The sequence below is a fragment of the Streptomyces sp. NBC_00683 genome (assembly GCF_036226745.1).
Lineage (GTDB): Bacteria > Actinomycetota > Actinomycetes > Streptomycetales > Streptomycetaceae > Streptomyces.
The window spans coordinates 7,159,793-7,275,135 of record NZ_CP109013.1 but is presented as its reverse complement, the minus strand read 5'-3'; the positions used below and the strand labels follow the sequence as shown (position 1 = coordinate 7,275,135).

90 protein-coding genes, 3 rRNA genes, 1 pseudogene and 2 riboswitches (1 of these 96 cut by a window edge) are annotated in these 115,343 nt (G+C 69.8%); of the genes and pseudogenes, 34 read left to right on the top strand and 60 right to left on the bottom strand.

What is annotated here, in order from left to right; genetic code table 11:
• Positions 1-304 carry the start of an aminotransferase class I/II-fold pyridoxal phosphate-dependent enzyme gene (locus OG257_RS32405; RefSeq protein ID WP_329213161.1) on the bottom strand. 1,028 nt of this gene lie to the left of the window's left edge, so the window shows 304 of its 1,332 coding nt (coding positions 1-304); it begins with the start codon at positions 302-304; the stop codon falls past the left edge of the window.
• Positions 305-339: 35 nt separating this feature from the next.
• Here OG257_RS32405 and OG257_RS32400 point away from each other — a divergent pair, with 35 nt between their 5' ends.
• The gene (locus OG257_RS32400; protein WP_329213158.1) at positions 340-1,035 is read left to right on the top strand and encodes a pyridoxamine 5'-phosphate oxidase family protein; all 696 of its coding nucleotides are present in this window, start codon (positions 340-342) and stop codon (positions 1,033-1,035) included.
• 62 nt (positions 1,036-1,097) lie between these two features.
• Here the strand turns inward: OG257_RS32400 and OG257_RS32395 are convergent, their stop codons facing one another.
• The 3 genes from OG257_RS32395 to OG257_RS32385 form a co-directional block, all read right to left on the bottom strand.
• On the bottom strand, positions 1,098-2,060 hold the full coding sequence (locus tag OG257_RS32395; RefSeq protein WP_329213156.1) for a DMT family transporter: 963 nt from the start codon (positions 2,058-2,060) through the stop codon (positions 1,098-1,100).
• Between the two features lie 158 nt (positions 2,061-2,218).
• Entirely contained in the window at positions 2,219-3,262 is a 1,044-nt protein-coding gene (locus tag OG257_RS32390; RefSeq protein WP_329213154.1) for an EamA family transporter, read from the bottom strand.
• Positions 3,263-3,329: 67 nt separating this feature from the next.
• Positions 3,330-3,860: a Clp protease N-terminal domain-containing protein gene (locus OG257_RS32385; protein ID WP_329213152.1), complete on the bottom strand. Its 531-nt coding sequence runs from the start codon at positions 3,858-3,860 to the stop codon at positions 3,330-3,332.
• Positions 3,861-4,108: 248 nt separating this feature from the next.
• Here OG257_RS32385 and OG257_RS32380 point away from each other — a divergent pair, with 248 nt between their 5' ends.
• Positions 4,109-4,312 (top strand): hypothetical protein, encoded by a 204-nt coding sequence (locus OG257_RS32380; RefSeq protein WP_329213150.1) that lies wholly within the window; start codon positions 4,109-4,111, stop codon positions 4,310-4,312.
• 81 nt (positions 4,313-4,393) lie between these two features.
• Here the strand turns inward: OG257_RS32380 and OG257_RS32375 are convergent, their stop codons facing one another.
• Positions 4,394-5,020 (bottom strand): PadR family transcriptional regulator, encoded by a 627-nt coding sequence (locus OG257_RS32375; protein WP_329213148.1) that lies wholly within the window; start codon positions 5,018-5,020, stop codon positions 4,394-4,396.
• A gap of 245 nt (positions 5,021-5,265) precedes the next feature.
• Between OG257_RS32375 and OG257_RS32370 the strand changes: the two genes are divergently transcribed.
• A complete protein-coding gene (locus tag OG257_RS32370) occupies positions 5,266-6,087 on the top strand; it encodes a PhzF family phenazine biosynthesis protein (RefSeq protein WP_329213146.1) in 822 nt (273 codons plus the stop codon).
• 43 nt (positions 6,088-6,130) lie between these two features.
• Here OG257_RS32370 and OG257_RS32365 read toward each other — a convergent pair whose 3' ends face one another.
• On the bottom strand, positions 6,131-6,910 hold the full coding sequence (locus tag OG257_RS32365) for a CPBP family intramembrane glutamic endopeptidase (RefSeq protein ID WP_329213144.1): 780 nt from the start codon (positions 6,908-6,910) through the stop codon (positions 6,131-6,133).
• Positions 6,911-7,093: 183 nt separating this feature from the next.
• Between OG257_RS32365 and OG257_RS32360 the strand changes: the two genes are divergently transcribed.
• The gene (locus OG257_RS32360; protein ID WP_329213142.1) at positions 7,094-8,881 is read left to right on the top strand and encodes a substrate-binding and VWA domain-containing protein; all 1,788 of its coding nucleotides are present in this window, start codon (positions 7,094-7,096) and stop codon (positions 8,879-8,881) included.
• 77 nt (positions 8,882-8,958) lie between these two features.
• Here the strand turns inward: OG257_RS32360 and OG257_RS32355 are convergent, their stop codons facing one another.
• Positions 8,959-10,464, bottom strand: coding sequence for a glutamate--cysteine ligase (locus tag OG257_RS32355; protein WP_329213141.1), 1,506 nt, complete (start codon positions 10,462-10,464; stop codon positions 8,959-8,961).
• A gap of 489 nt (positions 10,465-10,953) precedes the next feature.
• On the opposite strand from OG257_RS32355, the gene OG257_RS32350 reads away from it, so the two are divergent.
• Entirely contained in the window at positions 10,954-11,559 is a 606-nt protein-coding gene (locus OG257_RS32350) for a hypothetical protein (RefSeq protein ID WP_329213139.1), read from the top strand.
• 287 nt (positions 11,560-11,846) lie between these two features.
• Positions 11,847-12,053 (top strand): DUF5999 family protein, encoded by a 207-nt coding sequence (locus OG257_RS32345; protein ID WP_329213137.1) that lies wholly within the window; start codon positions 11,847-11,849, stop codon positions 12,051-12,053.
• A gap of 70 nt (positions 12,054-12,123) precedes the next feature.
• Here OG257_RS32345 and gcvP read toward each other — a convergent pair whose 3' ends face one another.
• A complete protein-coding gene (gene gcvP, locus OG257_RS32340; protein WP_329213135.1) occupies positions 12,124-15,009 on the bottom strand; it encodes an aminomethyl-transferring glycine dehydrogenase in 2,886 nt (961 codons plus the stop codon).
• 191 nt (positions 15,010-15,200) lie between these two features.
• Positions 15,201-15,296, bottom strand: a riboswitch (glycine riboswitch).
• A 133-nt stretch (positions 15,297-15,429) separates the two neighbouring features.
• On the opposite strand from gcvP, the gene OG257_RS32335 reads away from it, so the two are divergent.
• The gene (locus OG257_RS32335; RefSeq protein WP_329215465.1) at positions 15,430-15,801 is read left to right on the top strand and encodes a PRC-barrel domain-containing protein; all 372 of its coding nucleotides are present in this window, start codon (positions 15,430-15,432) and stop codon (positions 15,799-15,801) included.
• On the opposite strand, the gene OG257_RS32330 is transcribed toward OG257_RS32335, so the two are convergent.
• The 13 genes from OG257_RS32330 to OG257_RS32270 all read right to left on the bottom strand — a co-directional run bounded on the left by OG257_RS32330 (position 15,723) and on the right by OG257_RS32270 (position 31,015).
• Positions 15,723-17,177 (bottom strand): DNA polymerase IV, encoded by a 1,455-nt coding sequence (locus OG257_RS32330; protein ID WP_329213134.1) that lies wholly within the window; start codon positions 17,175-17,177, stop codon positions 15,723-15,725. The genes OG257_RS32335 and OG257_RS32330 overlap by 79 nt on opposite strands.
• A gap of 75 nt (positions 17,178-17,252) precedes the next feature.
• Positions 17,253-17,870 (bottom strand): MerR family transcriptional regulator, encoded by a 618-nt coding sequence (locus OG257_RS32325; protein WP_329213132.1) that lies wholly within the window; start codon positions 17,868-17,870, stop codon positions 17,253-17,255.
• Between the two features lie 167 nt (positions 17,871-18,037).
• Positions 18,038-18,511, bottom strand: coding sequence for a bifunctional nuclease family protein (locus OG257_RS32320; protein WP_006123076.1), 474 nt, complete (start codon positions 18,509-18,511; stop codon positions 18,038-18,040).
• Between the two features lie 53 nt (positions 18,512-18,564).
• Positions 18,565-19,308, bottom strand: coding sequence for a transcriptional regulator FtsR (gene ftsR, locus OG257_RS32315; protein WP_329213130.1), 744 nt, complete (start codon positions 19,306-19,308; stop codon positions 18,565-18,567).
• A gap of 42 nt (positions 19,309-19,350) precedes the next feature.
• Positions 19,351-20,277 carry an FHA domain-containing protein gene (locus tag OG257_RS32310; protein WP_329215463.1) on the bottom strand — a complete coding sequence of 309 codons (927 nt, stop codon included), beginning with the start codon at positions 20,275-20,277 and terminating at the stop codon, positions 19,351-19,353.
• Between the two features lie 61 nt (positions 20,278-20,338).
• Positions 20,339-21,160 carry a DUF881 domain-containing protein gene (locus OG257_RS32305; protein ID WP_329213128.1) on the bottom strand — a complete coding sequence of 274 codons (822 nt, stop codon included), beginning with the start codon at positions 21,158-21,160 and terminating at the stop codon, positions 20,339-20,341.
• Between the two features lie 5 nt (positions 21,161-21,165).
• Complete coding sequence (locus OG257_RS32300; RefSeq protein WP_003970459.1) at positions 21,166-21,498, bottom strand: small basic family protein; 333 nt, start codon at positions 21,496-21,498, stop codon at positions 21,166-21,168.
• On the bottom strand, positions 21,495-22,415 hold the full coding sequence (locus OG257_RS32295; RefSeq protein WP_329213126.1) for a DUF881 domain-containing protein: 921 nt from the start codon (positions 22,413-22,415) through the stop codon (positions 21,495-21,497). The genes OG257_RS32300 and OG257_RS32295 overlap by 4 nt, the downstream gene beginning before the upstream one ends.
• 97 nt (positions 22,416-22,512) lie before the next feature.
• Positions 22,513-25,008: a mannose-1-phosphate guanyltransferase gene (locus tag OG257_RS32290; protein ID WP_329213124.1), complete on the bottom strand. Its 2,496-nt coding sequence runs from the start codon at positions 25,006-25,008 to the stop codon at positions 22,513-22,515.
• Between the two features lie 111 nt (positions 25,009-25,119).
• On the bottom strand, positions 25,120-25,728 hold the full coding sequence (locus OG257_RS32285) for a CDP-alcohol phosphatidyltransferase family protein (protein ID WP_329213122.1): 609 nt from the start codon (positions 25,726-25,728) through the stop codon (positions 25,120-25,122).
• Between the two features lie 144 nt (positions 25,729-25,872).
• Positions 25,873-25,989: ribosomal RNA gene (rrf, locus tag OG257_RS32280) — 5S ribosomal RNA — on the bottom strand.
• Positions 25,990-26,068: 79 nt separating this feature from the next.
• Positions 26,069-29,193, bottom strand: a 23S ribosomal RNA gene (locus OG257_RS32275).
• Between the two features lie 296 nt (positions 29,194-29,489).
• Positions 29,490-31,015 (bottom strand): 16S ribosomal RNA (locus OG257_RS32270).
• The 16S, 23S and 5S rRNA genes sit together here, the layout of an rRNA operon.
• A 700-nt stretch (positions 31,016-31,715) precedes the next feature.
• On the opposite strand from OG257_RS32270, the gene OG257_RS32265 reads away from it, so the two are divergent.
• The gene (locus OG257_RS32265) at positions 31,716-32,165 is read left to right on the top strand and encodes a PTS sugar transporter subunit IIA (protein WP_329213120.1); all 450 of its coding nucleotides are present in this window, start codon (positions 31,716-31,718) and stop codon (positions 32,163-32,165) included.
• 72 nt (positions 32,166-32,237) lie between these two features.
• Entirely contained in the window at positions 32,238-33,908 is a 1,671-nt protein-coding gene (gene ptsP / locus OG257_RS32260) for a phosphoenolpyruvate--protein phosphotransferase (RefSeq protein WP_329213118.1), read from the top strand.
• A gap of 73 nt (positions 33,909-33,981) precedes the next feature.
• Here the strand turns inward: ptsP and OG257_RS32255 are convergent, their stop codons facing one another.
• Entirely contained in the window at positions 33,982-34,896 is a 915-nt protein-coding gene (locus OG257_RS32255; protein WP_329213116.1) for a hypothetical protein, read from the bottom strand.
• 78 nt (positions 34,897-34,974) lie between these two features.
• Positions 34,975-36,951, bottom strand: coding sequence for an acetoacetate--CoA ligase (locus OG257_RS32250; protein WP_329213114.1), 1,977 nt, complete (start codon positions 36,949-36,951; stop codon positions 34,975-34,977).
• A gap of 222 nt (positions 36,952-37,173) precedes the next feature.
• On the opposite strand from OG257_RS32250, the gene OG257_RS32245 reads away from it, so the two are divergent.
• Entirely contained in the window at positions 37,174-39,555 is a 2,382-nt protein-coding gene (locus OG257_RS32245; RefSeq protein WP_329213112.1) for a glycoside hydrolase family 31 protein, read from the top strand.
• On the opposite strand, the gene OG257_RS32240 is transcribed toward OG257_RS32245, so the two are convergent.
• Positions 39,543-40,118 carry an NUDIX domain-containing protein gene (locus OG257_RS32240; RefSeq protein WP_443054511.1) on the bottom strand — a complete coding sequence of 192 codons (576 nt, stop codon included), beginning with the start codon at positions 40,116-40,118 and terminating at the stop codon, positions 39,543-39,545. The two genes, OG257_RS32245 and OG257_RS32240, sit on opposite strands and share 13 nt — an antisense overlap.
• Between OG257_RS32240 and OG257_RS32235 the strand changes: the two genes are divergently transcribed.
• Together OG257_RS32235 and OG257_RS32230 are read left to right on the top strand one after the other, a co-directional pair.
• Entirely contained in the window at positions 40,117-40,923 is an 807-nt protein-coding gene (locus OG257_RS32235; RefSeq protein WP_329213108.1) for a M15 family metallopeptidase, read from the top strand. The genes OG257_RS32240 and OG257_RS32235 overlap by 2 nt on opposite strands.
• Positions 40,924-41,043: 120 nt before the next feature.
• Positions 41,044-41,391, top strand: coding sequence for a DUF962 domain-containing protein (locus tag OG257_RS32230; protein ID WP_329213105.1), 348 nt, complete (start codon positions 41,044-41,046; stop codon positions 41,389-41,391).
• A 141-nt stretch (positions 41,392-41,532) separates the two neighbouring features.
• On the opposite strand, the gene OG257_RS32225 is transcribed toward OG257_RS32230, so the two are convergent.
• Genes OG257_RS32225 through OG257_RS32210 form a run of 4 tightly spaced genes read right to left on the bottom strand, consistent with a single transcriptional unit; the run spans position 41,533 to position 45,810 of the window.
• Positions 41,533-42,138, bottom strand: coding sequence for a GTP-binding protein (locus OG257_RS32225; protein ID WP_329213103.1), 606 nt, complete (start codon positions 42,136-42,138; stop codon positions 41,533-41,535).
• A complete protein-coding gene (locus OG257_RS32220; RefSeq protein ID WP_329213101.1) occupies positions 42,119-42,556 on the bottom strand; it encodes a DUF742 domain-containing protein in 438 nt (145 codons plus the stop codon). The genes OG257_RS32225 and OG257_RS32220 overlap by 20 nt, the downstream gene beginning before the upstream one ends.
• A 9-nt stretch (positions 42,557-42,565) precedes the next feature.
• On the bottom strand, positions 42,566-43,009 hold the full coding sequence (locus OG257_RS32215) for a roadblock/LC7 domain-containing protein (RefSeq protein WP_329213100.1): 444 nt from the start codon (positions 43,007-43,009) through the stop codon (positions 42,566-42,568).
• A complete protein-coding gene (locus OG257_RS32210) occupies positions 43,006-45,810 on the bottom strand; it encodes a sensor histidine kinase (RefSeq protein ID WP_329213097.1) in 2,805 nt (934 codons plus the stop codon). The genes OG257_RS32215 and OG257_RS32210 overlap by 4 nt, the downstream gene beginning before the upstream one ends.
• 476 nt (positions 45,811-46,286) lie before the next feature.
• Between OG257_RS32210 and OG257_RS32205 the strand changes: the two genes are divergently transcribed.
• A complete protein-coding gene (locus tag OG257_RS32205; RefSeq protein WP_443054510.1) occupies positions 46,287-46,739 on the top strand; it encodes a hypothetical protein in 453 nt (150 codons plus the stop codon).
• 71 nt (positions 46,740-46,810) lie between these two features.
• On the opposite strand, the gene OG257_RS32200 is transcribed toward OG257_RS32205, so the two are convergent.
• The 9 genes from OG257_RS32200 to OG257_RS32160 all read right to left on the bottom strand — a co-directional run bounded on the left by OG257_RS32200 (position 46,811) and on the right by OG257_RS32160 (position 63,321).
• Positions 46,811-51,532: a hypothetical protein gene (locus OG257_RS32200; protein WP_329213095.1), complete on the bottom strand. Its 4,722-nt coding sequence runs from the start codon at positions 51,530-51,532 to the stop codon at positions 46,811-46,813.
• Positions 51,533-51,631: 99 nt separating this feature from the next.
• Entirely contained in the window at positions 51,632-52,543 is a 912-nt protein-coding gene (locus OG257_RS32195) for a hypothetical protein (RefSeq protein WP_329213093.1), read from the bottom strand.
• 145 nt (positions 52,544-52,688) lie between these two features.
• Positions 52,689-54,215, bottom strand: coding sequence for a hypothetical protein (locus OG257_RS32190; RefSeq protein ID WP_329213091.1), 1,527 nt, complete (start codon positions 54,213-54,215; stop codon positions 52,689-52,691).
• Between the two features lie 57 nt (positions 54,216-54,272).
• A complete protein-coding gene (locus OG257_RS32185) occupies positions 54,273-57,881 on the bottom strand; it encodes a hydantoinase B/oxoprolinase family protein (protein WP_329213089.1) in 3,609 nt (1,202 codons plus the stop codon).
• Positions 57,878-58,822, bottom strand: coding sequence for an SGNH/GDSL hydrolase family protein (locus OG257_RS32180; RefSeq protein ID WP_329213087.1), 945 nt, complete (start codon positions 58,820-58,822; stop codon positions 57,878-57,880). Before OG257_RS32180 ends, OG257_RS32185 begins: the two co-directional genes overlap by 4 nt.
• Positions 58,819-59,994: a glycosyltransferase gene (locus OG257_RS32175; RefSeq protein WP_329213085.1), complete on the bottom strand. Its 1,176-nt coding sequence runs from the start codon at positions 59,992-59,994 to the stop codon at positions 58,819-58,821. The genes OG257_RS32180 and OG257_RS32175 overlap by 4 nt, the downstream gene beginning before the upstream one ends.
• Positions 59,991-61,136 carry a glycosyltransferase family 4 protein gene (locus OG257_RS32170; RefSeq protein WP_329213083.1) on the bottom strand — a complete coding sequence of 382 codons (1,146 nt, stop codon included), beginning with the start codon at positions 61,134-61,136 and terminating at the stop codon, positions 59,991-59,993. The genes OG257_RS32175 and OG257_RS32170 overlap by 4 nt, the downstream gene beginning before the upstream one ends.
• 135 nt (positions 61,137-61,271) lie before the next feature.
• Positions 61,272-62,690: a HEAT repeat domain-containing protein gene (locus OG257_RS32165; protein WP_329213080.1), complete on the bottom strand. Its 1,419-nt coding sequence runs from the start codon at positions 62,688-62,690 to the stop codon at positions 61,272-61,274.
• Positions 62,691-62,928: 238 nt separating this feature from the next.
• Positions 62,929-63,321, bottom strand: coding sequence for an ankyrin repeat domain-containing protein (locus OG257_RS32160; protein ID WP_329213078.1), 393 nt, complete (start codon positions 63,319-63,321; stop codon positions 62,929-62,931).
• A gap of 318 nt (positions 63,322-63,639) precedes the next feature.
• Here OG257_RS32160 and OG257_RS32155 point away from each other — a divergent pair, with 318 nt between their 5' ends.
• A complete protein-coding gene (locus OG257_RS32155) occupies positions 63,640-63,834 on the top strand; it encodes a hypothetical protein (RefSeq protein WP_277335051.1) in 195 nt (64 codons plus the stop codon).
• A 37-nt stretch (positions 63,835-63,871) separates the two neighbouring features.
• On the top strand, positions 63,872-65,482 hold the full coding sequence (locus tag OG257_RS32150) for an ATP-binding protein (protein ID WP_329213075.1): 1,611 nt from the start codon (positions 63,872-63,874) through the stop codon (positions 65,480-65,482).
• A gap of 67 nt (positions 65,483-65,549) precedes the next feature.
• Here the strand turns inward: OG257_RS32150 and OG257_RS32145 are convergent, their stop codons facing one another.
• Positions 65,550-67,049 (bottom strand): SCO1417 family MocR-like transcription factor, encoded by a 1,500-nt coding sequence (locus OG257_RS32145; protein WP_329213073.1) that lies wholly within the window; start codon positions 67,047-67,049, stop codon positions 65,550-65,552.
• Between the two features lie 101 nt (positions 67,050-67,150).
• Here OG257_RS32145 and yczE point away from each other — a divergent pair, with 101 nt between their 5' ends.
• The 4 genes from yczE to OG257_RS32125 all read left to right on the top strand — a co-directional run bounded on the left by yczE (position 67,151) and on the right by OG257_RS32125 (position 70,638).
• Positions 67,151-67,819 carry a membrane protein YczE gene (gene yczE / locus OG257_RS32140; RefSeq protein ID WP_329213071.1) on the top strand — a complete coding sequence of 223 codons (669 nt, stop codon included), beginning with the start codon at positions 67,151-67,153 and terminating at the stop codon, positions 67,817-67,819.
• Complete coding sequence (locus tag OG257_RS32135; RefSeq protein ID WP_329213069.1) at positions 67,816-68,589, top strand: glycerophosphodiester phosphodiesterase family protein; 774 nt, start codon at positions 67,816-67,818, stop codon at positions 68,587-68,589. The genes yczE and OG257_RS32135 overlap by 4 nt, the downstream gene beginning before the upstream one ends.
• 45 nt (positions 68,590-68,634) lie before the next feature.
• Positions 68,635-69,999 (top strand): MFS transporter, encoded by a 1,365-nt coding sequence (locus OG257_RS32130; RefSeq protein WP_329213067.1) that lies wholly within the window; start codon positions 68,635-68,637, stop codon positions 69,997-69,999.
• Between the two features lie 264 nt (positions 70,000-70,263).
• Entirely contained in the window at positions 70,264-70,638 is a 375-nt protein-coding gene (locus tag OG257_RS32125; protein ID WP_329213065.1) for an RNA polymerase-binding protein RbpA, read from the top strand.
• Between the two features lie 186 nt (positions 70,639-70,824).
• Here OG257_RS32125 and fxsA read toward each other — a convergent pair whose 3' ends face one another.
• The 4 genes from fxsA to OG257_RS32105 all read right to left on the bottom strand — a co-directional run bounded on the left by fxsA (position 70,825) and on the right by OG257_RS32105 (position 74,992).
• Entirely contained in the window at positions 70,825-71,424 is a 600-nt protein-coding gene (gene fxsA / locus OG257_RS32120) for an FxsA family membrane protein (protein WP_329213064.1), read from the bottom strand.
• A gap of 78 nt (positions 71,425-71,502) precedes the next feature.
• Positions 71,503-72,270: a polyprenol monophosphomannose synthase gene (locus tag OG257_RS32115; protein ID WP_329213062.1), complete on the bottom strand. Its 768-nt coding sequence runs from the start codon at positions 72,268-72,270 to the stop codon at positions 71,503-71,505.
• Between the two features lie 537 nt (positions 72,271-72,807).
• Entirely contained in the window at positions 72,808-74,448 is a 1,641-nt protein-coding gene (locus OG257_RS32110) for an amidohydrolase (protein ID WP_329213060.1), read from the bottom strand.
• A gap of 103 nt (positions 74,449-74,551) precedes the next feature.
• Positions 74,552-74,992: an Lrp/AsnC family transcriptional regulator gene (locus tag OG257_RS32105; RefSeq protein ID WP_329213058.1), complete on the bottom strand. Its 441-nt coding sequence runs from the start codon at positions 74,990-74,992 to the stop codon at positions 74,552-74,554.
• A 203-nt stretch (positions 74,993-75,195) separates the two neighbouring features.
• On the opposite strand from OG257_RS32105, the gene OG257_RS32100 reads away from it, so the two are divergent.
• Positions 75,196-75,594, top strand: a complete 399-nt coding sequence (locus OG257_RS32100; protein WP_329213056.1) for a hypothetical protein — start codon at positions 75,196-75,198, stop codon at positions 75,592-75,594.
• Positions 75,595-76,054: 460 nt separating this feature from the next.
• On the opposite strand, the gene OG257_RS32095 is transcribed toward OG257_RS32100, so the two are convergent.
• A complete protein-coding gene (locus tag OG257_RS32095; protein ID WP_329213054.1) occupies positions 76,055-77,227 on the bottom strand; it encodes an acyl-CoA dehydrogenase family protein in 1,173 nt (390 codons plus the stop codon).
• A 346-nt stretch (positions 77,228-77,573) separates the two neighbouring features.
• Between OG257_RS32095 and OG257_RS32090 the strand changes: the two genes are divergently transcribed.
• Positions 77,574-78,839: a glycoside hydrolase family 18 protein gene (locus OG257_RS32090; RefSeq protein ID WP_329213052.1), complete on the top strand. Its 1,266-nt coding sequence runs from the start codon at positions 77,574-77,576 to the stop codon at positions 78,837-78,839.
• A 102-nt stretch (positions 78,840-78,941) separates the two neighbouring features.
• Here OG257_RS32090 and OG257_RS32085 read toward each other — a convergent pair whose 3' ends face one another.
• Together OG257_RS32085 and OG257_RS32080 are read right to left on the bottom strand one after the other, a co-directional pair.
• On the bottom strand, positions 78,942-79,091 hold the full coding sequence (locus OG257_RS32085) for an SCO1431 family membrane protein (protein WP_329213050.1): 150 nt from the start codon (positions 79,089-79,091) through the stop codon (positions 78,942-78,944).
• A 462-nt stretch (positions 79,092-79,553) separates the two neighbouring features.
• Complete coding sequence (locus tag OG257_RS32080; protein WP_329215459.1) at positions 79,554-79,820, bottom strand: helix-turn-helix domain-containing protein; 267 nt, start codon at positions 79,818-79,820, stop codon at positions 79,554-79,556.
• Positions 79,821-79,895: 75 nt separating this feature from the next.
• Between OG257_RS32080 and OG257_RS32075 the strand changes: the two are divergent.
• A pseudogene (locus tag OG257_RS32075) lies at positions 79,896-80,108 on the top strand (serine aminopeptidase domain-containing protein); the annotation flags it as partial.
• A gap of 178 nt (positions 80,109-80,286) precedes the next feature.
• Here OG257_RS32075 and OG257_RS32070 read toward each other — a convergent pair.
• Entirely contained in the window at positions 80,287-82,254 is a 1,968-nt protein-coding gene (locus OG257_RS32070; RefSeq protein ID WP_329213048.1) for a hypothetical protein, read from the bottom strand.
• A gap of 524 nt (positions 82,255-82,778) precedes the next feature.
• On the opposite strand from OG257_RS32070, the gene OG257_RS32065 reads away from it, so the two are divergent.
• Positions 82,779-83,849 carry a rhamnogalacturonan acetylesterase gene (locus OG257_RS32065; RefSeq protein WP_329213046.1) on the top strand — a complete coding sequence of 357 codons (1,071 nt, stop codon included), beginning with the start codon at positions 82,779-82,781 and terminating at the stop codon, positions 83,847-83,849.
• 98 nt (positions 83,850-83,947) lie between these two features.
• Here the strand turns inward: OG257_RS32065 and OG257_RS32060 are convergent, their stop codons facing one another.
• Both OG257_RS32060 and OG257_RS32055 read right to left on the bottom strand, forming a co-directional pair.
• Positions 83,948-85,048 carry a substrate-binding domain-containing protein gene (locus tag OG257_RS32060; RefSeq protein ID WP_329213044.1) on the bottom strand — a complete coding sequence of 367 codons (1,101 nt, stop codon included), beginning with the start codon at positions 85,046-85,048 and terminating at the stop codon, positions 83,948-83,950.
• 95 nt (positions 85,049-85,143) lie between these two features.
• A complete protein-coding gene (locus tag OG257_RS32055; protein ID WP_329213042.1) occupies positions 85,144-87,882 on the bottom strand; it encodes an exo-rhamnogalacturonan lyase family protein in 2,739 nt (912 codons plus the stop codon).
• A gap of 607 nt (positions 87,883-88,489) precedes the next feature.
• On the opposite strand from OG257_RS32055, the gene OG257_RS32050 reads away from it, so the two are divergent.
• From OG257_RS32050 to OG257_RS32015, 8 genes are all read left to right on the top strand, one after another.
• Positions 88,490-89,110 (top strand): SGNH/GDSL hydrolase family protein, encoded by a 621-nt coding sequence (locus OG257_RS32050; RefSeq protein ID WP_329213040.1) that lies wholly within the window; start codon positions 88,490-88,492, stop codon positions 89,108-89,110.
• Between the two features lie 151 nt (positions 89,111-89,261).
• Positions 89,262-90,236: a hydroxyacid dehydrogenase gene (locus OG257_RS32045; RefSeq protein ID WP_329213038.1), complete on the top strand. Its 975-nt coding sequence runs from the start codon at positions 89,262-89,264 to the stop codon at positions 90,234-90,236.
• A 224-nt stretch (positions 90,237-90,460) separates the two neighbouring features.
• Positions 90,461-91,315 (top strand): ABC transporter permease, encoded by an 855-nt coding sequence (locus OG257_RS32040; protein WP_329213036.1) that lies wholly within the window; start codon positions 90,461-90,463, stop codon positions 91,313-91,315.
• Positions 91,312-92,199, top strand: a complete 888-nt coding sequence (locus OG257_RS32035; RefSeq protein WP_329213034.1) for a carbohydrate ABC transporter permease — start codon at positions 91,312-91,314, stop codon at positions 92,197-92,199. Before OG257_RS32040 ends, OG257_RS32035 begins: the two co-directional genes overlap by 4 nt.
• Before the next feature lie 41 nt (positions 92,200-92,240).
• The gene (locus tag OG257_RS32030; protein ID WP_329213032.1) at positions 92,241-93,890 is read left to right on the top strand and encodes an extracellular solute-binding protein; all 1,650 of its coding nucleotides are present in this window, start codon (positions 92,241-92,243) and stop codon (positions 93,888-93,890) included.
• A 43-nt stretch (positions 93,891-93,933) separates the two neighbouring features.
• Positions 93,934-95,019, top strand: a complete 1,086-nt coding sequence (locus OG257_RS32025) for a LacI family DNA-binding transcriptional regulator (protein WP_329213030.1) — start codon at positions 93,934-93,936, stop codon at positions 95,017-95,019.
• On the top strand, positions 95,016-97,007 hold the full coding sequence (locus OG257_RS32020) for a DUF2264 domain-containing protein (RefSeq protein WP_329213028.1): 1,992 nt from the start codon (positions 95,016-95,018) through the stop codon (positions 97,005-97,007). The genes OG257_RS32025 and OG257_RS32020 overlap by 4 nt, the downstream gene beginning before the upstream one ends.
• Before the next feature lie 11 nt (positions 97,008-97,018).
• A complete protein-coding gene (locus OG257_RS32015) occupies positions 97,019-97,858 on the top strand; it encodes an alpha/beta hydrolase (protein ID WP_329213026.1) in 840 nt (279 codons plus the stop codon).
• A 99-nt stretch (positions 97,859-97,957) separates the two neighbouring features.
• Here OG257_RS32015 and OG257_RS32010 read toward each other — a convergent pair whose 3' ends face one another.
• Positions 97,958-99,313 (bottom strand): peptidase C39 family protein, encoded by a 1,356-nt coding sequence (locus OG257_RS32010; RefSeq protein WP_329213024.1) that lies wholly within the window; start codon positions 99,311-99,313, stop codon positions 97,958-97,960.
• A 192-nt stretch (positions 99,314-99,505) separates the two neighbouring features.
• Between OG257_RS32010 and OG257_RS32005 the strand changes: the two genes are divergently transcribed.
• Both OG257_RS32005 and OG257_RS32000 read left to right on the top strand, forming a co-directional pair.
• Complete coding sequence (locus tag OG257_RS32005) at positions 99,506-100,120, top strand: uridine kinase family protein (RefSeq protein WP_329213022.1); 615 nt, start codon at positions 99,506-99,508, stop codon at positions 100,118-100,120.
• Between the two features lie 375 nt (positions 100,121-100,495).
• The gene (locus tag OG257_RS32000; protein WP_329213020.1) at positions 100,496-102,397 is read left to right on the top strand and encodes an AAA family ATPase; all 1,902 of its coding nucleotides are present in this window, start codon (positions 100,496-100,498) and stop codon (positions 102,395-102,397) included.
• Positions 102,398-102,467: 70 nt separating this feature from the next.
• Here OG257_RS32000 and OG257_RS31995 read toward each other — a convergent pair whose 3' ends face one another.
• The 10 genes from OG257_RS31995 to ribD form a co-directional block, all read right to left on the bottom strand.
• Complete coding sequence (locus tag OG257_RS31995; protein WP_329213018.1) at positions 102,468-103,562, bottom strand: hemolysin family protein; 1,095 nt, start codon at positions 103,560-103,562, stop codon at positions 102,468-102,470.
• A complete protein-coding gene (locus OG257_RS31990) occupies positions 103,559-104,926 on the bottom strand; it encodes a hemolysin family protein (RefSeq protein ID WP_329213016.1) in 1,368 nt (455 codons plus the stop codon). Before OG257_RS31990 ends, OG257_RS31995 begins: the two co-directional genes overlap by 4 nt.
• 183 nt (positions 104,927-105,109) lie before the next feature.
• Positions 105,110-105,586: a PH domain-containing protein gene (locus OG257_RS31985; protein WP_329213014.1), complete on the bottom strand. Its 477-nt coding sequence runs from the start codon at positions 105,584-105,586 to the stop codon at positions 105,110-105,112.
• A gap of 41 nt (positions 105,587-105,627) precedes the next feature.
• Entirely contained in the window at positions 105,628-106,476 is an 849-nt protein-coding gene (gene hisG / locus OG257_RS31980) for an ATP phosphoribosyltransferase (protein ID WP_329213012.1), read from the bottom strand.
• Between the two features lie 53 nt (positions 106,477-106,529).
• Positions 106,530-106,802 (bottom strand): phosphoribosyl-ATP diphosphatase, encoded by a 273-nt coding sequence (locus OG257_RS31975; RefSeq protein ID WP_056787177.1) that lies wholly within the window; start codon positions 106,800-106,802, stop codon positions 106,530-106,532.
• A gap of 35 nt (positions 106,803-106,837) precedes the next feature.
• Positions 106,838-107,323 (bottom strand): 6,7-dimethyl-8-ribityllumazine synthase, encoded by a 486-nt coding sequence (gene ribH / locus OG257_RS31970; RefSeq protein ID WP_307128077.1) that lies wholly within the window; start codon positions 107,321-107,323, stop codon positions 106,838-106,840.
• A 24-nt stretch (positions 107,324-107,347) separates the two neighbouring features.
• On the bottom strand, positions 107,348-108,637 hold the full coding sequence (locus OG257_RS31965) for a bifunctional 3,4-dihydroxy-2-butanone-4-phosphate synthase/GTP cyclohydrolase II (RefSeq protein ID WP_329213009.1): 1,290 nt from the start codon (positions 108,635-108,637) through the stop codon (positions 107,348-107,350).
• Positions 108,634-109,278 (bottom strand): nicotinamide mononucleotide transporter family protein, encoded by a 645-nt coding sequence (locus OG257_RS31960; protein WP_329213007.1) that lies wholly within the window; start codon positions 109,276-109,278, stop codon positions 108,634-108,636. Before OG257_RS31960 ends, OG257_RS31965 begins: the two co-directional genes overlap by 4 nt.
• Positions 109,275-109,895 carry a riboflavin synthase gene (locus OG257_RS31955; protein ID WP_329213005.1) on the bottom strand — a complete coding sequence of 207 codons (621 nt, stop codon included), beginning with the start codon at positions 109,893-109,895 and terminating at the stop codon, positions 109,275-109,277. Before OG257_RS31955 ends, OG257_RS31960 begins: the two co-directional genes overlap by 4 nt.
• Positions 109,896-110,996, bottom strand: a complete 1,101-nt coding sequence (ribD, locus tag OG257_RS31950) for a bifunctional diaminohydroxyphosphoribosylaminopyrimidine deaminase/5-amino-6-(5-phosphoribosylamino)uracil reductase RibD (RefSeq protein ID WP_329213003.1) — start codon at positions 110,994-110,996, stop codon at positions 109,896-109,898.
• Positions 110,997-111,154: 158 nt separating this feature from the next.
• Positions 111,155-111,285: riboswitch (FMN riboswitch) on the bottom strand.
• Positions 111,286-111,583: 298 nt separating this feature from the next.
• Between ribD and OG257_RS31945 the strand changes: the two genes are divergently transcribed.
• Positions 111,584-113,926, top strand: a complete 2,343-nt coding sequence (locus OG257_RS31945; RefSeq protein WP_329213001.1) for a chitinase C-terminal domain-containing protein — start codon at positions 111,584-111,586, stop codon at positions 113,924-113,926.
• 73 nt (positions 113,927-113,999) lie between these two features.
• Here OG257_RS31945 and OG257_RS31940 read toward each other — a convergent pair whose 3' ends face one another.
• The gene (locus OG257_RS31940) at positions 114,000-115,211 is read right to left on the bottom strand and encodes an ROK family transcriptional regulator (RefSeq protein WP_329212999.1); all 1,212 of its coding nucleotides are present in this window, start codon (positions 115,209-115,211) and stop codon (positions 114,000-114,002) included.
• Positions 115,212-115,343 lie beyond the last annotated feature (132 nt).

Sequence of the window (115,343 nt, the reverse complement as noted above, 5' to 3'; positions counted from 1 at the left end):
GGTTGCCGGACCCCAGGTCCCGTACACCCGGCGGCGCGTCGATCCGGAGCGAGCCCCGGGAGGTGCTCGCAGGGCGTTGCCGCACCCTGCTGCCCCTGCGCCCCGCGGTCTCGATCACTCCTCGCTCACGGAGCGTCCGGTAGGCGGCGGCCACCGTATTCGGATTGACCCCCAGCACCGACGCCAACTCCCGCATGGGCGGCAGCACATGGCCGGGAGCGAGGTCACCCGAACCCACACCGCGCTCCACGCTCGCGGCAATGTCCGATGCGCGCCGCCCGCTGATCCGATACTCTCCTAGCACAAACATGATTATGCACTAGTGCAATGGAGAGCGCAATGCCGGATACCGCAACGCCCGACAGCACCGGCCAGGAAGTCGCAGCCCCGTACGAGCCCACCGAGCGCACGGTCCCGAGCCGGTCCAGGGAACGCGCTTCGTACGACCGGGAAGTCGTCCACTCGATACTCGACGAGGGCTACCTCTGCCACCTCGGATTCGTCCGCGACGGAGCACCGGTCGTGCTCCCGACCCTCTTCGGCAGGGTCGGCGAGCGCCTGTACGTGCACGGCTCGACCGGATCCCGGCCGCTGCGCACGGCGGGCGCTTCGGATCCGGGCCTGGCGGTCTGTCTGACGGTCACGCTCGTCGACGGCCTGGTGCTGGCCCGGTCCGCGTTCCACCACTCGATGAACTACCGCTCCGTGGTGGTGCACGGCGTCGCCCGTACGGTGACCGACCCCGAGGAACGGCGCATGGCACTCGACGCCATCGTCGATCAGGTCGTTCCCGGCAGGTCGCTGGACTCCCGGCCGGCCGACGCCAAGGAGCTCGCCGCCACGGCGGTCATCCGGCTGGACCTCGACGAGGTCTCCGCCAAGGTCCGCACCGGAGGGCCGAACGACGACGAGGCGGACCTCGCGCTGCCGTACTGGGCGGGTGTGGTGCCGCTGGCCCACGGTTACGCCGCGCCGGTTCCGTCCGACGACCTCGACCCCGCCGTGCCCGTGCCGGACTACCTGGCCGCTCTCTGACACACCTCCGCGTGCCGGGCCCGTCACGGGGGGACGGGCCCGGCACGCGGTCACCCGCGGGATCAGGTGGGCAGGGCCTCCCGGCGCCTGCGGACGGCGGCAGCCGCGCCGCGCGCCTCGTCGAGGGCCAGTCCGGCCACCGCGCCGAGCAGAAGCAGCGTGCCGATGACCGTGGCTGCGGTGAGCTGCTCCCGCAGGACGGTGACCGCGATGAAGGCCGCGCTCACCGGCTCCAGAAGCATGATCACGGACACGGTCGCCGACCGGACCGCGGCGGCGCCCGCGAAGTAGAGCGCATAGGCGAGCGCGGTCGGCACAGCTGCCACATAGACCATCAGCCACAGCACCTGCCCGGTGGCGGCGGTGTGCGGCACGAGCCCCTCGGCCAGCGCCGCAGGCAGCAGACCGACCGCCCCGATGCCGAACGCCCACGCACTGGTGGAGAGTGAGTCGCCGGACGCGCCCTGGCGTCCCAGCCACCGGGTCAGCAGCGTGATCGCCGCATAGCCGGCGGCGGACAGCAGGGCCAGCAGCACCCCGACGGGCCGCACTTCGGCGGCCTCGCCGCCGAGCACGAGCACGGCGAGACCGGCCAGGGCACCGCCGACGGCGACGAATCCGCCCCGGCCCAGCCGCTCCCCCATCAACAGCCGTGCGCCGACGGCGATGAGGACAGGCCCGGCCCCCAGAGTGACGACGGTCCCGACCGCGAGACCGGTCGCTTCGACCGCCGCGAAGTAGGCGCTCTGGAACACGGTGAGACCGACGCCGGTCCCCAGGATGCGCAGCACCCGGAGACGGCGGGACTCATGCGGGACACGCGGGCGACGGGGCCGCAGCACCAGCACCCCCGCCAGGAGTGCGAGACCGCCTGCGCACCGCCAGAACGACAGGGCGAGCGGGCCGAGATCGCTGACCCGGAAGAGCAAGGACGCGGCCGCGCCCGCGGTACCCCAGGCGATACCGGCGACAACGAGATAGAGGAGGCTCCGCCCGACGGGCAGGCCGGAAACAGGGTGGGACACGTGACTTCTCCGGAGGAAGAGGGGGTGGTGGTCGCTCGGCTCCGCACGCGGGCAGCGACGAACCGCTCGGGGACTGCCCGAGCCCGGTCTTCGTCAGGAGTGGCCGCGCGCGCTAGGCGACAGGCGGCGGAAGTACGGTCAGGTGCATGATCGCCACCCTACGGCGAGGTCCGGTGCCCGGACAACTCACCCTCCGCGACAGCGGGGCCGCCGCCGCCCGCCCCGTCCGAGCCCTGCACCCCGGCGCCGGACGCCACCGGCCCGGACGGCGGTCTGGGGGCGGCGGACTGCGCGATGAAGGCCCCGATCAGCACCACACCGCCGCCGACGAGCTGGGGCGCGGAGAGGTGCTCGCCGAGGAGCACCCAGGCCAGCACGGTCGCGATGACCGCCTCCAGGCAGGCGACGACACCGGCGACCTGCGGTGAGAGCAGCCGCACCGACACCACACCGGTGACGTAGGCGAGCACGGTCGCGAGCAGCACGATCCAGCCCAGCAGCAGCCACGCGGGAACTGCGTTCCCGTTCATCTCGGCGCTCCCGCCCAGAGCCGCCCAGTTCATCCCCCAGGGCCTGGCCACGACGGTGAGCACCGCGGCCCCGACCAGCAGTCCGTACGCGATCACGCCGAACGGATGCGGCGGACCGGCTTCGGCGGCGCCGTGGCTTCCCTGGCCCGGGCTGCCCTGATCGGACAGGACGAAGTAGCCCACCTGACAGCACGCCGCTCCGAGCGCGAGCAGCAGGCCCACGGCGTCGAAGCTCAGTCCGGCCCACACCTCGACGACACAGGCGAGTCCGCCGACCGCCAGGACCACCCCGGCCGCGGCGGCCCGGGTGACGGGCCTGCGCTGCACGAAACGCACCCAGCCGAGAACCAGCGCGGGCGCCAGATACTCGACGAGGAGAGCGACACCGACAGGGATGCGGGAGATCGCGGCGAAGTAGAAGGCCTGTACGCCCGCGACGGCGAAGAGCCCGAAACCGGCCAGCAGCGCCGGCCTTTCACGCACCAGGTTCCGGTGCCGCCAGGCGACGGGCAGCATGACGAGCGCGGCACCCGCCACGCGTAGCCACACCACGTGCAGCGGGTCGAGCCCCGCCTCGATCAGCGGCTTGGCCGCCACCCCTGAACCACCGAATGCGAGCGCCGAGGCCAAGGCCAGGCCCAGACCGGCGCTTCTCCCCTGAGACGCGTGCATCGGCACATCATGGCAGCCCGCGTCAGCAGCGTCACCCTCGTCACGCCTGACGGTGGAGTGTCCATGATCACCCCGGCCGGGAAACCTCGGCCAGCCGGTCCGCCGTACGCCCGGCAAGCCACGCGGTCTCCACGCCGGCCCGCTCCAGCACCTCGACGGCGCGGCACTCCGGGTCCCCGACCAGTGCGGCAAGAATGTCGAGTCCACCGGCGCAGGACTCCCCGCGCAGAACCGCACCCCGCTCGGCCCGGTCCATCGCCGCGACGGCCGAGGGTGACCACCCGTCGGCCCCCGGCTCGTCCACCGCCGCCGGAGCACCCGAGCGCTCCAGCGTTCCCTGCCAGCGGAGCCCGTAGCCGATGCTGCGCTGCACGAGATAGCCGAGGACCCTGGCCAGCTGGGGTCCACCGTCGAAAACCCCACGGACCTCGGGGTCGGATTCGATGAGCGAGTGCAGCAGATGAGCTGTGTCTATGTGACGGTCGCCGTCACGCAGGGCCCGCCGGCGCGCACCGGTCACCACCGACGCCAGTTCAGCTGTGAATCCGGCGTGGTGCGGTGCGGGCTGTTCGGGTATCGATGGTGTCCGGTTGTGCACACAACCCACCCCATCAGTCCCGGAACACGGCGGCATCCCCGGTACGGCCCATCTGCGCATCCCACCGAGGGCGGGCACCGGAGGAGTTCCTCATCCTTGCGGATGAGATCCCGCCATTACGGGGCACCGATCCGCCGAAAGAGCGCGCGCCGCCTTGCGCAGCGCTCCCGGCGCAACCGGCGACGCGCTGGATACGTCCCTCAGGCCACACCGATCTGACGACGCCGATGGGAGGAGGGGTCCCTTTCGTGTCCTGGCTCGTCGCTCTGCCGGCCGTCGACGGACGGCAGTACGTCTATCGCGTCCACGCCCCTGCCGACGCACTGCCCGCCGACCTCTTCTGGGCGGCGTTCCACTGCCACGACGACGGCCCGCACCCCCGCGCTTCGGACCGGTTCGACGCGGCGGCGATCTGGCGGACGGGGCCGGCGGAACTCATCACCCGGCCGTGATGCGGGCATCCGCACACGACGTACGCCGCAAGGGCCCCGCGGAACGGGGACCTTGCGGCGTACGGTCGCGCACCCCACGGGTCAGTGGTCGTCGTCGGCAAGGATCAGGTAGAGCTTCTTACGGGCATCGTTGATCACCGTGAGCGCCTTCTGGCGCTGATCGGCGGAGCCGGTCTTCCAGACCTGCCCGAACGCCTCCATCAGGCCGAACCCGGCCTGGCGGATCTCGTTCACACCCTCCCAGTCGACTCCACGCCCGACTTCCTCCCACGGCGCCTCGGGACCGGTCTCGGCCTCGGTGCGGCCTGCCTCGGTGAGGGTGAACAGCTTCTTGCCGCCCTCGCTCGCGCTGACGATCAGGCCCTCGTCCTCCAGCAGTTGAAGGGTGGGGTAGACGGAGCCGGGGCTGGGCCGCCAGGCCCCTCCGCTGCGCTCGCCGATCTCCTGGATCATCTCGTAACCGTGCATCGAACGGTCCTTGAGCAGCGCCAGGATCGACGCACGCACATCACCGCGCCGCGCCCTTCCCCTGCCACCGCCCCGGCCGCGTCCGCCGCCACCGAACGGGCCGCCGCCGAACGGGCCGCCACCGAAGGGCGGGCCGAACGACCCGAAGGCTGCCCGCCTCCCCTCGTAGTCGCCCCGACCTTGATGACCGGGCCCGCAGTGCCCATGTCCGTGCTCATGCTCGTGTCCATGTGAACGCATCGCTACGCTCCTTCCATCGTTGATCTGTCGCGATACTCAAACGATATATCGGAACCGATCGCTTGACAACCCACGCGCCATGTCTCGACGGACGGACCGGGCCGGCCTGCGCAGGACGGGGCCGGGCAGGACGGGGCTGGGCAGGACCCGGGGGGCAGGGCAGCAGAACCGGACCGGCCGGAGCAGGGCCGCCGACCGGCAATTGGCCTTGGACCGTGCGTACCCGCCCGCCTACCGTCAGCGTCATGAGGATCCGCATCGTCGACGCGTTCACCGACCGCCCCTTCGCCGGCAACCCCGCCGGAGTCCTGATCCTGGAATCCGGCCCCTTCCCCGATCCCGGCCGGCTTCAGCAGATCGCCGCCGAGGTCAACCTCTCCGAGACGGCGTTCGCCCACCCCCTGCCGCCCGGCGGCGATGCCGACTGGGCCCTGCGCTGGTTCACCCCGGCCACCGAGGTGGATATGTGCGGGCACGCCACACTCGCCACCGCGCACGTCCTGCACACCACGGGAACGGCGAGCGGAACGGTGCGCTTCTCGACCCGCTGCGGAATCCTGCGCGCCACCACCCACGCGGACGGCACTCTCACGCTGGACTTCCCGACGGCTCCGCTGACACCCGTCGCCGCCCCGCCCGGCCTGGCGAAGGCGCTGGGAGCCGATCCCGTCTCCGTCCACGACACGGGACCGCACGTGGGCGACCTGGTGATCGAGCTCGCCGACGAGGCCGCCGTACGCGCGCTCTCGCCGGACTTCGCCGGACTGGTCGCCCACTCCCGGCGCGGCATCATCGCCACGGCCGCGGCCGCGGACCCTTCGCTCGGCTACGACTTCGTGTCGCGCGGCTTCTTCCCCGGTGTCGGCATCGACGAGGATCCGGTGACCGGCAGCGCCCACACCGCCCTGGCCCCGTTCTGGTCGGCACGCCTCGGGCGCGAGGACCTCACCGGCCTGCAGGCCTCCGCCCGTTCCGGCCTGGTCCGCACCTGGCTGCGCGGAGACCGCACCCTGCTGACCGGCAGCGCCGTCACCGTCATCGACGGGGAACTGCTGGCCGCACTCTGACGCCGGCCGGGGTGCACGGATCCGTGCACCCCGGCCCCTTCGTTCACGGCGTCGGCAGCCAGCCCACCTTCCCCGCGAGCAGCGCGTATCCCACGAACGCCCCGATATCGAGCAGGGCATGCGCGACCACCAGCGGACCGACGCGGCCCCAGCGCCGGTAGAGCAGCACGAAGACGACGCCCATGACCATGTTCCCGATGAAGCCGCCGATCCCCTGGTACAGGTGGTACGAGCCGCGCAGTACGGAGCTCGCCATCAGTGCGGCCATCGGCGTCCAGCCCAACTGCCCGAGCCTGCGCAGCAGATAGCCGACGACGATGACTTCCTCCAGAACGGAGTTCTGCACCGCGGAGAGAATCAGGACGGGGAACTTCCACCACACGTCGGGCAGTGATTCGGGGACCACCGTCAGGTTGAATCCGCCCGCCCGGGCCACCAGGTAGAACGCCAGCCCCGCACTGCCGATCCCCGCCGCGACCAAGGTGCCGCGCCCGAGGTCGAACCAGGGCCTGGTCCGGTCGAAACCGAGGACACGCAGACCGGTGCCCTCACGGGTCAGGAAGTGGGCCACCAGCACGACGGGCACCAGGGCCGTTGCGATTCCGAACAATTGCCAGGCAAGATCCAGCCATGGCCGCCCGGGGGCGTACGAACCGTTCAGCGTCGCTGCCTGATCCTTCAAACCCCCCGGTTTCGTCAACGATCCAACAAAACTGATCAGGGCAGACACCCCGCTGGCCCCCAGCGAGAGGGCCAGCACCAGCACCGTCTCCGACCGCAGGATCCGCCGCGAAACGGCCTCTTGAGGAGTGAATTCAGCCACGCGCCCCGCCTCCACCAGTACACCTGCCTTCAGTTCTGCAATCACGTCTCATGCCGCCCACTGTCCCGCTAAGGTCTCGAATGCAGGTACGAAGATCATGCGTGACAGGCCGGGGGACAATCACCATTGCCGATGGTGCGGTCCCCCTTTTTCCTTGTTCATCCTCAAGGAGGCACCACCGACATGGGACGTCACAGCTTGCCCGACGGCTACCCGGCGGAGGGTCACCGGGACACCCCTTCCCCGCGCCGCCGTCGCTCCGTCGCCGTCGCCACGGTGCTCGTGCTCGCTGTGGCAGCGGGAACGGCTGTCGCGGCAGAGGGCGGCCTGCTGTCGTTCTCGGACTCCTGCAAGGACTCGGCGGTACGCCTGACCGTGGTCGCCTCCCCGGACATCGCCCCTGCCGTCCGGACCGTCGCCGCCAGGGTGAGCAAGGAACCGGCGCGAGCCGGCGGCCAGTGCCTCCATGTCACCGTCGTCGCCCGCGATTCCTACAAGGTCGCGAACGCGCTCGCCGCAGGATCGGGGGATCCCGGCTACCAGGTCTGGCTGCCGGACTCCGACCTCTGGCTGGACCGCGCGAAGGGCACGGGCAACGGCATCCCGGTCTCCCCGGGCGACTCCGTGGCCACCTCGCCCGTGACCGTCGGCATGGTGCGTTCGGCGTCCGAGGCACTGGGCTGGCCCGAGAAGACATACTCCTGGGCCGAGTTGACCGCTTCGGCCATGGGGTCGGACAAGGTCCGTCTGGGGATTGCCGATCCGGCACGCAGCGCCACCGGTCTGCTTGCTCTCAGCAGCATCGGAGCATCGCCCGGCGCACCGGGCGGGGACCACGACACCGAGGTCGCCGCCACAGCCAAGGCCCTGGCGCAGCGGATGTCCGACAGCGATACGCAGATGCTCGAGGCGCTGGCACAGGACGCCTCGGGAGCCGAGTTCGGAAATCCGGAGCACAATCAGGCGGTTCTGGTCTCCGAGCAGGCGGCGTTCACCCACAACACGAGTTCGCCGAGTGCGGGCAGGCTCGAACTCTTCTACCCGGCGGACGGCACCCCGCTCCTCAACTATCCGTACGCCCTGGTCAACAGCGCCGAGCTGACCAGCGACGAGAGCAGAGCCGCCCTCCGCTTCATGAGACTGCTCGACGACGACGGAGCCCACACCGTCCTGGAGAAGAACGGCTTCCGCACCACCGACGGCACCGCCGAGCCTGCGATGGTCGAGTCCGCGGGCGGCAGAACTCCTCAGCCGTTCGCCACCCCTGCCGCCGTTCCGCCCTCCGCCGATGCGCTCCAGGAGACCCTCGGCATGTGGACGATCACGGTGCAGAGCGCCCGGCTGACCACGGTCGTCGACGCCTCCGGCTCCATGGCCGTCACGGTGCCGGGGCGCGACCGGTCACGGATGGACGTCACCAAGGCCTCGTTGATCCAGGCGCTGGGACAGTTCACGCCCGACGACGAGATCGGTCTGTGGGTGTTCGCTACGACCCTCGACGGGGACAAGGACTACCGCGAGGTGATGCCCACGCGGAGGCTCGGCGACCCGGCGAAGGGCGGCGGTACGCACCGGGAGAAGCTCTCGGCGGCCTTCCAAGCGCTGGAGCCCGTGCCGAACGGCGCGACGGGTCTGTACGACACCACGCTGGCCTCGTACAAGGAGGCGCAGGCGACGTACGTGAGGGGCAAGTTCAACGCCCTGGTTCTCCTCACCGACGGTTCGAACCAGGACGACCACGGCATCGCCAGGAGCGCCCTGATCGACCAGCTGAAGAAGGTCTCGGACCCGGAGAGGCCGGTTCCGATCATCGCGATCGCGGTGGGCCCGGACGCCGACCGCGCGGAGATGGCGGAGATCGCCGAGGTCACCGGCGGAGGCGGCTACGAGGTCAGCGACCCCGCCGAGATCCAGGGCGTCATCCTGCAGGCCATCATGACGGCCGGGCAGAGCGGTCGCGGAGCCCGGTAGCAGCCTCCGCCGGGCCGCCCGCCCGCCGTGCGCCGGGCGCGGCCCCCGCCCGGCCGGAATTCCGCCGTCTCCCGCCCTCAGGGGGCGGGAAAACCGACCGGCCAGGTGTGCACCGGCTCGCCCGCCTGCATCAGCTCCCCGTAGCGCCGGGTGGTGGCAGCCAGCGCGGCCTCGCGTTCGAGGCCTGCCTCCAGCGCCCGGTGGTACGTGTCGACCTGCCAGGACGCCCCGTTCACCCGGAGCCTGCAGCGCTCCTCGATGACGCCGAGGTAGCGGTCGCGGTCCGCGGGCTCGATGTTCCAGGCGTCGAGCCCTGCGGCGGCGAGGGGCAGCAGCTCGTCCCGCACCAGCTGGACCGCGGGCACTTTCGCGACACCGCCCGAACGGCCCGGACGGGGCCAGAGCAGCTCCGCGTCGATTCCGTGGCGGCAGGCGGCGTCGAAGTTCTCGGCGGCCGCCTCGAAGGGCAGCCGGGTCCACACCGGCCGGGACTCGTCGGCCAGCGCGCGCACCAGGCCGTAGTAGAAGGCGGCGTTGGCGATCACATCGGTGACCGTCGGGCCGGCGGGCAGGACCCTGTTCTCCACCCTGAGGTGGGGGATGCCGTCGGCGAGGCCGTACACCGGCCGGTTCCATCGGTAGACCGTGCCGTTGTGCAGTACGAGCTCGGCCAGCGTGGGAACGCCGCCCTCGTCGAGCACGCGCAGGGGTTCCTCGTCGTCACAGATCGGCAGCAGCGGCGGGAAGTAGCGCAGATTCTCCTCGAAGAGTTCGTGGGCGGAGCTGATCCAGCGCTCCCCGAACCAGGTCCTCGGGCGGACCCCCTGATTCGTCAGCTCGGGTGGTCGCACGTCTGTGGCCTGCAGGAACAGAGGTGGCCTCGACTCCCGCCACAGCTCCTTGCCGAACAGGAAGGGGGCGTTCGCCCCGAGTGCGATCTGGACGGACGCGATGGCCTGGGCGGCGTTCCACACGTCCGCGAAACGGGCCGGCGTCACCTGCAGATGGAGCTGGACCGAGGTGCACGCCGACTCGGGCGCGATGGAGGCGGAGGTGGCGACCAGGCGTTCGACACCCTCGATATCGAGGGCGAAATCCTCGCCGCGCGCCGCAGCCATTTGATCGTTGAGAAGCGTGTAGCGGTCCACGTCCGACAGATTGGCCGAGACCACGTCGTGACGGCCCAGAGTCGGCAGGATTCCGATCATCATGATCCCGGCATCGACCTCGGCAGCCTTCCTGTGGGCATATGCAAGTCCGGTACGGAGCTCCTCGGCGAGCTGATCGAAAACCCGTCCGCTCAGCCGGTGCGGAAGAATATTTACTTCCAGGTTGAACATCCCGAGTTCGGTCTGGAAATCCCGGCTGGCGATCCGCTGGAGCACCTCCGCATTCCGCATCCTCGGCATACCGTCGGAGCCCGCCAGATTGAGTTCGATCTCCAGACCCATGAGATTTCTGGGACGATCGAACCTCCCCTCCGACAGGAGCCTCTCCAGCCCCTCCAGGCACTGGGAGAGCTTTTTCCGGTACGCCTGCCGATCGGACAGGTCAAAGGCGCCCGCCACGACCTTCTCGCCCATCGAAGGGTCCCTCCTCGAGTGGGCGGCCCGCGGCCCAGGCCGCTCGCATCACGATCGATAATGCCCAGACGGGGTGATCTATAACGCCCCGATGTCCACGGGTACCCGCTAGTCTGGCGACAGAAGCCGGAGGCACATTCCTTCGGCATGCGGCCAATGCACCGCCGCCGGCGGATACGTGGTAGAAACACCGATGGGTTTCAGCCTACCGCTGAGTCGGAAGAAAACCTGGCAGGGGGCATCCGGGGCCTGCCGAACCAACACGAACTCCGCATTTCAAAGGCTCGATCCCACCTTGCGTGCAATATGTGGGACAGCTAGACGAAACACCGTGTGAACACTTGTCGTATAAACTCTGCGAACGAGGCAGAGAGTTGACGCACCGGCCCGTCCGCCCGTCACCGGCCTTCCTCTGGCCCCGCACGCCGACAGCGCCGTCTGCACACCCGCCCACGCATCACCGTGTCTCCAAGTGAGAGGCGACCCACTATGCCGCTGCATGTTTCTCCGGCCCCAGCGCCCGCACTGCGCAGCGTTCTCGCGGCACTCGGTTCTCCTACCGCAGTCCGCGAGGCCCACACGCCCGCTCTCCGGTCCGTCCAGGGATCGCTGAGCCCCGAACTGCCCCTTCCGGTCCACGTACTGGACCGGATCGTCCCGGACGACTCCACGCCCCGCACCCGCCTGGCCGGCTGGCGCTTCCTGATCCGCAGCGGCGAGCGCGCCGTGGCCGCCGCGGACACCATGCTCACCGCCGACGGCTGGACCTTCTCCCACTTCTTCGAGGGGCCGTACATCGTCTCGACCGAACTCGCCGTACGGCAGGCGGATTCGGCGGCAGCGCACTACCAGCCGCGCCTGCTGTCCGTGCCGGAGCTCTACATGCTCACCCTGTGGCTGCACGCAGACACCGAAGCGGATGCCGGAGGAGGCACGCTCGCCCCGACGGACGTGCTGGTGCCCCTCGCGCCCGCGCCTCCCGGCATCACGGCCCACCGACCGCATCGCGTCTCCGATCTGCTTCCGGTCATGACGATGCGTGTCACCCCGGCTCCGCTTCCCGGCCTGCCCGGTCTCCTCGGGTCGCCCGCCTGATCCTCGAACACCATGCGCCCCCGTCGTGCACCACGGCGGGGGCGCATCCGTACCCGTCCGGACTAGCCCCTTCAGGCCACCCCGAACCACCCGAAGGGACAGTGAAGTTGCGTTGAACCGTCCGGCCGGGTGATGCGTCATGAGAGGAGAAGAGCAGCTGCTGCGAAATCCCTGCGGAACGACGCCCGTAGGGCAACACTGGGACCGGACCGACTGATACGGGGGCGGCCATGAACACATCGTCAAGCCGCAGGACACTCGACTCAACGCAGCGAAAGAACCCATCCATGTGCCAGCACCAGCCACCCTGCCCGACCGCAGACTCCAACGACCGGGAAGCCGCGCGCCTGACGGCCCATCACCCGGAACAGGGCTGGAGCCTGCTGTGCAACGGCGTCCTGCTCTTCGAGGACACCGGTGAGCTGCTCCCGGACGGGCAGATCATCGCCCCGCACCGGTCGCTGAAGACCGGCCAGGTGATGAAGGCCGCCTGACCGCGGCCGGAGAAACACGGGGGCCGGCCCGGAGAAGTCTCCGCACCGGCCCCGACGGGTGTCCGCGTTCCTACTGGTCGTACTCGTCCAGCGGCGGGCAGGAGCAGACCAGATTGCGGTCGCCGAAGGCACCGTCGATCCGGCGCACCGGCGGCCAGTACTTGTCCGAAGGCGTGACGCCGGCCGGGAAGACGGCCTCTTCGCGGCTGTAGGCGTGTGTCCACTCGCCACCGAGCGCAGCCGCCGTGTGCGGGGCGTTGCCCAGCGGGTTGTCCTCCGCGCTCCACGCGCCGGATGCGACCTTCTCGATCTCACCGCGAATGGCGATCATCGTGTCGCAGAACCGGTCGAGCTCCGCGAGGTCCTCGCTCTCGGTGGGCTCGATCATCAGCGTCCCGGCCACCGGGAACGACATCGTCGGCGAGTGGAAGCCGTAGTCGATCAGCCGCTTGGCGACGTCGTCGATGCTGACGCCGGTCGCCTTGGAGATCGGGCGCAGATCCACGATGCACTCGTGTGCGACCAGACCGGCCGGGCCGTTGTACAGGATCGGGAAGTGCGGTTCCAGACGCTTGGCGATGTAGTTGGCCGCGAGTACGGCGACCTGCGTCGCACGCTTCAGTCCCTCGCCGCCCATCAGGCGCACGTACGCCCAGGAGATGGGCAGGATTCCGGCCGAGCCCCACGGGGCCGCCGAGATCGGGCCGACGCCGGTCTCCGGGCCCGCGGCGGGCTGCAGCGGGTGGTTGGGAAGGTACGGCGCCAGGTGCGCGCGGACACCGACCGGGCCGACGCCCGGGCCACCGCCGCCGTGCGGGATGCAGAAGGTCTTGTGCAGGTTCAGGTGCGAGACGTCGCCGCCGAACTTGCCCGGCTTGGCGAGGCCCACCAGCGCGTTGAGGTTGGCGCCGTCGACGTACACCTGACCGCCCGCGTCGTGCACCTCGCCGCAGATCGCGGCGACGTGCTCCTCGAAGACACCGTGCGTGGACGGGTAGGTGATCATGAGGACCGCGAGTTCGTCACGGTGCTTCTCGATCTTGGCGCGGAGGTCGTCGATGTCGACCTCGCCGTCGTCGGCGGTCTTCACGACGACGACCTTCATGCCCGCCATCACGGCGCTCGCGGCGTTGGTGCCGTGTGCGGAGGACGGGATGAGGCAGACGGTACGCCCCTCGTCGCCGTTGGCCCGGTGGTAGGCGCGCACGGCCAGAAGGCCGGCGAACTCACCCTGGGAGCCGGCGTTGGGCTGGATGGAGACGGCGTCGTAGCCGGTGACCTCGGCGAGGCGCTCCTCCAGCTCGCGGATGAGGGTGAGGAAGCCCTGTGCCTGCTCGGCCGGCGCGAAGGGGTGCAGCGCACCGAATTCGGGCCAGGTGATCGACTCCATCTCGGCCGTGGCGTTGAGCTTCATGGTGCAGGAGCCGAGCGGGATCATGCCGCGGTCCAGCGCGTAGTCGCGGTCGGCGAGCTTGCGCAGGTAGCGCAGCATCGCCGTCTCGGAACGGTGCTGGTGGAAGACCGGGTGCGCGAGGACGGTGTCGGTGCGCAGCAGGTTGTCGGGTAGCGCGTCGGCGGCGGCGTCGTCGAGGGCCTCGATGTCACCGCCCGCTCCGAAAGCGGCCCAGACGGCCGCGATCTGCGCACGGGTGGTGGTCTCGTCGCAGGCGATGGAGACGTGGTCGGCGTCGACGAGCCGCAGGTTCACTCCGCGCTCGCGAGCACCGGCGACCACACCGGCAGCCCCGCCGGGAACGCTCACCGTGAGCGTGTCGAAGTACGCGCCGTGCACCACGTCGATACCGGCGGCGCGCAGGCCGTCGGCCAGGATCGTGGCGTACCTGTGGGTGCGCCGCGCGATCGTGCGCAGACCGTCGGGGCCGTGGTAGACGGCGTACATCCCCGCCATGACGGCGAGCAGTACCTGCGCGGTACAGATGTTGCTGGTGGCCTTCTCCCGGCGGATGTGCTGCTCGCGGGTCTGGAGTGCGAGGCGGTACGCCTTGTTGCCGTCGGCGTCGACGGAGACGCCCACGAGACGGCCGGGCAGGCTGCGCGCGAACTTCTCGCGGACGGCCATGAAGCCGGCGTGCGGTCCGCCGAAGCCCATCGGGACACCGAAGCGCTGCGTGGTTCCGACGGCCACGTCCGCGCCCAGCTCGCCGGGCGAGGTGAGCAGGGTCAGGGCCAGCAGATCGGCTGCGACGGTGACGATCGCACCGAGCTCGTGCGCGCGGTCGATGACGGGCTTGATGTCACGGACCGCTCCGGAGGCGCCCGGGTACTGCAGCAGGACGCCGAAGACGCCGCGCTCGGCGACGTCGGCCGGAATTCCGTCGGTGAGGTCGGCGACGACCACCTCGACGCCGGTCGGCTCGGCGCGGGTCCGGATCACGGCGACGGTCTGCGGCAGGGTGTCGGCGTCGACCAGGAAGACGCCGTTCCTGACCTTGCCGACGCGCCGTGCGAGCGCCATGGCCTCGGCGGCCGCCGTGCCCTCGTCGAGGAGGGAGGCGCCGGAGGTGGGCAGACCGGTCAGGTCGGCCACCATCGTCTGGAAGTTCAGCAGGGCCTCGAGCCGCCCCTGGGAGATCTCGGGCTGGTAGGGCGTGTACGCCGTGTACCAGGCGGGGTTCTCCATGACGTTGCGCAGGATCACCGGCGGGGTGAACGTGCCGTAGTAGCCGAGCCCGATCATCGGTGCGAGCACCTGATTGCGGTCGGCGAGGCGTCGCAGCTCGGCCAGGACCTCGGCCTCGGTACGGGCAGCCGGAAGGTCCAGCGCCTCGGCGCTCTTGATCACGTCGGGCACGGCAGCGTCGGTGAGCTCGTCGAGGGAGCCGTATCCGACCTGGGCGAGCATCTTGGCCTGGGCCTCGGCATCGGGCCCGATGTGGCGCTGCTCGAAGGGAATGCCCTGCTCCAGCTGGGAGAGCGGAGTGCGACGGGGGGTCATGATGGAGGCCTCCTGGTCTCACGACCTGCGAGGGGCACCACGGCGTGGCTGCCCGAACGGCCTCCCCATCTGTCATCTCGACCTGAGAGCTTCACCGGCACGCCCTGAGGCCTACCGGCTTTCACCGTCGGTGAGGATGGGGCCCGCCACGGCACGTGCCGTACGGATCCCGTCCTGCTTTCCAGAGTGACCTCGTCCGTGCGGTACGGGGGCCTGAGAGATTCCGGGGAGGAGTTGCTCCTTCGGCGCCTCCGGATTTCTCCGGAGGACTCTCCCGCACAGGGTCAGCAGCCGTGTTCCAGCCTACCAGCGGGCCGGCGCGGGCCGTCTCGAGTGGCCGAAGGCCCGGTTCTGGCCTTTCGTAGAGCCTGTGGAGCAGTTGCGACCACCCTGACCGCAGTGCGACCAGTGGGAGGCACCGTGCAGACCGACATCGATCCGCGCAGCCTGATCGGCCGCAAGGCCTACGACCGCCAAGGCTCCAAGATCGGAACGGTGGACGAGGTCTATCTCGACGATGCCACCGGTGTACCCGAGTGGGCGGCCGTGCGCACCGGGCTCTTCACCCGGGACGCCTTCGTCCCGCTGGAACCGAGCGAATTCGTCGACGGCACCCTGGTGATCCCCTTCGACCGCGCCCTGATCAAGGACGCCCCCGATTTCGGTGTAGGCCGGCATCTCTCCCCCGAGCAGGAGCTGCAGCTCTACCGTCACTACGGGCTGGACTCCGCCTCGCCGGGCGGTACGGGGCCCGACAGGGACTTCGGCAGGCTGGCCGGCCACGAGGAGTAGTCCACGGGGTCCCGCACCAGGGGAAGCGGGTCGGCCGGCTGGAGCTGCGGATCGTCGACACGGAACGTGCGCACCCGGCCCGGCCGCTCCCCCGGTTCCTCGAACCGGACCGTGACACGGCCGACACCGCTGCCCTGCACCCAGCCGTGGCCGTGGACGTCGTGCCGTACGTCGTGGCCTGCGGGCCACCTCCGGCCTGCGAGCCGGTCCGCCTGCTCCTCGGCCGCCTCCTCCGCCGTGACCGGCTCGTCGGGGGCACCGTCCGCCCCGTCCTCCGACTCGTCCGACACCGCCTGCAGTGCGTCGGCGGCCTGCGCGAAGAGATCCTCCTGGGTGAAGTCGGCGAGCCCCGTGACGCCCACTCCGAGGAGCCGTACGCCCCCGGTGGTGTCAACGGCCTCCAGCAACCGCGCCGCGGCTTCCCTGACGACCGTGGGGTCGTCGGTGGGGCCGCGCAGGGTCTCGGAGCGGGTGAGCGTGGAGAAGTCGTACCGGCGCACCTTGAGCACGACGGTCCGCCCCGACCTCCCCGCGCCCCGCAGGCGCTCCACGCACCGCCCGGCCAGCCTCTCCACCTCCGTCCTGACCCGGACCCGGTCGTGCAGGTCCACGTCGAAGGTGTCCTCGACCGATACGGACTTCGCGTCCCGTTCCGCGACGACGGGCCGGTCGTCGTGCCCGAGTGCCATGCGGTGCAGCGCGACGCCGTGCGCCTTGCCCAGCAGGCGGACGAGCTCGGCCTCCCCCGCCTCGGCCAGGTCCTGGACCACCGTCATCCCCGCACGCCGCAGATGGTCCCCGGTGGCGGGCCCGACGCCCGGCAGGATCCGCACGGACATGGGTGCGAGCAGTTCGCGCTCCGTACCCGGCTCGATGAGCAGGAGACCGTCCGGCTTCGCCTCCTCCGAGGCGATCTTGGCCAGCATCTTGGAGCCGGCCAGACCGACCGAACCGCTGAGTCCCGTGACGCCTCTGATGACCGTGCGCAGCTGCTCACCGATCGCACGGGCCGATGCCGCGTCATCGGCGACCCCACCGGCTTCCAGGTCGACGAAGGCCTCGTCCAGGCTGAGCGGCTCGACGAGCGGCGACAGCCGCCCCAGGAGCTCCATCACCTGGTCGCTCACCGTCCGGTAGAGGGCGAATCGCGGCACCAGATAGGCGGCGTTGGGTGCCAGCCGTCTCGCCTGCCCCATGGGCATCGCCGAATGCACACCGAGGCGCCGGGCCTCGTACGACGCGGTGGCCACCACCCCGCGCATCCCCAGTCCGCCCACCACCACCGGTTTGCCGCGCAGGCTGGGCTTCGCCGCCTGCTCGGCAGAGGCGTAGAAGGCATCCATGTCCAGATGCAGGATGGTGGGAGCGGATCTCACATCAACCGATGCTGCCCTATGCCACTGACAACGGGCCTGCTCCGCGCCCGTGCGGCGCGGAGCAGGCCCGGTGGCTCAGCCCGCGCGGTTGCGCCGCCGGGCCAGTTCGTCCGCGGGGTTGTTGCCGATCAGCGTCTCCCCCGTGTCGACCCGCTCGCCGTGGAGCTGGGACAGGGTCGCGTCCACATCGCGCCAGACGACGCCCACGGCGATTCCGAACACTCCCTGGCCCCCCTGGAGCAGATCCACGACCTCGTCGGGCGAGGAGCACTCGTAGACCGTCGCCCCGTCGCTCATCAGGGTCATCCGCTCAAGATCCGTGAATCCGCGGGCCCTCAGGTGCTGGACCGTGGTGCGGATGTTCTGCAGCGCGACACCTGTGTCGAGGAACCGCTTCACGATCTTGAGGAGAACCACGTCCCGGAAACTGTAGAGGCGCTGCGTTCCCGATCCGTACGCCGGACGCACGCTCGGCTCCACCAGGCCCGTACGGGCCCAGTAGTCGAGCTGTCGGTAGGTGATACCGGCCGCCGCGCACGCCGTCGGCCCCCGGTAGCCGATGTCACCTGCCACTACCGCACCGTCCGCTGCCACCGCCGCCGGCTGAACCGGCTGTCTGATGGTGTGGTCGGCCGCACTGCTGTGCTGCCGGTACGGCCCACCCGCAGCCGTACCGTCGCCGCTGCTTCTCACGCCGACCTCCGTCCTTGACCTGCCATCTCGAAGGTAGGCAGTCACCAGGGGTGCGTCAACGATCGCCACACTCGGCACGCCGAGTGATAATCACCCTGAGGGTGGTTTCCCGTGTCTCATTTCCGGGAACGGCTTGTCGGATGCGCTGACGGCACCGCGCGGGACGGTCACTGACTGTTCGTACCGAAGTCCTCCGGCGAGATCTGGTCGAGGAACTCACGGAACTTCTCGACCTCGTCCTCCTGCTCGTCCGGGATGGCGATCCCGGCGTCGTCCAGCACACCGTCACTGCCGTAGATCGGCGTTCCGGTGCGCAGGGCGAGCGCTATGGCGTCGGACGGCCGCGCGCTCACCTCGACTCCGCTGGCGAAGACCAGCTCCGCGTAGAAAACCCCTTCTCTGAGGTCCGTGATCCGGACCTCGGTGAGCTCCTGGCCGACGGCCTCGAGCACATCCTTGAAGAGATCATGGGTCAGCGGCCTGGCCGGAGCCATGCCCTGCTGGGCGAAGGCGATCGCGGTCGCTTCCCCAGGGCCGATCCAAATGGGGAGGTACCGGTCGCCTCCCACTTCACGCAGGAGCACGATCGGTTGGTTGGAGGGCATTTCCACCCGGACACCCACAACGTCGAGCTCGTTCACACAGCAACCCTAGGACGTGCCCGCCATGTTTGGATAGTCGGGCTCCGCCGCGGTCAGTGGAACCGGACCTTGAGCGCGGTCTGCACGAAGGCCGCGTGGAGCCGTACGGACAGCTCCGCGAGCTCTCTCGCGGTGGCCTCCGCATGGGCCCTGGTCTGCGGATTCCGGTGGCGGCGCAGGGGCGCGACCACCTGCTCGACCAGTCCTGCCTCACGGTCCGCGGCGGCCCTGACCGCCCGCAGATGCCGAGGTTCCAGACCGAATCGCCCCAGATCCGCCACAAGTCTCGCGACGGTCACCGCCTCGGCGTCGTAGCTTCCCTCGGGCGAGGCTGTGATCAGCCCGTAGGATTCCCACTCGACGAGCTGGTCCTCACTGACGTCGGCGGCGGCAAGAAGCTCGGAGCGCCCGATCCGGGCGGCTGTGGCCCGGCCGGGGTCCGGCTCCCAGCGACCGTCCACGAGCTCGCCCTGTCCGCCGCCGGACGGCAGCGTGGCCTGCTCACCGCGGGCGAGGGCGTCGAGGTGCTCACGGATGACCTTGAGCGGCAGGTAGTGGTCCCGCTGCATGCGCAGCACCTGGGCCAGCCGCTCGACGTCGGCCCGGCTGAACTTTCGATACCCGGAGGGCGTCCGCTGCGGCTCGATCAGCCCCTCGGCCTCCAGGAAGCGGATCTTGGAGATCGTCACTTCGGGAAACTCGTCGCGCAGCTCCAGAAGCACCGTACCGATGCTCATGGCGCGCTCGTCCGCTGCGGCGGTGCCGTGGCCGGCACCGCCTGTCGGTGTTCGCAGCATGAACCTTCCTGGGGGTCCTTCCGGACGCAGTCCGGGGGAGGGTCAGACGCCCCGCTGGCTCGCGTAGAAGACCAGCCGGTACTTGCCGATCTGAACTTCGTCGCCGTTGGACAGCAGGACGGAATCGATGCGCTCACGGTTGACGTAGGTGCCGTTGAGGCTGCCGACGTCGCCCACGGTGAAACTACCGTCCGGGCTCCTGCGGAACTCCACATGGCGCCGCGACACGGTCACGTCGTCGAGGAAGATGTCGCTCTGCGGGTGACGGCCCGCAGTGGTCAGCTCGCCGTCCAGCAGGAAGCGGCTGCCGGAGTTCGGACCGCGGCGCACCACCAGGAGCGCGGATCCCGCGGGCAACGCGTCGACGGCTGCCTGTGCCTCCGGCGAGAGGGAGGGAACGGCCGTCTGTCCCGTCACCTCGGCCTCGTACGCCTCGATACCGGAGATCGAGATCGTCGAGGTCGTCTCGGAGGCACGCTCGGGCACTCCGCCCCGCAACGGCGCACCGCAGTTGGAACAGAAACGGCTGGCCTCGCCATTGCGATGCCCGCACCTCGTACAGACCGGCATGGAGGAGCCCTCCGGGGCGGGGGTGAACCCTCCACCCGTACTTGAGGTTGATGGTTCCCCGAAACCTATGCGTCCGGCACCGGCAGGGTCAACAGACGACGCGCCGGAGGCACCCCGCTGATCTCCCGGCGAACCCGGCACCTCATCGCGGAAGAGCGGGCGCTCCGAGCCCTGCTCCTCGGCGCCCTGACCCTGGCGCGGAGCGCGGTGGCGAGCAGAGCCGCTGTCCTCGCGTGCGCTCTTTCCGAACAACTTCGCAAACAACTTCACGGGCGTTTCCCCTTGACCGAAATAGACCCGCCCGTGGGGCAGGACGAACCCTGAATGAACACACCTGCCGACCCGGACATCCTCACAACGTCCGTATCCACCCGACAGTTTCCACCACGCGCCACCGATCCGATGCGCCGACCCCCCGCAACCCCGTGCCTGTGTCCTGCGGGCCGCGTGCGCCAAGGCCTCACTGGGGCGACGACCGAGCGTAGTCAGGCAGCTTCGCCGGTCGCAAGGCGTCGACGACGATCTCCTCGGCCTGCGCCACCTCAGCCGTGGCCTGCTCCTTCTCGAGCGTCTGCACCACTCCGCCGGGGATGTTCAGCGCCGGCTCGAGGTCCTGCGGTTTGCCGATCACCTTGAACTCGTACGGAGAGCGGATCCTGCGGCCGTCCACCCTCAAGTCTCCCCCGTCGCCGGAGAAGTAGGTATTGGCCACCACCCGCACGCCGTTGATCTCGATCGCCTCGGCACCGGCCGCCCGCAGCTCCTGGATGGCGTCGAGGAGCATGTCCGGTTCGACCGCACCGCTCGGGTCGTTGATGGTGAGGGTGATGCCGGGTCCCTTGGCCGCGACCGTACCCGCGAGGATGCCGAGCTGCCGCTCCTTCTCGAGCGTCTGCTTGCGGGCCTCCTCCGCCTGGTCGGAGCTGTTCTCCAGTTCCGTGCGCTGGTCGTCGAGGCGCTGCTTCTCGTCCTCGAGCCGCTGGGTCCGGTTGTCGAGCTCGTCGAGGATGCGGACCAGGTCCTCCTGGCGGGCACCGCGCAACGCGCTGTTGTCACTGTTCGACCTGACCTGGATCGCCAGCCCCAGCCCGAGCACGAACAGCAGGAGGGCCACGATGAGTTGGGCCCTGCTCACCCTGGGCGGCCAGAGGCCCGCCAGCAGCCGCCGGCGCCCGGAGGACTCCTCGGGCGGGTCGGCGCCGGTCTCGGGCGCCTGCGCGGGGACCTCCGCAGGCAGCTCGCCGGCGGGTCCCTCGTTGCGCGGATTCTCGTCGTTGCTCATCGGCCTCAAGCCCGGAAGACGTGCCGGCGGATCGCCGCGGCATTGGAGAAGATGCGGATGCCGAGCACGACGACCACACCGGTGGAGAGCTGGGCGCCCACACCCAACTTGTCGCCGAGGAACACGATCAGTGCGGCCACGACGACGTTCGAGAGGAACGACACGACGAAGACCTTGTCCACGAAGATCCCGTCGAGCATGGCACGCAGACCTCCGAAGACGGCGTCGAGCGCGGCCACGACGGCGATCGGCAGGTAGGGCTCGACCACCGCCGGCACTTCGGGCCGGACCAACAGTCCGACCACGACTCCCACGACGAGGCCCAGTACGGCGATCACGATGTGCCCTTCCCTGTTTCTGCCGCACCACTGCGCGTGTCTGCGGCCTGAGGCTCTGCTGTGCGTACGATCAGGCTCGGCGCGGCCGGAAGGCGCACCTGCTCCTGCTCGGAGATGCTGGTGCGGATGTCGAAGCTCTCGTGCAGCGCCTGCAGATACAGGCCGTCCGCGCTGTCCTGGAAGGCGTCGGCGAGTTTCTTGCCGTCCCCCACCGCCAGCACCGTGTAGGGCGGTACCAGCGGCCTGTTGTCGACCAGTATGGCGTCGCCCGCCGCGCGGATCGCCGAGAGGGAGGTCAACCGCTGCCCGTTGATGGCGATCGCCTCGGCCCCGGACTGCCAGAGGCCGTTGACCACGCGCTGCATGTCGCGGTCGCGCACCCGCCCGGTGTCGGCGAAGCCGGTCGACTCACGCGGTCCGCCGCCGCCCTGGTCGGTGTCCTTGGCGTCGTCGACGACGAGTTTGATGCCGGGCCCTTCGACCGCGGTCGCTCCGGAGAGCAGCGCCACCAGCCCGCCCTTGGCCCCGCCGTGCTGTTCGAGCGCCTTGCGCTGCCGTTCGCCGACGTCCTTGCGCAGTTCGTCGACATCCTCCTGCAACGCGTCCGCCGCGGCGGTCTCCGCGTTGACACGGTCGATGAGCTCTTCGCGCTCCTTCGCCACGACCGGCGCCGCGACCTGAGCCTCGGCGGCACCGAGCGTCACGACGAGAGCCGCCACCACGAGACCTGCCGCGAGGCCAAGCTTCGACTTGAGCGTGCGGGGCATCCCCGCACTCCCGTCGGCCTTGCGGCGCGCGGCAGCCTCGGCATATCCCTCGTCGAGGCTGTGGTCCATCACGTTGGTCAGCAGCGACATGGACGCGTCGGGGCGGGGACGCGGCGGGGTGCTACTCCGATCGGGGGGCGGCTGCGACATGCCGCACATCGTCGCACGTCATGACTGCTGCCGCCGAATGGCCCCACCGGTGGCCCGGAAGCCGCTGCACAACGGCGTCCGGGCCACCCGGCCGGGCTCAGTCGCCGGCGCTGTCCACGATCGCCGACCACTCGTCGAGCAACGCCTGGGCCGAGGCGTCATCGGGGCCTTCGGCCCACAGGTGGGTGACGGCCTCCGCCCTGTCGGGCAGCACCATCACCCAGCGGCCGTCGGTCTCCACCACCCGGACACCGTCGGTGGTGTCCACGCTGCGATCCCCTGCCGCCTCCACGACCCGCCGCATGACGAGCCCCTTGACCGCCCAGGGCGTCGCGAGGTCACGGCGCAGCACATGGGCACGCGGGATGCGGGCATCGATCTGGCTGAGCGTGAGCTGGGTCCGGGCCACCAGCCCGATGAGCCTGACGAAGGCCGCCGAGCCGTCGAAGACGCTGCTGAACTCGGGAATGATGAAGCCGCCGCGCCCGTCACCACCGAAGATGGTGGCGTCCTCGCGCCCCACCCTGGTCAGGTCGTCCGGAGACGTGGTCGTCCACTCCACCTGTGTGCCGTGGTACGCGGCCACCTGCTCGGCGACGCGGGTGGTGGTCACCGGCAGGGCCACCCGCCCGCTCCGCCGCTCGGCCGCCACGAGGTCGAGCATGACCAGCAGGGCCCTGTCGTCCTCGATGATCCGGCCCCGCTCGTCGACGAGGGAGAGACGCTCACCGACAGGGTCGAACCGCACCCCGAAGGCCGCCCGTGCGGACGACACGATCTCCCCGAGCCGCACCAGACCGGCCCGCCGGGTCTCGGCGGACTCGGTGGGCCGCGACTCGTCGAGACCGGGGTTGATCGTCAGCGCGTCCACACCGAGCCGCCCGAGCAGACTGGGCAGGACGAGCCCCGCGCTGCCGTTGGACGCGTCGACGACGACCTTGAGGCCCGCATCGGCGATGCCGTCCGTGTCGACGTTGCGGAGCAGGGACCCCGTGTAGGAGTCGAAGACGCTCGACGGGAAGTGGAGGTCCCCGATCTCACCGGGGAAGGCCCTGCGGTACTCCTGGCGGGCGTAGACCCGGTCCAGCTTGCGCTGACGCGCCTGGGAGAGATCGGCACCGCGTTCGTCGATGAACATGATGTCGACGGAATCCGGCACTCCCGGCGAGGTCCGGATCATGATGCCGCCGGCGCTGCCTCGCGCGGTCTGCTGGCGGGCCACCGGCAGCGGCACGTTCTCCAGGTCCCGTACGTCGATGGCGCTGGCCTGCAGGGCGGAGATGACCGCTCTCTTCAGTGCGCGCGCACCTCGGGAGTGGTCACGGGCCGTCGTGACGGTCGACCCCTTCTTCAGGGTCGTCGCGTACGCACCGGCCAGCCGCACGGCCAGTTCGGGGGTGATCTCGACGTTCAGGATCCCGGAGACACCGCGCGCTCCGAAGAGATGCGCCTGCCCACGCGACTCCCAGATCACCGAGGTGTTGACGAAGGCACCGGCCTCGATGGTCTTGAACGGGTACACCCGCACATTGCCCTGGATGATCGATTCCTCGCCGACCAGACATTCATCGCCGATAACGGCGCCGTCCTCGATGCGGGCCGCCCGCATGATGTCGGTGTTCTTACCGATCACGCAGCCACGAAGATTGCTGTGCTGGCCGATGTACACGTTGTCGTGCACCACGGCCCTGTGCAGGAAAGCGCCGGTTTTCACAACGACGTTCGACCCGATGACGGTGTGCTCACGGAGTTCGACGCCGGCTTCGATCTTGGCGTAGTCGCCGATGTACAGCGGCCCTCGGAGCACCGCGTCGGGGTGGACCTCCGCGCCTTCCGCGACCCACACACCGGGCGAGATCTCGAAGCCGTCGAGCTCGACGTCGACCTTGCGCTCCAGTACGTCGGCCTGGGCCTTCACATAGCTCTCGTGAGTGCCCACGTCCTCCCAGTAGCCCTCGGCGACATAGCCGTAGATCGGCTTGCCCTCCTTCATGAGCTGCGGGAACACGTCGCCGGACCAGTCCACGGAGGTATCGGCCTGGACGTAGTCGAAGACCTCGGGCTCCATGACGTAGATGCCCGTGTTGACGGTGTCCGAGAAGACCTGGCCCCAGGTCGGCTTCTCCAGGAATCGCTCGACCTGCCCCTGCTCGTCGACAATCGTGATGCCGAACTCCAGCGGATTCGGGACCCTGGTCAGGCATACCGTGACCAGTCCGCCCTTCTCCTTGTGGAAGGCGATGAGGTCCGTCAGGTCGAAGTCGGTGAGGGCGTCACCGGAAATAACCAGGAAGGTGTCGTCCTTGAGGGCTTCCTCGGCGTTCTTGACACTTCCCGCGGTGCCGAGTGGCTTCTCCTCGTTGGCGTAGGTGAGCTCCATTCCGAGTTCTTCGCCGTCGCCGAAGTAGTTCTTCACGAGCGAAGCCAGAAACTGAACGGTTACGACGGTCTCATTGAGCCCATGCCGTTTGAGCAGCCGCAGCACGTGTTCCATGATCGGCCGATTGGCTACGGGCAGGAGCGGCTTGGGCATGCTTGAGGTCATGGGGCGAAGACGAGTGCCTTCGCCGCCGGCCATAACGACGGCCTTCATGTCGGAAACGTCCTCCTTGAAGAGACGACGGTCTAGCCGACATCACCCGTCGGGGCAACAACCACAGCTTCCGTTGCGGACCGGCGACACTGCGCGGCACCGCACAACGAGCTATTCGGCTACTTCATCCGCCTTGACGAGTCGGCGGACCTGGACCACGTAGAGGATCCCTGCCCACCAATAGAGCGTTGTACCCCAACCAGCGAACGCCCATCCGAAAACGGCGCCCAGCGAGGCCAGCCAACCACTTCCGTCACTGAGCAGCAACAAGGGGAAGGCGTACATCAGGTTGAAGGTTGCAGCTTTCCCGAGGAAGTTCACCTGCGGCGGCGGATAGCCGTGCCGACGCAGGATTCCCACCATGACAAGGAGCATGAGCTCACGTGCGAGAAGAGCTGCGGTGAGCCAGAGCGGCAGGATCTCGCGCCAGGTGAGCCCGACGAGAGTCGACAGGATGTAGAGGCGGTCGGCAGCGGGGTCCAGGAGTCGCCCGAGGCTGCTGATCTGGTTCCACCGGCGGGCGAGCTTGCCGTCGAGATAGTCGCTCACGCCGCTCAGCATCAGCACCAGCAACGCCCAGCCGTCGCTGTTGGGCCCGCCGAAGACGGGACGAAGGATCAGCCACAGGAAGAGCGGCACGCCGACGAGGCGAGCCATGCTGAGGATGTTGGGGATGGTGAGTACTCGGTTCGTCTGAACTCGAGTCTCCTGGACCTCCACCCGGGGGCCTCCTGTGAAGAACGTGCCAATGATGCACCCTGACCCTACCCTCAGCCGCGGAGGGCCGACGCACGGGGGTACAAGGATGCGATGAACGCAGAAAAGCCCCGTGCCACAAGGGCACGGGGCTTTCCCGGAATAATTGTTCGGCGGCGTCCTACTCTCCCACAGGGTCCCCCCTGCAGTACCATCGGCGCTGAAAGGCTTAGCTTCCGGGTTCGGAATGTAACCGGGCGTTTCCCTAACGCAATGACCACCGAAACACTATGAAATTAACCAACACCGGATGAAAACACGGCTGTTCGTTATTTCAGAACTAACACAGTGGACGCGAGCAACTGAGGACAAGCCCTCGGCCTATTAGTACCAGTCAGCTCCACCCGTTACCGGGCTTCCACATCTGGCCTATCAACCCAGTCGTCTACTGGGAGCCTTAACCACTCAAGGTGGTGGGAATACTCATCTCGAAGCAGGCTTCCCGCTTAGATGCTTTCAGCGGTTATCCTTTCCGAACGTAGCCAACCAGCCATGCCCTTGGCAGGACAACTGGCACACCAGAGGTTCGTCCGTCCCGGTCCTCTCGTACTAGGGACAGCCCTTCTCAATATTCCTACGCGCACAGCGGATAGGGACCGAACTGTCTCACGACGTTCTAAACCCAGCTCGCGTACCGCTTTAATGGGCGAACAGCCCAACCCTTGGGACCGACTCCAGCCCCAGGATGCGACGAGCCGACATCGAGGTGCCAAACCATCCCGTCGATATGGACTCTTGGGGAAGATCAGCCTGTTATCCCCGGGGTACCTTTTATCCGTTGAGCGACAGCGCTTCCACAAGCCACTGCCGGATCACTAGTCCCGACTTTCGTCCCTGCTCGACCCGTCGGTCTCACAGTCAAGCTCCCTTGTGCACTTACACTCAACACCTGATTGCCAACCAGGCTGAGGGAACCTTTGGGCGCCTCCGTTACTCTTTAGGAGGCAACCGCCCCAGTTAAACTACCCATCAGACACTGTCCCTGATCCGGATCACGGACCCAGGTTAGACATCCAGCACGACCAGAGTGGTATTTCAACGACGACTCCACAACCACTGGCGTGGCTGCTTCAAAGTCTCCCACCTATCCTACACAAGCCGAACCGAACACCAATATCAAACTATAGTAAAGGTCCCGGGGTCTTTCCGTCCTGCTGCGCGAAACGAGCATCTTTACTCGTAGTGCAATTTCACCGGGCCTATGGTTGAGACAGTCGAGAAGTCGTTACGCCATTCGTGCAGGTCGGAACTTACCCGACAAGGAATTTCGCTACCTTAGGATGGTTATAGTTACCACCGCCGTTTACTGGCGCTTAAGTTCTCAGCTTCGCACACCCGAAAGTGCACTAACCGGTCCCCTTAACGTTCCAGCACCGGGCAGGCGTCAGTCCGTATACATCGCCTTACGGCTTCGCACGGACCTGTGTTTTTAGTAAACAGTCGCTTCTCGCTGGTCTCTGCGGCCACCCCCAGCTCAGGAAGCAAGTTCCCTCACCAGTGATGGCCCCCCTTCTCCCGAAGTTACGGGGGCATTTTGCCGAGTTCCTTAACCATAGTTCACCCGAACGCCTCGGTATTCTCTACCTGACTACCTGAGTCGGTTTAGGGTACGGGCCGCCATGAAACTCGCTAGAGGCTTTTCTCGACAGCATAGGATCATCCACTTCACCACAATCGGCTCGGCATCAGGTCTCAGCCTTAATGTGTGACGGATTTACCTACCACACGGCCTACACCCTTACCCCGGGACTACCACCGCCCGGGCTGGACTACCTTCCTGCGTCACCCCATCGCTTACCTAGTACAAGTCTGGTTCATCGGCTCCACCACTACCCTCAACTCCGAAGAGATCGGGCCGGCTTCACGGACTTAGCATCGCCTGATTCAGTATTGGGCGTTTCAAAGCGGGTACCGGAATATCAACCGGTTGTCCATCGACTACGCCTGTCGGCCTCGCCTTAGGTCCCGACTTACCCTGGGCAGATCAGCTTGACCCAGGAACCCTTAGTCAATCGGCGCACACGTTTCTCACGTGTGTATCGCTACTCATGCCTGCATTCTCACTCGTGAACCGTCCACAACTCGCTTCCGCGGCTGCTTCACCCGGCACACGACGCTCCCCTACCCATCCATACTCCCGTTGGGGATATGTGTATGAATGACACGACTTCGGCGGTACGCTTGAGCCCCGCTACATTGTCGGCGCGGAATCACTTGACCAGTGAGCTATTACGCACTCTTTCAAGGGTGGCTGCTTCTAAGCCAACCTCCTGGTTGTCTCTGCGACTCCACATCCTTTCCCACTTAGCGTACGCTTAGGGGCCTTAGTCGATGCTCTGGGCTGTTTCCCTCTCGACCATGGAGCTTATCCCCCACAGTCTCACTGCCGTGCTCTCACTTACCGGCATTCGGAGTTTGGCTAAGGTCAGTAACCCGGTAGGGCCCATCGCCTATCCAGTGCTCTACCTCCGGCAAGAAACACACGACGCTGCACCTAAATGCATTTCGGGGAGAACCAGCTATCACGGAGTTTGATTGGCCTTTCACCCCTAACCACAGGTCATCCCCCAGGTTTTCAACCCTGGTGGGTTCGGTCCTCCACGAAGTCTTACCTCCGCTTCAACCTGCCCATGGCTAGATCACTCCGCTTCGGGTCTTGAGCGCGCTACTAAATCGCCCTATTCGGACTCGCTTTCGCTACGGCTTCCCCACACGGGTTAACCTCGCAACACACCGCAAACTCGCAGGCTCATTCTTCAAAAGGCACGCAGTCACGACTGCATGTGCAAGCACATACAGCGACGCTCCCACGGCTTGTAGGCACACGGTTTCAGGTACTATTTCACTCCGCTCCCGCGGTACTTTTCACCATTCCCTCACGGTACTATCCGCTATCGGTCACCAGGGAATATTTAGGCTTAGCGGGTGGTCCCGCCAGATTCACACGGGATTTCTCGGGCCCCGTGCTACTTGGGTGTCTCTTAAACGAGCCGTTGATGTTTCAGCTACGGGGGTCTTACCCTCTACGCCGGACCTTTCGCATGTCCTTCGCCTACATCAACGGTTTCTGACTCGTCTCACAGTCGGCAGACTATGAAAAAGAGATCCCACAACCCCGTATGCGCAACCCCTGCCGGGTATCACACGCATACGGTTTGGCCTCATCCAGTTTCGCTCGCCACTACTCCCGGAATCACGGTTGTTTTCTCTTCCTGCGGGTACTGAGATGTTTCACTTCCCCGCGTTCCCTCCACACTGCCTATGTGTTCAGCAGTGGGTGACAGCCCATGACGACTGCCGGGTTTCCCCATTCGGAAACCCCCGGATCAAAGCTTGGTTGACAGCTCCCCGGGGACTATCGTGGCCTCCCACGTCCTTCATCGGTTCCTGGTGCCAAGGCATCCACCGTGCGCCCTTAAAAACTTGGCCACAGATGCTCGCGTCCACTGTGCAGTTCTCAAACAACGACCAGCCACCCATCACCCCGTTCCGAAGAACGAGTTCACTGGGGCCGGCAACCGAAGGCAGCCTTACGGCCATACCTTCAGATACCCAACAGCGTGCCCGACCCGACCGATCCTTCTCACTTTCCACGCCGAAGCAGTACTCGCAAAAACAACCTGTCGTGCCGAATAGTCAACGTTCCACCCATGAGCAACCACCGTCGAACATTTGCCGACGAAATGGTCTCTGGATTCCCCGAAGAGAATCTAGATGCTCCTTAGAAAGGAGGTGATCCAGCCGCACCTTCCGGTACGGCTACCTTGTTACGACTTCGTCCCAATCGCCAGTCCCACCTTCGACAGCTCCCTCCCACAAGGGGTTGGGCCACCGGCTTCGGGTGTTACCGACTTTCGTGACGTGACGGGCGGTGTGTACAAGGCCCGGGAACGTATTCACCGCAGCAATGCTGATCTGCGATTACTAGCAACTCCGACTTCATGGGGTCGAGTTGCAGACCCCAATCCGAACTGAGACCGGCTTTTTGAGATTCGCTCCGCCTCGCGGCATCGCAGCTCATTGTACCGGCCATTGTAGCACGTGTGCAGCCCAAGACATAAGGGGCATGATGACTTGACGTCGTCCCCACCTTCCTCCGAGTTGACCCCGGCAGTCTCCTGTGAGTCCCCATCACCCCGAAGGGCATGCTGGCAACACAGAACAAGGGTTGCGCTCGTTGCGGGACTTAACCCAACATCTCACGACACGAGCTGACGACAGCCATGCACCACCTGTATACCGACCACAAGGGGGGCACCATCTCTGATGCTTTCCGGTATATGTCAAGCCTTGGTAAGGTTCTTCGCGTTGCGTCGAATTAAGCCACATGCTCCGCTGCTTGTGCGGGCCCCCGTCAATTCCTTTGAGTTTTAGCCTTGCGGCCGTACTCCCCAGGCGGGGAACTTAATGCGTTAGCTGCGGCACCGACGACGTGGAATGTCGCCAACACCTAGTTCCCAACGTTTACGGCGTGGACTACCAGGGTATCTAATCCTGTTCGCTCCCCACGCTTTCGCTCCTCAGCGTCAGTAATGGCCCAGAGATCCGCCTTCGCCACCGGTGTTCCTCCTGATATCTGCGCATTTCACCGCTACACCAGGAATTCCGATCTCCCCTACCACACTCTAGCTAGCCCGTATCGAATGCAGACTCGGGGTTAAGCCCCGAGCTTTCACATCCGACGTGACAAGCCGCCTACGAGCTCTTTACGCCCAATAATTCCGGACAACGCTCGCACCCTACGTATTACCGCGGCTGCTGGCACGTAGTTAGCCGGTGCTTCTTCTGCAGGTACCGTCACTTGCGCTTCTTCCCTGCTGAAAGAGGTTTACAACCCGAAGGCCGTCATCCCTCACGCGGCGTCGCTGCATCAGGCTTTCGCCCATTGTGCAATATTCCCCACTGCTGCCTCCCGTAGGAGTCTGGGCCGTGTCTCAGTCCCAGTGTGGCCGGTCGCCCTCTCAGGCCGGCTACCCGTCGTCGCCTTGGTAGGCCATTACCCCACCAACAAGCTGATAGGCCGCGGGCTCATCCTTCACCGCCGGAGCTTTTAACCCCGTCCCATGCAGGACAGAGTGTTATCCGGTATTAGACCCCGTTTCCAGGGCTTGTCCCAGAGTGAAGGGCAGATTGCCCACGTGTTACTCACCCGTTCGCCACTAATCCACCCCGAAGGGCTTCATCGTTCGACTTGCATGTGTTAAGCACGCCGCCAGCGTTCGTCCTGAGCCAGGATCAAACTCTCCATGAATGTTTTCCCGTAATCGGGAGAGCACCATAAAAGAGCGGGACGACCAACCGGAATAGGGCTGGTCATCCACAGCGTCCTCGCTGATGTTGCCTACCCGCCACATGGGCCAGTAGGACTTCAAAGGAACCACCAACCCACCGAAGTGGGCCGGGGTATCAACAAATTTGGCGTTGACTTTTGGCACGCTGTTGAGTTCTCAAGGAACGGACGCTTCCTTCGGTCCCGTTTCACCGGGGCCCTCCGGGCGCTTCCCTTCGTTCTTGCGTTTCCGACTCTATCAGACTCTTTCGTGTCCGATTCCCGGTCGAAGCGGGCCCCCTGCGAAGCAGGAGAATTGTTACTGCGCTTTCCAGTTCTTCGCTTTCGCGTTTCCCTTTCCGGCGAGTCCGACTCTATCAGCCGTTTTCCATTTCCTTGACCAGCTCCTGCAGACATGCAGAATGAGGCTCAGGTAGAAAGTTCGGTGTGAGAGAGTCGCCGCCGACCCCCGACTCAAGGTCGCGTTGGGGCCAGGCAGGAGTACGACAGTACAGGCCGCTGTGGGGCGAGGCAAATCGTTCGCGGTGTACCCCTAGGTCTGTCAACCGGTAGCTCTCGGGCGGAACCGTGACTTCATATGACTTACGCTGCTGATCAGTACGCCGTCCCCATCAGTCGGTACGGCGACAACAGACGAAGCTCCACCCCTGGGAGGCTCCCCATGACCACAGTGACGTCCCCGCTTGTCGGCCGCGCCATCGGACTCACCGCGGTTCCCGACCCGGTCTTCTCCGGCGCCATGGTTGGTCCCGGTACCGCCATCGACCCCGTGCGCGAGCCCTCCGAGGCCGTCTCTCCGGTCGACGGCATCGTCGTCTCCCTGCACCCCCACGCCTTTGTCGTCGTGGACGACGAGGGACACGGGGTGCTGACCCACCTCGGGATCGACACCGTACAGCTCAATGGCGAGGGCTTCGAGCTCCTCGTGAACAAGGGGGACACCGTGACCCGCGGTCAGGGCATCGTGCGGTGGGACCCGGCCGCCGTCGAGGCAGCCGGCAAGTCGGCGATCTGCCCGATCGTGGCGCTCGAGGCCACCGCCGATTCCCTTTCCGAGGTGCGCGAGGACGGCGACGTGAAGGTCGGAGACGCACTGTTCGGCTGGCAGTAACACCTTTGGCACCAACTGCCAGTGGGCATTCACCGCGGTGGCACAGCCGCCGCACAACCGGAGACGGGTGAAATGGAGACAACGCTGCGAGGCGTCGGCGTGAGCCACGGTGTGGCGATCGGCGAAGTTCGGCACATGGGTACGGCGGTGCTGGAGCCGCCCGCCAAACAGATTCCTACGGAGGAGGCCGAGCGCGAGCAGGGGCGCGCCCGCCAGGCCGTGGAAGCTGTCGCGGCCGACCTGATCGCGCGAGGCAATCTGGCCGGCGGCGAGGCCCAGCACGTGCTCGAGGCCCAGGCCATGATGGCGCAGGACCCGGAGCTCATGGCCGATGTGGATCGCCGCATCGCGGTCGGCAGTACCGCGGAGCGTGGGGTCTACGACGCATTCGCCTCGTACCGGGCTCTGCTGGCCAATGCCGGGGAGTACCTGGCCGGCCGCGTCGCGGACCTCGACGATGTGCGGAACCGGATCGTCGCGCGGTTGCTCGGCGTTCCGATGCCGGGTGTTCCGGACAGCGACGAGCCGTACGTTCTGATCGCGCGTGACCTGGCCCCGGCCGACACGGCGCTGCTGGACCCGGCCCTGGTGCTCGGGTTCGTCACCGAGGAGGGCGGTCCGACGAGTCACAGCGCCATTCTGGCGCGGGCACTCGGAGTTCCGGCCGTCGTTGCTCTCCCGGGAGCCGGGGAGATCGCCGAGGGCACGGTCGTCGCGGTGGACGGCAGTACCGGTGAGGTCTTCGTCGAGCCGAGCGACGAGAAGCGCACGGAGATGGAGAGCGCAGCGGCGGCCCGCAAGGCGGCACTGTCCGCTACGACCGGTCCCGGTGCCACGTCCGACGGCCACAAGGTCCCGTTGCTCGCCAATGTCGGCGGTCCGGCCGACGTGCCGGCGGCGGTGGAGGCCGGTGCCGAGGGCGTCGGGCTGTTCCGTACGGAGTTCCTGTTCCTGGACGACAGCAAGCAGGCGCCCACCGAGGCGAAGCAGATCGCGGCCTACCGTGCCGTGCTGGAGGCGTTCCCCGAGGGGCGCGTGGTCGTGCGGGTGCTCGACGCCGGTGCGGACAAGCCGCTGGACTTCCTGACCCCGGCGGACGAGCCGAACCCGGCGCTCGGTGTCCGTGGGCTGCGTAGTCTGCTGGACCACCCCGATGTGCTGCGCACTCAGTTGACCGCCCTGTCCAAGGCGGTCGAGGGGCTGCCCGTCTACCTCGAGGTCATGGCCCCGATGGTGGCCGACCGTGCCGATGCGAAGGCCTTCGCGGACGCGTGCCGTGAGGCCGGACTGCAGGCGAAGTTCGGTGCGATGGTGGAGATTCCCTCCGCCGCGCTGCGGGCTCGCTCGATCCTGCAGGAGGTGGAGTTCCTGTCGCTGGGTACCAACGACCTGGCGCAGTACACCTTCGCGGCCGACCGGCAGGTGGGTGCCGTGTCCCGGCTGCAGGACCCGTGGCAGCCGGCGCTGCTGGATCTGGTCGCTCTGTCGGCCGACGCCGCCCGCGCGGAGGGCAAGAGCTGTGGTGTCTGCGGAGAGGCTGCCGCGGACCCGCTGCTTGCCTGTGTGCTGACCGGTCTGGGTGTCACCTCGCTGTCCATGGGTGCCGCTTCCATTCCGTATGTGCGCGCCACGCTGGCGAAGTACACGCTCGCGCAGTGCGAGCGTGCCGCTTCCGCCGCTCGTGCGACGGACTCCGCCGAAGAGGCACGGGTCGCGGCGCAGGCGGTCCTGTCGGGCGAGTAACGCCGCCGGACTCGCGTGATCGGTTGTGAAGGGGTTCCCGCCCGGCAGGCGGGAACCCCTTCGTCCTTTCCCGTCAGTGGTGCCTGTCCGGCTCGTCGGCGCCCAGGTCGAAGCCTGCGCAGTACTCCACGTTCGACTCCGGTGAGACCGGTTCGCCCGTGTCCGCGTCGGTGCAGTAGGCGCTGAAGACCTCGCCCGCGGTGAGCGGGACGAGTCCGCCGCGGATCAGGCGCCAGCCGTACACCCGGTCCGGAGCGTCCGTGGTGCTGGTGCGCAGCACCACGCCTCCCCGTGTCTCGAGGGCGATGCCGACGGCGAGGACGGTGGCGAACTCCGCCCCTTCCGACGATTCCAGGTGCACCGGGCCGTCGGGCTGCCTCGTCGTGTGGAGCACGGCGAGGAGCTGTTCGTTTTCCGTGGGTGTGCTGCAGACCGCGTGGTGGGTGCCCGGTCCTGCTGCCTCCAGCAGACGCATCAGCAGGTGGGAGGCCCGGTCGAAGGCGGCCCTGCCGATGTCCTGTCCGCAGTCCGCGCAGTCTCCGAGGTCTGCCAGGAGCATCGTGGCGTACTCCCAGGTCGCCCGGCGGACGGCGCGCGAGACGAGGAGCGGGATCAGGGCGTCGATGGGCTGGCCGGTGTAGGCCACGGTGGCCCCGGCGGCGGCGATTTCGGCCGTGAAGCGGCTGCGGTTCGTGCGGTCGTCCGGATCGAGGTCCGCATCGGTGCAGAACTCCGCGTAGTCCTCCGGGTCGAAGAGGGCGACCGTGGTGTGCATTCCCTGCGCCGCAAGGGTTTTGAGGAGGCCTTCGACCTGCTGCAGGTAGACGGAGTGGTCGTCGAAGATGAAGCTCCGGTAGTGACGCATCGCCGCGAAGTCCTCGGCGTCGACCAGGAGGCCGACGGTGTTGGGTGCTTCGCGGCGCAGCGCGCGTCGCATGGATGTGCCGGAGCGGTGGTGGGTGCGTTTCGTCTGCTTGGTGTGCGCCATGAGTCCCCCTGTGCGCTGTCGATCAATGCTCACTCAGCGTAATCAGGGGGACTGACAACGGTGCCCTCAGTGACCGGGTCAGCGGCGTTCGCGGGCGAGGTTCTCGTAGAAGTGGAGGAGTTCGAGGTTGTCGATCGAGCCGGGGTTGACCGCCTTGGACAGGGCCGTGCCCTGCAGGAGGCGCTTGACCGGAACCTCGATGCGTTTGCCGGTGAGGGTGTGCGGGATGCCGGGGACTTCGATGACCTCGTCCGGTACGTGGCGTGGGGAGAGGTTCTCGCGGATCGTCTGCTTGATGCTGTTGCGGAGGTCGTCGTCGAGCGCGGCGCCTTCGGCGAGGTGGACGAAGAGCGGCATCCAGTAGCCTCCGTCCGGCTCCTCGATGCCGATGACGAGCGATTCGCGGATCTCGGGGAGCCGTTCGACGGCTTCGTAGATGTCCGCGGATCCCATCCGCACCCCCTGCCTGTTGAGGGTGGAGTCGGAGCGTCCGTGGATGATGACCGAGCCGTGGCCGGTGAGCGTGATCCAGTCGCCGTGACGCCAGACGCCGGGGTACATGTCGAAGTAGCTGTCGTGGTAGCGGCTGCCGTCGGGGTCGTTCCAGAAGTGGATCGGCATGGAGGGCATGGGGCTGGTGACGACGAGCTCGCCGACCTCGCCGGTCAGCGGCTTGCCTGCCGGGTCCCAGGCCTGGAGGTCCGTGCCGAGGCAGGGGGCCTGCAGTTCGCCGATGTGGACCGGCAGGGTGGGGACCGCGCCCGCGAAACAGCTGCAGACGTCCGTGCCGCCGCTGACGGAGGCGATCCACAGGTCCTCGGCCACCTCGTCGTGGAGCCAGCGGAAACCGTCCGGCGGAAGTGGGGACCCGGTGGTCGCGACGCATTGGACGCGGCTGAGGTCATGGTCGCGGCCCGGATGGATTCCGGCCTTGCGGCAGGCCATGACGTAGGCCGCGGAGGTACCGAAGAGGGTCGCTCCGGTCTGTTCGGCGACCCGCCACTGGGCGCTGACGTCCGGGTATCCGGGGCTTCCGTCGTAGAGCACGACCGTGGTGCCGGTGAGCAGCCCGGAGACGAGGAAGTTCCACATCATCCAGCCGGTGGAGGTGTACCAGAAGAAGCGGTCGTCGGGGCCGAGGTCGCAGTGCAGCCCGATCTGCTTGAGGTGTTCGACGAGGATGCCGCCCTGGGACTGGACGATCGCCTTGGGAAGTCCGGTGGTCCCGGAGGAGTACAGCACCCAGAGCGGGTGCTCGAAGGGGACTTGCTCGAAGACCGGTTCGACGTCGGCGGCGGTGAGCGCGGACCACTCGAGGGCTCCGTCGGGCGCGTCCGTGCCGAGGAGGGGGATGTGGACGACGGCGCGCAGGGTGGGGAGTTCGCGTCGGAGCTCCGCCACGGTCTCGGTGCGGTCGTGCTCCTTGCCGCCGTAGCGGTAGCCGTCGACGGTGAACAGGACGACGGGTTCGACCTGCTGAAAGCGGTCGAGGACGCTGCGGGCGCCGAAGTCGGGGGCGCACGAGGTCCAGACTCCGCCCACGGCAGCGGTGGCGAGGAAGGCGACGACCGCCTGCGGAATGTTGGGGAGGTACCCGCTGACGCGGTCGCCGGGTGTGACGCCGAGGGCGCGCAGCTCGGCCGCGAGGGAGCCGACCTGGCTGCGGAGCGACGACCAGCTGATGGGGATCTGTGTGTGGGTCTCGTCGACGTGGAGCAGTGCCGGGGCGTCGGCGCGCAGGGGGTCGTCGGCGGTACGCAGCGCGTGTTCGGCGTAGTTGAGGGTGGATCCGGGGAACCACTGGGCGCCGGGCATGGCGCGGTCGCCGATGACTGTCTCGTACGGGGTGGAGAAGCGGACGTCGAACCAGTCGGTCACTGCCTGCCAGAAGGTGTCGAGCTCGTCGACCGACCAGCGGTGCAGTGCCTCGTAGCCGCCGTCGGCCGGGGCTCCGTACCGCTCTGCCGCCCAGCGCTGGAAGCGGGTGACGGCCGCGGCCTCGATACGTTCGGGGTCGGGCTGCCAGAGGGGGGCTTCGCCGGCTGCTGAGGTCATGGGGTGGCTCCCTGGCCTTTCTCGGGTACGCGGGGTGTGCGTGCGTCGCGCGCACGGGCTGGGGTGTGCGCGTGAGCGGCATTCACGGACGATGCCATGTGATCGTCTTTCGCACCAGGGTCTCCCTGCCATGGTTGCCGGCACGGCAGTGTGGTCCGGCCACAGGTGAACGGAAGCTGAACGGACCCCGTTCGCCGCCGGCCGGGTGGCAGGGTGGCCTGCATGGATGGTCGTGACCTGGTGCGCTCGGTGAAGATGGTCGGTTCTGTGCAGGGAATGCGCGCGGTGCGCTCCGCCTGGCGGCGACGGCGGGCGGACGCGCGGGCGTTGCCGCCGCGGGGGCCGGAGCGGGCTCGGGTTCCCGGTCTTCTGGTGGGGGCGGAGCCCGGACCGGGCGGGGGTGTCGTGAGATTCGCCCGTTCGGAGTTGCGCATCCGTGTGGCTGTCGGTGGTGCGGTGTTCTGGTCGTGGGACGGTGCGGAGGCGCTGCCCTCCTACGCGTTGCCGGGAGCGGCGCCGGAGCCGGATCCGCGGGCGGGGCTGGAGCCGGACAAGGACGGCGGCTGGCAGGTGGTGTCGGAGCGGCTGACGGTGGCGGTGTCGCGGCACGGTGCGGTGGAGCTCCGTACGCCGGGCGGTGTGGTGCTGCGCCGGGAGCTGCCGCCGCGGTGGTGGGAACCGGTGGGCGGGGGCGCGGCGCGTTGGGTGCAGCGCTCCGAGGTGCCGGCCGACGCGCGCTTCTTCGGCCTCGGCGGGCGTGCGGGCGGGCCACGGCTGCGCGGGGGGACGTACCGGCTGTGGAACACCGATCCGGGGGGTCGCTTCGGTCCCGGGGACGATCCGTTGTATCTGACGATGCCCGTGCAGTTGGTGGTGTCGGACGCGGGGACGCATCTGGCCTTCCACGACAACACCTGGTCGGGCCGGGTGACGCTCCGGGAGGGTGAGGAGGGTGCGGGGTCCGGGCACGACCGGCCGGGTACGTGTGAGGTGCGGATGGAGGGCGGTCCGCTGCGCTGCTGGGTGGTTGCGGGTACGCCGTCCAGGGTGCTGCAGGGCTGGACGGCGCTGACCGGTGCGCCCGCGCTGCCGCCCTCGTGGGCGCTGGGTCCGCAGCATGCCAGGTGGGGGTTCGGCAGCGAGGACGAGGTGCGGCGGACAGTGGCGGGGTACCGGGAGCGCGGGCTTGCGCTGTCGGCGGTGCACCTGGACATCGATCACTACGACGCGCATCAGGTCTTCACCGTCGACCGTGAGAGGTTCCCCGATCTGCCCCGGCTGGCCAAGGAGTTGCGTGCGGACGGGGTGCGCCTGGTGTCGATCGTCGACCCGGCGGTGAAGGCCTCACCGGGCAACGCGGTTTTCGACAGCGGCCAGGAGGTGGGCACGGCGGGTGCGTTCGTCCGGGATCCCCAGGGGGGTCAGGTGCTCGGTGAGGTGTGGCCGGGTGAGTGCGTCTATCCGGACTTCACCGATCCGCAGGTGAGGCAGTGGTGGGGGACGCTGTACGAGGAGCGGCTTGCCCAGGGGTTCTCCGGGGTGTGGCACGACATGAACGAGCCGGTGGCGTTCACGGGGTTCGGCGACCCGACCCTGCCGCGTTCGTCCCGGCACGCTCTGGAGGGCCGTGGCGGTGACCATCGTGAGGCCCACAATGTGTACGGCCTGACGATGGCGCAGGCCGGGTACGAGGGGCTGTGCCGGCTGCGGCCCGATGAGCGGCCGTTCCTGTTCTCCCGTTCCGGCTGGGCGGGGATGCAGCGGTACGGGGGCACCTGGTCCGGTGATGTGGCCACGGGGTGGCCCGGGCTGCGTGCCTCGCTGGCCCTGGTGCTGGGTCTCGGGCTCTGCGGGGTGCCGTACTCGGGGCCGGATGTGGGCGGGTTCGACGGGTCGCCGTCGCCGGAGCTGTACATGCGCTGGTTCCAGCTGGGCGCGTACCTGCCGTTGTTCCGTACCCATGCGGCCATCGATGCGGGGCGGCGGGAGCCGTGGGAGTTCGGGCCCGAGGTGCTCAGTGGCGCGAGGGCCGCGCTGGAGGAACGGGAGCGGCTGCGCCCGTACTTCGTGACGCTGGCGGAGCTGGCCCGGCTGACGGGTGCGCCGTATGTGCGGCCGTTGTGGTGGGGGGCCTCCGGGGACCGGGCACTGCGGGAGTGCGAGGACGCGTTCCTGCTGGGCGACGCGCTGCTCGTGGCGCCGGTGCTGGAGTGCGGATCGGATCGCAGGGCGGTCCGGCTGCCGCGGGGCCGTTGGTACGACACGGCGACCGAGGAGGCGTACGAGGGGCCGGGACAGGTTCTGGTGGATGCGCCGTTGTCCCGGATTCCGGTTCTGGCGCGGGCCGGGGCGGTGCTGCCGGTTCGCGGTGCGGACGGAAGCACGGAGCTGGAGGTGTGGGCTCCGGCGGCGGGGCGCACGGGTGGCGGGCTGGTGGCCCGCGATGTGGGCGACGGGTGGACGCGGTCCGAGGTGGAGCGGTTCACGTCACGGCTCGCCGGCGGGCGCGTGGTGGTCGAGCGGGACGGCGAGGAGGACCTGGTGACGTATCCGGTACGGGTGCGGGGGCTGCGGGCGCCCACGGCCCCGGGTCAGTTGCTGTAGCTGCCGGCGAACCAGGAGCGCACGGCCTGGGTGTGCAGCGGGAAGGCGAGCTCCGCGGGGGTGCGCAGGACCGTGAATCCCGAGGTCTCGTCCGTCGGCAGGGAAGGCGGCAGGTCTGCGGCGGGGCGTGGCGGGAGCAGGCCGAAGAGGAGGAGATGGCCGTCCGGGGAGCTCAGGGCGTCGGCGAGCCGGACGTCCGCCCCGTCGGCCTTGATCCCGGTTTCCTCGCGCAGTTCCCGTACGACCGCGTCGCGCCAGTCCTCGGTCTGGTCGATGTACCCGCCGGGCAGGGCGATGCCGCCCAGTTGCGGCGGGATGGTGCGGGTGATGACGACGAGTCCGGTGCCGCGCGGGCCGGTGACCGGCAGGAGGGCGACGGCGACGGACAGCGGGTTGCGGTAGGCGGTGGCGCCGCACGCGGGACAGGTGCGTGGCCAGGGGGTGGGTACCGACGGGTCGGCGGAGTACGGGGCTCCGCAGGTGCTGCAGTGGGAGTCCTTCACGGGCGGACTGTATCCGATCACCCTTCTCCCCGTCCCCGAGCTGATGGACGATGTGCCCATGACAGGAATCGCTCACGCCATCCGCGCTTCGGCCGCCGCTGCCGCCGCCCTGCTCGCCGTGACCGCTGCCGCTCCGGTGGCCCGGGCCGAGCCCGAACCCAAGGCTCCCTCGGAGTTCGTCGACCTGCGCTCCGTCGATCCCACGATCATCACAGAGATGCGGTACAGCACCGAGCACACCTTCCTGGGCGAGCGGGTGGAGGGGTACCGGCAGCCCGTCTGCATCCTGACCCGGCCCGCGGCGCGGGCGCTGCGCACCGCTCAGCGGAGCCTTCTGCGCCAGGGTTACTCGCTCAAGGTGTACGACTGCTACCGGCCGCAGCGTGCGGTGGACCACTTCGTGCGCTGGGCGAAGGATCTCGACGACCAGACCATGAAGGGCGAGTTCTATCCGCTCGTGGACAAGACCCGTCTGTTCGAGGACGGTTACATCGCCGAGAAGTCCGGTCACAGCCGGGGCAGCACGGTCGACCTGACGCTGGTGAAGCTGCCCGCCCTGCCGACCAGGCCCTACGTGCCGGGCGAGCGGCTGGCGCCGTGCTACGCACCGGCGGACGAGCGGTTCCCGGACAACTCGGTGGACATGGGGACGGGCTATGACTGTTTCGACACCCTGTCGCACACGGACGACCCGCGGGTGCAGGGGATACAGCGCACGAACCGGCAGTTCCTGAAGACGACGCTCGCCGGTCTCGGCTTCGTGAACCTGGCCGAGGAGTGGTGGCACTACACCTACAAGCCGGAGGTCTTCCCGGACACGTACTTCGACTTCCCGGTGAGCAGGCGGTCCGTCGCGGGTCACTGAGCCTCGCGGGCGAGAAGAACGGGCGACCGGGACCACCCCCGTGGGCTCCGGCCGCCCGTTCTCCTTATCGGACGCGGAACTGCCGTATCCGGTTGCCACGTGAGCCATTACGGTGCCTTTATGTCACAGCAGACGTTCAATTCGTATGAAGAGTTCTGGCCCTACTACGTCGCGATGCACTCCAGGGCGGCGACGAGGTGGGTCCATCTGACGGGAACGCTGACGGGTGTCGCCGTCACCGCCTACGGGCTGGCGCGCGGCCGGAAGCGCTACCTCGCGGCGCTGCCCCTGATCGGGTACGGCACCGCCTGGCCGGCGCACTTCCTCATCGAGAAGAACAATCCCGCCACGTTCGGGCACCCCGCGTGGTCACTTCGCGGCGATGTGCAGATGATCCGCATGATGCTCGCCGGACGCGACGGGGAACTGGCCGAGACGGCCGCCAAGTGGCACGCCGAGAACCCCTGACAGCAGAGTGCGCACGGGGGTTGACGGTCCGTCACGGCAGGTGAAGACTCCTCCCACGGCCGCTGCAGGCCCGCACCGTACGCGCGGCCCGTACCCCGGTCGGCGGGGGTACGGGCCGCGTTCAGTGCTGTCGCCGAGCCGTCAGGTCGTGGCAGGTTCCCGGAGCCGGTCGGCCCGCGCCATCGCATGTTCGACGACGGCCACCAGCACGTCCCGTACGGACGCCCGGTCGCGCGCGTCGCACAGGAGAACGGGTACCTCGGGGTCGAGGTCGAGTGCCGTCCGTACCGCCTCGTTGGGGAACTGCTCCGCCCCCTCGAAGAGGTTGACCGCGACGGTGAACGGGATCCCGCGGCGCTCGAAGTAGTCGACCGCCGCGAAGCAGTCCTCCAGCCGGCGGGTGTCCGCGAGGACGACCGCCCCCAGCGCACCCTGGGCCAGTTCGTCCCACAGGAACCAGAACCGGTCCTGTCCGGGCGTCCCGAACAGATAGAGGACCAGGTCCTCGCGCAGGGTGATCCGCCCGAAGTCCATGGCCACCGTGGTGGTGCTCTTGCCCTCGACACCGGCAAGGTCGTCGACGGGGCGGCCCGCCTCGCTCAGCCTCTCCTCCGTACGCAGCGGTCTGATCTCGCTGACCGCCCCCACCAGGGTCGTCTTGCCCACGCCGAATCCGCCCGCCACCAGGATTTTCAGGGTAACGGGCTCAACGGGCCGCTTTCTGCGGCTAGAGCGCCCGAAGGCCATTGATCACCTCGCGAAGAATGTTCACGTCCGGCAGCTCGGCCGGCGGAACGGGACGGGTGACATGCACCAGTTCGTCCTCGACGAGGTCACCGACCAGGACCCGGACCACCCCCACGGGGAGGTCCAGTCCGGAGGCGAGCTCGGCGATGGACTGGGGCATGTCGCTGCACAGTTCAACGATCTCCACGTGCTCCGGGGAGAGCGTCTGGTCGCGGCCCGGATCGTCGGCCGCGGGTTCGGGGACGACGATCGCGATCAGGTCGAGACGGTGACGGGACGCACTGCTGGTACGCCCCCGGGTCATCGCGTAGGGGCGGACGACCGGGCCTGCTTCGGCGTCGTACCAGCGCGAGGAACCCGCGTCGGCGGGAGCGGGTGATGATCCGGGGGCGGTCCCCCGGACGGAGTCGGCGCTCATGCCGTCCGCTCACCCGCCGGCGGGGAGACCGGTCGTCCGGGGGGCGTTGGCCAGGTGGACCCCCACGCGCTTGACCATGAGTGTCATCTCGTACGCCACCTGCCCGACGTCCGAGTCCGAGTCGGAGAGGACGGCGAGACAGCTGCCGTCGCCGGCCGCGGTGACGAAGAGGAAGGCATCGTCGAGTTCGACGACGGTCTGCCGGACCCGGCCCGCGTCGAAGTGGCGGCCGACGCCCTTGGCGAGGCTGTGGAATCCGGAGGCCACGGCTGCCAGGTGTTCGCTGTCCTCGCGGGTCAGGTCCTTGGACGTGCCGGTGGCCAGGCCGTCGCTGGAGAGCACCAGCGCCTTACGGATGCTCGCGACGCGCTCGACCAGTTCGTCGAGCAGCCAGTTGAGTTCGCCGGAGCCCTGGCGTGAGGCGTTGTGTGCTGCGGCGTTCGGTGCGGTCATCGACCGTCCCCTCCCGGAGTGGTTCCTGGTGCTGTCTCGCCGCGGCCGGTCACGTCCTCGGCGTTCTGCCGACGGCCGCGCTGCCAGCCGCTTTGAAGCGAAGCCATGCGATTGCGTACTTCGTCCGCGTCACGTTCGAGGTCGTCGGCGGTGCCTGCGGGGGCGTGGCCGGGAGTCCGGCCCGCGGAGTCCTCCCGGAGCTGAGGGGCGAGGCTGGCCTGCCGGACCCTGCGCGGCAGGCCGCCCACGGTGTCCGGTGCGGACGGCCGTGCGCTGGAGCTGCGCTGCGACGGGAGGGGGGCCGTCCGGCCGGCCGCGGGCAGGGTGCCTGCGTCGGGTACGGCCTGGAAGGCCGCGGCGTCCGGCGCGGCGGGGAAGTCGTCCGGGGCCGTGGAGCGGGACCGCTCCGGTTCGCCGACCCGGCGGCCGTGGTCGGTGACCAGGGTCGGCGGCTTGCGGCGCGGCAGCGGCACGGGCCCTGCGGGGCGCATCGGGCGGACGTCTCCGGCGCGCCCGTCGGACGGGTCGAACGCCTGCTGGTGCTGTTCACGGCCGGTGTCCCGGCGCAGGTCGCGGGCGCGGAAGATGCCGCCACGCTCACTCTCCGTGTCCTCGAGGTCGGAGACGCCGTCCAGAACGGGCGCGAGCGCCGGGTCGAGCGCCTGGTCGTCGGTGAACTCGAGTGCCCCTACCGGGCTTTCGAGTTCCACCGGGCCGTCGAGCACGGACGGGTCGGTGAGACCGGTGGGGACCGGGGAGAGCCCGGCGGTCCTGACCGTGGTGGTCGTGTCCGCCAGTCCGTCCCTGCGGGCCTTGTCGCTGCCGGGCACGGTGCTGCTCGGCCGGCCGCTGCCGATCGCCTTCTCGGCCCGGCGGTCGAGGCGGAAGCCCGTGCCATGGGTGTCGGGTGCGTCGGTGAGCAGCTGGGCAGGGATGAAGACGATCGCGGTCGTCCCCCCGTACGGCGATGTCTGCAGCGACACCCTGACGTTCTGCCGCTGGGCGAGCCGGCTGACCACGAAGAGGCCGAGCCGGTCGGTGTCGGAGAGCTCGAACTCGGGGGTCTCGGCGAGCCGCAGGTTGGCGTCCAGGAGTACCTCGGGCGCCATGCCGAGGCCACGGTCGTGGATCTCGAGCGTGAAGCCGTTGGCCACGCGTTCGCCGTGCACCTGGACCGCGGTGTGCGGGGGCGAGAACACGGTGGCGTTCTCGAGGAGTTCGGCGATCAGGTGGGTGAGGTCGGCCACGGCGGGGCCGCCCACGCCGATACGGGCGAGGCGCCGTACTTCGATCCGCTCGTAGTCCTCGACCTCGGCGACCGCTGCCCGGACCACGTCCATCAGCTGGATGGGCTTGCGCCACTGCCGGGACGGGGCCGCCCCGGAGAGGATCACGAGTCCTTCGGCGTGGCGCCGCATACGGGTGGTGAGGTGGTCGAGGCGGAAGAGATCGGAGAGTTCGTCGCTGTTCTCGGTGCGGCGCTCCATGGTGTCCAGGAGCGTCAGCTGGCGGTGCAGGAGCACCTGGTTGCGCCGTGCGAGATTGACGAAGACCTCGGAGACGCCGCGGCGCATGTCCGCCTGCTTGACCGCGGCCTCGACGGCGGCCCGCTGGAGCGTGTTGAGCGCCTGGCCGACCTGGCCGATCTCGTCCCGCTCGTACTGGAGGTGCGGGGCCTCGGTCTCGACGTCGACCTGTTCGCCCGCGGCCAGCCGCCGCATCACGCTGGGCAGCCGTACGCCGGACACCTCGTGGGCGTCCTTGCGCAGCCGGGAGAGGTCGCGGACGAGCTCGCGTCCGATGCGTACCGAGACGAAGACGGAGACGAGCAGGGCGAGGAATCCGAGGACACCGGCGACGCCTGCCCGTACGAGGACCCGGTATCCGGCCGGTTCGGCGCGGTCCTGGAAGCGGTTGGCCATCTCCGTGCTGTCGTTGGCCAGGTGTTCGAGGACCGGCGGGGCCACTTCCTGCCAGCGCGCGGCGTCGATGGCGCCGGGCTTCTTGAACGGTCCTGCGGCGATGAGCCGTTGCTCGGCCGTACGCAGCGGTTCGGTGTCGGGGCTTCCCCAGTACTGCTCCATGCGCCGGCTCTCGGACCCGGGCAGCAGTTCGAGGTTGACCTCGTACAGGAGTTTGCGGCTGGCCGCGAGGTCGGAGACGGCACGCAGCTCGGGGGCGCCCAGGCGTCCCGCGATGAGGCCCGAAGCGATCAGCGCGTCCTCGCGGGAGAGCATCTCGCGCGCCCGGGAGATACCGACCAGGGCCCGCACCTGCTTGTCCATCGACACGTTCTCCATCGTGTGGAGACCGTTGAGGAAGCGGTAGCAGGGGTCGACGAGGCCGTTGTAGAAGTCGAGGGCCCGGGTCCGGTCGATCGTGCGCTTCTCGACGGACGCACGCAGCGCGTCCAGGCCGTCGACCTCGCTGAGGATCGAATCGAGCTGCGTCTCCGCGTCCGGACTCAGCGCGTCGCGTACGCCCTCCTGCTGTGCGCTCCTCCTGACGTCCGCCACGACCCGGTCGGTCACGGCTCGTTGACGGCGCAGGATCGGCAGGGCGTCCGAAGCCCGGGGGTCGGCGAGGAAGACCAGCGTCTGTCGGCGTTCGCCCTGGACGGCCCGGACGGTGTCCTCAAGGGGGTGGCCGACCTTCTCCACGATGGCGCTCGCGCCCATCAGTTCACCGGCTTCGCGTCCGGTGACGTAGGTGGCGAAGACCCAGAGACCCGTGAGAGAGACGAGCGGCACCAGGAGCAACGCCACGATCTTCCTGCGGATGGACTTCCCGCGAAAGCGCATGGCCTCCCCCAGCTCGACCCCGCTCTGCGGGGGTGGTTGTGTCGGTGTCGTTCCGGTGTTCCGGCGGTGGTCCGCCGGAGGTACGTCGGTGTTCCGTCAACAAACGGCGCGAGCCTACTACTGACACGCAGACAACTCGAAGGCGTGTCCGGACGATTTTCGGCCTCCGTCCCCCTCGTTGATCACGAGTTGTCCGGGTATTCCCTGAGATGAAATTCGCGAAAGCGACAGAGAAAGTCCACCCACGGGCCGCGGAGTCACTTCAGGCAGTTGGCTGGAACTCTTCGTTCCACACCCATACGGGGCCGATTGAGGACGTTCGGCGGGAATCTTCGCGGCCCGGCGTTCGTCCACTTGTACGGGGCAGGAGAACATTACGGGGCAGGCGTGGCAGAGCGGCAAGGTCCGCCCGCGTAGAACGGGCGCAGGCCGGGCAGCCACCCTGAAGTCGGACAGCGGTGGGGAGTTGAAGGTCCTTGGACACGGAAGAGCGTCGGATCGAGGCGTCGGGTGCGGAGGCGACCGGACCGGCGAGGGTTCCGCGGCAGCAGCTGTGGGTGGAGGAACCCGCGCTGCGGCGGCGGATGCCTGATCCGGTGCGGACGGCCGCTGTGCGTGCCGTCCTCATAATGTCGCTGACGATCATTCAGGCCATGGTGGCCTTCCTGTGCACCCTCACCGGATCGTGGCTCGCCTTCCCGATGGTGCTCAGTGGTGTGGGCAGCACGGTCGTCGCGACATGGTCGGTGCTGGATGTGTGGGTGACCCGGCAGGTGTGGAACCAGCGCAACGGTGTGGTGTCCGTGCCGAGCAGCACGGCGCGTCGTATGCGGCGTGAGCGGCGCCGCGCCCGGCGGACGGCCAGGGCGCAGACGCGCAAGGCAACGCGGATACGACGCCGGGGCACAGGCGGGCTCTCCAGGGCCTGACGGCCTGTGCTCCGGCGCGATCCGGTACGCCCGGGCGGTAGGACACCCCTGGCGAAGGCGGTCGGACACCCTCAGCGAAGGGTCGTCTCCGACCGCATCTCCGGAACCGGTGCTCCTGCCTGGGCGTTCGGCGTCTGCTCGCTGCGCTTGAACATGCGGGTCGCCGTGATCTCTCCGTGGACGGTCTCCCCCTCCGGGTCCTGCTGAGGCAGACCCGGCCTCAGGTGCTCCTCCACGCTGATGTACTTCAGACCCGCGCGCAGGTCCGCGTCGTTGCGGAGCCGGATGACCAGCGGGAATTCCGCGAGCGCCGTGGTGTCGAACAACCCGGTCGTGTAGAGGAGCTGAACCCCCAGGGCGTCGGAGACGGCACGCTGGAGTTCCAGCAGGTAGGTGGCGTTGGCCCGGCCGATGGGGTTGTCGAGGAAGAGGGTGCCCGCGTGGCGATGGCGGTCGCGGCCCCGGTCGTTGCTGCGCAGGGCCGCCATCGTGCAGTACAGGGCGATCGCCGCGGTCAGCAGCTGACCACCTGAGAAGACATCGCCCATCTGCCCGACAGGGACCCGTTCGGCGCGCAGCACCGCGTCCGGCTTGAGGATCTCCACGGCGATGCCCTTGGGCCGGAGCGCCGCCTGAACTCCCCGCAGCAGCAGGGACATGCCGTCCCGGCGCAGGTCGGAGTTCTTCTTGAGCGCGGCGTGCGTGGCTTCGTCGATGACCTCGCCGAGCCGTTCGCTGAGGGTGGCCTGGTCGGGTTCCTCGAAGCGGATCCGGAGGAACTCCTGGCCGGACCACTCCCCGAGACCTTCGGGAAGCTGGGAGAGCCGCTGGGCGGAGCGAAGGGTCGTGAGGGCGGAGTCCACGAGACCGCGGAGCCGGTCGACGATGGAGTCGCGGTTGCGCTCCAGCTGGGCGAGCTCGTCGGTGAGCACCCGCAGCCGGGGGGCGAAGGCGGCGGCCCACTTCTCCGCGTGGTCGGGCAGGGCGACGGCCGGGAGCTCACGGATCTGCTGCCGGGCGGGTGTGCGGACCTGTTCGTAGCGGGTGGAGTTGGCATGCCGTACGAGCACGTCGCTCGCTTCCCGTACGGAACTCTCGGCCGCCGACAGGTCGGTGGCGCAGCCGCGCAGAGAGCGCCGGGCCTCGGCGGCGGACTGCCTGGCCTCCTCGAGGGTGCCGGGGTACGGGCCGGGGGCGTCGCTCTCGTCCTCCGCGCCGTGGTCCCTGAGCAGATCGCGCAGGAGCGCGGCCGTCTCGTCGAAGCCGCTCGCCGAGTCCTCCGCGCCGCGGTGGGCACGCAGCAGTTCGGTGTGTGCGGCACGGGCGGTGTCCAGGGCCGCGGTGGCGGAGGCCAGTTCGGCCGTCGCCGTGCGGAACAGGCTCTGGGCCTGTTCCGCGTCGGCCGGGGAGAGATCCGCGGAGAGCTCGGTGTGGCGGGCCTCGTCGTCGGCCGGGGCGAGCCGTTCCGCCTCGCCCCGCAGCCTGCCGAGCTGCTCGCTGGCCGTGGACGCCCTGGTCTCCAGGAGCTGGACGAGGGACTCGGCGCGGGCGGCCGCGGCCTGCCGCGAGGGCCCGTCTGCGCCGTCGGTGCCTTCGAGGAGCTGGGCGGCACGGGTACGGACCTTGTTGGAGAGGCGGTCGAGCTCCGCGACGGCGGCACTCTCGTCGCTCTCGGCGCGGGCCTGCTCGGCGCGCAGGTCGGCGCCGACGCCCACCTTCTCGTACAGCTGGGACGCGGCCCGGTACGCCTCGCGCAGGGCGGGGAGGGACGTGCGGGCGGTGCCGGCGGCCTGCTCGGGGAGCGTTTCGGGGGCGCCCGCGATCTCGGCGCGTTCGGCGCGCAGGGCCCGGGCGGTGCGTCGCGCGTCGTCCGCGGCGCGCTGGGCGGCCCTGCGGTCCTCGTCCGCGGCACGCGCCCGCTCCAGGCAGACTGTGGCCCGTGCTTCGGATTCGGCTGCCTCGTCGGTCAGTTCACGGAGCCGTGCCTGCCAGGCCGACCGCTCGCGCAGGCGGTGGGCCAGGCCGGCGAGGGCGTCGGCGGCACGGCGGGCGCGCTGGGCGGTCTCCTGCCGCTCGTCGCGGACACGCGCGGCGTCGGCGGCGGCTTCGTCGGCCTCGGCGCGGACGGTGCGGGCCTCGGCGAGTACGGCCTCTGCCGTTTCAGCGGCGGTGCGCGCGGTGCGGGCCGCTTCGCCGAGCTCGCCGAGCATGCCGGGCGGGCAGTCGGAACGCCACGAGCCGATACGGGCGGCGAGGGAGCGGTCCGCGGTGAGCCGCGCCGCCAGGATCCTGATGTCCTCGTCGCGGGCTGCGGCCCGGGTCCTGAGTGCCTGCCGTTCCTCGTCCGCCGCGTGCTCGTCGTGCATGGCCGGGTTCGGTGGGACGAGGAAGACCTCGTCAGCGCAGCCGGTGCCTGCGCCGGGCGCCGGGACGGGTGCGAGAAGTGCCGCGGTGGTGCCGACCGCGACGGCCGAGCGGGGCAGCAGGGCTGCGGTGCCGAGCACCTCCCGGGCGCGGGCGTGGGCGTCCGGGTCGGTGATGACGACGCCGTCGACGAGCTCGGGGCGGGCGGCGAGCACCGCGGCGTGGTCCGCGGGGTCGACGGCCTGGGCGAGGTAGCGCCATCCGGGCAGCGCCGGGATGCCGTGCTCGCCGAGGTATTCGACGGTGGCCAGGACGTCGGGGCCGGGCGGCAGCAGCCCTCCGTCGCCGAGCGCGCCCAGGATGCGCGCATCGTCGGCGGCTGCGGTGCGCAGGTCGAAGAGCCTGCGCTCGGCGGAGGCGACGCCCTGGTCGAGGAGCTCGCGCAGTTCGTCGGCGCTGCTGTCGAACTCCTCGGCGCTGAGGGACTGCGTGTCCCGGGAAGCCGGTCCGTCGGCCCCGGGAGCGCCCTCCCCCTCCGGTTCCGCGGCGCCCCGGCGGGGGCGGGGCACGCCGGTTCCGCTCGTCGTCTGCAGTCCCAGCAGGTCGGCGAGGCGGTGGTCGGCGGCGATCGACTCGGCGGCCCTGCGCTCGGCCTCGTACGACTGTTCGGCAGCCTGTGCGCCGTCCGCGGCCCGGGCCGCGGCGAGCTCGGCGCGGCTCTCGGCCGCCGCAGCCTCCCTGGCGTGGTCGGCCGTGGCCCGGGCGGCCTCCCTTGCGGTGTCCCAGGCGGCGACGGCGGACTGTTCGGCATCGCTCGCGGCGAGCGCCGCGCGGGCCGGGTCGGCGTCCGGGGCGGTGTTGTCGAGCCAGCCCGCCTGTACGGCTTCGGCTGTCTCCTGTTCGACCTCGGCGAGACGCTGGCGCAGATGGCCGGCCTCACTGCGGGCGCGCTGGGCCTCCGTGGCCGCGGTGGTGGCATCGCGGTGGGCCGTCTCGCCGGTGGCCTGGAGGGTGGCGGAGCGCTCCTCCTCCTCGTTGGCGACGCTCTCGCCCGCCTCGGCCGCCGTGTGCAGGGCGCGCACCAGGTCCGCGGCGGCGGTGGCGCGTGCGGCGAGGGCCGGGGCCGCGTCCCGCTCGGCCTCCCGGATGGCCACGGCGACGCGGGCGGAGCGGTCGGCGGCCGCGCGATGGCGCAGGACCGCTTCGGCGGCCTGCCAGGCGGCGTGCAGCGTACGTGCGTCGCCCAGCTCGCGGCGCTGGGCCGCCGCGCCCTTCTCCGCCGCCGCCAGAGCCAGCGAGGCGTGCCGGTAGGCCAGCTCCGCCGCGATGAGGTCCCGGTGGCTGCGGGCTGCCTCCGCCTCCGTGACGGTGTGGGCGGCTGCTGTGACCTGCTGGGCGAGCTCCGCGGTGCGGCCCCGTTCCTCGACGGCGCGGGTGGACAGCCTGCGGGCGAGGGTGCGGGTGCGGCGCTCGGCGCCGGCGTGGATGTCTCGGCTGCGGGCCCTGGTCGCGGTGGCCTCGACGATCCGGCCCAGCAGGTCGACGGATCCTGCGGTGAAGTCGCGCTCGGCGGTGAGCTCGGCGCGCCGGCCCAGCTTGTTGCCGAAGCCGCTGACGAGGTCGGCGAGACCGTCGGTGTCGCGGGTGTCGGTGACGGCCCGCAGCAGCAGGTCGGTGAAGTCGGAGTCCTTCTTGACGGCGAACAGACCGGCCGCCTCGCCCTCGTCCGAGTTCATCTCGCGCTGGTAGCGGAAGAGTTCGGGGTCGAGTCCGAGATCACCGAGGTGTTCGTTCCACCGGTCGTGGATCTCTTCCCAGTGCACATCGAGGTGCTGGTAGAACTTGCCCGCGTCCGTGAGGGCGTCCCGGAAGCCCTTCATGGTGCGGCGCCTGCCCCGGGCGCCCGAGACACCTTCGACAGGGCGGCCCACGGAGGTGGCCTCGGCCACGGGGAGGCTGTCGAGACTGAGTCCCGGCCCGGGGCGGAAGGAGTACCAGGCCTCGGCGAACTTGCGCGGGTCGTTGGACACCTGACGTCCGCGCCACTCGCTGACCTTGCCGACGACCACGCATTCGCCGGTGAGCGTGTGCTGCCACTCCAGGGCGACGTGCCCGCAGTCGTCGGCGAGCAGGAACTTGCGCAGCACACCGGAGCTCGCGCCGCCCAGGGTGTTGCGGTGCCCCGGCAGCATGACCGAGAAGATCAGCTTGAGCAGGACGGACTTTCCGCCGCCGTTCTCCAGGAAGAGCACGCCCGCGGGTGCGGGGCGGCGCGGCGGGCCCACCGGCTCGTCCTCGAAGAACTCCGCCTGGGCCGGCGCGGGGTTGGGCACGGGCTGACCGACACCTCGCAGGTCGAGCACGGTGTCGGCGTAGCGCGCACCGGCAGGCCCGATGGAGTAGAGGCGGACCCGGGACAACTCGTACATGGCGGCGGACTCTCGTCGTTCAGGCAGCGGGAGGGGCAACGGAAGCGGCTGGGCCCGGCAGGTGCCGGGGGCGGCGGGTGGGGCATGGACCGGGCAGGGTCACGAGTGGAAGGGCAGACCCGCGTCGGCGACCAGTTCCGGATGGTCGGCGTCGGGCGGGGGCAGGAGGGTCGCCGAGCCGTCCGTGACCGGGACGACGCCGAGCTCCAGCAGCTCGGTCATGGCCGCGTTGCCCGCCATGTCGCGTACCTGGAGCTGATAACGGGCGGTCGTGCGGTACGTGCCGCCCGCGTCGTCGCCGGTGCGCTGGAGGAAGCCCGAGTCGGTGAGGAAGGCGACGGCCTTGCCGATGATGCCCGTGGTGGACCCGGCGAGCCGCCGTGCGTCCTTCGTCGCTCCGGTGGCGCTGCGGCGGGCGTAGACCCGCCAGCCGGATTCCAGCCCCGGGGTGTCGGAGGCCGGGTCGCTGTTGTCGCCCCGTTCCTCGGCCAGCTCCTCCAGGCGGTGGCAGGCCTGGCGGACGAAGGCGTCGACCCCGTTGACCGAGATGCGGCCGATGTAGGCGTCGTCCGCGAGGTCCTCGGGCCGGGGAAAGGCCATGGCGGCGACGGCGAGGTGGGCGAGGCCGTGGAGGAAGCGGTCGGCGGAATCGGACGACGCACGCCGCGCGTAGTCCCCCATGCGCACGGCGAACACCGAGTCCTCGTCGGCGGTCACGGCCATGCCCGCCCGGGTGGAGACCTCCAGGACGACGAGTCCGAGCCCGGTGGCGACGGCGTCGGCGAGCCGGGCGAAGGCCGGCTCTTCCCGGTAGCGGCGGAGCAGTTCCGCGTACTCGGCGTCACGGGCGGGCATCAGCTTGGGCTGCAGTCCGAAGGAGACGAGCCGCGCGGCGTCGGCCGCGTCCGCCGGGGTGACGGCGGCGGGAGCGGCGGGCGGTGCGGTGTCGGCCGTGTGCGGGGCGGACGGGTCGCCCCACCCATCCGTGTACTCGGCGTGCTGCTCGCTCACTGCTGTGGCTCCTCGGTGCGGGTACTGCGCTCACGTTCCGGCAGGGTGGTGCGGGTCCTCGCCCGCCGGCCCGGTCCGGGGATCGTCGTCCCTGGTGTCCTCGCCCCGGGGGCCTTCGTTCCGGGGGCCTTCGTTCCGGGGGCCCTCATGAGGCTTCCTTCCGGTCGGCGGCCATGCCGGCGGCGTCCAGGAGGGCCATCCCCACTATCAGGTCCGCGCCGCCGAATTCCGGGTCGTCGAGCTGGGCGCCGTCATCGACGGCGAACAGCAGTCGCCGCTCGCCCTGACGGTAGGCGGTGCCGACCGGCGGGCTCGCCGCATGGACCGACAGCAGGGCGACCAGGTAGGGCAGGTCCGGATCACGGAGTCGGGCCTCGGCGAGGAGCCCGGAGAGCCTGCGCGGGGCGTCGTGCTCGAGGTCGAGCAGCTCCATGGCGCTCGCGAGCTGCTCCTCGCTGAACCGGCTGTCGTCGGGGGTCGCGATGAGGTCGGGCTCGGGCATTTCGACGCCCAGGTGCTCACGCTCCACCGGCGGTGTGAACAGCATGTCGACGAGATCGCCGACGCGGACCGAGGTGGGGGTGCGCAGTCCGGTCCCGTGCGTGAAGAACGCGTCGGTGGCCCTGGTGGCCTGTTCGACGGGGAGCGGCAGCAGGGGCACGACGAGCTGTCCGTACAGGTCGAGTCCCACCCGGGCCGTGGGGGCGGCGAAGGCCTGGCGGTCCTGTTCGGCCCGGAAGAGCGGTCCCGCCTCCAGGAGCCTGGACTGCAGCTGGGTGTGGCGGCGGATGCAGTCCTTCACGATGTCGACGAGTTCGGCGGCGCGCCGCTTGTGCTCGGGGTCCTCCGCCTCGTCCCTGGCCTTGCGGATGTTGGTGAGGATCGCGTTCTCGTGGCGGTAGCGGTCGGCGACGTGGTCCAGCGCTTCGGTGATCATGTCCGGAACGGCGTTGAGCCAGTCGACGGCGCGGACGTTGCGCCGGGTCGCCTCCAGTGTCCTGCGGAGGGTCTGCGCGTACTGCACGGTGCGGTAGCGGGCCTGCTCGGCGGCGAGCTGCGCGTCGGCCAGCCGGCCCCGGCTGATGAGGACCTCCAGCTTCACCTCGGCGGCGATCTGGGCGCTGGTGACGTCCGTGTCCAGGGCACCGACCAGGACGTTGACCGCTTCGTCGGTGGCGCGGAGGTAGAGGCTGCCACCGTGCCCGGGGACCTCTTCGATGAGCTTGAAGTCGTAGTCCCGGCGGACGTACACGCCGTCGGGGCCGAAGGTGCCGTACACCGCGCGGAAGCCACGGTCCACGCTGCCGACGTTGATCAGGTTCTCCAGCACCCAGCGGGCGACCCGCTCGTGCTCGGCGACGGGGCGGCCCGGTGCCTGGGCACCGACCCGCGGGAGGAGTCTGGCCACTATCTGGTCGTGGTCGGCGCCCGTGTCGAAGTCCATGTTCAGGGTGACCAGGTCGATCGCGGCGAGGGCGACCTCGGCCATCGCGTAGACCGTGTACTCGCCGGCGAGATTCGCCTTGCGCACATCGAGGTCGTGCAGCGGCGCGGTGCAGGCCAGCGCGCGCAGCCGACGCGAGAGCCCCTCGTCGGCGGCGGGGCCCGCGGCGGGCCGCGGTCCGGCGCTGAGCTGGGACGCAGCGGTGTCGGTGTAGGCAGGCGAAGTCACGCTGAACAGATTAGGTCCTCACACCGACAACGGTCGAAACGGCGCAGAAGCGACCGGTTACCCGGGCCCGTAGCCGCCTCCGCCCGGTGTGCGCAGGACGAGCACGTCCCCGGTGTCCAGCTCGGCGGTGTCGCAGCCCTCCAACGGTGTGACGGTCATACCGTCGGCCCGTTCGACGTGCTGGGTGCCCAGTGCCCCCGGCCCGCCTCCGGCCATTCCGTACGGTGCCACCCGGCGGTGTCCGGACAGCAGCGCCACGGTCACGGGCTCGAGGAAGCGGATTCTGCGTTCCACCCCGGAGCCCCCGTGCCACCTGCCCTCGCCGCCGCTGCCCTCCCGTACCCCGAAGCTCTCCAGCAGCACGGGGTAGCGCCACTCGAGGATCTCGGGGTCGGTGAGCCGGGAGTTGGTCATGTGGGTCTGTACGGCGTCGGTGCCGTCGAAGCCGTCACCGGCGCCCGACCCGCTGGCGACCGTCTCGTAGTACTGGACGCGGTCGTTGCCGAAGGTGAGGTTGTTCATCGTGCCCGATCCCTCGGCCTGGACGCCCAGTGCCGCGTAGAGGGCACCGGTCACGGCCTGGGAGGTCTCCACGTTGCCCGCGACGGTCGCCGCCGGGTGGACCGGCGCCAGCATGGACCCCTCGGGGACGCGTACCTCCAGGGGTTCGAGGCAGCCGCTGTTGAGGGGGATGTCGTCCTCGATCAGTGTCCTGAAGACGTACAGGACGGCGGCCATGACCACGGACTTCGGGGCGTTGAAGTTGCCGGGCTGCTGCGGGGAGGTGCCGGCGAAGTCGATGACGGCGGTGCGTGCCTCGCGGTCCACCGTCACGGCGACCTCGATGACGGCACCGTTGTCGGTCTCGTAGCGACAGGAGCCGTCGTGCAGCCCGGCGACGATCCGGCGCACGGACTCCTCCGCGTTGTCCTGGACGTGGACCATGTACGCCGAGACGACGTCGTGCCCGAACTGGTGGGTCATGCGGCGCAGTTCCGCGATGCCCTTCTCGTTGGCGGCGATCTGGGCGCGCAGGTCGGCGAGATTGGTGTCCGGGTCCCGTGAGGGGTACGCGGCGGTCGTGAGCAGTTCCCGGGTCTCCGCCTCCCGGAGCCTTCCTTCGCGCACGAGCAGCCAGTTGTCGAACAGGACGCCCTCTTCACGGATCGTGCGGCTGAAGGCGGGCATGGATCCGGGGGTGATGCCGCCGATCTCGGCGTGGTGTCCGCGCGAGGCCACCAGGAAGCGCAGCCGGGGCTCCGGGCCGTCCTCCTCGTCGAACACGGGCGTCACGACGGTGACGTCGGGCAGATGCGTGCCGCCGTGGTACGGATCGTTGATGGCGTACACATCGCCTGGGCGCAGGGAGTCCCGGTTGCGCCGCAGCACCTCCTTGATGGACTCCCCCATCGAGCCCAGGTGCACCGGAATGTGCGGTGCGTTGGCGACGAGGTTGCCCTCGTCGTCGAACAGCGCGCACGAGAAGTCCAGACGCTCCTTGATGTTGACGGAGTGCGCGGTGCTCTCCAGCCGTACGCCCATCTGTTCGGCGATCGACATGAAGAGGTTGTTGAACACCTCCAGCATGACGGGGTCCACCCGGGTGCCGACGGCCGTCCTCTCGGGCCTGGGGCGTACCCGGGTCAGTACGAGGTGCCCTGTCGCGCCCGCCGTGGCCTGCCAGCCCGGGTCGACGACGGTGGTGGAGTCGTCCTCGGCGACGATGGCCGGACCGGTCACGGTGTCCGACAGGCGCAGGTCCGCCCGGCGGTACAGGGCGGTGTCCTGCCATCGGCCTTCGGTGAACATCCGCACGTTCTCGAGCGGTTGCAGCGCGTGCTCGCGCGCGGCCGCGGGGACCCGGTGGGGTACGTGCGGTCCGGCTGCCGCGGTCGCCTCCACCGACACGGCCTCGACCACCAGGGGCTTGTCCATGGTGAAGCCGTAGCGGGTCCGGTGGACGGCTGTGAACTCCTCCGTCATGGCGGGCGCGGTGCCGAGGGCGACGGGCAGGCTCGCGTCCGTGCCGGAGTAACGCAGCAGGACCCGTGCCCGGGTGCCGATGGCCCCGTCGGGGATGGATTCCGCCCGGAGCTCGGCGCGGGTGCGCTCGGCCAGCTCTTCGCAGATGCCGTCCACCCCGGCCCCGGTCTCCTCGTCCAGTTCGGCCTCGACCGACTGTTCGCGCATCGCGGTGGCATCGGCCAGCCCGATGCCGTACGCGGAGAGGACCCCGGCGAGCGGCGGTACGAGGACGGTGTCGATGCCCAGGGCGTCGGCGACGGCGCAGGCGTGCTGGCCGCCGGCGCCGCCGAACGTCGTGAGCGCGTAGCGGGTGATGTCGTGGCCTCGCTGGACGGAGATCTTCTTGACGGCGTTCGCCATGTTCAGTACGGCGATCTCCAGGAAGCCCGAGGCGGCCTCCGCGGCGGTCCGGGACCGCCCCGTGACGGATGCTGCCCTCTCGGCGAGCGCTTCGAAGCGCTCACGGACGACTGTCCCGTCGAGCGGCTGGTCGCCGTCCGGGCCGAAGACGGCCGGGAAGTACGCGGCCTGGACCCGGCCGAGCATCACGTTGGCGTCGGTGACGGTGAGCGGCCCGCCCCTGCGGTAGCAGGCGGGGCCGGGGTCGGCGCCGGCGGAGTCCGGGCCTACCCGGTAGCGCCGCCCGTCGAAGTGCAGCACCGATCCGCCGCCTGCGGCGACGGTGTTGATGCTCATCATGGGTGCGCGCATCCGCACCCCTGCCACCTGGGTGCCGAACTCCCGCTCGAACTCGCCCGCGTAGTGGGAGACGTCGGTGGAGGTGCCTCCCATGTCGAATCCGATGACCCGCTCGTAGCCCGCCTGCCCGGACGTACGGACCATGCCGACGACGCCGCCGGCGGGGCCGGAGAGCACGGCGTCCTTGCCCCGGAAGTGCGCGGCCTCACGCAGTCCGCCGTTGGACTGCATGAACATGAGGCGGATCCCCATCAGTTCGCCGGCCACCTCGTCGACGTACCGGCGCAGGATCGGCGAGAGGTAGGCGTCGACGACCGTGGTGTCGCCCCGTGGCACCAGCTTGATCAGCGGGCTGACCTCGTGCGAGCAGCTGATCTGGGTGAAGCCCGCTTCCCGGGCTGCCGCCGCGACGGCGATCTCGTGGTCCGGGTGGCGGTAGCCGTGCATGAGCACGACCGCCGCGCTCTGGATCCCGTCCTCCCGGGCGGCTGCCAGCTGCTCGGCCACCGCGGTCCGGTCGAGGGGTCTCACGATCCGGCCCCCGGCGTCGATCCGCTCGGGGACCTCGATCACCCGGTCGTACACGGCCTCGGGAAGCACGATGTGCCGGTCGAAGAGGCGCGGCCGGTTCTGGTACGCGATCCGCAGGGCGTCCCGGAAGCCTTCCGTGATGACCAGGACGGTCGGCTCGCCCCGGCGCTCCAGGAGCGCGTTCGTGGCGACGGTGGTGCCCATCTTGACGCCCGCGACCCGGTCGGCGGGGACCGGGTCGCGGGGGCCGAGACCGAGCAGCTGCCTGATGCCGGCAACGGCCGCGTCGCGGTAGCGGTCCGGATCGTGCGAGAGGAGTTTGCGGGAAACGAGCCGCCCGTCGGGGTCCCGTCCCACCACGTCGGTGAAGGTGCCTCCACGGTCGATCCAGAACTCCCAGCGTCCGGTCATCCCTCCATTCTGGCGCGGGGTACGGCGCCCCGCAGGGACGGCGCGTGCGTGATGTCGGCGAGTGCCTCCAGCAGCGTCTGCTCGGCCCTGGCGTCGAGCTGTCCGCTCGTGCCGCCCGCCCGGTGGCGGATCTCGGACGCCGCGAGTGCCAGCAGCTGGGGCAGCAGGTCCGTGCTTCTGCGGGCCAGCCAGCCGGTGCCCTGCGTGACCAGCCAGCGGGCCGCGGCCGCGCGCGTGGGAGGCGGCTGCTGCGGTTCGGCTCCGGGCGGGGCGCCCGGGGCGAGGTCCCGGTCGGCGAGCAGCCGGTGGAATCCGACTGCCAGTTTCCTGTGTCCCCGCTCGGCCGGATGGAGCCGGTCCACGCTCCACAGGGAGCGGTCCTGGACCCAGGTCCGGTCCGCGGCGTGGAGGTGCACCGCGTCGTAGCGGGCGGACAGGGCGTGCACCACGGCGTTCACCGCCCGTTGCCGCCGGGCCAGGGGGTGGCGCAGCGGGGCCGGGAGCCCCAGGGCCGTGCCGGGGTCGGGCAGACACGCTGTCAGGATCACGGCTCCGCCCGCGGCCAGCTGTGCGCAGATCTCGTCGAGCCGCCCGGCGAGCAGCCGGATGTCGAAGGAGCGGCGCAGGGTGTCGTTGACGCCGACGACGACCGAGGCGATGTCGGGCCGGAACGCTGCCGCCGCCGCTGCCTGGTGGTCGCGGACATCGCCGGACAGGGAGCCGGCGACGGCGAAGTTGCGGAATTCCACGTCCCTCTCCCCGCCGCCCAGCCCCTCGGCGAGCAGGGCCGCCCAGCCCCGCCAGCCGCCCGGGACCGGGTCCCCGATTCCTTCGGTCAGCGAGTCCCCCAGTGCGGCGAACCGCAGGGTTCCACGGGCCGGGCCGCCGGTTCCGGGTATCGCACGCCCGGGCGGCGCGTGGAGGCCGGCCGGCCCGCTCATGGCCTCGCCCCGAGCGCGTCGGACCGTTCGGGGGCGTCGTGCGCGGCCAGGAACGCGGCCACCGAGCGTTCCCAGCCGAAGAGTTCGGCCCGTGCCCGCGCCGCCGCCCGGCGTTCCCGCTCGGGGCGGGCCAGGAGATCCCGTACCGCGGCGGCGAACGCCTCACCCGTGTCCGCGGCGGCCAGGCCTGCGTCCCCGACCACTTCCGGCAGTGCCGAGGTGCCGCTCGCGACGACCGGGGTACCGCAGGCGAGTGCTTCCAGGGCCGACAGGCCGAACGTCTCGGCGGGACCCGGCGCCAGGCAGATGTCCGCCGTCGCCTGAAGGCCCGCCAGGTGGGTGCGCTCCCGTACGTGGCCCAGGAATTCGACCGGCAGGCGCTCCGCGCGGGCCCGGTTCTCCAGCCCCGCCCGCAGCGGCCCGTCACCTGCGACGAGCAGCGCGGCACGCACCCCCTGGCCCCGCAGCGCCGCCAGGGCGTCCAGGGCGCGGCCGGGCCGCTTCTCCACCGAGAGCCGTGAGCAGAGCAGCAGGAGCACCGCGTCGCCGTCGGCATGACGGGCGCGCAGCGTCCCGCTGCGGAGGTCCGGACGGCACCGGCGCAGGTCCACTCCGAGCGGGGCCCGCACGACGTTGCGCACACCGATCCGTACGAACTCGCGCTCCGCCCATTCCGTGGTGCACACGATCCGGGCGTAGGCGTGGGCGCTCCGTGCGTTGAGACGGTCGGCGGCGCGTCCCGCCGCTGCCGGGGGGACGCCCCAGGTGCGCAGGACTCCGTCGGCCGTCTCGTGGGACACCATGACGGCGGGCACCCGGGCGCGGCGTGCCCACTCCCCCGTCCAGCGCAGCGTGGTCCGGTCGGACACTTCGAGCCGGTCGGGGCGCAGCCCCTCGAGGAGGCTGCGCAGTCTCCCGCGGTTCGTCAGCACGCGGTAGCCGCCGCTGCCCGGCAGGACCGGCCCGGGCAGGGTGATCACCCTGCCCTGGGGGGTGCGCACGTCGCTCGCGGTCGCCCCGGGGACGATCAGTACGGGCTCGTGCCCGGCCGTGCGGTAGCCGCGGCCGAGCTCGTCCAGTGCGGTGCGCAGGCCGCCCGATGCCGGGGTGACGAAGTTCGCCAGGCGCACGATCCTGAGCCCGTCCGGGGCCCTCGGGGTCCGGCCGTTCACGCGGCCACCGCCGTCCGGCCGCGAAGGACCTCCTCGTAGTGGCCGAGCAGCTGGTCGCCGACCGCTGCCCAGGTGCGGCCCTCGACCATGGCCCGTGCGGTCCTGCCGTAGGCCTCGGCGCGCGCGGGGTCCGTGACGAGGGCCCCGACCGCTGCCCGTACGGCCACGGGGTCGTGCGGGGGGACGAGCACCCCGGTGCGCCCGTGGTCGACGAGGTCGAGCGGTCCGCCCGCCGCCGGGGCGACGACGGGGACGCCGGAGGCCATGGCCTCCTGCACGGTCTGGCAGAAGGTCTCGTACGGACCTGTGTGCGCGAACACGTCCAGGGAGGCGAAGATCCGCGCGAGTTCCTCCCCCGTACGCCTTCCCAGGAAGACGGCCCCGGGCAGTGCCGTGCGCAGTGACGCCTCGCTCGGCCCGTCGCCGACGACCACGACCCTGACGCCGGGCAGGGTGCAGGCTCCGGCAAGGAGTTCGACGTGTTTCTCCGGGGCCAGCCGCCCGACGTATCCGACGATCTTCTCCCCGCCGGGGGCGAGCGTGCGGCGCAGCGCCTCGTCCCGCAGGCCGGGGCGGAACCGTACGGTGTCGACGCCCCGCGGCCAGAGCCTCACCCGGGGCACTCCGTGGTCGGTGAGATCGCGCAGTGCGGCGGCGGAGGGGGCGAGGGTGAGGTCGGCCGCGCTGTGCACGGCGCGCATCCTGCGCCAGGCGGCGTTCTCACCGGTGCCCAGATAGGTGCGGGCGTAGCCGGCGAGGTCGGTCTGGTAGACGGCCACGGCCGGCAGCCCCAGCCGGGTGGCGACGGCCATACCCCGTACGCCGAGGACGAAGGGTCCCGCGAGGTGGACGAGCTCGGCACGGTGCCCCGTGAGCGCGGCGGCGAGCCGCCGGCTGGGGAGCGCCACCCGGACCTGCGGGTAGCCGGGCAGGGGCAGGGAGGGGACGCGCACCACGGGGCAGGGGGCATCGGTGTACGTGGGGTCGGCGGAGACGGCGGAGGACGTCGTCCCGGCGGCTGCCGGGGCGATGACGAGCGGTTCGTGGCCGCGGGCTGCGAGATGCCGTGCGGTCTGCAGGGTGCAGTGGGCCACACCGTTGACGTCGGGCGGGAAGGATTCGGTGACGATGACGACACGCATACCCGTGTTGTCGCCGCGCCGGGCGTGGCTCTGCCGACTTGGATCTTTCCGCCCGGGGAACGTCCTATGAGCTTTTGCGCCGCGTGCCCCCGACACGCGGCATCCCGGGTTCGGCGCGGTACCCCGCGCCCCGGGTCAGACGGCGGGAGCGTCCGGTCCGATCCGGCTGCGTACAGCCGTCTGTACCTCGGCTTCCTCGGCCGGGTCGGCGGCCAGCCGCCGCAGGCGTTCGGCGACCCGGATGTCCCCGGTCTCCGCGTGGAGTGCGGCGAGTTCCCGGGTCGTCTCCTCGCAGTCCCAGAGGCATTCGACCGCGAAGCCGGTGGCGAAGGAGGGATCGGTGGCGGCCAGGGCGCGCGCCGCCCGTCCGCGCAGGTGCGAGGAGGACGTCTCCCGGTAGACGTGGCGCAGTACCGGAGCGGCGCAGACGATGCCGAGGCGGCCCGTGCCGTCGACGAGGGTCCACAGCCGCTGGGCGTCGGGGCCGTCCCCCCGTACGGCCTCGCGCAGCGCGGCGAGGACGAGCGGGGCGTCCTCGGCACCGCCGCGGCAGGCGAGCACTCCGGCGGCCGACGCTCCGAGGGCGTCGGGCCGGTGCGCCCAGCGCCGGGCGCGGTCCACCGCCGCGTCGCCGCACATGCGCTCGAACGCGGCCACGGCGGCTTCGGCGACGACGGATGAGGGGCTGAGGGCGGCCTGCTCGATCAGGTCGAGCACGGCCGGGTCCTGGGCCTCGACGAGGTAGTGGAGGGCCGCACAGCGTGCGCCGTCGGAGCCGCTGCGGGCGGCCTCGATGATCAGGGGCCTGTCCTCGGCGCCGGCGACGGCGGAGAGGCAGCGGGCGGCCGGCACGTGGAGCACGCTGCCGCGCTCCAGACCTTCCTGGGCCCAGTCGAAGACGGCCTGGACACTCCAGCCGGGGCGGGGACCGCCGGGCCGCATCTGCCGCTGCCACCGGTCGAACGAGCCCTGTTCTGTCGCCGCCCGGACGCGGGCTCCGACCGCTTCGCGGGGGTCGTCCGCCCACAGCCGCCAGGGCCGCGGCTCGAATGCGTCCCGTACGGCGGCGGCCAGCTCGGCGGTGCCTTCCGGGGTGGCGGGGAACCGGCCGAGTACGGGTACGGCGAGTGAGCGCAGTCCGGCGTCGTCGTCGCGCAGGGCCAGCTCGTCGAGTGCCCAGGCCCAGTTGGCCCCGGTGGCCGCGTAGCGCCGGAGCAGCGCGAGGGCGTCGTCGCGTCCGTAGGAGGCGAGGTGGCCGAGTACGGAGAGTGCCAGGCCCGTGCGTGAGTCCTCGGTGTCGAGCTGGTCCTCGGGGTCCCACAGGTGCCGCTCGATCTCCTCGGTGCCGCCGTCGAGGTCGAGGTACAGGCGTGCGTAGTAGAGGGAGCGGTTGTCGACCTGCCAGTCGTGACGCGGATCGCTCAGGACGCAGTGGTTGAGGGCCGCGAGTGCCTCGGGGCGTGGTGCGGCGAGTGCGTGGAGCGTGCCGTCGCCGCGGCCCCTCTGCAACAGGCCGAGCAGGGTGCCGCTCGGCGCTATGAATGGATCGAACATGGGGAAAGCCTCACATCAAGCTGTCGACGCAACCGGGACTGTGCTGTTCCAAGTGCCTGGGAGGCACTAGGCCGCGCAGCAACATGATCGGCCGACCGCCGTCTTCTGCCTGGTGCTCATCTTCCTCTGCCTCTCGTCGGTGGTCCTGAGCGGACCCGCGACGTCATGATGACCCAGCCATTTCGCCGACGCGACCACATTTACGGCGCACCGGTCAGCCGGCGGTCCGAGTGGTGTCTCAGCGCGCACCGAAGAGTTCCAGCAGGTCGTCCTTGCCGAACATGCGTGCGGTGTCCACCGCGGACGGTGTTCCGGCGGCCGGATCGGCTCCCGCGGCGAGCAGTGCGTCGATGACGGTGCGCTCCCCCTTGAAGACGGCTCCGGCGAGCGGGGTCTGCCCCCGGTCGTTGGCGCGGTCGGGGTCGGCACCACGGCCGGCGAGGGCCGTGACGGCCCCGGCGTGCCCGTGGTACGCGGCGAGCATCAGCAGGGAGTCGCCCCGGTCGTTGGTGAGGTTCGCGGGGACACCGGCGTCGACATAGGCGGCGAGCGACTCCGCCTCCCCCTGGCGAGCGAGGTCGAAGACCTTGGTGGCCAGCTCGACCACCTCGGGATCGGGGGTTTCGCTCATCGGACGGGCCGCCTTCCATAGCCGTGGGTCGCCGTTGCCGACCTGGTGGGGAGTACGGCGGGGGGCCGTACGAGTGAATCGACAGGGTACTGCTCCGGTGCCGACATGAGCGTGCCCGGATGCGGCAAAAGATCACAACGAGTGGCGGCCTTTTTTCGGCGCGATCTCCGGACCGTTCCGCTCGGACAACCAGTTTCCGTCCGCCGGTCGGGTGAAAACTTCACCTTTTCACCCTATTGCACCTTTTATCGTATAGATACATCTTGTGATCCTGGAAGTACTCATGGTGACTGTCCCCTTCAACCAGGAGAACTGCTCATGATCCTCTCCATCTCGGGCGTGGTACTGCTCGGCATCATCGTCTTCCTGTTCTTCAAGAAGGACGGGCTCAAGGCATCCCACGGCCTCATCTGCGCCCTGTTCGGCTTCTACCTGGCCGGCACCGCCATCGCGCCCAGCATCACAGCAGGGGGCGCGAGCCTCGCCAGCATGCTGGGCGGGATCAAGTTCTGACGCTCCCCTCCCGCTCCCACCTCTCCAGGAGACCGACGTGGCCCGGCGACCACTCCCCCGCATTCTGAGCAGCGGCAGCGCTTCGATCACTCGCAGTCGCGAGTTCGCGCGCACGGCCGCCGACAACGCCACCGACGTCCTCCATCCGCTGATCACGGTCACCCGTGGTCTGCGGCTGCTGGCCGGAGCAGGACGGCAGAAGTGGGCCGCGACACCCAAGGACAGGCGCGGACAAGGCCTGTTCCTCGTCGCGGCCTGCGTCCTGGTGGTGGCGCTCATCCCGTACGGGCCCCTGCTGGCCCTGATCTCGGTGATGGGCGCCGCCGCGTGGAAGGGACGGGACCGCACCCCGGTGAAGACCGGCCCCGACGACACGGAGACGGCACGGCTGCAAGCGCTGTACGAGGCGCTGGTGCCCCACTTCTCCGTGGCCGACGACCCCAGTCCGCTGTACTCCCACGGCGGCGACTGGGAGAAGGCCTTCGCCTCGTCGTTCGAGTTCGACGGCAACGGCCGCCTCACCCGTCTCCAGGTGAGCTACCCGGCGTACTTCACGGACGGCGAAGCGGCTTCCCGGACCCGCATCGAGCAGGTCCTCCACGCCAAGTCGGGCCGTGGCCGCGAGTACCACTTCGCCTGGGACGAGGAGAACAACCACCTCCTCATGACCGTGCTCGACGCGCTGCCCACCACCATCGCCGCCCAGCGGTTCGTCACGGGCCCCGGTGAGACCGTTCTGGGCTTCACCGATGCCGACGCGGTGCGGCGCACCGTTCCCGTGCTGGACGGTGACACGACCCGGGACGCTTCTCCGGTGGTCTGGCGGACCGGAGCCCGTTCCACGGAACCCCATCTGCTCGTTGTCGGGCATCCCGGCAGCGGCACGACGACGCTCCTGCGGTCCATTGCGCTGCAGGCTCTGCAGCACGGCGACGTCCTCGTCGTCGAAGGCGGCGGGACCGGCGAGTACGGCTGCCTGACCGGGCGCCCCGGAGTCCTCGCCGTCGAGTGCGGTCTGGCCGGGGCCCTGGCAACGCTCGAATGGGCCGCGCACGAAACGGAACGGCGGCTCATCGCGGCGAACCGGGCGCGCCAGGCCGGCCACCCCGAGCCCGAGGACATCAAGCGCCCTCTCTGGATCCTGCTGGACCGCCCGAGCGCGCTCGGGCACCTGGCGGCGGCCGACGGCAGGCCCGATCCTCAGGAGCTGCTCCAGGTACCGCTGCGACACGGCCGTGCGGCCGGTGTGACGGTCGTCGTGGCGGACCAGTTCGACAGCGTGGACGCGCTCACCGAGACCGTGCGGACGCACACCCGGGCCCGCGCCGTCCTCGGCCCCGCCACGCACGAGCAGGTCGAGTCCGTGCTCGGTGCCCAGCCCCACACCACGCCGACCCCGGACGTACCGCCGGGCCGGGGCTACGCGCGACTGGGCACCGGCCCTGTCCTGCGGCTCCAGGTCCCCGCGACACCGGACCCGTACGACGACGCGACGAGCGAGGCGCACCGGCAGGCCGTGCTCGACCTGCTGCCGGGCGGGCAGTCCCCGGTGGAGCAGGCCCCACCGGCCGCGGAAGTCGCCGAGCCCGTCCCCGTACCGGCACACCCGGATCCGCTCATCACGGCGCCGGCCACCGCCGAGGGGTGACCCCCCGGGCCCGGGGCCACGAACGTCCGTGGCGCCCCGGCCCACGGATGCCGGAACGCCGCGGGCCTCAGGCCACGAACGTCCGTGGGGTCTCGGCCCCCGCGCTCGCTCCGGACCTGACGAGCTCCGCAGCCGCCGCGAGTCTCAGCGCCGCCTCGTCCGCCACCGGCCCGCCCACCGTGAACGGCAGCCGCACATAGCCCTCGAACGCCCCGTCGACCCCGAACCGGGGTCCCGAAGGCACCCGTACGCCGACCCGCTCGCCGGCCACGGCCAGCCGTGATCCGGAGAGCCCGCCCGTGCGCACCCAGAGGGTGAGCCCGCCGCGCGGTACCTCGAACTGCCACTCCGGGAGTTCCCGGCGCAGGGCCCGCACCAGGTCGTCCCTGTTCACCCGCGCCTGGTCGCGCCGGACCTCGACGGCCTGCTCCCAGCCGCCGGTGCGCATCAGCCAGTTGATGGCGAGCTGTTCCAGCACCGGGGTGCCCATGTCCGCGTACGCACGGGCCGCCACGAGGCTGCGGATGACGTCCGGGGCAGCCCGGACCCAGCCGATCCGCATTCCGGCCCAGAAGGCCTTGCTCGCCGATCCGACGGTGAGGACGGTGCTGCCGGCCGGGTCGAAGGCGCAGACCCGGCGCGGCATCTCCACATCGGCGTCCAGATAGAGCTCGTTCATGGTCTCGTCGACCACGAGCACCGTGCCCGCGGAGCGGGCCGCGTCGACCAGGGCGCGCCGTTGCTGCTCGTCGGCGAGCGCTCCGGTGGGGTTGTGGAAATCCGCGACGACATAGGCCAACCGGGGCGCGGAGTCCCGCAGGACCTGGCGCCAGCGGTTCATGTCCCAGCCTCCGAGCCCCTCCTCCATGGCCACCGGTACCAGCCGGGCGCCGGCCTCCCGCATGAGCTGCAGGATGTTGGCGTAACTCGGGGACTCCACCGCGATGCGCTCGCCGCGCCCGGCGAAGAGGTGGCAGATCGCGTCGATGGCGCCCATCGCCCCGGTGGTGACCATGATCTGTTCGGGCATGGTCGGGATGCCGGATCCGGTGTAGCGGTCGGCGATCATCTGCCGCAGTGCGGGCAGGCCGGCCGGGTAGTCGCCGTGGGTGTGCGCGTAGGGCGGAAGCTCCTCCAGGGCGCCCTGGACGGCCCGGGTCAGCCAGGGCTCGGGGGCGGGCAGCGAGGCGCAGCCCAGATCGATCATGGAGCCGAGTGATTCCGGGGGCAGGGGTTCGAGACCGCGGGCGGGCAGCGGGTTGCCCGCCGGAACCGCGGTCCAGCTGCCGGCCCCGCGGCGGGACTCCAGGAACCCCTCGGCACGCAGCGCCTCGTACGCCGCGGCGACGGTGGTCCTGCTGAGCGAGAGGGCGAGGGCCAGCTCCCGCTCGGCGGGCAGCCGGGCGGCGACCGGGACCCTGCCCTCGAGGACGAGCAGGCGCACACCGTCGGCGAGGGCGCGGTAGGCGGGCGGCTTGCGGGTGCCCTGCCCGGCGGGCCGGGGCTGCTGCGCCCGGAGCTGCCGTGCGAGCTGCGCGGCACCCACCGTCGATGTCCACTGAGCCATGGAAATCAGTCCACCTTCCTCGGATTGGCCATAGTTGGCAGCCAATCCCCCGCCACAGAGTGACATGCAGCAGTCCAACACCACCACACAGGGGGCACCACTTGTCCGAACCCACCGCCCGGAGCGGGACCCGTCTCACCCGGCGGCTGATCCACCTCTACGCGGGCCTGGCCCTGTACGGAGCGAGTTCGGCGCTCCTGGTCCGCGCCGGGCTCGGGCTCGAACCGTGGGGCGTGCTGCATCAGGGCCTCGCCGAGCGGACCGGCATCTCCATCGGCGTCGTCTCGATCATCGTCGGCGCCGTCGTGCTGCTCCTGTGGATCCCGATCAGACAGCGCCCCGGACTCGGCACCGTCTCCAATGTCTTCGCCGTGGGCATCGCGATGGACTCCACCCTGGCCCTCGTACCGGATGTGCACGGGCTCGGGGCGCAGATCCCGCTGATGGCCGCGGGCATCGTCCTCAACGGCGTCGCCACCGGGCTGTACATCTCGGCGCGCTTCGGCCCGGGACCGCGCGACGGGCTGATGACCGGCCTGAACCGGCTCACCGGGCGCTCCATCAGGCTGGTGCGCACGGCGATCGAGGTGGCCGTCGTGGTGACCGGCTTCCTGCTCGGGGGCTCGCTCGGCGCGGGCACCGTGCTGTACGCCCTGGCGATCGGCCCGCTGGCCCAGTTCTTCCTGCGCGTCTTCGACCTCCCGGCGCCGGACGGGGGCACCCCGGATGTTGCCGGCCGGACACCGCAGGAGGCGATACTGCCGCAGTGACAACAGCGACTTCGGGACGCCACCCCTATCTGGACCACCCTTCGCCGATTCCGTTCGCCCACCGCGGCGGGGCGGCTGACGGGATGGAGAACACGGCAGCCGCCTTCCGCCGGGCGGCCGATGCGGGCTACCGCTACTTCGAGACGGATGTTCACACCACCGCGGACGGCCGCCTGGTGGCCTTCCACGACTCCACCCTGGACCGCGTCACGGACGCCCGGGGCCGGATAGCCGAGCTCCCCTGGAGCGAGGTGAGCCGGGCGAGGGTGGCGGGAAGTGAGCCGCTGCCGCTCTTCGAGGAGTTGCTGGAGGAGTTCCCCGATGCCCGCTGGAACGTGGACATCAAGGCGGAGCCGGCCCTCGTCCCGCTCATCGAGCTGATCCGCAGGACAGACGCCTGGGACCGGGTGTGCGTGGGGTCGTTCTCGGAGTCCAGGGTCGCCAGGGCGCACCGTCTCGCGGGTCCGCGCCTGGCCACCTCCTACGGCGTGCGCGGTGTGCTCGGCCTGCGGCTGCGTTCGTACGGCATTCCGGCAGCGCTCCGCGCCGGGGCCGTGTGCGCACAGGTCCCGGAGAGCCAGAACGGCATCCGGGTGGTGGACCGGAACTTCGTCCGTACGGCCCACGCGCGCGGACTGCAGGTGCATGTCTGGACGGTCAACGAACCGGAACGGATGGCGGCACTCCTGGACCTCGGTGTGGATGGCATCATGACCGATCACATCGAGACGCTGCGCACGGTGCTGAGCGAGCGGGGGGCCTGGGCCTGACGCCGGCACGGCCGCGTCCGCACTGCATCAGCGAGGGGGCGCGGCGTGAGCACCGGAACCGCAGAATCGACCGGTCCGGCGGAACGGCCTCCCGGGGCCGCGGACCGCCTTCGGGAACAACGTGGCTGGTACTTCTACGACTTCGCCTGTTCCGTCTACTCCACCAGCGTCCTCACGGTCTTCCTCGGCCCGTACCTGACGTCGATAGCCAAGGCCGCCGCCGACGCGGACGGCTTCGTGCATCCGCTGGGCATACCCGTGCGGGCCGGCTCGCTCTTCGCGTACGCCGTCTCGGTGTCGGTCGTGGTCGCGGTGCTGGTGATGCCGGTGGCGGGCGCCGCGGCGGACCGTACGGGGCGCAAGAAGCCGCTGCTCGCGGCGGCGGCGTACGTGGGCGCCACGGCGACCGCCTGCATGTTCTTCCTGGACGGCGAGCGCTATCTGCTGGGTGCGTTCCTGCTCATCGTGGCGAACGCGTCGATCTCCGTGTCGATGGTGCTGTACAACGCCTACCTGCCGCAGATCGCCGCTCCGGAGGAACGCGACGCGGTCTCCTCCCGCGGCTGGGCCTTCGGGTACACCTCGGGCGCGCTCGTCCTCGTCCTGAACCTCGTCCTCTACACGGGCCATGACTCCTTCGGCCTGTCCGAGTCCGACGCGGTACGGATCTGTCTCGCCTCGGCCGGTGTGTGGTGGGGCGCCTTCACACTCGTACCACTGCGCCGGCTGCGCGACCGACGGGTGGCTCCCGGCGGCGAGGGCGCGGTCGGATCCGGCTGGCGCCAGCTGATGGCGACCCTGCGCGACATGCGCCGCCACCCGCTGACGCTGTCCTTCCTGCTCGCCTACCTCGTCTACAACGACGGGATCCAGACGGTGATCTCCCAGGCCTCGGTGTACGGCTCCGAGGAGCTGGGCCTCGACCAGACGACTCTGATCACCGCGGTGCTGCTCGTGCAGGTGCTCGCGGTGGCCGGGGCGCTCGGGATGGGCCGGCTCGCCCGGGTGCACGGCGCGAAGCGCACGATCCTCGCCTCGCTGGTCGTCTGGACGCTGATCCTTGCCGCCGCCTATCTGCTGCCGGCCGACGCGCCGGTGTTCTTCTACTCGCTGGCGGCCGCGATCGGCCTGGTTCTGGGCGGCAGCCAGGCGCTCTCGCGCTCACTGTTCTCGCACCTGGTGCCGAGCGGGAAGGAGGCCGAGTACTTCTCGGCGTACGAGATGAGCGACCGGGGACTCAGCTGGCTGGGCCCCCTGGTCTTCGGTCTCGGCTACCAGCTGACCGGCAGCTACCGGGACGCGATCCTGTCCCTGGTGATCTTCTTCGCGCTCGGTTCCGTGCTGCTCGCCCGGGTGCCTGTGAGGGCGGCTGTGGCCGCCGCGGGCAATCCCGTGCCGGACCGGATTTAGACGTTGAAGTGAAAGGCCGGTAGTGTACGCCTTTGGCCTGCCCGGAGGACCGTTACTGCGAGCGGTAGAAGCCAAACCGTTGGGTGACAACTTCCACCAGAGGTGACAAACCGGGCACCGATGGGTACTCAACCCAGATACAGCAGCGGCACGACGGGCGACGCATGACCGGAAACGGGAATCTTTACCGCCGACCGGACGTTGACCGGATGACGACGACAGCGACATTTGTCCTGTGGGCGACAAGCCCGGGAGGCACGATTCATGAGTGAGCGAGCTCTCCGCGGCACGCGACTCGTGGTTACCAGCTACGAGACGGACCGCGGCATCGATCTGGCCCCGCGCCAGGCGGTGGAGTACGCATGCCCGAACGGACATCGATTTGAGATGCCGTTCTCGGTAGAGGCGGACATTCCGCCGGAGTGGGAGTGCAAGGCGTGCGGCGCCACGGCACTCCTGGTGGACGGGGATGGCCCCGAGGAGAAGAAGGGCAAGCCTGCGCGTACGCACTGGGACATGCTCATGGAGCGGCGCACCCGCGAGGAGCTGGAGGAAGTGCTGGCCGAGAGGCTGGCGGTCCTGCGCTCCGGCGCCATGAACATTGCCGTGCACCCGCGGGACAGCAGGAAGTCTGCCTGACCGCACATCACCGCACAGATCCAAGAGCCGCGGGCCGTGACACAGAACGTGTGTCACGGCCCGCGGCTCTTTGTCTGCCCGTGCACCCAGGGCTTGTGCGCCCAGGCTTTTGGGCGCCTGCTTTGGGGCGCCTCACCGCACTTCAGTGGGCCGCACGGCCTCGGGAGCCGTACAGCCCACAGCGTTTCAGGGGGACAGCGGCGGCCGGTTCGCTCCGGGACCCTCGTCGGGGCGGGAGCGCGCCTGCGTGCCGTCCTCACGGATGACCTCGCCCTGGACCACCTTCCCGTCCGGCCGGTGCATACGGGCCTGCTGGAAGGCGTCCGACAGGCTGCCAGGTCCGGCCGCCCGCATCCGCCGCTCCAGGGAACGCTCCACGTAACGGCCGGCCATCGAGCGGACCGGCGGCAGCAGGAGCAGCAGCCCCGCCGCGTCCGAGATCAGGCCGGGAATCATCAGGAGCAGGCCGGCCAGCATCAGGAAGCCGTTGCCCTTGCTGCCCGACGGGGCAGCGGCCGGCGTCGCCGTCGCGCCCGGCTGCCCGGGCATCTGCTGGAAGGTCTCGGTGAGGGTGCGCATGGCACGCCGCCCCGCCCGCTTGATCACCACGGCCCCGAGCACGGCGCCGGCGACCAGGAGCAGCAGCACGGTGAACCCGCTCGCCGCTTCGGCCACCACGGTCAGCAGCCAGATCTCCAGCACCAGCCAGGCCGCGAGGCCCAGGGGCAGGAAGGTACGGGCGCGTGAGCGCCGTGGACGGTTCGGAGGCGGTGTGCCGGTCGTCATGCACCCAGTGTGCCTGTACGGGCGTGCAAGCGGCATAAGCGGGTGATCTTGGTGCCGGGCCGACCGCGCACCGGGAGGTCAGGAGGGCCTGCGGCCCAGGACCTTGTTCGCCCGGGTGGTGATTCCCCATCCGGTGACCCGCCACAGCGCCTCGACCAGGATGTCCCGGCTCATCTTGGAGTCGCCGATCTCCCGCTCCATGAACGTGATCGGCACCTCGACCACGTGATAGCCCGCCTCTACCGCCCGGCGGGCCAGGTCGACCTGGAAGCAGTAGCCCTGCGAGGCGACCTCTTCGAGGCCGAGGCCGTCGAGGGTCGGGGTGCGGAAGGCGCGGTAGCCGCCGGTGACGTCGCGCACCGAGAGGCCGAGGAGCATCCGGGAGTAGAGGCTGCCGCCGCGGGAGATCATCTCGCGGTGCTTGGGCCAGTTGACGACCCGGCCGCCGGGCACCCAGCGCGAGCCGAGGACGAGATCGGCGCCCTTCAGCGCGGTCAGGAGCCGGGGAAGCTCCTCGGGCTGGTGGGAGCCGTCCGCGTCCATCTCGACCAGGACGCCGTAGTCGTTCTCCGAGCCCCAGCGGAAGCCCGCCAGATAGGCGGCCCCGAGCCCTTCCTTGCCCTTGCGGTGCAGGACGTGCACCTGGTCGTCGCCCGCTGCGAGCTCGTCGGCGACCTTGCCGGTGCCGTCGGGGCTGTTGTCGTCGGCGACCAGGATGTCCGCTTCCGGAACGGCGGCGCGCACCCTGGCGACGATCAGCTTGATGTTCTCGGCCTCGTTGTAGGTCGGAATGATCACCAAGACTCTGCCGAGCGGGCCGAACTGCCTCTGACCGCCGTCGTTCACTACTGCCCCTTAAAGTCCGTACGCAGGTGCACACCATATCCAGCGCGCCGCGGCCGGACTCCGACGCGGTCACGAGGTGACCCGCGAGGCGTGCCCGCGTACCGGACAGAAGCGTGGAACTGCGGACAGAACTGCGGATCGGGGCCCGGCGTCCTTCGGGCCGACCTGGGACCCGCTGGCTGCGGGTCGACCGAATGCCGTTGTCTACTGAACCTCCGGGCCCCACCCGGGTCGCACCCGCCGTCCGGCCGAAACCTTCCCTCGCCCCCGAGGCGCGGGCGCTGAACCTGGCTGTCAGTGGTGGTGCGCCGGTGCGGCACACCACCCCGTGACCCAGCGGCGTTCGACGACTGCGTGGAGGTTTGACCGGGCGGACGTCCAGTGGTGGACCCGGCCGAACCTACCGGCCCGTGGGCGCTCTCTGTCAACAGCCGTTTGACCTGCGGATTTTACCTAAAACGCCAGGTCAGCGCCAAGGGTCCGCAGGTCGCGGCAGAGTGCGCGCAACTTCGATCGGCGGTACGAAATGCAGCGACGTCACTCGTTCGGCCTTACGTAGACAGTTTGTCCGAAGACCACGGTGCGCAGACAGACCGGAAGCTCACTCCCTGGAGTGAGATCGGGCAGGCCAGGGGTGCCGGAACGGGGGTCGGTCGACCAACGGGAGACCCTGTCGTCGGGAGCCTGGACCACCAGCTCACCGGTACGCCAGACGGCGTAGTCGGCGGGTGCACCGGGGACGAGGACCCCCGCGTCGTCGCGGCCGACCGCCCGCCAGCCGCCGCGGGTGTGTGCCGTGAAGCCCGCCCGCACGGAGATGCGGTGCTCCGGCGTCCGGTGGAAGGCCGCGGCGCGGACGGTCCCCCACGGGTCCAGAGGAGTGACCGGACTGTCCGAGCCGAAGGCAAGGGGCACACCGGCACGCAGGAGTGCCGCGTACGGGTTGAGCGTGCCGGCCCGCTCGGCACCCAGCCGCCCGGCGTACATACCGTCCGGGCCGCCCCAGGCGGCGTCGAAGGCGGGCTGGACGGATGCGGTGAGCCCCAGCTCGGCAAAACCGGCGATGGTCTCGGGGGTGAGCATCTCGGCGTGCTCCACCCGGTGCCTGGCGGCGCGGATCCGGGCGAGCCCGAGAGTCTCGGAGGCGGCCCGTACGCCCGCCACGACCGCGGAGACCGCGGCGTCGCCGATGGCGTGGAACCCCGCCTGCAGTCCCGCCTCGGTGCAGGCCGTGACATGCGCGGCGATCTGCGCCGCGTCCAGGTGGGCGGTGCCGGTGTGGGGCGCGTCGGCGTACGGCTCGTGGAGGAAGGCGGTGTGCGAGCCCAGGGACCCGTCGACGAAGAGGTCCCCGGCCGCGCCGACGGCTCCGAGCTCTCGGATCCGGGCGGCGCCCTTGGCGTCCTCGATCCGCTCGGCCCAGTATCCGAAGACCCGGGGGCCCGACTGTTCGGCGGCGATCTTCAGCAGCGCGGTGAAGTCCTCCTCGTCCGAGATCTCGGGGCCGGCGCACTCGTGCACCGTCCCGATGCCGAGCGAGGCCGCCTGCGCGAGCGCGGCACGCTGGGCCTCGGCACGCTGCCGCGGGGTGACGGCGCCGTGGGCGGCGGCGCGCACCGCATGGTGGGCGGCGCCGGTCAGAGGAGCGTCGGGGTGGTAGCCGGTGAGCGCGGTGACGCCGGGAACGAGGTCCAGGAGCGCCGTGGTGACCACCGCGGAGTGCACGTCGACACGGGGCAGGTAGACCGGCAGGCCGGCGGCCGCCGCGTCGAGTTCCGCGCGCGAGGGGGGCCGCTGCTCGGGCCAGCGCGTCGCGTCCCAGCCGTGGCCGAGGACGACCCGCTCCCCCGGATGGCTCTTCACGTACGCACGCACGAGCCCGAGGGCGTCGGCGAGCGTGCGCGCGCCCGAGAGGTCCAGCCCCGTGAGGGCCAGTCCGGTCGACGTGGTGTGGACGTGGGAGTCGGTGAACGCCGGGGTGACCAGGGCCCCTTCCAGGTCGATCACCTCGTCGACGCCGCTCGCGAAGGCGTCGGCAGCCCCTTCGGAGCCCACCCAGGCGACATGCCCGCGTTCGACGACCATCGCGGTCGCGAACGGGTCGGCGGGGCTGTGGACGTCTCCACCGCGCAGCAGCACGGTGCGGTGGTCGCTCTGAAGGGCGGTGCTCTCGGTCATGGGACCAGTCTCGCGCCTGCCCGGACCGCCTCGGTCCGCACCCCCCTCGACGGAGGGCAGCACCCTCCCCGGCGGAGGGCGGCGCCCCCGCGCCCCGCGCGTCTCAGATACGCGGAGGGCGGGCCTCGTACGGCGTGGAGAGGGCGACGGTCGTACGGGTGGAGACTCCGGCCAGCGAGCGGATCCGGGTCAGCAGGTGCTCCAGCTCCAGGGGGGTGGCGACCCGCACCTTGAGGATGTAGTTCTCGTCGCCCGCGACGCTGTGGCAGGCCTCGAGCTCCGGGACACCGGCGAGACGTTCGGCGATGTCGTCGGGCGCGCTCGGATCGAACGGCTTCACCGAGATGAACGCGGTGAGGGGCAGGCCGACGGCTTCGGGGTCGACGACCGCGGCATAGCCACGGATCACCCCGCGCTGCTCCAGCCTGCGGACACGCTGATGAACGGCCGAGGTGGACAGGCCCGTGGCCTTGCCCAGGTCGGTGTAGCTCATCCGCCCGTCCTTGACGAGCAACTCCACGATCTGACGGTCCAGCTCCTCCATGCGGATCAACCTATGGCCCCAGGTCCCTCCAAGCACAGTCGTGGAGCCTCCGGAACTGCACGTTCGGGGGGCATGTGACGAATGCCACAGGTTTACGGGTGGGTAGCCGACGGCCTCGCGGTTACCGCCCACTTCCGACGGGAAGTGCTTGCTGTGGTCGAGGCCGTGGCGCCTTGCCGGCCCACCCGAGGGGGGAACAACCCATGCAGAGCCTGAAGCTCACCGGACGTACCGAACCGGAGCCCGTTGATTCCGACGAGGACACCGCTCCCGACGCGTACGACACATTCGAGATGTACCGGGTGATCTGCCCGGACTGCTCCCAGCCGATCGCCCTGCTGGCGGACGAGGACGTCCTGCCCGAGCACGCGCTGTGCCCCACCCCGTGGAATCCGTTCGTCCTCACCGTGTGCGCGGGCACGAGCCGTGCCGCCGCGGACGCGCGTCCGGCCGATGAGTCCCTCGATGCCCAGGAGCAGGAGACAGCGCTGCTGCTGACACTCCCTCAGGGGCTCGACTGGCGGATGCAGCCCTTCTCGCACGCCGGCGGTCCCGGATCCCGCCCCCTGCGGGTACCGCAGATGCGGCGTGACGCCGCCTGAGGTTCCCTGCTTTCGTACATTCGTCCGCACCACGACGGCGTGCCGTCGTGGTGCGGACGGTTCCACCGGCCGGTTCCGGCGCCTGTACGGCCCGGACACCCTCCGGGGCAGCCGTACGCGCCCTCCGGGGCCCGTGCACCCGAGGAACGGGCGCACGAATCGCCCGGACAGTGACCCGGCACCCTGCACGGGCGTTGTTTCTGTATGAGCATGCTGCACTCGACAGCCGGACCGGTTCGCCGCCGCCTGACCGCTCCGACGCCCGAAGAATCGGTTCCTCAGCCCGGCCCGGCGTCCCGGGAGGCGGCACAGCAGCCCGTGCCGCACACGACCGACCCGCCCATCTACCGGGCGATGCTGCGCCACTGGGAGAGTACGGGCCGGACGCTGCCGGGCCGCCAGGACCAGGAGTGGAACCGGATCATGACGACGCCGGTCTGGTCGGACCGGCCCGTCCGGATCAGCGCGTCTCGGGACCCGCGAGATGGCGGGCGATGACCATGCGCTGGATCTGATTGGTGCCCTCGACGATCTGCAGCACCTTGGCCTCGCGCATCAGGCGCTCGACGGGGAAGTCGAGGGTGTAGCCGTAGCCCCCGAGCACCTGGACGGCGTCGGTGGTCACCCTCATGGCCGCGTCGGTGCAGAACAGCTTCGCCATCGCCGCCTGCCGGGAGAACGGCAGGCCCGCGTCGCGCAGGCGCGCCGCCTCCAGGTAGAGCGCCCGTCCGGCCTCGATCTGGGTGGCCATGTCGGCGAGCATGAAGCGCAGTCCCTGGAAGTCCGCGATGGGACGGCCGAACTGGCGTCGTCCCGTCGCGTATCCGACGGCCTCGTCCAGGGCCGCCTGGGCGACCCCGATGGCGCAGGCGGCGATCCCGAGCCGCCCCGAGTCGAGTGCGGACAGGGCGATGGCGAAGCCCTGCCCCTCGTCGCCGATACGGCGGTCGTCGGAGATCCGCACACCGTCGAAGTGCAGCTGGGCGGTCGGTGAGCCCTTCATGCCCATCTTCTTCTCGGGCACGGCCGCGTTGAGCCCCTCCGCGTCCCCCGGGACGAGGAACGCGGTGATCCCACGGGCGCCCTCCGCCCCGGTCCTTGCCAGCACCGTGTAGAAGTCGGCGATGCCGCCGTGCGTGATCCAGGCCTTGGTGCCGGTGAGCACCCAGTCGTCGCCGTCCCGTACCGCCTTCGTGCGCAGCGAGGCGGCGTCGGAGCCCGAGGCAGGCTCGGAGAGGCAGTAGGCGCCCAGCAGACCGCCCGAGAGCATCGCCGGGAGGTGAGTGGCCTGCTGCTCCTTGGTGCCGTATCCGGCGAGCGCGTGGCAGGCCAGGGAGTGGACGCTGACGCCGAGCCCGACGGTGAGCCTGGCCGCGGCCAGTTCCTCCAGCACCTGGAGGTACACCTCGTACGGCTGGTCGCCACCGCCGTGTGCGGAGTCGTACGGCAGTCCGAGCAGTCCGGACTCGGAGAGCAGGGTGAAGACCGCTCGCGGGAAATGGCCCGCTTCCTCCTCCTCCGCCGCCCTGGGAGTGATCTCCTTGGACACGATGTCGCGGACCAGCTCGATGAGCTGCCGGGACTCCTCGGTGGGCAGGCGGCGTTCCACCGGCTGCGGGGCACTGTCGGACATGACGGCGCTCTCCTCCCTGTCGGGCGTTGCGGCGGTCGCGCGCGCGGGGTGTGAGCGGCGCCGCCGGGTGGTCCCGGGCGATGCCCGGAAATCTATGACTCCCCAGCCGATCCTGCCTGCTCGGATCACGAGAGGCGCTGGCCAGCGGCTGTGGCGCGTTGAGTATGCCCGATCGGAGCGCTTGCGTCACCGGGTACCTGGCGTCCTTGATCAGGGAAATTGGTCCGAACCATTGACCCAACTGGTCTAGTCCATCTACGGTTCCCCCACTGCTTATCGCGTCCATGCCAAAGCACGGATTCGGTCGGCACCCCCACAGTCAAGCCCTCCCCCACGAGGAGCCACAATGACCGGACTTCACCGTCCACGCGCCCGTTTCCGGGCGTTCGCAGCGACCGTCTGTACCGCCGCGCTCGGAGCCGCCCTTCTCGGCGTCACCGGTATGTCGTCGGCGGGCGCGGCCCCCACCGCCGCCGCGCCGGCAGCCGCCGAGGCCGCCCCCGCCGCCGCCGGCGGCAAGGTGGTCGGATACTTCACCAACTGGGGTGTCTACGAGCGCAATTACCACGTCAAGAACATCGAGACGTCCGGCTCGGCCGACAAACTCACGCACATCAATTACGCCTTCGGCAACGTCCAGGGCGGCAAGTGCACCATCGGGGACAGCTACGCCGACTACGAGAAGGCGTACACGGCCGACCAGTCCGTCGACGGTGTCGCGGACACCTGGGACCAGGAACTGCGCGGCAACTTCAACCAGTTGCGCAAGCTGAAGAAGCTGCACCCGGACCTGAAGATCATTTGGTCCTTCGGCGGCTGGACCTGGTCCGGCGGCTTCGGTGAGGCCGCACAGAATCCGGCGGCCTTCGCCGAGTCCTGCTACAACCTGGTCGAGGACCCCCGCTGGGCCGATGTCTTCGACGGCATCGACATCGACTGGGAGTACCCGAACGCCTGCGGCCTGAGCTGCGACACCAGCGGGCGTGACGCCTACGGCAACCTTCTGTCCGCGCTGCGCACCAAGTTCGGCACCGGGAACCTGATCACCTCGGCGATCACGGCCGACGGCTCGGACGGCGGCAAGATCGACGCCGTGGACTACGCCGGCGCGGCGAAGTACCTCGACTGGTACAACCCGATGACGTACGACTTCTTCGGCGCGTTCGCGGCCAAGGGGCCGACCGCCCCGCACTCCCCGCTGACCTCCTACCCGGGCATTCCGACGGAGGGCTTCAACAGCGACGCGGCCATCTCCAAGCTCAAGGGACTGGGTATCCCCTCGGAGAAGCTGCTGCTGGGCATCGGCTTCTACGGCCGCGGCTGGACGGGCGTCACACAGTCGGAGCCCGGCGGCACGGCCACCGGGGCTGCCCCGGGGACGTACGAGGCGGGCATGGAGGACTACAAGGTCCTGAAGAACAGCTGCCCGGCCACGGGCACGGTCGCCGGCACCGCGTACGCCCACTGCGGCACCAACTGGTGGAGCTACGACACCCCGGCCACCATTGCCACGAAGATGGCCTACAAGGACCAGCAGGGCCTGGGAGGCACCTTCTTCTGGGAGCTCAGCGGTGACACCACGAACGGCGAGCTGATCAAGGCGATCAACTAGCCGCGACGGGGTAGACGCACGACAGGGCGGGCGAGGGGCGGGGTGCCGGGCGGGCGCCTCGCCCCTCTCGCGCGCGCGCCCCCGCGCCGCGGTCGTCGCGCGTCACATGAGCCCGGCCTGGGTGACGAACATGGCGAGCACGACCACGAGCGTCCAGCCCAGGATGTGCTCCAGCACCTTCGGCCCGTCCTCGGGGCCGCCCGTGCGGGCGCGGCGGGCGTGGGTCGTGTTCTCGGCTGCGGTCGCGGTCATGGCATCTCGCTCGGTCGTTCGGCAGTGGTCGTCCCCCGTGACCCGACCACAGTGCCAGCGCGGCCGGATCACGGGTAGAGACCCGGATCACTCCTCCCACGGCCCGCAGCCGGTCGTGCTGCGGCTCCCTGTCCCGGATCCCCGATGCCGCAAGGGATCCGGGACGGGACGGGGACGGAGGGAGCGTGCCGACTGTGCGGGACACCACACACTCGCGGTGCGCACGGTGCCCCTCAGCACGTGACGCCCTCCCCCACGAACATTCAGGTCACAGACTCGGCCCCACAGACAGCAAGTCGACTCGGCGAGGCTCGTGCTGACGGGAGCGGAGGCAGGCATCGAAGGGGAGAAGCCGTGACGGCCCCGCCCCCGAGGAACCGGCACACGTGCTCTTGGGGGAGGTATGGCGCACCGGTTCCGAGTTCTCCACCACACCCCAGACCCTTGGCGCCGAAAAGCGCCTCAGGCACGCCGGGCGGCCCGGTGGGCAGCCAGGTCTCGTACGCACAGGGCGGTATGGGCGAGGGCCCGCTGCGCGGGGTCGGTGGCGTCGAAACCGCATGCGTCGGCCAGGCGGGAGAGCCGGTAGTCGACGCTGTTGGGGTGAAGGTGGAGCTCGGCCGCGGTCAGCTTCCTGCCCCCGTACCTGCCCCTGCCGCTCCCGCGTCCGAGCTGACCCGGCGCCAGGACGTGGTGCGGCAGGCGGAGCAGGACCCGCTGATGGCACACCGGCGGCTCCCGCTGCTCGTGGGCGCCGGCGCCCTGGACGTCGCGGCAGCCGTCTGAGCCGGCGCCCCGGGATGGCGGGCCCCGTGCCTCGTCGTCCACGGCACCGCGGACACCTCGACCGACCCCCGGTCCAGCCGCCACCTGGCCGACCTCCTGACCGCAGTGGACAGCTCATACCTGTCGGTCGAGGGCGGCCGGCACGAACTGCTCCATGACGACGACGCCGACCTGGTCCTGGAACACGTACTCGACTTCGCGGACCGCCACCTCGGCGCCCGAGGCGTCTGATCGCGGGAAGCGGCCCGTCACGGTCCGCTTCCCGCAAGCTTCTCCGGGGTTCGCAGGCGCCGCAGCTGATCGACCAGGGCACGACGACCGAATCCCCGGGGACCACTGTGCTCACCGCGTCTGCGACGGACCCGGCCGGTACCAGCGGTTGGCCCCTGCTGGTCGCGGCTGTCACCTTTCAGTGCGGGGAATCGGTCGGCGCGGCGGAGGCGGCCTCGTCTTCTGTACTACGCATCCACAAGGCCAGGTGCCAGTCCTGGTCGTTGGCGAGGGGGTCCGCCATGTGCGCAGCCCTGCCGTCGACGGCCGATGGCATGACGAAGGCACAAGTAGCGGAGCCGTCTTCACGGTAGTTGGCCATATTGGCGGCGAGAATCTGCTCGGCGAGCCGGTCGGTGGCCGTGGTGCGCAGGCCTGCCGGAAGGCGTCGCAGCGTGCACGCCGTCAGGGTGCTCCAGTGGTGAGGGAACACGTCGCCCCACAAGCGCTGGGCGCCGAACCAGTAGCCGTCCCAGTGGCGGATCGCGACACCGTGCAGCCGCACATGCGGTTGGGGCCCGGAGAAGGCCAGCAGCCAGGGCAGCCGTTCCTCGATCGCACGGGAGAACTGGGTGTCCTGGGTGAGGCGGTGAGCGTCGATGAGCAGGTCCAGCAGCGGTGCGACCATGGACTGTTCGTAGGCGACCTCGTGATGCGGGAGCTGCCGGCCGGCCTTCACGAAGTACCGCGCGCTGTCGAGGATGCTGCCGCGCAGGGCATCGGCCCGACGGTGGTCTCCCCCTGCCGCTATCGATGTGGCCACAGCCAGCGCTGTCTGCGACAAGGTGAGCGAGAGGTGCTCCCTGCCACCGAGTTCGAAGTTGCGCTCCAGTATCCGTGCGGCCAGGCCGAGATGACCGTCGTCACCTGTCAGGTTGAACCGGTCGTGAAAGAACTGCGCGAGCCAGGGGGCGTCGTAGAGGCGAGGTCCGAGGCGGTGCAGATCGGATCCGCGACGTGGGGCGGCCGTGGAATCCAGCAGGTGCGCCGCCGCGAACTGCGCCCACCCGTCGAGCACCGGCTCGGTACGCTCCTCGCTCAACCAGCGGCGCATTGTCGCGAGTTGCAGGAGGATCGGCATGGCGATCCGCTCGGAGCCGTCACTCCAGTCCGCCCAGCCGCCCTCCTGGTGGGTCAGGCCGGTGCGGGTGTCGACCGGCAGGAAGGCACGCCCTCGCAGTCCGGGGCGCTCGCGGGCAAGATGCTTCTCCATGATGACGCGGGCGCGGCGCTGCACCATTTCGCGCAGTGGCAGATGGAAGAGAACCTCGGTCCGCGCGGATCCGTCGACGTGCACGGTGTACGTGTCATGCGCCGAGGCGCACAACCGGTGGCGGCTCGCGCCTTCCCGTACGACCGTCATCCGCGGATCGAGGCAGGCCACGTCGCGAGCGCCGTCGACGACGAGGTCGCCGTCCACGTGTGCGGCGTAGGCGGACAGCGTGGCCGGAGGGCGCGTGTGCGCGAGAAACGCGTCGGCCGTCTCGTACCAGCCGAGCTCCCAGACGACTGCCGTCTCCTGGCCGGGGGCGAGTTCAAGCTTCGGCTGTCCACCGAACGCCTCAGGGTTGCGGGCGTGGTCGGTGGCCAGGAGGACCAGATGGCCCCGGACATTCGACAGCGAGTCCTTGTTCCGGGACTCCACCGCGTAGGCGTGCAGCGCACCCTCGCGCACGATCAACCCGAGGCTGCGGCCCGTGCCCGACATCGGCTGGGCGAGGACCCAGGCCCAGCTTCCCCCGGTGAAGACGTGGGCATGCACCGCACGTGCGAGGGCTCGCTCAGCGCCTTCGTAGAGGTCGGCGAAGGGCGTCTGGATACCGAGCCCCGTGATCGTCACGGACTCACTTCCGGCATTACGGACGACGTACCGCTCGACGATGCGGTCCGCGCTCACCGTGCGCCGGACACACAGTTCCAGGTCGGCGACGAGACGGTGGTCGGCCCGGACTTCGCCGGGGCGCACGCGCAGAGCGTGCGGGGTGTGCCAGCGGGCACTGCCTCGGTCGGTGACGATATGCCCGGCACCCCACTGGTGCGCGGCTCCGTGCCAGGTGACGGTCGCGGGGTCGAGCAGGAAGGTGCGGTCGGGAGCCTCGTCGTCCATGAAGCTTCGAGGGGCTCCCGTGGCGGGGTCGAGCACCGCGCGCCCGCCACCGAAGGACAACGTGGGCGGGAGACGGTCTGGGCAGGTTGCCACGATCGGGCCTCTCTCCGTCCGTCAGGGTCAACTCCGGGGCGATGCGGCAGCAACTGAGCCGCCACGCGGGCCACTTGACGGTCTTGAAACGTATCAATCGATGAACAGGTCTGAACGGTATGAACCGCCGAGCACGGTGTCAACCGATGTGACAGGAATCAGCGAAGTGCCTGCACAGCGGGCCCCCAGCAGGCTGTCGCGACGATGCCCTCAAAAAACTCGGGCGAACGGCCCCCATCCAATCCTGAGCCAATTTGAACAGAGTCATTGACTGCTGACCGGTTCTGAATCAAAGTGCATGCGCCAGGTGGCCCACCCGCCCCGGATCTCGCGGCCCGTCCACGCCTCCGATCTCGGTGCGCTGCCCTCCCCGTGTCTTCTCGTGCGCAACCCGCATGTGCAACCCACATGAGTAACCGAAGGGACCAGTCATGCCCGCAACACCTTCGATCCGCCGAGCCGTCCACGCCACGGCTCTGGTCAGTGCCGTCGTGGGCCTGTCCACCCTGCTCTCCGGCCCCGCTCACGCGACACAAGGTGCCGGACGAATGCACGACGGCCTGCCGGACGGGTGCTCCGGCACATCGCCCATCGTCTGCCACTTCGACGTTCCGGCGGGCAATTACTCCGTCTCCGCCCTCCTGGGTGGCAGGGAGGCAGGGAGGACCACCGTCTCCGCAGAGACCCGGCGCACCATGCTCGCCGAGACGACGACCGATGCCGGCCACCCGGTGCTGCGCAGCTTCACGGTCAATGTGCGTGAGCCCGAGGGCGAGCCGACCGGGCCGGCGGGCAGCCCCGGCCTCGACCTGCGTTTCGAGGGCTCGGCTCCGCAGCTGTCGGCGCTGCGAGTGACTCCCGCCAGGCGCACTCCTCAGATCCTCCTCGCCGGGGACTCGACTGTGTGCGACCAGGCCGGGTGGCCGTACACCGGCTGGGGCCAGGAGCTTCCGCAGCTTCTGCGGCGTGGTGTCTCCGTCGCCAACTACGCCGATTCCGGTGAGTCCTCGCAGTCCTTCCTCGACAACCCCGTGCTCTTCGACGCGCTTGAGTCCCGCATACGCCGGGGTGACCTGGTCCTCATCCAGCTCGCGCACAACGACAAGACCACAACAGCCGAGGTGTACCGCGCCAATCTGACCAGGATGGCCGAGCGCGTCATCGCCCGCGGCGGGAAGCCTGTGTTCGTCACCCCGATCGTGCGCCGCCGCTTCAACGGCGACGGAACGCTCAACGACGTGGCCCTGCACGTCATGGCCGCGAACCTGCCGGTCGAAATGCGTTCGCTGGCCGCGGAGTTGGACGTACCTCTGCTGGACCTGACAGCGCTGACGAAGGATCTGGTGGAGAATCTCGGCCCGGCGGCTTCCGGCGACCTCTACCTGACCAACATCAACGGGGACAACACCCACACCTCGGAGTACGGCGCGACGACCTTCGCGCGCCTGGTGCTGGGCGAACTGACGACGCAGAGGCTGGTCCCGCGGCAACTCGTGCGCTGACACGCAGGCCATGACGATGCGTGATGCCCCGGGCGGATGCGGCCGCCCGGGGCATCACGCATCGTCGTGAAGAGCGACGGCACGACGGCACGAAACTGTCAGGGCTGGACGCGAGTTCCGCAGGATGACCTGACAGTCAGACGGGGTTGCATGAACAGTTGGCGGACGGGCACGGCCAGAGGGTCCGGCGCGTCCAGGCGCTCCAGGAGCAGCCGTGCGGCCTGCTGGCCGATCTCATGCTTGGGCGGCGCAACGGCCGTCAGTGGCACGTCAGCGAGTGATGCGATCTCGTCGTCATAGGCGATCAGCGCCAGATCCTTCGGCGCCTGGAGATGACGCAGGCGCATGCGCCTCATCAGCTCGATGGCGTCGTGGTCGGAATGCACCAGCGCCGCACGCACCCCGGCCGCCAGGCAGTCCTTGATGAACTGGTCGTATTGCGCGGCAGCCTCCCCCGAGCCGAGCGTCGGTCGTCCGCTGTCGAGGACAGGTGCACTGCGCTCCAGCCCCAGTCGGTCGACAGCCGCCTCGTGGCCGGCGCGCAGCAGGGCGGCGGTGGGGCTGCCGTTGGTGAACAGTGCGACGCCGCGGTGCCCCAGTCGCGCGAAATGGCGCACGGCGGCGAAGGCACCCTGGCGGTGATCGGTGGCTACGAACTCACAGGCAGCGAAGGGGTCATGGGGCTGTCGTTCGAGCAGCACGAAGGGAAGGCCCGTTCGCTCCAGCTCGTCGAGTGTCTTGTCCGGCAGGTCGTGCCCGCCCGGAGAGGCCACGAGCAGACCGGATGCGCCCGAGGCGGCAAGCTCCTCGATGCGCTGGGTATCGCTCTCCCGCGTGTAGTCGGTCAGGCTGATGACGACCCGGGCGTCGTTCTCGGCGGCCACCTCCTGGACCCCTGCCACTACGCGCGGGTAGTAGTAGGTCGCGGACGGCACGAGCAGCCCCAGCGTCCGCTCCGCCCTCGCGAACGACCCACCGGCCGGGCCCGAGGACGTGGAGGCGGGGCCGGGGGTGGCCAGCATCGCGCCGCCGCGCACCCGGCTCAGCGCGCCTTCGCTCTCCAGGTCCAGGAGATCACGCCGGACAGTGGCGCGGGAGACCCCCAGACGCGTGGCCAGTTCGACGACCTTGAGGCCACCGGAAGCCCGCAGCTCGCTGAGCAGTCGCTCCCGACGCTGGGCGACAAGCATGTCGGTCATCAGGCCCCCTCCGGTGAACAGATCTTAACGATCCTAGAGGAGAATGATCGATTCTGCTCTGAGCTGGGGCGTTCCGGTTGCACAGCGCCTCGCTGTCAGATCTTGTCGCCCACCAACGCGAGGCACTGAATGGCGGCAAGCCCGAACTGGGCACTGGCGTTGGCGGAGAGGCTTGCCTCGTCGACGGGGTTGAGCACCTCGGAGCCTTCGACTCGGTGGGTCGTGAAGTCGTGATCGTCGGGGTAGCCGGCGTGCCCGGTGCGCAGTTCCTTCCACGCGCGTGCGGCGAGGGTCGCGTCGTCCAGCTGATCTGCGGCGTAGGCGGTGGCCCTGGAGTAGGCCTGGCGCAGGTTGAGATTGCCCCAGTCCGCGCCGGTGACCGCACGCTGTTCGTCCTTGGTCGCGTTGTACAGGCGGCAGAAGTTCAGCCACTGCTCCTTGATGTGCTCGTCGTCCACGAGGGCCACGACCTCGGTCATGACCTCGATCAGTCCGAACACGGAGCTCAGAGATCCCGCGTATACGCTCGGCTCGGCGGGACCCGTGAACTTGCCGTCCGCAAGGTTGTAGGTGATGGCGCCGCTCTGTACCCAGCCGTTGGGCAGCGCCGCGATGGTGGTGGCGCCGTTGACCAGCTTCGTGCGGGCGATCGACTTGCCTCTGCGTTCCCACTCGGTGAGCCAGGCCATGGCCAGCGATCCCCAGTCGGTGGTGGTTCCGACAGGCATCGCCTTCGGCTCCGGTTCGAAGGGGTCGCCTTCCCTGATCTTCCGTACGGGGTCGAGGACGAGGAAGCTCCGGTCTGCGTCGACCAGGTCGTGCAGGACGTCGCCGACCCGTTCGTCCGCGGTGAGGAAGTAGAAGATGCGCTTGTAGCCGGCGTTGCTGATGCGTACCTGCTTGGCGCTGTCGCCCCAGTGCATGACGCCGTGCCGCGTCCCCAGGCCCTGGTACTTGCCGATGTGGTACATGTCCACCTCGCCGGTGTGCCGGGTCATGGCCTCCGCGAAGCGGAAGGCCTCGGCGTCCCCGGTGCGCAGGTAGTGGTACCAGAGCCAGAGGTCGGTGGAGAGCTCGGAGTTGTCCCAGGCATAGCCGCCCACGTCGTAGGACCAGGTGTGCCGGTCGCCGTCGTAGCTGTGCATGATGTCGCCGTAGTCCCAGAAGCCGTACCAGGAACGCTGGTCCACCTGTTCGCGGTGGTAGCGGTGGATGGCCTGGAGCTTGTCCTCGATCTCGGCCTTGGCCGGCACCGAGCGGTCCACCGGGCTCCACGAGCCGAAGATCTTCGCGCTGTGGTTGTGCTCGGGGCTGCTCGCGAGCAGGGGCGGTGTGGCGTTGGCCGCGGCGAGTGAGGCGAAACGCTCGGCGGTGGGCGTCGCCTCAAGAGCCCAGAAGGTCATCTCGGTGGTGCGGGCGACACCGTAAGGGGTCCCGAAGCCCGGTTCGTAGTCCTCGTAGGTGATCTCCAGGCCTTCGAGCTGCTCGGGGTAGGTGTCCTGCCCCATCCCGTCGTGGTAGAAGCGCAGGTCCATGGCGTCGGCGCGCGGCGACCACATCCACACCGTGACCTGGGCCTCCGTGCCTGCCGCGCCGGCGATCTCCAGTTCGGTGGGGTGCAGTTGCCAGAAGTTGCGCATGCCGAAGGCGAGACCCCCCGTGGGCGAGCCCACGTAGCCGAGGCCTTCCGCGCGCTTGCCTCCGTCGACGCGGACCCAGGAGTGACCGGGCTTCGTCCGCTTGTGGATCTCGAACCCGTGGGCGTTGAGCTGCCTGAGGCTGTAGTCACCGAACGCGGGGATGTACTGCAGACGCGAGGTGACGCGGCTGTCCCAGGTGCTCGTGTCAGGCGTGGCCCTGCCCTCGTGCTGCGCCGTGCGCACGGCCGCGCCGGGATCACGCCGCAGCCCCGTGATGCCGCGGACCGCCTCGGAGAGCACGCCCTGGTCCTGTCCGGCGAAGCGGACGTGCCGGTCGTGCAGTTCACCGCGCATCGGAACGCCGAAACGGATGCCGAGACCGCTGATGAAGTCCTTCTTCTCGTCACCGTCGAACACGAAGTTGTGCACCGTCCGTATGCCGTCCGACCCGGCGTACAGGTAGAAGCGCACCACGAAGGGCAGCCAGGCACGCCGCGCCTTCTTGTGCTTCCCCTCGACCTTGACCACCGCACGTACCGGACCGTCCTGCTCGACGGTCACCGAGCTCACAATGCCCGTGTACGACTCCGACTTGACCACCGGCGCCGGGTCCGTGCTGGGCCGGTCCTGGCGGGAGGCGATGAGGTGGCCGTTCTTCGCGATGACCGTGCTGCCGCGCCTGATCGACTTGATGACCTGATCGCCTTTACGAGGAAAGACCACCTCGATCACACCGGTGTTCACGGTGATCTGGTCACGTCCGCTGTGCACAGTGACAGCGGTGGCCGGCTGAGCGGCGGCGCCGGCCGCGAGACGGTAACTGTCGCTGCGGGGAGCCGTCCCGCTGATGGCGTGTGCCGTCCACTTCACCGAGCCGTCCGGCCACCAGCCGGTCGGCCAGCTCTGCAAGGGAACGTCCTTGCCGGACTCCGTCGTCAGCGAGAACGACTGATCGGCGGCGAAGGCACCTGCGGGCCACGGCACTCCCCACGTGGTCCCCCCGGCGAGTTCAGCCGGGGCGTCCTTCTCCAGCCAGTTCAGTGTGACCGGCTCGTGGCCGTCGGCCTGGACGGGGGCCCCGGCCGGCCGGCTGAGCGGACTGTCCGCATGCGCACCTGCCGTGGAGCTGAGCCATGCGACCGCGCCTCCGGCAGCGGCGGATGTCAGTACGGACCGTCGGCTGATCTGTCCCACAGTGTTCAACTCCTCTGAGCGGGCGCCGAAGCGCTCACCGATGGACGGCTTCCGAAGTAAGAGGGGGGCCGGGCGTTCTGGTCCCGTGGCTGCGGACCGTCGATGCCGCGTTTGCCGCACGCAGGCGGGTGACGGCCGGTCCGCGACGCCCGGGGCAAGGACTGCCCGGGCGCGGCCGGTCTCGGCAACGGGCCCGCCCCTGTGTCAGGGGCCGTTGCCTTCATCGGGCCGCTCTCTGCGGTCACATGCTTACACCAGACGAAACACATGGACCAGAGTTGAAGCAAAACGCGCGTCCAGAACTGCCCACAAGCCCATCCGCTCGGGGGTTCAGGGCTGCACGCTTTGCTATATATGGGGTTTTCTAGCCTTTTTATCTGTGTGCGTGCAGCCGCGGCGCTCTCAACAGGGCAGGCCCAAGCACTACTTACGCGCACCTCTGGCGCCATCGCATGAATCAAATTGAATCTTTGTGAAGACTATTGTTCGGGCCGTGTTCGACGTGCACAATGCAGGTCGTCGTCGCACTGTGAATCGTTCCAGCCGCGGCTCAACCGATACGCGTACAGACGTCTTCGTCGACCTGTCGCATACGAGAGGAACGCACATGGTCGTCCAGCTGCCGGAATCGGCCGGTGTCCTCTTCCAAGGCGACAGCATCACCGCCGCCGGTCGCGATCCCGGCGATGACGACGACCTGGGACACGGTTACGTCAGGCTGGTAGCCGACGCACTCGCCGTCTCACATCCCTCTGCCCGGGTCCGCAACCGGGGGGTCAGCGGCGACCGTGCCGCAGACCTTCTCCGGCGCTGGGACCTGGACACCCTCTCGCTGCGCCCGGCCGTGCTGTCGGTGCTCGTCGGTGTCAACGACACCTGGCGACGCTACGACAGAGGGGAGACCACATCCCCCCAAGCCTACGAGGACACCTACCGCGAACTCCTGCGGCAAGCGGCCTCCCAGGGGACACGGCTCGTGCTGATCGAGCCGTTCCTCATCCCCGTCCACCCCGAACAGTGGGCGTGGCGCGAAGACCTCGACGACCGGATCCACGTCGTACGGCGGCTGGCGAAGGAGTTCGACACGTCGCTGCTCGCCGCCGACGGGCTCCTCCACCAGGCGGCACGGGAGTCCGGTGACCCTCACGTCACCACGGGTGACGGTGTCCATCTGACTGCCGAGGGCCATGCGGTGCTGGCCCGCGCGTGGCTACGGCTGGTGCGGTGACACGGCGAAGCGCCGGGCAGCCGTCGGCCCTTCGCCCTCGAAGTCCGACCGGACGCCATGTGACCACCGATGACGTGCTGCCACCCATATCCTTCGAAGGAGCCCGATGTTGTCCCCGACGCGATCACCTCGACCCCGTGCAGCCGTCGTAATGAGTCCCGAGCTCAGGCACGACGTGTTCGGCCCCACCGGCTGGGCAGACCTGACCGAGGTGGCCGACGTCGTGGCCGAGTGCGAAGACGGTCTCGCCTTGAGCCTGCACCCTCGCCGGCAGGAAGCCGAGGTGCTGGTCACGTCCTGGGGCATGCCCCGGCTGACGGAAGACCTGCTCAGGAAGCTGCCCGCGCTGCGGACGGTGGTCCATGCCGCGGGCTCCATCCGCAAGCTCATCAGCGAGGCGGTCTGGGCACAGGGCATCGTCGTCGTCTCCGCCGCCGACGCGAACAATGAACCGGTGGCCGAGTACGTCTACGCCCAGACCGTGCTCGCGCTCAAGGATGTCCATCGCCGAGCCCACCGGATCAAGAGCGGGAAGGGCCTGCCGTCACTGGAGGAAGTCCCGGGCATCTACGGGCAGCCTGTCGGCCTTGTCTCCTTCGGTTCGACCGCCCGCAAGGTCGCCACGCGCCTGCGTCACCTGGAGTCCGAGGTGATGGCCTGGGACCCACACGTCCCGACGGACACGCTCCGCCGACTCGACGTCACGCCCGTCACCGACCTCCGCGAACTGTTCACCCGGTCTCTGGTGCTGAGCGTCCACGCCCCGCTGATCCCCGGGCAGACGGAGAAGCTCGTCACCGGTGAGCTCCTGCGGTGCCTGCCCCACGGGGCGACGCTCATCAACACGGCGCGCGGCGCGGTGGTCGACGAGGACGCTCTGGCCGACGTGCTGCGTGAACGCCCTGACCTGTACGCCGTGCTGGACGTCACCACACGCGAGCCCCTGCCCCCGGAGTCACCGCTCTACGCGCTGCCCAACGTCATGCTCACCGGTCATGTGGCGGGCACCGTGAGCGCGGAGCGCCGGGCCATGGGCCGGCTCGTCGTCGAGGAACTCCGCCGCATCGCCGCCGGGTCGCCTCCCGCCCACGCCGTCTCCGCCCACGCCTCACTGCTGCGCGCCTGAACACCCCGCCCGTTTCATGTGGATCGTGTCCAAGGTGTTGACCACGCTCTGAAAACGTTTTAATTTTCCGTCCACTTCACACCAGCCGAGGAGGCTCCGTGGCAGCGCTGCTGCGCGAGCGCCCAGGGAAATCGGCCCACAGCCGCCCTTCCCATTCACCGCCAGGCGCTCAGAACAAGCAAAAACGTTTTCAGCACAAGCGAAGCATCGCGCTGTCCCTGCTCATGTTCGGCAGCTTCGCCTACTTCCTCGTCTTCCACTACGGCGCCCTCGCCGGCAACATCATCGCCTTCAAGGACTACGTCCCCTTCGACGGCATCTGGGGCAGCGCCTGGGTCGGCGGCGACAACTTCCAGCGCATGCTGCAGGACGACGCCTTCTGGCACTCCGTGATCAACACGATCGTGATCGCGGTCCTGCAACTCGTCTTCTACTTCCCCGTGCCGCTCGCCCTGGCCCTGCTGCTGCACAGCCTCACCTGGGGCACGGTCCGCCGCTTCGTCCAGTCGATCGCCTACCTGCCGCACTTCGTGTCGTGGGTGATCGTCGTCGCCCTCTTCCAGCAAGTCCTGGGCGACACCGGCATGGTGAACGGCTACCTGCAGGACGCCGGAATCCACACGGTCGACATCGTCGGCAACCCCGACGCCTTCAAACCCCTCGTGGTCGCCCAGGTCATCTGGAAGGACGCCGGCTGGGGCACCATCATCTTCCTGGCGGCCCTGTCCCAGGTCGACGAGCAGCAGTACGAAGCCGCTGCCATCGACGGGGCAGGCCCCTGGCGCCGCTTCTGGCACGTCACGCTGCCCGCCATCCGGCCGGTCGTGGTGCTCCTGCTCATCATGCGGCTGGGCGACATCCTGTCCGTCGGCTTCGAGCAGATGCTGCTCCAACGCGACGCTGTCGGCCCCGAAGCCGCCGAGATCATCGACACCTTCGTCTACTACCAGGGCATCGTCGGCGGCGACTACGGCTACGCCGCGGCAGCCGGACTGTTCAAGGGCCTCATCGGGGCCGCACTCGTCTACGCGGCCAACAAGGTGGCGCACCGCCTCGGCGAGCAGGGGGTCTACAGATGAGCACGCAGGTACGCCCCGGGTGGATGGAGAAGCCCAAACCGGTCACGCAGGTCGGCAAGGTGATCGCCCTGGTGGTCGTGGTGGCGCTGGTGTGCGTCCCCTTCCTCACCATCCTGTCCACCTCGCTCGCCTCGCAGCGCGAAGTGGTCGACAACGGCGGCTGGGTCCTGTGGCCGACCGAACCCACACTCGACGCCTACCGCGACATCCTGAACGGCGGCATCGTCACCCACGCCCTGGGGGTGAGCATCGGCGTCACCGCGGTCGGCACCGCACTCAGCCTGCTCTGCACGGTCTTCCTGGCCTACGCGCTGGCCCGGCCCAACGTGTACGGCAGCAAGCCCGTACTGCTGCTGGTGCTCTTCACGTTCCTCTTCCCGCCAGGCATGATCCCCAGCTTCCTGGTCGTGAAGGAACTCGGACTGCTGGACTCCTACGCTTCGTTGGTCCTGCCGGTGCTGGTCAACGTGTTCAACCTCGTGGTGCTCCGCGGGTTCTTCCAGGGCATCCCCGAGGAGATGTACGAGGCCGCCCGGCTCGACGGAGCCAGTGATCTGCGCATCCTGTGGTCCATCGTGCTGCCGCTGTCCAAGGCGGCACTCGCGGTCGTCGGCCTCTTCTACGCCGTGGCGTACTGGAATTCCTGGTTCTACGCCTCGCTGTACATGGAGAGCGACCACTGGCCGCTGCAGCAGGTCCTGCGCACCTATGTCGTGGCCGGCGAAGGCCTCACCGACACGACGACGGGTGAGGGCACGGTCAGCGCACCGCAGACGGTGCAGATGGCGGTCCTGGTGATCGCCACGGTCCCGATCCTGCTCGTCTACCCGTTCCTTCAGAAGTACTTCACCAAGGGCGTGCTCACCGGCGCCATCAAGAGCTGACCTTCCCCTTCACGAGCCGCACTCCGAAAGGTCGAACAGCCATGCCCAGAATGTCCCGGCGCACCGTGCTGCGCACCATGGCAGCCACGGGCGCTGCCGCCGCCGTGCCGTCCCTCCTCACCGCCTGCTCCAGTTCCTCGAGCGGCGGCGACGTGTCCAACGCGGGCAAGAAGCTCGCCGCCTGGCCCGAATACAAGGCGGCACCGGGTGCGAAGCCCGATCTCGCCCCGACGGAGTCCGGGGTCCAGGCCGGATACACCAGCTACCCCGCGGACCTCGCCACCGCGGTCAAGCGCACACCGGGCGACGGAAGCACCATCCGGGTCATGTCCGTCACCTTCGGCACACCTCCGAAGCCGGCGGCGGAGAACCAGTACTGGCGTGCCGTCGAGAAGGCGCTCGGGGTGAAGATCGAGTTCACGGTCATCCCGCAGGCCGACTACCAGAAGAAGATGGCCACGGTCATGGCCGGCGAGGCCGAGTCGCTGCCGGACATCATCAACATGTTCTCCGGCTATGTGCTGCCCCGCGAGGCGCAGTTCGTCCAGAAGCGGGCCCAGGACCTCACCCCCTACCTGTCCGGGGCGGCGATCCACGACTACCCCAACCTGGCCGGCATCCCCACGCCCGCCTGGCACGACATGGGCCGCATCGGCGGTCATCTCTACGGCATCCCCCTGGAGCGCCCGGTGACGGGCTCAACCCTCTGGCTCAACCAGGACATGTTCACGGACGCCGGTATGAAGGACGCCTGGGGATCGGAGGACTTCGCCTCCGTCGCGAAGAAGGCCACCCAAGGCAAGTCCTACGCCCTGGGCGCCGCCAAGGGATCGCTGTTCTGCAACGCGATTCACTCCGCCGCGCACGGAGCCCCGCAGGGCTGGGCCATCGACAAGGACGGCACGTTCCTCCCGAACTACACCGATGAGCGGTTCACGGCCGCTGTCGCGTTCCAGTCCCAGCTGCGCAAGAACGGCTCCTACCATCCCGACGCCACATCGATGTCCTCCCCGGACCTCACCACGCTGTTCCTCAACGGCACGGTCGGGTCCATGCAGAACGGCTTCGGTGCCTACACGAGCCTGTACCCGGACTCGAAGGGGCTGCTCACCCCCGCCCCGGCCGTGCCCTACAGCGTGGACGGCGCCCCGGGAGGTGCCGTCGCCGCCCGCCGTTCCTTCGGCTACACCATCCTGAAGAAGGCGAAGAAGGAGCGCATAGAGATGCTGCTCCGGGTCCTCGACTTCTTGGCGGCGCCGTTCGGCTCGAAGGAGTGGGAGCTGCTGCAGTACGGCGTGGAAGGTGTGCACTTCACCCGTGCCAAGGACGGATCGCCCCAGCGCAACGCGCTCGGGGAGGTGGAGAACATCACGAACCTGCCCTTCCGGTATCTGGCGGAGGGACCACAGGTGCTGTTCGTGGCCGGGCGGCCGGAAGCGGTCCGCGCTCTGCATGCCTGGCAGGAGAAGGTCGTACCCGTCACCATCCGTAACGTGTCCTTCGGGCTGGTCTCCCGCACCGACGTCGCCCAGGGAGCGACCTTGAGGGCCCTGATGGATGACACCGTCACCGCGGTGGTCGCCGGACGGTCCTCGATGGCCGATCTGGATGCGGCGGTCAAGAAGTGGCGCAGCCAGGGCGGCGACAGAATGGCGGAGGAATTCGCGAAGGAGCATGCCGCCAACAGCTGACGGCGGGGCGCGGGCGGCGGACACGGGAACGAGAGGAACGAGCATGGCGGCGAAGGGGCGGGTCACCATCCGCGAGGTTGCGGAGCAGGCGGGGGTGTCCCCTGCGACGGTCTCCCGCGTACTGAGTGGCAACTACCCGGTGCCGCCTGCCACGCGCACACGGGTGCTCAGGGCGGCGCAGTCCCTCGATTACGTCGCCAACGCCCATGCCAGAGCCCTGGTGGGGGGTGGCCGCAGCATGGTGGCCGTCGTGCTGCGGCAGCTCACCAGCCCCTTCTACGCGCAGGTGGCCGAGGGGGTGGAGGCCGAGGCATCTGATCACGGCAGGCTGTGTCTGGTCGGGTCCACCGGTGGAGACCCGCGCCGCGAGACGGAACTCGTGCAGCTCATGCGTGAGGAGGGCGCCGGGCTCGTCATCCTGGTGGGCGGGATCGTCGAGGACGACGCCTACCGGGAGCGGGTGACCCGTTATGCCCATGCCCTGAAAGCAGCCGGGTCACGTCTCGTACTGTGCGGTCGCCCCTCCCCCGACCAGGAACTTCCCGCCGTCGTCGTCGAGTTCGACAACGAGGCGGGCGCCCACGCCCTCACCAGCCATCTCGTCTCCGCGGGCCACCGGCGCATCGTGTTCCTCGGTGGCCTGCCGGGCAACTCCGCCCTGGACGCGCGGGTCGCCGGATACCGCGCCGCTCTGGTGGCACACGGAATCGGCGCCGGGAGCGAGGACGTCATCGACTGCGGCCTGGGCCGCAGCGCCGGATACCAGGCCATGGCACAGCTGTTGAACCGGCGGAGCGACTTCACCGCAGTCTTCGCCGGGGACGACATGGTGGCCGCCGGCGCACTGCGTGCCGTCTCGGACGCAGGCCTGCGTGTCCCCGACGACATCTCCGTGGTCGGCTACAACGACATCCCGCTCGCCCAGGACTTCAACCCCCCACTCACCACGGTGCGCACTCCCGCCGAAGAGCTCGGACGCGCCGCCGTACGCCTGGCACTCCGCGACCCGGACGCGTTGTCGTCGTCGGTCCGCCATGTGCTCGGTACGCACATCGTCGTGCGGGACAGCGTCGGCGCTCCCGCGGCACACCGTAAACCCCGCATAGTTGGAGGGCTCGCCCCGGCATGACTCCGCCGTATCAGCCGATCGCCCCGCAGTCACCACCGCTTCCGAACCGGCCCCTGTCCCCGTTCACGGGATACACCCGGGCGCACTGGGAAGCTCAAGCGGACACACTGCTGGCCGGTCTACTGCCTTACGCCACCCCCCACCTGGCCCAGTACCGGCTTCCGGGCCGCACCGGTTACGCAGGCGCGTGGTCGGACGGCTTGGAGGGATACGCCCGCTCGTTCCTCCTGGCGGCATTCCGTATCGCCGGCGCGCAGGGCCAGGACCTCCCTGGCCGCACGTTCATCAGCGACCTCATCACCCGATACGCGACCGGCCTCGCCGCGGGCACCGACCCTCATCACCCGGAGCACTGGCCGCAGATCACCGACCGCTCGCAGCCCATGGTGGAGGCCGCGTCCATCGCGATCGCCCTGCACGAGACACGCCCCTGGCTGTGGGACCACCTGCCCGACGCCGTGCGACAGCGGGTCGCCGCATGGCTGGAGGGCTTCGTCGGGGCCCGGCCCAACGACTCCAACTGGCGCCTCTTCCAAGTCATCACCGAGGAGTTCCTCGCCTCCATCGGCGCCTCCTACCGGCAGAGCGAGATCGACGCCGGCCTCGCCCGCCTGGACGACTGGTACCGGGGGGACGGCTGGTACACCGACGGCGACGGCCGCAAGTTCGACTACTACAACGCCCTGGCACTGCACCTCTACCCCGCGCTGTGGTCGCGCATCGCGGGCGACCGCGCGGACGTCACACTGGTGGCCACCCACCGCTCCAGAATGCGGACGTTCCTCAAGACCCACCAGCACTTCTTTGGTACGGACGGTGCCCCCGTCCACCAAGGGCGCTCCCTCACCTACCGGTTCGCCACTGCGGCTCCGCTGTTCGCCGGCGCACTGGTGGACGCCTCTCCCCTGCCTCCCGGCCGAACCCGCCGCCTGGCCTCCGGAGCTCTCAAGCACTTCGCCGACCGAGGAGTACCCGGCGGCGACGGGCTGTTGAGCCTGGGCTGGTACCGGCCGTTCCTGCCCGTCACCCAGGCCTACTCCGGGCCTGCCTCCCCCTATTGGGCGGGCAAGGCGTTCCTGGGGCTGCTGCTGCCACCCGAACACGCGGTGTGGACCGCGCCCGAGGAAGCGGCCCCCGTCGACATCGCCGACCAATATCTGGCCCTCCCCGCTCCGGGCTGGCTGCTCCACTCCACGGCCGGCGACGGCATCGTCCGCCTGATCAACCACGGCAGCGACCGGCTGCCCCCGGCGCCGGCTCCGGTCCACCACAGCCCGCACTACAGCCGGTTCGCGTACTCCAGCGCTACGGCACCGGAAACACCACCGGACGACAGCCCGTACGCGCCGGACAACCACATCGCGCTGCTGGGGCCGGCCGACTCCTCGACCGTAAGGGGGCGTATCCACCCCCTCCACACCCACGACCGGTGCGCTGCGTCCTGGCATGCGCCGTCCACGGCCGAGGGCGAAGCCTCCGCACGCATCGTCTCGACCAGCGTCGTGCACGGGCCGTGGGAAATGCGTATTCACCAGGTCGAGGCACCCACAGGGTTCGCCATACGTGAAGGCGGTTGGGCCCTTGCCTCCGACGACGTTCTCCCCGCCGGAGAGACCGGCCCGGGCTGGGCTGCGGTCCGGCGCGCCGACGGCCTGAGCACCGCGCTGGTCGGAGTGCTCGGCTGGGACGAAAACGGCCGCCTACCCTTCGGTGAGGTGGCCCATGCACAGGGCCGGAACGCGGTCGGCCAGTTTTCGGCCGCCCCCTCGTTGACCCTGACACATCACCACGGCGGCACGCGGCTGCTGGTCACCCTCGTCGTACTCACCGCAGATCCGAAACTGCGCGACGACCTGGCCGACCTGTGCGCCCTTGCCCAGGCCTCCGCCGCGCCCGACGGCACGACAGAGGTCAGGTTTCCCGACGGCACGATCACTCATGTCCGAAGGTCGACAGCAGCCACGGAGGCAGCGTGCACCAGGCAGTAGCGCCCTCCTCAGTGACAACTGAGGACTACGCCATCGACGGGCCGCACGGCGTCATCCCGCTGCGCATCTACAGGCCGGCCACCTGTCCTTCCTCCGCTCTGCTGTGGATGCACGGCGGAGGGTTCCGCCACGGCTCGATCGATATGCAGGAAGCACATGGAGTGAGCGCGGAACTCGCCGCGCGGGCTACGGCCCTCGTCGTGTCCGTCGACTATCGGCTCGCCGGGGACGGCGTCACCTTCCCGGTACCCCTGGACGACGTGTATGCCGCCTGGAAGTGGCTCGCCTCGTTCGCCGACAGCTCGGAGATCGGCATCCGCGCGCTGGGTGGCGCCAGCGCGGGAGCGGCACTGGCGCTTGCTGCGGCGCTCCGCGGGCGTGACGACTCCCGACCCGCCGATCGCCTCCTGCTCGCTTATCCCTTCGCGCACTACCCCAACCCCGCGATCGACGACGAGACCGCTCGCGAAATGGCGGCGCTGCCCGGGATACTCCGGTTCCCCCCGAAGACGGTCGATGCGATGGTCGCCGACTACGTCGGAAGAATCACCGACATTCCCGCACTCGCGCTTCCGGGCGCGGCCCGGCTGGACGGACTGCCCCTCACCGCCATCACGCTCTCGGAGTTCGACGACCTACGTCCTTCAGGGGAGTTGCTGCAGCGGCAGCTGGCCTCCGTGGGCGTACCGGTGAGAACACACCTGGCGGCCAGGATGCCGCATGGCCATCTCAACCACGTACCCGTCCCCGCCGGTGCCTCGGCGTCCTTGGACTTTCTCGCAGCAGCGCTGTCGCCGACCGTGCAGGGACCTCCGCAGAAGGGAGCCATGGAAGGGAGACCCAGGAGGTGAATCGCTCGGCAAAGATCGCGACGGACCACGGCCGCCTCACGCAGGACGGTCAGGAGCGCTGCCGTCAGGTCGTCGAGGCGGCCGTCGGTCCCTAGATGCTCAGATCAGGCCCAGCGACCTCAGAACCCGCTGCTGACTCGATGTCGGGTCCGTCGGCCAGTAGACGTAGCAGACGCCGCCCGTACCGCTCCTGACCGCGCCGTTCGCGTCGTAGCGCTTCGTCCGCAGCCAGATATTTTCCCACTCGCGCCGGAGGTAGACGCGCCGAACGGCCCCGTTGTCCGGCGAGGCGGGGTCGTTGGCGATCACATCGCCGTCGGCCGTGAAGCCGATGACGGTCATCAGATGGCCGGAGGTGCCGTAGCCCGCCCCGGTCAGCTCCGTCTTGAGGAACGACTGGGACGTTATGACCGGAACGCCCGCACCGACCAGCTTCTCCAGGTCCTTCAGCGACCCGAGCCGTGTGACGACCGCGTTCATGTCCTTGTAGGTGGACGCGTAGGCGGCGTTGAAGGGCCAGTTGCCGCAGCCGTCGTACTGGTAGTCGAAGGTGTAGCGGGCCGCGTGGCAGACCTGGGGGTCGGCGAGGCCCGGCTTGACCCAGGACAGGTCGTCCTCGGTGGGCTTGCGTCCCCAGTACTCGATGATCATCTGCGAGGAGGTGGGGCTGCACCAGGCCTCGCCACCGTTGTCGTACTCGGGGTACTGCCCCACGTGGACGTTCTGCGAGTAGCGGGGCACCGCCAGCTCGCGGACGAGCCCCGGCGCGGCAGCCGGGACGGTGAAGCGGTCCGGGACGTCCGAGGCCATCGCGCCGACGCGGTGGACCGTGGGCGTGAGGCGGCTGCCCGGGGTCCGGTGGAGGGTGAGCCGGAGCCGGTACGAGACCAGCCGCAGCCCGCTCGCGGCGTCGTCCACCGAGAAGGTGTCGGTCCAGACCGTGCTCCTGCCGTCGGTCTGGTCGTCGACGGAGGTCCGCCGGATGTCGGCGTCGCCCGAGGCCCAACGGCCCATCACGTACCAGGGGGTGTCGGTCCCGTCGGAGTAGCGGCCGCGCAGCTCGATCTGGATCCAAGTACCGGCCGGAGTGCGGGCGTTCCAGGAAGCGATGACCTCGGTGGCCGGCACCGTGGAGCGGTGGACGGGTGAGGTCCAGGTCGCGTACTCCCAGGTGGTGGTCCTGCCGGTGTGCGGGTCGGCGTAGTCGGTGGTCCCGGCGGGGGCCGAGATCACCAGACCCGGCCGGCGGCCGGCGACCGCGCGTGTGCCTTCGGAGGAACCGAAGCGCCAGTCGGTGTAGGTGTTCCAGAATCGGTTGTCGACGAGCGAGGTGACCGCCGGGGTGGGAGAGGTGCGGGCGGGAGCGGCTGCCGCGGAACCTGCGGCGGACACCGCACCTGCCCCGGCCGCGAGCGCGGCGGTCAGCACGGTCCTGCGTGAAGTCGGTCTGGTCATGGGCGAGACCCCCTGTCGTGAGCGGAAATGGGGCTGCGGATGCCGATCGGTGGGCCAACTATTGCGGGTCCGGACCGGATCCGGCCAGCGATTCGCGCCGCGTCGCGTGATCAATATTGGTCTGGTCCACTGGCGTGACCTGCGGGGGCTCCGGCCGGATGCCGGCTGCGGGGCGTCACCTAGGCTGGAGGCATGAACGACCTGGCGGACCACGCCCGCCGCCTGCGCTCCCTCGCCCCGTCCTGCGGGCCGGTGCGGCTGATCGCGGTCGACGGCCACGCGGGCTCAGGCAAGACGACCTTCGCGGGCCGGCTGGCCGCGGCTCTGGACGACGCCCCCGTGCTGCATCTGGACGACCTCGCCACCCATGACGAGCTCTTCGCCTGGACCGACCGGCTGCGGGCGCAGGTCCTCGGCCCGCTCTCGCGCGGAGAGACGGCGCACTACGCCCCGTACGACTGGACCAGCAGGTGCTTCGGGCCGCCGCGGGCGCTGGCGCCCGCCCCGGTGATGCTCATCGAGGGGGTGGGCGCGGGCCGGAGTGCGGTGCGTCCGTTCCTTGCGGGGCTGCTGTGGCTCGAAGGGGACAGTGACAGGTCCTGGGAGCGGGGCCGTCGCCGCGACGGCCCCGCTCTCTCGGAATTCTGGGACGGCTGGACCGTCGCGGAACTCGAGCATTTCGCCGACGATCCCTCGTACCTCTTCGCGGACGCGCTGATACGGCAGTTGCCCGAGGGGTACGCGTGGCTGGAAGCGCCTCACGCGACAGCGGGAACGAGTCGCATCATCACGCACAGTGAAGGTTGAGGGTCGCCATACCGAGCAGTCGGAATTCGCTCCCGGAGCGCTCCAACTCGGCTTGACCGAGGGGCCGTACAGGTCTTACGTTCTCAATGTGCGGCTTTTCGGAGCCCTCACAGACGCGGAGCCCCCGGTTGTTCCCCCGTGATCGGGGGCTTCGTTCTGCCCTCGGGCGCGCGTTCCCGCCGCCGGGTGGCACTTTCCGCTCACACTCGGTCACGGCTTCGATGCGCCGGTTACGCACTTAGCCGCTCACTCCCTGTACAGGTACGATGCATCTCGGTGCGGTCAATTCCCGTCCCTGACACAGTGATTCGGCACGCTCCGATGGGCATGCTGTGCGGGCGGGACATTCTGGGGGCACGGTTTGTGGGGGACCTGATGGACATCGGCACGCAGGGCGCACAAGCCCCCGCCGACCTTGCCTGGCTGCGCGGCGTGGACGCCTACACGATGGGCGCGTACCCGCAGGCCGAGGAGGAATTCAGAACTGCGGTGCGCTTCGATCCCGGCATGGCGGACGGCTGGCTCGGCCTCCATGCGCTGCGGATCGACACCACCACCGCACTCTTACGCATGTACCGCCATCGAGACCGGTTCGGTGAACAACGGGCGCGCCACCGTCGCACGCTCAACTCCTGGTACTGGCTGGGCTGGTGGGTGCAACCGGTGCTGGAGAGCCCGCGCGACCTGCTCCTCGCGCACGCCTCGCACTGGCTGGACGGCCGTCACGTACCCGAGCTGGACCGGGCGCTGGCGGGCCTTCCCCCGATCGACACGGATCCGCATGTGCGGTTCCTCCACGCGTGCCGCGCCTACCTGGTCAAGGACTGGGAGCAACTCGTACGCACCACGGAGCAGCTGGTCGACGATCCGCTGCTCGGCATCGAGGCCGGGCTCTTCGGCGGCATGGCCCGGGTGCGCCTGGAGATGTACGGGCATGCGGAGCCGCTGCTGTCCGCGGCCCTGATGCGCTGCCGCAGCGAGCAGCCGCAGCGCAAGGAGCTGCGCTACTGGCTCGCGCGGGCCCACGAGGGCACCGGGCGCAGCGCGGCGGCGCTGCCGCTGTACCGGGCGGTGCATCGCGTGGACCCGGCTTTCATGGACACCTCGGCCCGGCTCGCGGCGATCTCCGAGGGGGACGGGTACGACGAGGCGGCCGATCTGGCCGCGGTGTCGATGGCCGGCTTCGGACCGGACGGAACGGGCACGGAGGCCCAGGCGGACGGGGACTCGCTGCTGGGCACCGATCTGGTGGACGGGCGCGAACCCTGGCTCGGCGGGGACCCGCAGGACCTGCCGGGAGCCGGTGCGGCGCCGCGTGCCGACGGGGTGCGGGAGAAGTCCGCGGGAAAGCCGGCGGCTGCCGCCTTCCCGTCGGGGCCGAGCGATCCGGCACTGCTCGCCGAGGCCTTGGCGGAGCTGGAGCGCATGGTGGGACTCGAACCCGTGAAACGCCAGGTCAAGGCCCTGTCCGCGCAGCTCAACATGGCGCGGCTCCGCGCCGAGCAGGGTCTTCCGGTGCAGCCGCCGAAGCGTCACTTCGTCTTCTCCGGCCCCTCCGGGACGGGTAAGACCACGGTCGCTCGCATTCTCGGCCGGGTGTTCTACGCGCTCGGGCTCCTGGGCGGTGACCATCTGGTGGAGGCCCAGCGGTCCGACCTCGTCGGTGAGTTCCTCGGCCAGACGGCTGTGAAGGCCAATGAGCTGATCGATTCGGCGCTCGGCGGGGTGCTCTTCGTGGATGAGGCGTACAGCCTCTCCAACTCCGGTTACAGCAAGGGCGACGCGTACGGCGACGAAGCCCTGCAGGTCCTGCTCAAGCGGGCCGAGGACAACAGGGACCATCTCGTCGTCATCCTCGCGGGCTACCCGGAAGGCATGGACCGGCTGCTCTCCACCAATCCGGGCCTCTCCTCACGCTTCACGACCCGGGTGGACTTCCCCAGCTACCGCCCTCTGGAACTCACCGCGATCGGCGGGGTGCTGGCCGCCGAGAACGGCGATGTGTGGGACGAGGAGTCCCTGGACGAGCTGCGCAGCATCAGCGGGCACGTGGTCGACCAGGGCTGGATCGACGAGCTGGGCAACGGCCGCTTCCTCCGCACGCTGTACGAGAAGAGCTGCGCCTACCGCGATCTGCGGCTCTCCGGCTACGCGGTCGCGCCGACCCGGGACGATCTGGCCACGCTCCGGCTGCCGGACCTGATGCAGGCGTACGGCGAAGTGCTCTCCGGGCGTGGACCTGTGGACCGTGGGAAGCCGGAGCCCGGGGCGCTGTGAGAAGCGGGGCGCCGGGCGGGGTGTGCCCGCCCGGCGCCGATCCGGTTCTGTTCCGGTGGTGACCGACCTGTCAGCCCAGTGGGGCCATGGCCTTGTGCTCCGTCGGCACCTTCACCGTGCGGCGGGGCATCGAGACGCGGTGCGCGGGGTCCCGGACCTCGCCGACGAGCATTTCCAGGACGTCCTCCATGGCGACCAGGCCGAGCACCTTGCCCGTGGCGTCGGCGACCTGGGCCAGATGCGTCGCGGCGCGGCGCATCACGGTCAGGGCGTCGTCCAGCGGGAGTTCCGCCCGCACGGTCGCCATCGGGCGCCAGATCTGCTGCGGGACGGCCCGCTCGCCGTCCTCCAGCTCGAGGACGTCCTTGACGTGCAGGTAGCCCATGAAGGGGCCGCCGCCCTCCGCACGGACAGGAAAGCGCGAGAAACCGGTCCGTACGGTCAGCTCCTCGACCTGGCGCGGGGTGACGGACGGGTCCACCGTCACCAGGGACGCCCGGTCGAGCAGCACGTCGGTGACGGGCCGGCTGCCCATCTCCAGTGCGTCCCCGAGCCGTTCCTGCGCCTCGGGTTCGAGCAGTCCGGCCTGTCCGGAGTCCTCCACCAGGCGGTTGAGCTGTTCGCTGGTGAAGACGGCCTCGACCTCGTCCTTCGGCTCGACCTTGAAGAGCCGGAGCACGAGCCGGGCACAGGCTCCGAGCGCCGAGGTGACCGGCCGGCAGAGCCGGGCGAAGCCGACCAGGCCGGGGCTGAGCCACATCGCGGTCTTCTCGGGAGCGGCCATCGCCAGGTTCTTCGGGACCATTTCGCCGATGACGAGATGGAGGAAGATCACGGAGACGAGGGCCAGGGCGTAGCCGAGGGGGTGAATGAGTCCCTCGGGCATGTGCGCCGCGTGGAAGACCGGCTCCAGGAGGTGGGCGACGGTCGGCTCGGCGACGGCGCCGAGGGTGAGCGAGCAGACCGTGATGCCGAACTGCGCGGCGGCCATCATCTGCGGCAGGTTCTCCAGGCCGTACAGCACCTGTCCCGCCCTGCTCGACCCATTGGCGGCCAGGGGTTCGATCTGACTGCGACGCACGGACACCAGAGCGAATTCGGCGCCGACGAAGAAGCCGTTCGCCAGCACCAGGAGTCCGGCGAAGAGCAACTGGACGAGACTCATCGCACAGCCTCCACCAGCGCACGGACGGGCTCCCGCTCCGCCGGTTCCGCCGCGCCCGTCAGCCGGACGAAGCGGACCTGCTCGGCGCGGTAGTGGCCGACCTGGCGGACGGAGATCCGCCAGCCGGGCAGCTCGGCCCGGTCACCGGGGGCGGGAATGCGTCCCAGCAGGTCGGCGACCAGTCCTGCCACGGTCTCGTACGGTCCCTCGGGCACGTCGAGGCCTATCCGCAGCAGGGTCAGCACCCGGCAGCTTCCCTCCACGTCCCAGCCGGGACGTCCGTCGTCGGCGACGACGGACGTCAGCTCGGGACGGTCGGCGCCTTCGGCGTCGTGCTCGTCCCTCACCTCGCCGACGAGTTCCTCGATGATGTCCTCGAGGGTGACGACACCGGCGGTGCCGCCGTACTCGTCGACCACGACGGCGATCGGCTGCTCGTTGCGCAGTTGCCGGAGCAGCTGTTCGACAGGCAGCGTCTCCGGTACCAGGAGCGGCGGTACGGCGATCCGGCCCGCCGGGGTCCGGAGCCGGTCCTGGGCGGGGACGGCGAGGGCGTCCTTGAGGTGCACCATCCCCACGACCTCGTCGATGCGGTCCCGGTAGACGGGAAAGCGGGAGAGCCCGGTGGCCCGGGTGAGGTTGAGGACGTCCGCGGCGGTCGCCGACGACTGCAGGGCGCTGACCTTCACCCGCGGGGTCATCACGTGCTGCGCGGTGAGACCGGCGAGCGACAGGGTCCGCACGAAGAGATCTGCGGTGTCCTGCTCCAGGGTGCCGGCCTCGGCCGAGTGACGGGCGAGCGAGACCAGTTCGCCGGGGGTGCGCGCGGAGGCCAGTTCGTCGGTGGGCTCGACACCGAGCAGCCGCACCAGCCGGTTGGCCACGGTGTTCAGCACAGTGATCACCGGCCGCAGCAGGGTGGCGAACCGGTGCTGGGGACCGGCGACGAACCGGGCGACCTGGAGCGGCCGGGAGACCGCCCAGTTCTTCGGTACGAGCTCGCCGATGACCATCTGGACGGCGGAGGCGAGCAGCATGCCGATCACGACGCTCACTCCGGGGACGGCCCCTGCGGGCAGTCCGGTGGCGGTGAGGGGTCCGGCGAGCAGCTGGGCGAGTGCGGGTTCGGCGAGCATGCCGACGACCAGCGAGGTGATGGTGATGCCGAGCTGGGTGCCGGAGAGCTGGAAGGAGAGTTCACGCAGGGCCGCGACGACGGTGCGGGCCCGGCGGTCGCCTTCGGCGGCGGCGCGTTCGGCGTCCGGCCGGTCCACCGTGACGAGCCCGAATTCGGCTGCCACGAAGAATCCGTTGGCGAGGATGAGAAGGAATGCCGCGCTGAGAAGCAGCAGGGGGGTTGTCATGCCGCCGCCTCCGGGGAGAGGGCGGCGCAGGTACTACCGGACGATCCGTCCATTGCTGGAGGGAGTCACTCCTTGGGTCGCAGGAATGCCCCGCAGGCCTGGGGGCCTCTGGTGCGGGGCGGGGCGCTCAGGGCGCCGCCGCCCTCCAGAGTAATCAAGATGCGGCTCTTCGGGGCAGGGGGCTCAGACGTTCTCCGTGGCGTCGTCCGTTCCGGTGCCGTGGAATTCCACGAGCGCGCGGAGTGTCCGTGCGTCACGAATGGCCTGTTCCCTGGCGATTCCGGGCTGGATACCGAGGGCGGGCATGCTGGTGCCGTCGCTGAGGTCGAGGAAGACCCAGGGGTCACCCGCCCGCAGATTGACGCGCAGGATCTCCGCCCAGGCCAGTCGGCGGGTCCGGGTGATGTTGACCACCCTGATCCCTGCCTCGTCGGCGACGATCTTCGGCCTGCTGAGCAGGGCGAGGACACCGAGGAAGAGCAGCGCGACGAAGACGAAGCTGGTCCGCTCCCCTGGGCTCAGGTGTTCGAGGATCAGGGCGACGGCGGTGATGACGACGAACATCGCCACTCCCACGGTCAGCAGGACCACCCGGGTGAGGGTGGGCCTGAAGGTGACCGGGAGAGCGGGGAGTTCGGTCCGGGACGCGGGGGCGGCCATGAGACTGTCGTCCTTCGGTGTGCGCTGGTCGGTCCGGGCCGTCAGAGGCGGCAGGCGTGGATGGCCGTGGTGAGGATGGCGCGGGCGCCGAGCTCGTACAGGTCGTCCATGATCCGCTGCGCCTCCTTGGCGGCGACCATGGAGCGGACCGCCACCCAGCCCTCGTGGTGCAGCGGGGAGATGGTCGGCGATTCGAGGCCCGGGGTGAGGGCCACGGCGCGCTCCAGGTGCTCGACGCGGCAGTCGTAGTCCATCATCACGTAGCTGCGGGCGACCAGGACGCCCTGCAGGCGGCGCAGGAACTGCTCCACCTTGGGCTCGTCGGCGGGGGCGCCCTTGCGACGGATCACGACCGCTTCGGACGACATGATCGGCTCGCCGATGACTTCGAGTCCGGCGTTGCGCAGGCTGGTGCCGGTCTCCACCACGTCGGCGATGATCTGGGCGACACCGAGCTCGATGGCCGTCTCGACCGCGCCGTCGAGGTGCACGACCGAGGCCTTGACGCCCTCTTCGGCGAGGTGCTTGGCGACGATGCCCTCGTAGGAGGTGGCGATCGTCATGCCCTCGAAGTCCTGCGGGCCGGTGGCCGTGCCGGGCTTCGTGGCGTAACGGAAGGTGGAGCGGGCGAAGCCGAGCTGAAGGATCTCCTCGGCGTCGGCTCCGGAGTCCAGCAGCAGGTCGCGGCCGGTGATGCCGATGTCCAGGCGGCCGGAGCTGACGTAGATCGCGATGTCGCGCGGCCGCAGGTAGAAGAACTCGACCTGGTTCGTCGGGTCGACGAGGACGAGTTCCTTCGACTCCTTGCGCTGCTGGTAGCCCGCCTCATGGAGCATCGCCATCGCAGGCCCGGAGATTGCACCCTTGTTGGGGACGGCGATGCGCAGCATGAGGTCAGGTTTCCTTTGTGCGGAGGGAGTTCCGGGAACGGGCGGGGGCGTGCTCAGAGGTGGGCGTAGACGTCGTCGAGGGAGATTCCGCGGGCGACCATCATCACCTGGACGTGGTACAGCAGCTGCGAGATCTCCTCGGCGGCGGCTTCCTTGCCCTCGTACTCGGCGGCCATCCAGACCTCGGCGGCCTCCTCGACGACCTTCTTGCCGATGGCATGCACACCCTTGTCCACCAGTTCGGCGGTGCGGGAGGTGGAGGGGTCGCCGTTGGCGGCCTTGAGCTGCAGCTCGGCGAAGAGCTCTTCGAAGGTTTTGTTCGCCATGATGGTCCTTAGAATACGGGGTCCCGGACCCTCTCTCAGCGCCAGGGTTCGCTGACGGTACGCAGCGTGGCCGCGGTGGCGACGGCGGCGGTGACCGCTTCGTGCCCCTTGTCCTCGTTGGAGCCCTCGAGTCCTGCCCGGTCCAGCGCCTGCTCCTCGGTGTCGCAGGTGAGGACGCCGAAGCCGACGGGGACGCCGGTGTCGACGGTGACCTGGGTGAGGCCGTTGGTGACGCCCTGGGACACGTACTCGAAGTGGGGGGTGCCGCCACGGATGATCACTCCGAGGGCGACGATCGCGTCGTACCCGCGTCCCGCGAGGACCTTGGCGACCACCGGGAGCTCGAAGCTGCCGGGGACCCTGAGAAGGGTCGGTTCGTCGATGCCCAGGTCGTGCAGGGCGCGCAGGGCCCCGTCGACGAGTCCGTCCATGACCTTCTCGTGCCACTGGGCAGCGATCACTGCCACCCGCAGGTCACCGCAGTTGCGTACGGACAGTTCGGGTGCGCCCTTGCCGCTCATGTCTCTCCTACTGTTCGTCTGTGCTTACTGGTTGCCGCAGGTCGACGCGGTGGCCGCGTCGAGCCAGGGCAGGTCGTGCCCCATACGGTCCCGCTTGGTGCGCAGGTACCGCAGATTGTGTTCGCCGGCCTGGACGGGCATGGGTTCGCGCCCGGTGATGCCGAGCCCGTGCCGCACGAGCGCGGCGGTCTTGTCGGGGTTGTTGGTCATCAGCCGGAGCGTGCGGACACCGAGGTCCTCGAGGATCTGGGCACCCGCCGCGTAGTCCCTGGCATCGGCCGGCAGGCCGAGCTCGAGATTGGCGTCGAGGGTGTCGGAGCCCCGCTCCTGGAGTTCGTACGCCCGCAGCTTGGACAGCAGGCCGATGCCACGGCCCTCGTGACCGCGCAGATAGACGACGATGCCGCGGCCCTCGGTCGTGATGCGTTCCATCGAGGCGTGCAGCTGGGGGCCGCAGTCGCAGCGCTGGGACTGGAAGATGTCCCCCGTCAGGCACTCGGAGTGGACCCGGACGAGGACGTCCTGGCCGTCGCCGATGTCCCCGTGCACGAGTGCGACGTGCTCGACGCCGTCGACGGTGGAGCGGTAGCCGTACGCGGTGAAGGCGCCGAACGCGGTCGGCAGCCGTACCTCCGCCTCACGCCGGACGGTCGGTTCCGAGCTGCGCCGGTAGGCGATCAGGTCCTCGATGGAGATGATCGTCAGTCCGTGCTTGCGGGCGAACGGTACGAGCTCGGGCAGCCTGAGCATCACCCCGTCCTCGCCGGCGATCTCGACGATGGCGCCTGCGGGGCGCAGCCCGGCGAGCCGTGCGAGGTCCACCGCGGCCTCGGTGTGGCCGTTGCGGACGAGGACTCCGCCGGAGCGGGCGCGCAGCGGGAAGATGTGGCCGGGCCGGACGAAGTCGCCGGGGCCCGCCCTGCCGCCCGCCAGCATCCGCAGCGTGGTGGCCCGGTCGGCGGCGGAGATCCCGGTGGTCACACCGTGAGCGGCCGAGGCGTCGACGGAGACGGTGAAGGCGGTCTTCATCGACTCCGTGTTGTTGTCGACCATCTGCGGGAGCTCGAGCCGTTCCAGCTCGTCGTTCTCCATGGGCGCGCAGATCAGCCCACGGCACTCGCTCATCATGAACGCGACGATCTCGGGGGTCGCCTTCTCGGCGGCGATGACGAGGTCGCCCTCGTTCTCCCGGTCCTCGTCGTCGACGACCACGACGGGCCGGCCGGCGGCGATGTCGCGGATCGCCTGCTCCACGGGGTCGAGGGACAGGTCCTCGGCCGTACGGTCGTGCAACCAGGTGGGCTGGGCAGTCATGCCGTGGCTCCTTCCAGAGCGGGTGACCGCGTACGCAGCCACCAGTCGCGCATGCCCCACAGGACGAGGGCGCCGTAGACGACGTAGATGAGACCGGAGAAGGCGAGTCCGCTGTGGAAGTTGAGCGGTACGCCGACGAGGTCGACGAGCAGCCACGCGAACCAGAACTCGACCATGCCGCGGGCCTGGGCCAGCATCGCGACGAGCGTGCCGGCGAAGATGTACGCGTCCGCCCATGGGCTCCAGGAGAGCGAGGGGAAGGCGGTGAACAGGCCGCCGACCGCGAGGGTGCCGACCGCGGCGCCGCCCACCAGGTACGCACGCTCGCGCCAGGTGGCGAAGCGCACGGCGATGGAGCCGTCCTGGGCCTGCTGCCTGCCGCGGGTCCACTGCTGCCAGCCCCATACGGCGACGGCGACGACGATCAGCTGCTTGCCGACGCTGCCCGCCTGCTGCACGGAGACGTTGGCCGCGATCAGGACGACGCCGGACAGGAGCTGGGCGGGCCAGGTCCAGACCGAGCGGAGCCAGCCGAGGGCCAGGGCTATCAGACCGATCGTGTTGCCGATCAGGTCCGACCAGATGATGTGCTGGCCGAAGGCGGTGAACGCCTCCGAGTTCAGCCAGTCCAGGGCACTCATGCGACCGGCCCTCCGGCTTCCGGGGCGGCGGTCCCGCCGAGCAGGCGCTCGACGTACTTCGCGATGACGTCCACTTCGAGGTTGACCGGGTCGCCGGGCTCCTTCACACCCAGTGTGGTCAGCGCGAGAGTGGTGGGGATGAGGCTGATGGTGAAGTAGTCGGGGCCCGCGTCGACGACGGTCAGGCTCACGCCGTCGACCGTGATCGAGCCCTTCTCCACCACGTAGCGGGTGAGATCGGCGGGCAGGGAGATCTTCACGATCTCCCAGTTCTCGGAGATCTTGCGCTCGATGATGCGGCCCGTGCCGTCGACGTGGCCCTGGACGATGTGTCCGCCGAGCCGGCCGCCGAGCGCCATGGGGCGCTCCAGGTTGACCCGGGAGCCCGTTTCGAGCGCCCCGAGGCTGGAGCGGTTCAGCGTCTCGGCCATCACATCGGCGGTGAACTCGTGTTCGCCGAGGTCCACGACGGTGAGGCAGACGCCGTTGACGGCGATGGAGTCGCCGTGCTTGGCGCCTTCGGTGACAACGGGGCCGCGCAGTCGGAAGCGGGAGGCGTCGCCGAGCTTCTCGACGGCGGTGACCTCACCCAGTTCTTCGACAATTCCGGTGAACACTCAGTTTCCCTTCCGAGCAGGGACGGGGACGGCGGTGATGCGCAGATCGGGGCCGATACGGACGGTCTCGGTCACATCGAGGCGCAACGCCTGGGAGATGGTGGTGATTCCGGCGTCGGCGAGGGCTGCCGGGCCCGCGCCGAGGAGGACCGGAGCGAGATAGCCGACGACCTTGTCGACTGCTCCCGCGGCAACGAAGGAACCGGCGAGGACCGGTCCGCCTTCGAGGAGTACGGAGCGGATACCGCGCCCGTGCAGGGCCGTGAGCAGGGACGGGATGTCCAGGCCGGGGCCGGTGGCGGCGCGGGGCAGCCGGAGCACGGTGTCTTCGGGGAGGTGAGCGGTGTCGGCGTCGCCGGCGACCGCGATCAGGGTGGGCGCCGTGCCGTCGAGCACCCGGGAGCCGGGCCGTACGGCGGTGGCACCCGTGTCGACGACGACCCGGAGCGGCTGGTCGGCGCCTTCGATGCCGCGTACCGCGAGCTGGGGGTCGTCGGTGTGGGCCGTGCCGGCACCGACCACGACGGCGTCGGCCTCGGCGCGCAGCCGGTGGACGTCGGCGCGGGACTCGGCCGAGGTGATCCAGCGGCTCGTGGCGTCCGCGGCGGCGATCCGGCCGTCGAGGGTCGCCGCGTACTTCCACAGGACGTACGGGCGGCCGAGCCGCACGGAGGTCAGCCAGGCGGCGTTACCCGCCTCGGCCTCTTCGGCGAGGAGTCCCTGCTCCACCTGGATCCCGGCGGCGCGCAGGGTGTCGGCGCCTCCGGTGGCCTGCGGGTTCGGGTCACCGACGGCGTACACCACCCGCTCGACACCGGCTGCCACGAGCGCCTGCGCGCAGGGGCCGGTGCGTCCGGTGTGGTTGCAGGGTTCGAGGGTGACGTAGGCGGTGCCGCCCCCGGCCTTCTCGCCGGCCTCGCGCAGGGCGTGGATCTCGGCGTGCGGCCCACCGGCGCGCCGGTGGAATCCCTCACCGGCCGGTTGTCCGGCGGCGTCGAGGATCACGCACCCGACAACCGGGTTGGGGCTGGTGGAGCCGAGTCCGCGGGCTGCGAGCGTGATCGCTCGCCGCATGGCGGTGATATCGGCTGCGGTGGCCACCGGGTCCTCCTGCCTCTTCGGGCACGGACTCCGGGGCCTGTCGATGACGACAGATGAAGCGGAACGCAACAGGGGAACGCCGAGCCGGAGGCACGGATGCGTGGTCCCGGAAGATCCCGGAACGCATCCGCCCGAAGCGGCGTACCTGTGACGGACCGCCGCGCACTGCCTCCCATCCGGACTTTCACCGTCGGTCCAGGAATCTCACCTGGTCAACCGGCCGCTGGATGCGGACGGGTCGCGGACTATAACCGCCGGTTCGGAATTACACCGACCCCGGAGTGCGCTGCTACTGGTACAGGACACATTGTGCCACGACCGGCCTTGGGCCGAACGGGCGCCTTCTGTGGCACCGCTCACACACCGGATGGGGTCTCCACTCACGGACGGGCGTGCGTGCCCCCGTCACCCGGACGGGACAACATCCCCGAAATGGTCCAGACCTATTGACTCATTGGTCTAGTCCTCTTAATCTCTGCGTCACCTCCGAGGAACGTCTGCCGGGTGTGCGCACACCCGGACCACGCACATCGCAAAGCCCCCTTGCCAGTTGTGTTCTGCCGACCTCCCCAGGAGGAACAACACACATGCTGTCCCCCACCCGTGCGAGAACCACCCTGCTCGCAGCCGGTGCAGCCGTCGCCGGACTGCTGCTGGGCTCACTCACCGCCATCCCCTCGGCCGCCGCAGCCGACCAGGAGTCCTGTCGCCCCGACGGTCTGTACCGGACCCCCGGCGTCGACGTGCCCTACTGCTCCGTCTACGACAGCGAAGGCCGCGAGAAGATGGGCGCCGACCATCAGCGGCGCGTCATCGGGTACTTCACCAACTGGCGGACCGGCAAGGACGGGAAGCCGGCCTACCTCGCCCCGGACATCCCCTGGGACAAGGTCACCCATCTGAACTACGCGTTCGCGCACATCGACGGTGCCAACAAGATCTCCGTGGGCACCGACAGCCCGCAGAACGCCTCCACCGGAATGACCTGGCCCGGTGTCGCGGGTGCCGAGATGGACCCCGCCCTCCCTTACAAGGGGCACTTCAATCTGCTCAACAAGTTCAAGAAGCAGCACCCCGACGTGAAGACCCTCGTCTCGGTGGGCGGCTGGGCCGAGACCGGCGGCTACTTCGACGACAACGGCGACCGGGTGGACTCCGGCGGCTTCTACTCGATGGCCACGAACGCCGACGGCTCGGTCAACCAGACCGGCATCGACACCTTCGCCGACTCCACCGTCACCTTCCTCCGGACGTACGGATTCAACGGAGTCGACATCGACTACGAGTACCCGACGACGATGAAGGACGCGGGCAACCCGCTCGACCACACGCTGTCCAACGCGCGCCGCGCGGGCCTCGTCAAGAGCTACGCCGCACTAATGAAGACGCTGCGCGAGAAGCTCGACCGCGCGTCCGCCGCCGACGGCAAGCACTACCTGCTGACCGTCGCGGCGCCCTCCTCCGGCTATCTGCTGCGCGGCATGGAGACCTTCCAGGTACAGAAGTACCTGGACTACGTGAACATCATGTCCTACGACCTGCACGGCGCCTGGAACGAGTACGTCGGCCCCAACGCCTCGCTCTACGACGACGGCAAGGACGCCGAACTGGCGCAGGCGGGCGTCTACTCGACCTCCCAGTACGCCGGAACCGGCTACCTCAACACCGACTGGGCCTACCACTACTTCCGCGGTTCCATGCCGGCCGGCCGGATCAACATCGGGCTGCCGTACTACTCCCGCGGCTTCAAGAACGTGCAGGGCGGCACGAACGGGCTGTGGGGCAAGGCCGCCACCACCGACTGCCCCGCGGGCGCCGGCCTGACCAAGTGCGGCGACGGGGCCGTCGGCATCGACAACCTCTGGCACGACCTGGACACCAACGGCAAGGAGTCCCCCGCGGGCTCCAACCCCATGTGGCACGCCAAGAACCTGGAGAAGGGCGTCGTCGGCGACTACGTCACGCAGTACGGCTTCCCGGCCGGCACCGAGCTCACCGGCACCTATGTCCGCAACTACGACTCGACGCTGATCGCGCCCTGGCTGTGGAACGCGGAGAAGAAGGTCTTCCTGTCCACCGAGGACGAGCAGTCGGTGGCCGCGAAGGCGGACTACGTCGTCGACAAGGGCATCGGCGGCACGATGATCTGGGAGCTCGCGGGCGACTACGGCTGGAACGCCGCCAAGGGACAGTACGAGCCGGGGTCCACGCTGACGACGGCGATGTACGACGCGTTCAAGTCGGCCGCCCCGTACGGTGCGACGCGGTCGACCGTCGACCTGCCCTCCGAGGCCCTCGACATCGACGTGTCGTTCGAGCAGTTCCCGCTGGGGGACTCGAACTACCCGATCGGCCCGAAGCTGAAGATCACCAACAACACGACGGCGACCCTGCCCGGCGGCACCGAGTTCCGGTTCGACTACGCGACCTCGGCCCCCGCCAACGCCAAGGACCAGTCGGGCTTCGGTACGACGATCGTGCGCAGCGACCACACCGCGCCGAACAACATCGGCGGCCTGAGGGGCGACTACAACCGTGTCTCGCTGAAGCTGCCCGCCTGGCAGACGCTGGCTCCGGGAGCCTCCGTACAGCTGGACTTCGTCTACTACCTCCCGACGTCGACCCCGTCCAACTGGACGGTGACCTTCGGCGGGTCCACGTACTCCCTCGCCGGGGACCTGGCACGCGGCACCACCGTGGTCCAGCCTGGGACGGGGACCGGCCCCACCCCGACGCCCACCCCCACCCCCACCGGGGGTCCGGGTGGCGGAAGCTGCTCGGCGGCGCCGTGGAGCGCCGCGGCGGAGTACGGAGCGGGTACGTCGGTGAGCCACGACGCGCACACGTGGAAGGCCCGGTGGTGGACGAAGGGCGAAACGCCCGGCTCCACCGGTGAGTGGGGCGTCTGGCAGGACCTCGGCGCCTGCTGAACCCGGGATCGACCGCCCGGCGGTGACCGGCACAACGCCCGTCACCGCCGGGCTCTTTGCCGTACGGGGTCTTTCACCGCACCCCGGCTCCACCCGGAGCGAACAGGACCTCCTGTGCGGCCTCGCGGGCGGCGAGCAGCGCGCCGCGCAGGACCGCGCTGCCGCCCAGCTCCCCCGCCCTGACCTCGGTGGGCAAGGGCGACATGCGGGCGAGCCGTTCCTCGACCCGTGCGGCGAGCGTGTCTCCGCCCGCCCTGCCGACCTCGCCGGCCAGGACGAGGCAGCCGGGGTCGAGCACCGAGACGACGGCTGCGGCGCCAAGCGCGATCCGGTCGGCCAGGGCCGCCAGGAACGCGTCACCCTCCGGGCCGTCCGCGGCCAGCGCGGAACGGACGACGGACGCGGCGGCGAGGTACTGCTCCTGCTCCCCGTCACCCGCGGGGCCCTGCGCCTTGATGCCGTGGTCGGCCGCGAGTTCGCAGACGGCGACGGAGCCGGCCAGCGAGTGGTAGCCGCCGTCGCAGTTGAGTGCCGAGGGCACCCTGCTGGTGCCGGGTACCGGCAGGAATCCGATCTCGCCCGCCCCGCCGGAGGCGCCGCGGCGCAGCTTTCCGTCCAGCATGACGGCGGCTCCGATGCCGTGGCCGAGCCAGAGCAGGACGAAGGTGTCGCGGTCGCGTGCGGCACCGATGCGGTGTTCGGCGACGGCTGCCAGGTTGGTCTCGTTCTCCACGAGGACCGTCGCGGGCAGCCGCTGCTGGAGCACCTTGACCAGCCCGCGATGCCAGGCCGGGAGGCCTGTCGTGTTGCGGAGTTCGCCGGAAACGGGGTCGATGAGGCCGGGGGCTCCGATGCCGACGCTGTGCAGTGGCGCGGTTCCCGCGGCGCGGGCGGTGCGCTCCAGCAGCGCGACGGCCTGTTCCACCGCGGGCTCGGTCGCGGTGTCGCTGCCGATCGGCAGGGTGGCCTCGGCGAGCGTGACACCGAGCAGATCGGCCACGACCACGGCGACGCTGTCGGTGCGCACGTCGAGAGCGGCCAGGTGCGCACGGTCGGCCACGATCCCGTACAGCCGGGCATTGGGACCCCGGCGGTCCGATCCGCTCTCGCCGACGACCTTGACCAGGCCGGCGTCCTGCAGCCGTTCGACCAGGTCGGCGACCGTGGGGCGGGACAGTCCGGTCAGGGTCTTGAGCTGAGTGGCCGTCAGCGGGCCGTCCTGCTGGAGCAGTCGCAGGGCGAGCCGGTCGTTGATGGCCCGGGCTGTGCTCGGGGATGCGGGCATGCCGGGATCCTTCCAGATCTCTGCCGGTCCACCATGGTGGACTATTTATCAGGCAGGGTTCCTGATAGTTTACGTGCCGCACCGCGCGGACGGGCACCCGAGTGGCCGGTCGGCGAGGATTCCCAGGGGAGG

What these genes read in the sequence shown, in the direction of transcription:
- OG257_RS32400 (WP_329213158.1), top strand. Translation starts at nt 340, where the DNA reads ATGCCGGATACCGCAACGCCCGACAGCACCGGCCAGGAAGTCGCAGCC.
- OG257_RS32390 (WP_329213154.1), bottom strand. Translation starts at nt 3,262, where the DNA reads ATGCACGCGTCTCAGGGGAGAAGCGCCGGTCTGGGCCTGGCCTTGGCC.
- OG257_RS32375 (WP_329213148.1), bottom strand. Translation starts at nt 5,020, where the DNA reads ATGCGTTCACATGGACACGAGCATGAGCACGGACATGGGCACTGCGGG.
- OG257_RS32370 (WP_329213146.1), top strand. Translation starts at nt 5,266, where the DNA reads ATGAGGATCCGCATCGTCGACGCGTTCACCGACCGCCCCTTCGCCGGC.
- OG257_RS32360 (WP_329213142.1), top strand. Translation starts at nt 7,094, where the DNA reads ATGGGACGTCACAGCTTGCCCGACGGCTACCCGGCGGAGGGTCACCGG.
- OG257_RS32355 (WP_329213141.1), bottom strand. Translation starts at nt 10,464, where the DNA reads ATGGGCGAGAAGGTCGTGGCGGGCGCCTTTGACCTGTCCGATCGGCAG.
- OG257_RS32350 (WP_329213139.1), top strand. Translation starts at nt 10,954, where the DNA reads ATGCCGCTGCATGTTTCTCCGGCCCCAGCGCCCGCACTGCGCAGCGTT.
- OG257_RS32345 (WP_329213137.1), top strand. Translation starts at nt 11,847, where the DNA reads ATGTGCCAGCACCAGCCACCCTGCCCGACCGCAGACTCCAACGACCGG.
- gcvP (WP_329213135.1), bottom strand. Translation starts at nt 15,009, where the DNA reads ATGACCCCCCGTCGCACTCCGCTCTCCCAGCTGGAGCAGGGCATTCCC.
- ftsR (WP_329213130.1), bottom strand. Translation starts at nt 19,308, where the DNA reads ATGCTGCGAACACCGACAGGCGGTGCCGGCCACGGCACCGCCGCAGCG.
- OG257_RS32305 (WP_329213128.1), bottom strand. Translation starts at nt 21,160, where the DNA reads ATGAGCAACGACGAGAATCCGCGCAACGAGGGACCCGCCGGCGAGCTG.
- OG257_RS32295 (WP_329213126.1), bottom strand. Translation starts at nt 22,415, where the DNA reads ATGTCGCAGCCGCCCCCCGATCGGAGTAGCACCCCGCCGCGTCCCCGC.
- OG257_RS32290 (WP_329213124.1), bottom strand. Translation starts at nt 25,008, where the DNA reads ATGAAGGCCGTCGTTATGGCCGGCGGCGAAGGCACTCGTCTTCGCCCC.
- OG257_RS32265 (WP_329213120.1), top strand. Translation starts at nt 31,716, where the DNA reads ATGACCACAGTGACGTCCCCGCTTGTCGGCCGCGCCATCGGACTCACC.
- ptsP (WP_329213118.1), top strand. Translation starts at nt 32,238, where the DNA reads ATGGAGACAACGCTGCGAGGCGTCGGCGTGAGCCACGGTGTGGCGATC.
- OG257_RS32255 (WP_329213116.1), bottom strand. Translation starts at nt 34,896, where the DNA reads ATGGCGCACACCAAGCAGACGAAACGCACCCACCACCGCTCCGGCACA.
- OG257_RS32250 (WP_329213114.1), bottom strand. Translation starts at nt 36,951, where the DNA reads ATGACCTCAGCAGCCGGCGAAGCCCCCCTCTGGCAGCCCGACCCCGAA.
- OG257_RS32245 (WP_329213112.1), top strand. Translation starts at nt 37,174, where the DNA reads ATGGATGGTCGTGACCTGGTGCGCTCGGTGAAGATGGTCGGTTCTGTG.
- OG257_RS32235 (WP_329213108.1), top strand. Translation starts at nt 40,117, where the DNA reads ATGACAGGAATCGCTCACGCCATCCGCGCTTCGGCCGCCGCTGCCGCC.
- OG257_RS32240 (WP_443054511.1), bottom strand. Translation starts at nt 40,118, where the DNA reads ATGGGCACATCGTCCATCAGCTCGGGGACGGGGAGAAGGGTGATCGGA.
- OG257_RS32230 (WP_329213105.1), top strand. Translation starts at nt 41,044, where the DNA reads ATGTCACAGCAGACGTTCAATTCGTATGAAGAGTTCTGGCCCTACTAC.
- OG257_RS32225 (WP_329213103.1), bottom strand. Translation starts at nt 42,138, where the DNA reads ATGGCCTTCGGGCGCTCTAGCCGCAGAAAGCGGCCCGTTGAGCCCGTT.
- OG257_RS32220 (WP_329213101.1), bottom strand. Translation starts at nt 42,556, where the DNA reads ATGAGCGCCGACTCCGTCCGGGGGACCGCCCCCGGATCATCACCCGCT.
- OG257_RS32215 (WP_329213100.1), bottom strand. Translation starts at nt 43,009, where the DNA reads ATGACCGCACCGAACGCCGCAGCACACAACGCCTCACGCCAGGGCTCC.
- OG257_RS32210 (WP_329213097.1), bottom strand. Translation starts at nt 45,810, where the DNA reads ATGCGCTTTCGCGGGAAGTCCATCCGCAGGAAGATCGTGGCGTTGCTC.
- OG257_RS32200 (WP_329213095.1), bottom strand. Translation starts at nt 51,532, where the DNA reads ATGTACGAGTTGTCCCGGGTCCGCCTCTACTCCATCGGGCCTGCCGGT.
- OG257_RS32185 (WP_329213089.1), bottom strand. Translation starts at nt 57,881, where the DNA reads ATGACCGGACGCTGGGAGTTCTGGATCGACCGTGGAGGCACCTTCACC.
- OG257_RS32180 (WP_329213087.1), bottom strand. Translation starts at nt 58,822, where the DNA reads ATGAGCGGGCCGGCCGGCCTCCACGCGCCGCCCGGGCGTGCGATACCC.
- OG257_RS32170 (WP_329213083.1), bottom strand. Translation starts at nt 61,136, where the DNA reads ATGCGTGTCGTCATCGTCACCGAATCCTTCCCGCCCGACGTCAACGGT.
- OG257_RS32165 (WP_329213080.1), bottom strand. Translation starts at nt 62,690, where the DNA reads ATGTTCGATCCATTCATAGCGCCGAGCGGCACCCTGCTCGGCCTGTTG.
- OG257_RS32160 (WP_329213078.1), bottom strand. Translation starts at nt 63,321, where the DNA reads ATGAGCGAAACCCCCGATCCCGAGGTGGTCGAGCTGGCCACCAAGGTC.
- OG257_RS32155 (WP_277335051.1), top strand. Translation starts at nt 63,640, where the DNA reads ATGATCCTCTCCATCTCGGGCGTGGTACTGCTCGGCATCATCGTCTTC.
- OG257_RS32145 (WP_329213073.1), bottom strand. Translation starts at nt 67,049, where the DNA reads ATGGCTCAGTGGACATCGACGGTGGGTGCCGCGCAGCTCGCACGGCAG.
- OG257_RS32125 (WP_329213065.1), top strand. Translation starts at nt 70,264, where the DNA reads ATGAGTGAGCGAGCTCTCCGCGGCACGCGACTCGTGGTTACCAGCTAC.
- fxsA (WP_329213064.1), bottom strand. Translation starts at nt 71,424, where the DNA reads ATGACGACCGGCACACCGCCTCCGAACCGTCCACGGCGCTCACGCGCC.
- OG257_RS32110 (WP_329213060.1), bottom strand. Translation starts at nt 74,448, where the DNA reads ATGACCGAGAGCACCGCCCTTCAGAGCGACCACCGCACCGTGCTGCTG.
- OG257_RS32105 (WP_329213058.1), bottom strand. Translation starts at nt 74,992, where the DNA reads ATGGAGGAGCTGGACCGTCAGATCGTGGAGTTGCTCGTCAAGGACGGG.
- OG257_RS32100 (WP_329213056.1), top strand. Translation starts at nt 75,196, where the DNA reads ATGCAGAGCCTGAAGCTCACCGGACGTACCGAACCGGAGCCCGTTGAT.
- OG257_RS32095 (WP_329213054.1), bottom strand. Translation starts at nt 77,227, where the DNA reads ATGTCCGACAGTGCCCCGCAGCCGGTGGAACGCCGCCTGCCCACCGAG.
- OG257_RS32090 (WP_329213052.1), top strand. Translation starts at nt 77,574, where the DNA reads ATGACCGGACTTCACCGTCCACGCGCCCGTTTCCGGGCGTTCGCAGCG.
- OG257_RS32085 (WP_329213050.1), bottom strand. Translation starts at nt 79,091, where the DNA reads ATGACCGCGACCGCAGCCGAGAACACGACCCACGCCCGCCGCGCCCGC.
- OG257_RS32070 (WP_329213048.1), bottom strand. Translation starts at nt 82,254, where the DNA reads ATGGACGACGAGGCTCCCGACCGCACCTTCCTGCTCGACCCCGCGACC.
- OG257_RS32065 (WP_329213046.1), top strand. Translation starts at nt 82,779, where the DNA reads ATGCCCGCAACACCTTCGATCCGCCGAGCCGTCCACGCCACGGCTCTG.
- OG257_RS32060 (WP_329213044.1), bottom strand. Translation starts at nt 85,048, where the DNA reads ATGACCGACATGCTTGTCGCCCAGCGTCGGGAGCGACTGCTCAGCGAG.
- OG257_RS32050 (WP_329213040.1), top strand. Translation starts at nt 88,490, where the DNA reads ATGGTCGTCCAGCTGCCGGAATCGGCCGGTGTCCTCTTCCAAGGCGAC.
- OG257_RS32045 (WP_329213038.1), top strand. Translation starts at nt 89,262, where the DNA reads ATGAGTCCCGAGCTCAGGCACGACGTGTTCGGCCCCACCGGCTGGGCA.
- OG257_RS32040 (WP_329213036.1), top strand. Translation starts at nt 90,461, where the DNA reads ATGTTCGGCAGCTTCGCCTACTTCCTCGTCTTCCACTACGGCGCCCTC.
- OG257_RS32035 (WP_329213034.1), top strand. Translation starts at nt 91,312, where the DNA reads ATGAGCACGCAGGTACGCCCCGGGTGGATGGAGAAGCCCAAACCGGTC.
- OG257_RS32030 (WP_329213032.1), top strand. Translation starts at nt 92,241, where the DNA reads ATGCCCAGAATGTCCCGGCGCACCGTGCTGCGCACCATGGCAGCCACG.
- OG257_RS32025 (WP_329213030.1), top strand. Translation starts at nt 93,934, where the DNA reads ATGGCGGCGAAGGGGCGGGTCACCATCCGCGAGGTTGCGGAGCAGGCG.
- OG257_RS32020 (WP_329213028.1), top strand. Translation starts at nt 95,016, where the DNA reads ATGACTCCGCCGTATCAGCCGATCGCCCCGCAGTCACCACCGCTTCCG.
- OG257_RS32010 (WP_329213024.1), bottom strand. Translation starts at nt 99,313, where the DNA reads ATGACCAGACCGACTTCACGCAGGACCGTGCTGACCGCCGCGCTCGCG.
- OG257_RS32005 (WP_329213022.1), top strand. Translation starts at nt 99,506, where the DNA reads ATGAACGACCTGGCGGACCACGCCCGCCGCCTGCGCTCCCTCGCCCCG.
- OG257_RS32000 (WP_329213020.1), top strand. Translation starts at nt 100,496, where the DNA reads ATGGACATCGGCACGCAGGGCGCACAAGCCCCCGCCGACCTTGCCTGG.
- OG257_RS31995 (WP_329213018.1), bottom strand. Translation starts at nt 103,562, where the DNA reads ATGAGTCTCGTCCAGTTGCTCTTCGCCGGACTCCTGGTGCTGGCGAAC.
- OG257_RS31990 (WP_329213016.1), bottom strand. Translation starts at nt 104,926, where the DNA reads ATGACAACCCCCCTGCTGCTTCTCAGCGCGGCATTCCTTCTCATCCTC.
- OG257_RS31985 (WP_329213014.1), bottom strand. Translation starts at nt 105,586, where the DNA reads ATGGCCGCCCCCGCGTCCCGGACCGAACTCCCCGCTCTCCCGGTCACC.
- hisG (WP_329213012.1), bottom strand. Translation starts at nt 106,476, where the DNA reads ATGCTGCGCATCGCCGTCCCCAACAAGGGTGCAATCTCCGGGCCTGCG.
- OG257_RS31975 (WP_056787177.1), bottom strand. Translation starts at nt 106,802, where the DNA reads ATGGCGAACAAAACCTTCGAAGAGCTCTTCGCCGAGCTGCAGCTCAAG.
- ribH (WP_307128077.1), bottom strand. Translation starts at nt 107,323, where the DNA reads ATGAGCGGCAAGGGCGCACCCGAACTGTCCGTACGCAACTGCGGTGAC.
- OG257_RS31965 (WP_329213009.1), bottom strand. Translation starts at nt 108,637, where the DNA reads ATGACTGCCCAGCCCACCTGGTTGCACGACCGTACGGCCGAGGACCTG.
- OG257_RS31960 (WP_329213007.1), bottom strand. Translation starts at nt 109,278, where the DNA reads ATGAGTGCCCTGGACTGGCTGAACTCGGAGGCGTTCACCGCCTTCGGC.
- OG257_RS31945 (WP_329213001.1), top strand. Translation starts at nt 111,584, where the DNA reads ATGCTGTCCCCCACCCGTGCGAGAACCACCCTGCTCGCAGCCGGTGCA.
- OG257_RS31940 (WP_329212999.1), bottom strand. Translation starts at nt 115,211, where the DNA reads ATGCCCGCATCCCCGAGCACAGCCCGGGCCATCAACGACCGGCTCGCC.